The organism is Mesorhizobium sp. WSM4817 (genome assembly GCF_055811135.1).
In genome coordinates this window covers 1-87,006 of the sequence record NZ_JBVVQQ010000027.1, presented here as the reverse complement: position 1 = coordinate 87,006, position 87,006 = coordinate 1, and the positions used below count along the sequence as shown (strand labels likewise).

Genomic DNA, 87,006 nt, shown 5'->3' with positions numbered 1-87,006 from the left:
GCGGCGAACCAAACGCCTGAACGCCGGAGATTTTGCATAAGCGGGCTGGTCTGCTCCATCATCGACTTTGCCCTCAATTTTCGGGGTACTCGTGCCGTAATCGTAATACTAGTAGTTCATATATTTGTAGGCGTAGTTGTAGTCGAACTTGTTCACTGCAAACTTCGGCCTGAACCCAGGGCCTGAGAGATAGTCCTCGATCTTTTTGCGCAGCTCTTTCATGACTGGCGTCGCCCCCTCCAATTCTGAGCTATTTGGACGAACAAAGCGCTCCGGCCATGTACGCCATATTGCGCACTGCGGTCTTCGGCGCGAATCTGAGAAATTCAGTTCGCAGCTTATATTTCAACCATCCCTTTGACGGGCCGGCCAAGTGCTGCTCATAAGCCAGATCGTGTCCGAACGTCATCAGCCTTTCAAGTTCGAGGCCGGACGTCTTGAGCAGGTTTTCGAATGTCAGTGGGGTGTAGAAATTTATATGCCCATAAGGTCCGGACATGCGGATTGCTTTGCTGAGGTTCCGCGTATGCTCCAAGGGTATCTCGATGTAAAGCTTCTTGCAGACTCTCGCCGCCTCCTGCAAGAACATGCGCTCGTGCTCGACATGCTCGACGACGTGGATCGCGAGGCCGAGATCAAAAGACTTGTCGGGATGCGGGATATGGTATCCGTCGAAAATATCCAGACTAGCCAGGTTGGCAATCTTCCTGGCCTTGATCGCCTCGACGCCGCTTGTCGAAATCTCGACGGCTCCAAGCGACTTTCCTAACCCGTTCTTGTTCAGCTTATCCAAGACGGCACCTTCACCGGCACCAATGTCGAGTATTTTATCGAATTTTTGGCCGGCAATGATCGTCTCGATGTGTCCGACAGATTGCTTGGAAGCGACCTCACGTTTCGCTGCCACCTTCCCATCGGTGTAGTAGTCGTCATAGATGGCAATGATGCTGTCGGCGTTAGCCATGAAAAGTAGTCTCCTTTGAAAACCCATCCAGGACGGGCGCCAAAATTCCTGTGGCCAGCGTTACCAGATTGACCAACGGGACAAAAGCCTTGAGGATTTCGTCTCCTTCAAATCGTCATTGTCTCATGCTATCGACCGAGTCGCACCGCTGGCCAACGCCGCAGCAGCAGTGGGAGACCGTCAAAGACATGCCATTCGTCGAGATTTAGCGCTGGCGTATCGCCTGGATGCACTCGTGCAGCAACGGCTTCCAATGCTGATAGCCAAGCTCTGAAATATGGACACCGTCCGAAAAGCCGGACGAAACCGGCAGCCCGGCATTTGCCATTGAGGCCCTGAACCTGGCGTTCATGTCGAAAACGATTGCCCGTTGGCTCACTGCGCGGATTTCGGCATTCTGGCGTTCGATCAGTTCCCTGCTGAACCGCTCGACGTGTGCCCCTTCCTTGTCGGGCTCGGTAATGGTGAGTATTGCTAGGGGTCGATCCAAGCAGCCGCGTATTAGGGCATCCAAAACGGACCTGAAGTAGATTGTCCTGGACTCCAGATCGTCCCCTTCGCGCAATTCAGCATCGTTGATCCCCCCCCCGACAACAAATCCACCGGCTTTATCCCAAAAACCGTTGGATTTGATGCGACTGACGATCGCTAGGACGTCGGCAATGCGAGACCGGCCAACTGCACCCAGTACAAGGTCGTGTTTTCCGATCTGTGCTTGCGACGTTGCCATCAGACTATCGCCTAACAGCAGGATCGAAGGCTTGGGCGACTTGCTCAACTGAGTCATCAACTCAGCTTCTCTGTCGGTTCGCGACCTTCCCAGGGCGACTCTAATTGGGCCTATGAACGGCTTAAGTGAACGATGCAAATTTGTTACCACCCCAAGGTTGCCCGGAGCACCTTTGCCACACAGGGCCATTCCAGTCTAGGCACCTCAGCCGCCTGTCGCCCGCAAGCAAATGACGGGAACTCGATCCTTGCAAACCGCCGGCTCTTGCCGCAAATGATGCTCGGCGACTAGATTTTAAGGAATGGCCGAGCCGATGACTACGGACTTACCGAGAGAGAAAACCGATCTGCGATTTTCAGTCCAGGTGATCGACAATCGGAGAATCCCGATGGCGATGCTTCAGACGAATGACGAGGAAGAGGCAAGAGGAAAGTTCGAAGATCTCTGCGCCCATTTCTACTGGCGGCACCTCTTCCTCTGCGACGGAGACCACATTATTGAAGATAGACCGGCGCAGAGACCGCTCGGAGAGAATTGATGCCGTTCGTACCGCCTTTTCTCTGTCGCCTGGCAGGGATTAATGCCGGTGCCGGCACAAAGATGAGCATCCGGAGCGCCCGCACGGCCCGCAAAGGCCGCCATGAGATAGGCGAAGGTACCACTCTTAACTGCCACTTCTCCTTCGATCGGCCCGAAGCAAGCATCACAATCGGCCGGGGTTGCTTCATCGGCAAAAGCCACTTGGTCGCGGCGGCCGGTATCACCATCGGCAATGACGTCGTCATCTCCTGGGATGTGACGATCGTTGATCACAACTCGCACTCTCTCGACTGGAAGCAGCGCGCGAAGGATGTGGCCGACTGGCGCCAAGGCAAAAAGGACTGGACCGATGTCGGCATCGCTCCGGTAACGATCGACGACAATGCTTGGATCGGCATGGGCGTGACGATCCTAAAAGGCGTCACAATCGGCAGGGGTGCTGTAGTCGGTGCCGCGTCTGTTGTGACGAAAGATGTGGCGCCCTTTACCACCGTTGCGGGCAATCCAGCTAGGCAGATTCGCGACCTTTCAAAATAGAACTGAGCTATTTAGTAACTGAGCACGGGTCACCTTAGAACGCGCTGGCAAAGAACTCGACCTCCAACTGCGCCATACGATCGTTGCCATTGACGTTGGAATGCAGCCCGTCGGAGAAGAGAGCTTCGCCGACGAAGTCTACGTCCATCGGGACATCGCTCGATCGGTAGCGGTTCCATTGGCTCATGGGTGCGCCCGCCGGTGAAGTTGGAATCCCACCCCGACAATGGCTTGATCGGGAGTATTCCAAGAATTCGGGGGGATCCCGAGGCCACCAAGGCGTTGATGATGTCGGTGGCGGTGGCTACGGTCGTGCCGGAGCCGTTCCGAACTGGTCATTCGTCCCGAGGGCAAGAATCGGTACGATGTTGCCGCCAAACGCTTTCGCGCCGACAACAGCCGCCGCCAAGGCTCAGCTTGACGAATGCGACAGCGTACGGTCATAGGCTTGCATGCTTCGCCCGTCCACCACCCAAGCGGATAATTTCCAGTGTCTATCACGCTTCAGTCAGGAAGTTGTTCGAGACGTCAAGCTAAGCTACCGTTTTCAAAATTCGTCAAGTTCAGGCCCACGAAAATTCAAACCGCGCGAATTTCGTCCGCGTAAAATTCGCAACTCGCGAATCGGATAAGCATCATGTTTTTCAAGACAATATTCTGTGTGATCTGCCTTCTAGCCTGCTCATGGCCCGCAACGGCGGAAAAGCGCGCTCCGTTCAGGCTTTTCGAAGCTATCCGGTTTGCCGGCGGGCCCGATTTGCGGGCGTTCGGGTTCGAGCATCTTACGATCGTGGACCCTCATGTTCTGGGACCAGATGTTCCCGACGCCGGCCAGGTGCGGCAAGCGCTGGCAGTGCCGAGGAGTAACGAATATCTCAATGTCGACGTTGAAAGCTGGCCCCTTGAGGGTCCGGATCAAGCATCGTCCATCGCGAAATATCAGAAGACGCTCAGCGCATTCAGAAAGGCAGACCCGAGCGTAAAGCTCGGACTTTATGCTGTCTTGCCGATCAGGGATCATTGGAGAGCAATCGGCCATCAGGGCGCCGTTGCACTGGACGACTGGAAGCAGCAAAACACCAACCTCGCTTCCTCCCTCATCCCTTATGTCGATGCGCTATTTCCCTCGCTGTACACATTTTACGGCGACAAGGACGCTTGGATAGCCTATGCGCAATCCAACATCGGGGAAGCACGAAGGATTTCACAAGGAAAGCCAGTCTACTGCTTTCTGTGGCCGCAGTTTCATAATACGCTTGCGTTTCTGCCGGATGACCTCTGGTATACCCAACTGGATACTTGCAGGAGGCTGGCCGACGGAATCGTTATATGGGGCACTATCGGTAGCAATTCGCCGTATCGGCCAGCGAAATGGGATGAGAAGGCGGAGTGGTGGCAGGCTACCCGGAGATTCCTGAACGAGCTTGACAAAGCTCCATAGCGGGCTGTGATCGTATTTCAGGCTTATATTCCGGCGCATCCCGGCGTCGAACGGCAGGTTACCCGACCCTACTGGGTGCCCCAAACTGGGCATATGAGCGCCGCATCCCAATTCGGTGTGCCCCCAAATCAAATGACCTCATGGCATTGAAGCGGAAGATCAAGACGGTAATGATGGTCCAAAGGAACGCCGATCCCCAGAGCGACCCAGAAAATTGCGCTCCTACGATGGCTTGCGTGGTCAAAAGCGGCAGAAGCACCAAGCGCTTGTCGGCCAGGAATTTTACCGCCGATGCTATCCTCACGAAAACCGGAATGAATATCGCCATACCGAGAAGCCCCATGGCTTGAAGGATCTCCATGAACATATTATGGGGATACATGAACAGAGGCAGTTGCGTTCCGTAGCCAAACAACGGGTTTTGCTGAAAAAGTTGCCACGATAGCGCAACCGATTCTAGACGATCTGTTGTCGAACGGTCTTCTCCAATCGTCGTCAAGTTAAGCTTATCGAGCAACGGCGTTATGTCCGTGATCGCCAACGCCAATACCGCGACCGCAAGACACAGCAGACACAGGATCATGGTTGTGAATTTAGGGCGGAGCATAGGAAGCACAACGATGCAGCATGCCAAGGCAACAACTGGACCGCGAGCAGCTGCCAGATAAATGGCGAATACCGAAGCGGCAACTACAGCAACAATTGCGATTTTTGCTATTTTTCTTCGGCAAACTCTTATCAGAGTATATGATGCGATAAGTGTAGTTAGTCCGGCGTGACCTATGGAAATAGGATTTAACCGATCGAGAGTAACTCGCTCGGTGTTGTCAAGCCGCACGGCATTGGAGCCAGTATACTGCAGCCAAATGATACTCAGCACGCTCAACGCTCCGACGATGAAGAGTGCCCATGCTACATTGATCTCCGACCATTTGTTTGTTGAAAAACCCAGAAGAGCCGCAGGCACCATCGAAGTGAGAACGGCAAATACAAGGGCGTCCGATGCCCCATCTATTTCGTAGCCGGCATCAATACCAAGCTTCATTGTATAAAGTCCGGCAAAAACAAATAGCCATGCGTCGGCGGACCGCCAAGCTTTCTGCCGGTCTGAAAAAAAAGACAGCCCACAGAGGCCGATTACCAGAGCGCGAAAGGCGATCGATAAGACTTGATCTTCTCTTGCGATCACAGATGTTACGATTCCGACCAACGGATAGCCGGCAATCGCCAAGGCAAAGCTCCAAGCCCACAAATCCTTATGGATCGGAACGGGTTTGCTGACATGCATGATGATGACGGCACCTGTTGAAACAGCTACATCGATACCATGTCTCGTTCAGTCGAGACAATGGGCTGGCGCCGGCCAGCTAATGCGCGTCGCCTAAAGTCCGCCCCTCAGGTTTCGTCCAGTTATCGAGCGACAGGTGAGAACGAGGGTCCAGATAACCCGTTAGACCAGTTCAAGAAACCGCTCATATTGGCGTTTCTTACTGTATTCTTCACGAATCGCGCGGTTCCCGGCCCACCCAATCCTGTCCCAGCTTCCCTCCTCCAGCTGCCGCTCGATTCTTTCCAATGCGTCCTGCGGCTGTTCATAGACGACCATGGTTTCCCCATCGCGCATCGGTGCGGGATAGCTACCGGAGTCAGAGACCAGCAGAGCTCCAGCTCCCATCGTTTCGAAACAGCGCATATTGCCACGGTCAGAGCCTGCCATGTCGATCGAGGCGTTGACCACAATCTTGGCTCTTCCAAGCTGTTCATACATCGCACGCCCGAACACCGGGGGCTCGCTGACTTTGCGGATCGCACGTGGGCGGCGTACAGATTTCAGAGGACCGAACCAGCCAAGCGGCGTCTCGGCGAGCGGCGTGTAGCGTGACAGGTCCAAATGGAAAACAACGCGGTGGCGGCTGGAAAGACTTGCGACAGCTTCCAAGATCTGCCGCCGACGTTGGTGATGGCGGCTGTAGCCACCGAAGAAAAGGACATCGATGTCCCTGCTCCGATTTGCAGCGACGGTATCGAGCTCCGGATCGTGAGCGGGAAAGAAGTGGGCCGTCCTGGCGCCCTGCTCCTCCCAAAGCCTTCGCATTGACGGGAAATTGCAAAGCACAAGATCATAACCTGAAAAATCAATCTTGCCCGGCGCGGCACGCCAGGCAATCTTTCGCTTCACATGTCCCGGCAAGCGGCGCACGAAAGATGCGTCGTAACGAAATGGGTCGAGATTGTAGAAGATGTCTGCCTTATGATGTTCGATCTGGGCGAGAAGGATGTCGGCCAGTGGCGTATCTTGGCCCAGCCCGTTTTCGCTTGCCCAGGCCCGCTGCAGCGAATCATCGTCGCCGTTCGTAAAGAATGCCTCCGGGCGACCCTCAAATATCGGCGAGAGAATATGTGCAGCCCCGTAGCGGTCATTCAGAAACAACTGCATTTGCTGCTCAAATCCACGAATCCCCGCCACAAGACCAGCGAGTCGGGAGCGATAGCTTGTCGAAAGCCCAGAATTTTGAAAAATACGCATGCACAGTCCTTGCTGACATTTCCAAAGGAGAGCAACGACGGACACGTGGCGACCGTGAACCGCCGAGATCGCTCAAAGATCAATCGAACCCTGTGCTACAGTATGGGGATATCTTCCGGAATAAATCCACGGCCGAGTGATCCTAAATCGGATAGTGACTCATGTCGTCCATAAACAACAACCGAAGTGTTACAGGTATTTTGAGGAAAGATCCCTGTGGGCGAACCAAATGTCAAAGCTCGATATTTCCGGAAAGATCTGACGGTACCCCAGGGGTATGAGTTTCGCTTTAAGCGCCGCCATCTTCTCCAGATTGAAATTATGCTCGATGGTAAATAGCCCTACTTTCCTCCGGTTCAACGAAAGGCCCTGGAGAACCTGTAGCTCTGACCCTTCAGTGTCGATTGAAATATAATCGATGTATTCAGGTGCACCATGCTGATCCAGGAGATCATCCATGGTGACCGTATCGACCTGGTATTTCCGGAGCGTTTGATCCCCTCTAGCCTCACGGACGCCTGCCAGGCCGGACAGCTCCCCGAGATGAACGTCCTCTTCGAACACGAGTGTGTCACCGCTCTGGGCTGTCACGGCGCGCGTATCGAGAATTGCTTTTCGTTTACCGCGGATAGCGGATTCAAAGCGATCCGCTGGCTCAGCCAGAATGCCGCGCCACCCAAAATCTCGCTCGAGTAACAGCGTATTGGAAAGCGTCTCTCCGTCACCAACACCGACCTCGACGAAATATCCGTCCCGCTTCTGCTCGCAGGTCAGAACGCACACTATGTCCTGCACCAACTGCGAGTGAGAACCCGAGACAAGTTCCTTGATGAGTTTCCCCCCATCGTTTCCAACAGAGGCACAAAGGAGCGCGGAGGTGACAAGGGGTGTAACCACCTCAGCGGACCGATCGTTCATCCGGGCAAGTTCAAAGTATCCTCTCAAATAATATTCGTCAAACTTGATAGAAGACGCCGCAAAGCTCGGCTTGTTCAAGGCCCTTCCTAGTGAATATATTAGGGGAGCCAAAACTACTGACAAGCTTCTTTTGACTTTTTTCAATTTGTGAGACACGGAACCCTCTGAAAATGCGGCGACAGACGAAGAACGGAGTTTAAAGAACGCACAAAACGCTCAGCGTATACTTCCCCACCATCAACATGTAGCGTCCTCTGGGGCTTGAAACGCAAATCAAGGTCAATTGACAAACTCGAAAGTCAGAGCAGCACCTAAGCAGCAGACTAAAAACATAAAAAAAACGGACGTTAACATCCATTTTGCGTTTCGCTTTATAACTGAAAAATTCTTCAATGCATGACCATTGCCTGCCAGAATTAGAGCGCTGCCAAAGACCAGTCCCGCAGCCAAGCTTGCAACAACACCGTAGCCGCCAAATTTCAGGCCGAGAGGCACTCCAAGCACGATGATCACCACAGCCGCCTGAATTTGGCTAGCCAAATTCCAGCGCATCACGCCGCGGCCCAGGGCAACAAGAAATGACGGAATTGCTAGAACATTTACTCCGAATCCAAAGGCCATCATACAAGTGACGTATATAAACTCCCGCCGAACCTGACCTAGCATAAGGTAACTGAAAAATGGGGAAAACACCACTGCGGAAATACAGACAAACATTCCGCCCAATATTGCTACTTTGGTTGACTTGTCCAGCATAGCGTCGAGCTTCGATACATCATTGCCGATACCCGCCGCAGCCGCAACGAGCGGCTGGGCGCCCGCCGCAACCAAACCGCGCACCTGGTTGAGGAAACGAATGGCGAATTCGTAATAGCCAACGAAGCTCAGGCCACCCCATTGACTGATAATCAGCTTCGCAAGCGGTTCAGTCAGCAAGACAGCCAGCCCACTGGCCTGCAGGCGCAGACCGAAGCCAACCGTTTCCCTGAACACGGACAGTGACCAACTATTTGGAAACAAGCCGAGGTGCGGGATACGCCTGCGAAGCACCGCCCAACCGAAAACTATAACGATGAGCTGCTGCAGAATCTGGGCTAGTCCAAAGCCAATGCCTCCATACCTCGGGATAAGCAGCCATGACGCTAGTAACAAGACAACTGAAGAGCCGCTCACCAGGATCGCCCGCTGGTCGACGCGCTGAGTTCCGTCAATCGCCGAGCAGATAGTTGCCGCGATCGGGGACAGGAATACCGTCCCGATAATTGCAAACGGCATCAGCGCTCTTGCATCAGCGACGTGTCGAGGAGCAACAAACCGATCGATCACAAAGTCGGCCACGATCCACAATAGCACTGCGGCAAACCCATTGAAGGCGGTCGACGTCAAAGTCACTGTATTGATATAACGGACGACAGCATTTTCAAGTTTCGGCTTCGATAGCTCCACTGCCGCAAATCTCGCCAGTCCACCCGAACCACTCACATCCCCTAATCGAGCGACCAGCGATCCTGCCACCAACAAAGACCAAAGCCCGACGCCTTCGATGCCGACTGCGCGCGTCAGAATTCGATACGCACCGAACAAACAAACCATGGCGACAAGCGGCTGCACGAGCGCTACGGCTGCATTCTTGACCAGCCGATTGTCACGCAGGGCCGAACGTATTCTGGAGATCAGCGCCTGGCTATCGCGCTGGATCACTGAGAAGCCTTCGCAAAGGACCAGGCGACAACATTGCCACCCGTCCGGGCGATAGAATTTAAGCTCAGGAAGTGAGGGCGGATTCGCATTCATAAGGCTCTGCACGTTGCTACCGGAACTCGAGCACCGCGTTGGTGCCAGGCAGATCTGGGGCTAAGATGTGCGGAAGTATAAGAAATCCATCTGTTTCAACTGAAATGTACCGGGATTGCGATAACCCGCACACACATCCCAAAGCTCAAATCCGCGCCCGGAAATCATGGCATGCAGGTCATCGAAGGTTTCTTGCCCTTCATACAGCGGAGCGATTGACATCTCGACCAAAATTCCGGTGAAATGACTGAGCAAATCACCAGCGCCTACCAACGCACGCTTTTCTGCGCCTTGCACATCAAGCTTCAACAGAACCCGCCCGGTTGCAAACTTGTGAGCATCGGCAAGCGCATCCAATCTATCGGTAGGTACTTTGATCATTTTGTTGACCCGTGTGCCCGGTGTTGCCGACACGAGTGAGTCTCTCGGCTTCAACAGCGAACTGGTGCTTATGGCATGCGCTACGTTAAACTCCGCCGTACCTTTTTCGTCGGACAGCGCGACCGGTGGCGCCACTTCCCACTGCCGTTTGGATTTGCGAGCGACAGCAACAAGCTGTGTATGCGCCTCCGGCAAAGGTTCAAACGAGACGACACGGCCAGCGTAGCCGGTGTCGAAAAGCTCACGTCCGAATTGGCCTACGTTGGCTCCCACGTCGAGCACCGTATCGACGCTGTGGGTTTCGAGAAAATGGCGAAGCCTTAGATCATTTCGATGTTCCGGTCCGTTGACGCGTACATCTACACCAATTTTGTGCCCTGCTAAGCGCAAGGCCTGCTTGATCTTTGGAGAAAGCGACTTCAGCATCCTAATTTAACCTTACAACAACATTCTTTTAGCAATCGTCTGACTGCCGGAAAAATAATTTCAATTCTATCTTACAAGGCTGTGCTGATCTTCTGAATGAAGTCTGCTCGCCATGCGCCGATGAGTTCCTGTGGGCGCGCTGCTTTGCCGGCGCGCTCGGGCAGATTCATGATTTGCGCACTCGCCATATCTACATCGCCGTAGGTGAGCCGGATCGGCTGTACCCCGTTCTCATCGGTGTAGCGCTCGAGCAATGATCCGGCTCGAATTACCGGACTTACCCCGAACTGAATGCACCGGCCAAAAATCCCGGATGCCTGATCGTAGCTAGGGTCGTAGCAACACCATACATAGTCCGCGACCCCATAAAGACTGGCCAATTCATCGTCGGTAACAAATCGATCCAAACACATGCCGCCAGCAGAAACAAGTTTCTCTGCGGAGTTCCGGCATTGCACATCCACCCGGCCGGCACATACAACAAGGACTTTCTCAGAGATAGACGGATACTTCGAAAGAATTTCCGCTAAAAACGCAAATCCCTTGTCAAGCTTCCCGCTCCCAACGTAACAAAGTACAGACCGACTGCCTGCCTGCTCTTTTATCAGTTGAGACAAGTCACTTTTTGGCGGTTCAATTATTCCATTGCCGTTGTGCATATCCCACATCTGAGGGTCGTGGACCCATGATCGAGCTATCTTCTCGAACCGTGGTTCAAAACTGAACGGCAAGATGGTAAAAAGTGAAACACTGGGGAGGAGCCTTCTTGCTGCAATGAACATCCATTTCTTCAGTCTATGGACAAACTTGCTCGGTTCAAAGCATTGGTTTGGCCGAAGAAACAGCCCTGCGGTGCGCCGACCAAGAAACGACCTGGTTATTGCGACCAAAATAAAGCAAAAATAGCCATCATCGACCGTGGCAAACAAGAGTCTCGGTACTTTGACCATTTTGATCCACAGCCTATACCCGATGGGACCAGTTACAGGGCGAAGGCCAAAAAGAGGCGAAAAAAGGTCAAGATAGGCTTGGCGATGCCCCGCAGGGGCGACTGCATAGACGAGAGCCGGTTCGCCATTTTGCTCTGTACACCTAAGATTTCTTTTCATTCTCAATTCGAAGTTCTTCTACTCTCACAGTTCGGTTATCGGCGAAAACGCGTCCCAGCCTCAGAGTCAGACCTCTGGTCGGTGGGCTTTACAGCGCTGATAACAAAGCCGGAACAGAAAAGGCGCCAGTTCAGGGCTGCGCAAAGATTCTCGAACAAAACGACGGAAAGGTATGCAGGGAGGAAGAAAGCGAAATAGTCGCTCGCGCGGTAAAATGACATGACCGCGACCTGCTCGAACCCTTTACTGCGGAACAACTCCGCCATCTCCGGAGGAGAGCAACGGTCGAAAAATGCCGGATAGCCAGTAACGCCGACGGCCGACGGCCGCAGGTGCGGGATCAGCCATTTTTGAAGGGCCGGCCCGACGAGCCGCAGCGCTACCGAATAAGGATGCCATTTCGACGGAATGTAGTGGTGCATCACGCCGCCCGGCCGTAGCGCTAGAAACATTGCGCGTGCTGCCGATTTGTTGTCCGGCACATGCTCCATCAGCGTGATCGAAATAAGCATGTCTGCCTGGACATCAATTGGTTGCTCGATCGACTGGACAACAAAGCGATCATAGATGCGATAGCAATCGGGTTTTTCTTCGATGTCCAAACCGATATAGGTGAAGCCCCTACCCCGCCGCAGAAGCGGCCGATCAATCCCGCCGACCTCGAGGATCGCCGACGGGCCTAGGCGCGCAATGTCGTTAGCGATACGACGCTCCAACTCCGCTTTGTAAGATGGCGCGCCGAAAATTCTGGGAAAGCGGCGTTCGAGCCACGCTGCGGCGTTCCTGTTCCAGCCAATAAACCTCGTGAGAACCACCGTCTCCCCTTTCTAAACGGGTCTTGCTCACGGATGGTGTTGCGTTCCATCAGTGATGTGCTCCACCATACCTTGATGCCCATCCAAGCACGCTCGCCCAACAGGTAAAAGGTTTCAGGGCCTATATTGTGTGGTCTAACCTCGCCGACCGAAAACGAACTGACTGATTTTCCGCGCCGGCTTCGCCACAAGCGCGTAATCGACCGGGCCTGACCCAAGCCAACGGCGTCGAGAGCGCAGCGCTTCCAGATTGTGCCCGATGTGTGAACGCAGGCTTCTTGTGCTTGCGCCTCCTAACATCATGTCGACCAGGACCTGATCCACGGTCGCAACCCTGAAGCCATGAAGCTCGACGGCCCGCAGCATCCAGTCGTAGTCTGAGGAGACTCTGAGCGTCAGATCGAACGGCCCGATCTTTTCCGCAACGGCGCGTCGAACATAGAAGGTAGGGTGAGCAGGCATCCAGCCCGTACGGAACCCATTTTGAGGCCTTGGCTCCGCCCGCCAGCGGCGAACCACCCGCTTGCTTTCATGGTTATCAACGAAGTCGAGGTGCCCGTGGACAATGTCGTTTTCGGCAAGCGCCTCGCTGATCGAGCCGAGCGCGGAAGCGTCATGGAACGCGTCGTCCGCGTTAAGAGCCCCGATTACTTCGCCCGTGCAAAGCGCAAGCCCCTTGTTCAGAGCGTCATACATGCCTCGGTCAGGCTCGCTGATGATCTGTAGCCCTTGCCTGGCATAGGAACGAACGATCGCGAGCGTTTCGTCGGTCGAGGCTCCGTCGACAACGACCAACTCCTTGGCCTCATGATCTTGGGCAAAAAAACTGTCAAGTGTGTGCCTGATCGTTGCCGCTGAATTCCGGCAGACCGTCAAGACCGAGATTTTCATGTTGAAGCGGTCCAACGTTGCTTACTGTGCTGCAACGCGAATGCGATCCTCGTCCAGGCGCCGGTGTTCGGATTCCCGTCTTACCGTTTCGAGGTCGGACTGAACCATTTCCTGGACCATCGTGGCGAGCGACGTCGTCGCCTTCCACCCGAGAACGCGCTCCGCCTTCGAGGCGTCGCCGATCAGCACCTCTACTTCGGTCGGCCTGAAATAGCGCGGATCCACCTCGATCAGAACGGCGCCCGATTTCGCGTCGATGCCTTTTTCGTCGACGCCGGTACCGACCCACTCGATCTCGATCCCGACCTCGCTGAATGCAAGCTCGACAAAGCGGCGGACCGAGTTCTTCACCCCGGTTGCAAGAACGTAGTCGTCGGGCACGTCATGCTGAAGAATTCGCCACATGCCTTCGACGTAATCGCGGGCATGGCCCCAATCCCGTTCAGCCGACAGGTTGCCGAGGTAGAGCTTGTCCTGAAGACCGAGGCTGATTGCGGCAGCCGCGCGGGTAATCTTGCGAGTAACGAAGGTCTCGCCACGCATCGGGCTTTCGTGATTGAACAGGATGCCGTTGGACGCATGAATATCGTAAGCTTCGCGGTAATTCACGGTGATCCAGTAGGCATAGATCTTTGCCGCCGCATAGGGCGACCGAGGATAGAAAGGCGTCGTCTCCCGCTGCGGGATTTCCTGCACCTTGCCGTAGAGCTCGGAAGTCGAGGCCTGATAAAAACGCGTCTTTTTTGTCAGGCCAAGCAGCCGGACTGCTTCGAGGAGCCGCAATGTGCCGATCGCGTCGGCATTCGCGGTATATTCCGCGGTCTCGAAGCTCACCTGGACATGCGATTGTGCGGCGAGATTGTAGATCTCGTCTGGCTGCACCTCCTGGACGATACGGATGAGGTTGGTGGCGTCGGTCATGTCGCCATAATGCAGCGACAGCCTTACGTCCTTCTCATGCGGATCCTGGTAGAGATTATCGATGCGACCGGTGTTGAACGACGAGGAACGCCGCTTGATGCCGTGGACTTCATAGCCCTTCGCTAGAAGGAGTTCGGCCAGATAGGCACCATCCTGGCCGGTGATGCCGGTAATGAGTGCGGTTTTTCGGCTCATTTCGTTCCCTTCGGCGGCTTTAGAAACACAACGATTAGCATTCTCCAGTCAAACGGTGCAGCGTTCGACCAAATGCAACCAGGCTGAATTCAACTTGGCTATTATCGGGACCCAAACCCGCTTAGCATCGTTTTTAGGGTCCTTAGCACGATAACGATATCGAGCCATGGGGAGAAATTCTTGATGTAATAGAAATCATAGTGCAGCTTCTCGATCTCATCGTCGTCGTCCGACACGTATCCCTGATTCACCTGGGCCCACCCTGAAATTCCTGGACGAACGATATTTCGGTAGCGATAGAACGGCAGCGCCACCGAATAGTGAGAAGTCAACACCGTTGCTTCGGGGCGAGGTCCAATCCAGCTCATTTCCGAGCGAACGATATTTATCAACTGCGGCAGTTCGTCAATTCGGCTCCTGCGAAGGAAGCGGCCGAGCCGGGTAATCCTGCTGTCGCCCGGCCTGGTGACGGCGAGACTGCGAACGTTTGCCGCCTCAGGTGCACTGACCGTCATCGTCCGGAATTTATAGACCGTAAATGATTTTCCGCCGTAGCCTAGGCGCTCCTGGCGAAATATGGCGGGTCCACAAGATTCCAGCCTGATCATCAGCGCAACCAACAACAAGAACGGCGCCAGAATGATCAGGACCAACACCGCGGTCACCCAATCGATCACCTGCTTGATCTTGATATAGGCCTGATTGGGGTTAAGCGAACCCAACGTGTTTTCGGACAAATGCTCGATTTCGACGCGACCCGTCAACGATTCACTGATCTGCTTGACGTGATAGACAGGAACGCCTGCGAGAGCCTGGTCAGCTATATAGCGCTCCCAATCGTCGGATAGCTCGGCACGAAGGTCGGCAACAACGCCGCTTACGCGGTCAATGATAGTTTCGGGGGAACCGAGCCAATGCCAATTCACGCCGCCAATCTCTTCAAGACGACTGACAGCCCCGCCTGGAACCACGGCGAGACTGTACGGATCCAGGCGCCGGCTCAGGACGCTCAAACCGAAATACCAGAAGATCGACAGCGTCAAACTGCCGGCTGCCTGGAACGCGCTATAGTCAATTCGGAACAGGAAAATTCCCAAATATACAAGTCCGTAGGACATGGCAAAGGTGGGCATAATATAGCCGGCAGCCGCAACGCCGGGTAGATTGATTATTCGACGAAAGAAAAAGAAACCTACAGTATGAGCGACCATGCCTGCGAAAATCGTAATCTGAATGTTTGAATAGTACAATATATCAGTATTTATAAGCATTCTAACTAGCGCCGGAGTTAGAATTGCAAAAGCCAATCCACCAAGAAGCTGAAACCTGATCCGATGCAGCAAGTGCCGCTGGCTCTGCGGCTTTATGATGGGAGCATTCAATGCCAAGCACTCACTGGCAGATCGGTAAACAAACTCGACTGACGCTCACTTGACAAGATGCTGCTCTCGGCCAACGCTCGAATAGGCTATGCCTTCCTTCACGACATCTTCACCTCGGTAAACGTTTCGAAGGTCAACCATCACTGGCATCGCCATGAGCGCACGGAGCCGCTTGAGATCCAATGACCGAAAGGCATTCCACTCGGTGACGATCACTATCGCATGGGAGCCGTCGGCTACCGCGTAGGCGCTGTCCCCGAATTCAATGCCCTCGATCAGCTTGCGCGCCTGCTCCATGCCGACCGGGTCATACGCCTTGATCGAAGCGCCCGCATCCTTCAGCGCCTGGATGATGGCTAATGAGGGGGCGTCGCGCATGTCGTCGGTGTTTGGCTTGAACGTAAGGCCGAGGACACCAATGGTCTTGCCGCGAACCGAGCCCCCGCAGGCATCGACCACTTTGCGCGCCATTGCCCGTTTACGCTGGTCGTTTATCGAGACCGTCGTTTCAATAAGCCGGATGGGACTTGCCGCGTCCTGCGCGGTCTTGACCAGCGCCAGCGTATCTTTCGGGAAACAGGAGCCGCCGTAGCCCGGCCCGGCGTGAAGAAACTTTGCGCCGATGCGATTGTCCATGCCGATGCCCCGCGCGACGTCCTGCACATCGGCTCCCAACCGCTCGCAGAGATCGGCAATTTCGTTGATGAAGGTGATCTTCATCGCCAAAAATGCATTCCCTGCATATTTGGTAAGCTCCGCCGTGCGTCGGCTCGTATAGAAAATCGGCGCGGCATTCAGCGAGAGCGGACGGTAGACCTCGCCCATCACTGCCTTGGCCGCTGTGGAGTCGGTCCCGACAATGATGCGATCAGGTCGCTTGAAATCGTCGATCGCCGATCCCTCGCGAAGAAATTCCGGATTGGAGACCACCGCAAAATCGGCCGCTGGATTCTGCTCGCGGATAATTCGCTCGACCTCGTCACCAGTACCAACAGGCACCGTTGATTTCGTCACAACGACCGTAAATCCCTTCAGCGCCCGGCCTACTTCGGCCGCCGCGTCATAAACAAAGGATAGATCGGCAAAACCGTCGCCACGTCGCGACGGCGTGCCCACGGCAATGAAGACGACATCCGATTGAGAAACCGCATCCGCCAGATTGTCGTCGAAACGCAAGCGACCTTGCAAAGCGTTGGTCGTGACAAGTTCCTCGAGCCCTGGCTCATAGATTGGTATCTTGCCGCCCTTGAGCATGGCAAGCTTTTCTGGATCGCGATCAATGCAGCAGACCTGATGGCCAAAGTCGGCGAAACAGGCGCCCGAGACAAGCCCGACATAGCCGGCGCCAATCATTGTTATTCGCATGCCACGTACTCCCAATCGGCGCGGATGAGACGATCTCGCAGAGCGCGAGTCTTACCAACCGACGGCTACCGCACTCCCGGGTGAATCCCGAGAGCGGATACCATAACAATTTACATACCGCGCCGCCTTGATGGTGGCGCTACGCGATCGCGACGAGTTCCCTTGAATCCAGGTCGACAGGGATCTCGCCATTCATGATGGCAACCAGAACCCGGGCCCTTCCAGCCGGATCGAGCCGGTCAAGGCGACCGATCATCTCCGCGAAAGGGCCCGAAAGAATCCGAACCGAAGCGCCCGCAGTAAGGCCTCCACTGAAATCAAGCAAGCCGTCCTTGTCGGTCAGGGCAATGAACCGCTCCACCAGCCCCGACGGGACCGGCAATGGCCGCTCGCCCTGCATGATGAGGGAGCGCACACCGAACGTCCCGTTGACCGAGCGCCACCGCTGCAGCGCGACATCGAGGGCGATGAACATGTAACCTGGAAAATAGGCTGCCGGTCGCGTCTCGACGCGCCGGGCATGACGAATGGTCCTCTCGCAGCGAGGTATAAACGGGCGAAAACCCTGTATCCGGAGATGCCGTTCGGCGACGTCTTCTTTTCCCGGAAAAACGCTGGCGGCATACCAGCGTGCTGCGATGCCGGTTGCGGGCCGCTGCGGCAATACAGTCGCCTTAACAGTTGTTTTTTCCGGGCTGATCACAAGTATCCTTCTCGGCGGTCTTGGCACGGTCGGGGCAAGCGTTACGACAGCGTGAAGACACCAGCAAGCAACCATGTCGCGAGAATCAAGGCGATTGGTCGAATCCTGTTAATTGTCCACTACTTTAGCTGCGCCTAATAGTCATCGCGCCGATTTCTTGTTTAGCTATCCAGCAGCGGTATCGAGCAATTGCGTCGATATGTAGCTGCCTGGTTACGCTGACTCGCGACGAACCGCTGGCTCTTCTGGTGCTTAATCAGTCGATTTGAACATTGTGTGACGGTTATCGTTAGCAAAGCGTTACCGACCGCTTGGCGGCGGCTTGCTTTGACGAGAACTCGAGGCAGGCCGTCGCTGAAACGGGACCCATTCCACGATCTGTGGTTGCGTGCTCGATCAGTGCCGCGCCCGATCTGTCGACCAGAGTTCAGGAGCGTTTGAGCAGCGACCAGACGGCCGGCACAAGGCTCGCCGCCAGGCCGACCTTGATCAGATCGCCGACGATGAACGGCACGACGCCGAACTGCCATGACTTTTCCGGGCCGATGAGCAGCGCCAGCCAGGCAAAGCCCATCGCCATCATGACGATTTCGGCAACCAGCATCGCGTTGAAAAGCTTGACCGGATGGCGATCCCAGCCACGATCGGCGGCCCAGCCAACGATCGCCGCCATGACCACGAAGCCGGCAAGATAGCCGCCGGTCGAGCCGAGCATGTAGGCAAGGCCGATGCCCTTTTCCGGCGTGCCCTGGAAGACCGGCAAGCCCATCGCGCCCTCCGCCATGTAGAGAAGCAGCGTGGCGACGCCGAGGCGCATGCCGAATGCAGCTGATATCAGGAACACGGCCAGGGTCTGCATCGAGATGTCGACCGGTCCGAGCAAAACCCTGGTCTTGGCCGACAAGGTCAGCACCAGTGTTCCAACGATCGCCAGTAAAAGCTGCGTCGCCAGGCGGGCCGCGCCCTTTTCAGGCAGAGCGAGAGAAACAAGCGGCGTCGTTGCAATTGCCATGGTCTTCCTCATTGCGGACTGCCGCAGATCGCGGCCTTGCGTTTTCCTATATTGGCTTCCGTGTTATGCGGCAATCGGTTTTGCCGACATCGGTTTTGCCGCCTCTGGAACAGGGCTGAACTGCCATGGCGCTGAAATTCGACACAGACTTCGACCCGGCCTACGGCCAGGGCGTGAAGGTTGCGCCTGACGTGGTTCGGATCACCGCGAAAAATCCCAGCCCGTTCACATTCTACGGCACCAACAGCTACATCGTCGGGCGCGAGACGCTGGCGGTGGTCGATCCCGGGCCGGATGACGAGGCGCATCTCAAGACACTGCTCGAGGTGATCGCAGACAGGCCGGTCAGCCACATTTTCGTCAGCCACACGCATCGCGACCATTCTCCGCTGGCAGCGCGGTTGAAGCAGCACACCGGTGCGATTGTCCTGGCCGAGGGTCCGCATCGGCCGGCGAGGCCGCTGCGCATAGGCGAAATCAACCCGCTCGACGCCAGCGCCGACACCGCCTTCAATCCGGATATCGCGCTTGCCGACGATATGGTGGTCGACGGCGACGGCTGGGCGATCAGAACGGTGCCGACCCCGGGCCATACCGCCAATCATGCAGCCTTTGCGCTGGAAGGAACCGGTACCCTGTTCTCGGCCGATCATGTCATGGCCTGGGCGACCTCCATCGTTGCGCCGCCGGACGGCGCCATGGCCGACTATATGGCCTCGCTGGATCGGCTGATCGAGCGCGACGACCGCCTGCTGCTGCCCGGCCATGGCGGGCCGGTGACGGCGCCGCGCAGCTTCATGCGCGCGTTGAAGACGCATCGCAGGATGCGCGAGCAAGCGATCCTGGAGCGGATCAGAAGCGGCGACCGGACGATCAAGGAGATGGTCGCGGCGATCTATCGGGATACCGACCCGCGCCTGCACGGCGCGGCCGCGCTGTCGGTGCTTGCCCATCTCGAGGACCTGGTGGGGCGCGGCCTGGCGAGCACCGACGGCGACCCTGACATCGACGGCATTTTCAGCCTGCCTGGCTAAGCTCCCGCCAGAACGCGCACTCCGCTCCTGAAAGCTCAGAACCGGCTGGAACGCTCTTCCGGTTGAGGCGACTTCAGACCCTGGCAAGAGCATTGCGGATTGACCGGAAGTCGCGCGGCGGTCTCCAGCGCGACAAGCGAGGCTGTCATCGAGAGATTGGGCAGCACGTCCTCCTGCAGCAATTTCTGGCGGTTGCGGTCCATATAGTCGTTAAAGCCCGCCGTGACGAACGCACAGGGCACGAAGCAGGCGCCGATCTCGCGCGCCAAGGTCGCCTCGGGGGCGATGGAATGATTGAGCACGTCCGCCCCCATGCCGCGATAGGCCAAGGCTTCGGCCGGGGTTGTCAGCCGCGGCCCATAACAATGGGCAGCCACCAGTTGCTGTTCGATGCCATGAACGCGGCATTCGGCCGGCCAATGGCGGCGGGCCGTCTCGGCCAGAACCGCCGCACATCTTGGACATACGATCTGCTTGCCCGAACAGTCAAAACTCTGGCGGTCCGGAAGCAGTGAAAACGGGGTCTGCGTCAGTTCGATGATATCGGCGGGCACCACCATGTCGCCGGGCTGGATCGCCTTGTTGACGGCGCCAACGGTCGAGCAGGCGAGGACTTGCCGCACCCCCGCTTGCATCAACACCCAGAACGCGCGGCGATGGCAGGAATGGTCGATATGGTCGCGGGGATTGCCGTGCGAATACATGCACAACGCCCGCTTTGCTCTGCCTTCGGCTGAAATCGAGGCATCGAACTCGAGCAACTTCCAGTTGTCGGAACGTCCGAAAGGCGTTTCAAAACTCATGTCGCGCCGCAGCGTGCGCACGCCCTCGAAGCCGATATCTTCCGGGAAGGCAAGCCCCCAGTTTGCCGACCCGGTGATGATGGCCAAGCCTACCTGAGGTATGTCAGTCGATCGGTCCGCCGGAGCACCGGCCGCGTGATGATTTTGGGGCATGCTTCCAACTCGGTCAGGATTTTTGGCTCGGTCAGGATTTTTGGCGAAGGGCGACGATCACGACGACGACCACAACAATGGCGGTCCACAATGTCGAGATCGCCGCAATGGTCGGATCGATCTGATCGCGCAGCGAGATGAACATGAGCTTCGGCATCGTGCTGTTGCGACCACTTGCCACGAAGATCGAAATCACGGACTCGTCGAGCGACGTCAGGAACGCCATCAGTGTCGCCGACAACAGGCTGAGCCGAAGTTGCGGAACGATTATTCCGCCAATTGCCCTGGCCCAGTCCGCGCCGAGGCTGCGCGCCGCCTGAACCTGGTTCCAGTCGAAGCGAGCCAGCGCGGGCAGCAACACGATGCACGCCACCGGTACGGCCAGCACCACATGTCCGACCAGCACACCGAACAGCGTTCCGACCAGGCGTTGCGCCGCCAGCACAAAGAAGAGGCCGATCGCCAGCAGGATTCCCGGGGTGATCGAAGGGGTGAGCAGGATGCTCTGGATGGAAGCTGCGGTCTTGCCGCCCAGCCGATTCATCGAGATGCAGGCGAGCAGCGCAAAAGGCGCCGCGATCAGCGCCGTCAATGTCCCGAGGATCAGGCTCGTCCTGAGCGCTGCCATCCACGTCGCCGAGCCGAAAAAATTCTCGTACCAGCGCAACGAGTAGGCGTGCGGCGGAAACTCGAGGAGGTTAGACGCCGAAAACGAAAGCGGCACCACGACCAGCGTCGGCAACATCAGAAATGCCATGACCAGAGCAGCAAAGCTCCACAGGACGATGCGGGCGAGCCGGTTGTGCGGATAGGCTTCAAGCATGGGAGGCTGCCGCTGCGTTCTGGGCCAGCAGGCGGCGTGCCGCCAGCAGCATCACACCGATCAGCGCCATGAGAACGAGGAGCAGAATGCCCAGGACGCTCGCCGACCCCCAATCCTGAAAGGTCGATAGCGCACGCTCGATCCGGGTGGAGAGAGGATTTACCTTGCCGCCGCCAAGCACCGCCGGCGTGATGAAAAAACCGATGGAATAGATGAGGACGATGACCGAACCCGAGAAGATGCCGCCGGCCGAAAGCGGCATTATGACGGTGCGGATGACCTGCCCGAGCGTGGCTCCCATGCTCGCTGCCGCGCGAACGAGGTTTGGGTCGATATCGCGCATCGCGGCATAAACCGGCAGCAGAAAGATCGGCAGCATGTAGTGAACCATGCCGATCAGCGTCCCGGTGAAGTTGTAGACCAGCGGCAAAGGCTCCGCCGTCAGGCCCGAACCAGTCAAGGCCGCGTTGATCAGGCCATCACGCCGCAACAGCACGAGCCAGCCATAGGTGCGCACCAGGATAGCGGTCCACAGCGGCAGCATGACGAAGGCCATCAGCACGTTGGCCACCCTTGGCCTGGCGCTGGCCAAGGCGAGTGCCAGCGGGATGCCCAGAAGAATGCAGATCGCCAGCGTGCCGAGCGACAGTTCGAGGGTGGTGACGAGCGCCGACCATGTCAGTCCGCTCGAAAGCACTTTGGCGTAGTTGCCGACAGTGTACTCACCGCCTGTGGTCAGGAAAGATTGCCGGATGATCCAAAGGATGGGCAATATCGCCGCCAGTCCAACGATGAACAGCGCCGGCAGCGAAAGCGAAAGGAAGAAACGCCGCTCGCGTCGCGCATCCGCCAGCAGCGCTGGATCCACGGTGGCGGTCACGCCAGCGCTCCCGGTATCGCGTGAACCTTCGCTGCTGGTGCATAGGCGGCCATCCGCTGACCGGCGGCAAGCTCGGCGCAGCCGCCGGCCAGCGCCGCCGGAATGCAGACAAGAACCTCCTGGCCACCGTCAAGCGCCAGCGTCAAAAGCCAGTTCTCGCCGCGGAACGCCTTGGCGCGCAGTATGCCTTCGAGAGCCACTGCGTCTGCCCCGGCGAGCTTCGCGTCAAGATGGAAGCTTTCGGCGCGTATCATCAGGGTTTCGCGTGACGCTTCGGCACCGTCGATCCTGCGCACCGAGCCCGGCGCCACAATGTTTGCCTCGCCCATGAACTCGGCGACGAAGCGGGTCGATGGACGATCATAGATCCGCTGCGGCGTATCGATCTGCTGGATGCGGCCAAAATTCATCACCGCAATCCGGTCGGACATGATCAGCGCTTCGCGCTGGTCGTGAGTCACATAGATTGTGGTGATCCCCAGGTCATTGTGCAGACGCCGGATCTCGTACTGCATGGTTTCGCGCAGATTCTTGTCGAGCGCCGACAGCGGCTCATCCATCAGCATCACACGCGGCTCGAAGACGATAGCCCGCGCCAACGCCACCCGTTGGCGCTGGCCGCCGGACAGTGCGGCAACATTGCGCTCCGCCAGGCCATCCAGCTTGACGCGGGCCAAGGTGGCAAGCGCCCGCTGACGCGCCTCCGCTCTCGGCGTCTTGCGCAGCGCCAGCGGATACGCGACATTCGCCAGGACGTTCATGTGGGGAAACAAGGCGTAATTCTGGAATACGATGCCGATGTCGCGTTTGTTGGGCGCCAGACGGGTGATGTCGCGATCGCTCAACAACAGCTTGCCGGAATCCGGCCGAACAAAACCGGCCAGAGCCATGAGCAGCGTGGTCTTGCCCGATCCCGATGGCCCCAGCAGCGTGAGGAACTCGCCAGCTTGAATGTCGAGCGAAACATCATCCAGCGCGACGTAGGACCCGTAAGCCTTGCTGACGCTGTCGATGGTGATCGGGAGCGACGTCATCATCTGCTCCAGCCTTGTCAGCCGAGACTCAGCGGGCCATCATCTCATCGAAGGCTTGTTGGGCAGCCTCGCCGTTCTTGACCCACCATTCCGAATTGGAAAACACCGAAGTGCCGGCATTTTCAGGCGCCGTCGCAAGCGTCTTCAGACGGTCCTCGGGAATCAGGCCACCCTCATAGGCCGCAGGATTGACCGGGCCATAGGCGATGAAATCGGTCAGCTTCGCAACACGCGCCGGCTGCGTCATCGCTGCGATGAGCTTCATGGCGGCTTCCTTGTTCGGCGCGCCCTTCGGCACCCCAAGGCAGTCCGTGCCGATGACCGAACCCTTGAACGTGTAGTCAGCCGCGCCGCCATCTTTTTTAACAGTCTCTGCGCGTCCGTTCCAGGTAACGACCAGATCCGCCTCACCATCCTTCAGCAGCTGCGCGGACTGGGCTCCCGAGGTCCACCACACGGCGACATCCGGTTTGATCGCTTCAAGCCGCTTGATGGCGCGCTCCAGCCCTTCCGGCGTGCTGAGCACGGAATAGACGTCCGCCGGCGCCACGCCATCGGAGAGAAGCGCGATCTCGATCGAGTCCTGCGCATTGGCGCGCAACGCGCGGCGGCCCGGGAATTTGGCAACGTCCCAGAACTCGGCCCAGGTCTTCGGCGGGTTGTCGCCATAGGTCTTGGTGTTCCACGACAGGACGGTGCCATAGGAATCGAACGGATAGCAGTAGTCGGACGCGGCACCCTCCGGCACGGATTTGGCATCGATGATCTCGTAGTCGAGCGGCTCCAGCAGCGACTGAGCGGCGGCCTGGGCGCCTTCCGGCGAGCCGAGGTGGATAATGTCGGTCGCAACTGCCCCCGAGGTGACCTGCATCTTCAAGGCGGCCAGGCCGTCGCTCAGCGTCTCCTCGCGAACATCATGGCCAAGCTCTTGTGCAGCAGGGTCCCACATGGCCTCTTTCATGGCGTTGCCATAATCGCCGCCTGCGGTCGTGATGGTGAGTGTTTGCGCATGGACGGGCAAGGCAGCCGAGATGGTGAATGCTGTTAAGGAAATGCGCAGCCAGGACATAGGTTCTCCTCCCCAACTTGATCAAATATTGCCTGAAATGGCTATTTATTTGTAATCGTAACGTTACGATTGCATCTGAATACGCAGGAGTCAAGCTGCTTGCCACGGGCGTTCGGATTGACCGGGATGTCGAATCCGGTAACGTTATGGCGGTCAGCAAGTCAGCCGGCGCTTTCGCAAATGAAGTCGGGCGAACAATGGCCAATCTAAAGCAGATCGCGGCGGAACTTTCCCTCTCGGTGACCACGGTGTCCCGCGCTCTGAAGGATGGGCCGGAAGTGCAGCCCTCGACCATAGCCCGCGTCAAGGAGGCGGCCAAGCGGGTCGGCTATCTGCCAAACCATCATGGTCGTGCGCTCAAAACCGGTCGAACGCTGACGCTGACGGCAGTGCTGCCGATGGAGACCCGAGACCATCTCTCCGATCTGTTGAAGCTGCCTTTGATCGAAGGCATGACGCTGGCGGCGCGAAAAGCCGGTTATAGTCTGTCCATCTATTCCACCACGCCCGACGACGATCCCGTCGAGAGCGTGCAGCGGCAGCTTCAGGCGCGCAGCACGGACGGACTGATCATCACGCGCCTGGTGTCGGGTGATCCGCGCGTCAAGCTGCTGCTGGATCAACGCATGCCATTCGTCGCGTTTGGAAGAACCGACCTGGATACCGCGTATCCGTATGTCGATGTCGACAATGAACAGATTGCCTACGAGGCAACCCGACGGCTCATGGACAAGGGCTGCCGACGCATTGCACTGCAACTTCTGGTTCCGGAGGATCAGGGAAGCGCCAAGCGTCTTTCCGGCTATGCAAGGGCAATGGCCGAGGCCGGCATTCCGATCGACCAAGCGCTGATCGGTCATGGCATGTTCACCATGGAATCGAGCGCAGCCTGGTTCGATCGCTTGCTGGCTTGCTCAGATCCGCCGACAGGCCTGGCATGCGCCAACGAACTGGGCCTTCTGGGGGCGCTGCACGCTCTTGGCAAAAGAGGTCTTGCGCCGGGGAGCGACGTCCACATCGTCACGCGTGACAGCACACGGCTGGCACGCTTCCTGCCGGCAAAGATCGAAGTTCATTCCGTCGATATGGCGGCTGTCGGACGCAAGCTTGTCGAAGTCCTGGAGAGCCGGATCATCAATCCGCTTGGGCCGGTGGAGACAATTTTGCTCAAGGGTGAATTCGAACCGGCCGAATAGCCTGTTCGGATACTCAACCACTGATTGTATTAGCCGCATTTCTGTGGCGTCAAAGCGATTCCGCTTTGGCTGTAAAAATGCTCTGGACGTCACTCGGCCGGGGCCGTGCCGACCTGGCCGGCGACTTCCTGATCCAGCTCGGCCAGGAAATCCACGATGCGGGCCGCATTGTCGCCAAGGTCGTAGCGGCCGTAACGCGAGGCCGAACGCATGTCGACGATGACCGCATCGCCATCGTCGGTCACACGGATGGCGACGTCGGCGGGAAGGCTGAGGATGAAGCTCCTGGCCAGGGCGTTGATCGTCACCTCGCTTTGCCCGATCGCACGGGGAAACTGCGCCGCAAGCTGCCAGTCCCGACGACCGAGCACGGTTTCGACGGCTTCCAGGACCCGATCGAAAGGCAGATTGTAGCTGCGTCCGGTGACCAGCGGATAGGTCTCGGTCTGCAGGCGCCGCTCGCCCGGGGTCGGCGGCGAAAGCGCGTTCATATCCCCGGTCCGGGTGCTGGTGTCGAGCACCGGCGGATCGTCGAAATCCGTCGAGATGTCCCTGAGCGGCGGAGAAGTCGCTGCCCAATAGGCGGCAATGCCAAAAGGAACAAGCACCAGCAGTGCCAGCACCGTGCCGACGGTGAGATCGCGACCGCCACGGTCGCCGAAATTCCACAGTCTCGAAAACGCAAATCCGGCGAACAACAGCGCAAAGGCGGCAAGCAGCGCGACAATGCCGAGCACCCAAAGGAAAGCCGGCGTTTCAACAAGCTGATAGCGGTGGCCGACGAGAACGGTCAGCAGAAGGACCGCCGAAAAAGCGCCTGTCCGCCGCGACCAGCCGGCCGCCCTCGACGTCTGTCGCTCGGGAGTTTTCATCATTTTCAGCACTGCTTCACCCCGAACCGGCGCTTAAGCCGTTCAACGGCGGCTTGAAGGCGAAAGACGTCATGTCAGTCAGTCCGTCGGCAGGCGATAGTCCCTGAACTGCCGGCGCAAGGTTGTCTTCTGGATCTTGCCGGTAGCGGTGTGGGGAATTTCGCCGACGAAGGCGACGTCATCCGGCATCCACCACTTCGCCACCTTGCCGTCCATGAAGGCGAGGATATCCGTCTTGGTCGGCTCCCGGCCCGGCTTGCGGACGACGACAAGCAACGGCCGTTCGCCCCATTTCGAATGTTGGATGCCGATGGCGGCCGCCTCCGCCACATCCGGATGACCGATAGCGAGATTCTCAAGCTCTATGGTCGAGATCCATTCACCGCCCGACTTGATGACGTCCTTGGCGCGATCGGTGATCTGCATGTAGCCGCCTGGGTCGATATGGGCGACATCACCGGTATCGAACCAGCCTTCTTCATCGAACTGTTCGGATCCGATGCCGCTATAATAGGCACGCGCGACGGCCGGTCCGCGGACCTTCAGCCGCCCGAATGTCCTGCCGTCCCAAGGCAGTTCCTTGTCGTCGTCGTCGGTGACCTTCATTTCGACCCCGAAAGGTGGAAAACCCTGCTTGCTCTGGACGTCGAGCCGGGCTTCGCCCTCAAGCCCGGCATAGCCCGGCTTCAAGGTACACAGCGTGCCGAGCGGCGACATTTCGGTCATGCCCCATGCATGGATGACCTCAACATCGTAATTGCCCTGGAACTTTGCCGTGATCGCACGCGGGCAGGATGAGCCGCCGATAACGACCTTGTTCAGATAGGGAAGTTTCTTGCCGGTCTCCTCCAGGTACTGGAGCAGCATCAACCACACTGTCGGCACGGCGGCGCTGAACGTCACCTTTTCCGTGTCGAGCAATTCATAGATCGAGGCGCCGTCCATCTTGCAGCCAGGCATGACCAGCTTGGCGCCGATCATCGGGCCGCTCTGGCCGAGGCCCCAGGCGTTGGCGTGGAACATCGGCACAACCGGCAGTATGGTGTCGCGCGAGGAGAGGCCCATCGCATCGGGCATCGCCGCAATCATGGCGTGCAGCACGTTCGAGCGATGGCTATAGAGGACGCCTTTCGGATCGCCTGTCGTGCCCGAGGTGTAGCACATGCCGGCGGCGGTGTTTTCATCGAACGTCTTCCAGGTGAAGGCGCCGTCGGCTTCGTCGAGCCATTCCTCATAGGCGACAGCATTCGGCAGCGCCGTCTGCGGCATTTGCGCCTTATCAGTCAGCACGATCACCTGCTTGAGCGATTTGACCGCGCCGGCGATCTTTTCAAGCAGCGGCATGAATGTCAGATCGACGAAGATCGCCTTGTCCGCGGCATTGTTCATGATCCAGGCGATCTGCTCGGGAAACAGGCGCGGATTAAGCGTGTGATAGATCGCGCCGACACCCATGATGCCGTACCAGGCTTCGATGTGGCGCGCCGTATTCCAGGCCAATGTGGCGATGCGGTCGCCAAGCCCAAAGCCATCACGCTCGAGCCGCTCAGCGACCCGCAAGGCACGGCGATGAATTTCGACGTAAGTGGTCCGGACGATCGGGCCCTCGATCGAGCGCGACACAATCTCGCGTTCGCCGTGCTGCCTGGCTGCGTTGTCGATGAGCTTGTGGCAAAGCAGCGGCCATTCCTGCATCAGTCCGAGCATACTTCTCCTCCCATTGGTTTTCGTTCCCCCACTGGTTTTCGCTCCATTGTGGGACGAACAAGCGGATTGTCCAGCCATGACCGGGCAGAAGCAGCGCATTGTTCGAAAAGGCAGAGAAAACCGCCACAATCCGGCCATTGTCGACATTAACTTTGATTAATGGTAGGGGTGTGATTGGCGAATGAAAGAGGTTCGCATGGACGCGCAGCTCGACGACAAAGCTCTCGAAGATTCGCTTGCCGAAAGCCTGGCCGATTTGGTGCCGGACGCCAAAACCGTTTCCGAGGACGAATTCGTCGAAGTCGTCGGCGGAGCCCTTGAGGCGGTCGGCGGCACGCTGCTGTTCAAGATGTGCGTTCAGAACGAAGGCGAAAGCCAGCACGTCGCCGCGGCTTGCGTCGGCGATGGCGGCAACCGCCAGTTCCTGCTTCTTACCCTGCCGACCGGCGGTGGTGCGCTCAAGGTCGAAACCGCGTCGCGAAGCACCAATCCTGTCGCCGGTATCGCCGCCGCCTATGCCGGGCTGATGGACGCGTTTCAGGCTGCCGCCTGATCGGTCATCAGCCCTGATCGGTCATCGGCCCTGATCGGTCATAGCCAAGCTCGATTTGACGAGAGATCCGGCAACGCCAAAAGGCGATGGAGCCCCCGCATTCGACAGCGCCCTTGCGTAGCGCGCACACCCTACACACCTTAGGTCGTGCAAGGAGAACCGTCATGGACCAGACCGCCAATCCGTCACCCGGCTTTCAGCGCAACCCGGCTAAAGTGATTACCATCGAGCCCTTCAGCGGAACTGTGACCGTACGCGCCGGCGACGCGGTCATTGCCTCGTCCAGGAGGGCCAAGGTGTTGACCGAATCCCCCTACCCCGGGATCCTCTACATTCCATTCGAAGACATCGATTTCGACCAGCTTCGCAAGACGGACTCGTCGACTCATTGCCCGTTCAAGGGCGATGCGAGCTATTGGAGCGTGCTGCCTGCCGCGGAAGCAGGCAAGGATGCGATGTGGGCCTATGAGCAGCCTTTCGACGAGATGATCGAAATCCGCGATCACGGCGCGTTCTATCCCAACAAGGTGACGGTCGAAGCCAAACCAGCCTGAACAGGGCCAGCCTGAGCAGGGCCAGATGAGCAGGGACGGCTCGTGGCCTGTCCCGCCGATCATTCGGTGGCACGGCAATGGCCGACGTCGGCGCCTTACCCGCGACCGTTCTTAGCAGCCTGCACCGCCGCCTGCGCGGCAGCCAGCCTGGCGATCGGCACGCGGTAGGGCGAGCACGACACGTAGTCGAGGCCGATCTCCTCGCAGAAATGGATCGACGCCGGATCGCCGCCATGCTCGCCGCAAATGCCGAGCTTGATATCCGGCCGCGTTGCCCTGCCTTTTTCGGCCGCCATCCGCACCAGTTCGCCGACGCCTTCGATGTCGAGCGACACGAACGGATCCTGCTCGATGATGCCCTTCTGGCGATAGGTCTCCAGGAACGAGGCCGCATCGTCGCGTGAGATGCCAAAAGTGGTCTGGGTCAGATCGTTGGTGCCGAAAGAGAAGAATTCGGCCGCCTCGGCGATGGCTTGGGCGCGGATCGCGGCGCGCGGCAGTTCGATCATCGTTCCGGTCAGATAGGTGATCTTGACGCCGGTTTCCTCCATCACGCTCCTGGCGACGGCATCGATCCGCGCCTTGACGTAGTCGAGCTCCTTCACCAGACCGACCAGCGGCACCATGATTTCCGGGACCACCAGCGCGCCGGCCTTCCTGCCGGCTTCGACGGCGGCCTCGAATATGGCGCGCGCCTGCATCTCGGCGATTTCGGGATAGGAAACCGCAAGCCGGCAGCCGCGATGGCCAAGCATCGGGTTAAATTCGTGCAGGGCCTCGGTGCGCTGCCTGAGCTTGTCGGGCGACAGGTTCATGGCGGCGGCGACTTCGGCCACCTCTTCCTCGGTCTTGGGCAGGAATTCGTGCAGCGGCGGATCGAGCAAGCGGATCGTCACCGGCAGGCCGGCCATGATCTCGAACAATTCGAGGAAATCCGAGCGCTGCATGGGCAAGAGTTTTGCGAGCGCCGTTCGCCTGCCCTTTTCCGTGTCGGCCAGGATCATCTCGCGCATGGCAACGATGCGGTCGCCCTCGAAGAACATGTGCTCGGTGCGGCAAAGCCCGATGCCTTCGGCGCCGAAGGAACGCGCCATGCGCGCGTCGAGCGGCGTTTCGGCGTTGGTGCGCACCTTCATGCGGCGCACGGCATCGGCCCATTCCATGATGGCGGCGAAATCGCCCGAGAGCTCCGGCTGCAGCATCGGTACGGCGCCCTTCAACACCTGGCCGTTGCCGCCGTCGATGGTGATGATATCGCCCTTGCGGAACGTCGATCCCATCGCCATCAGGGTGCCGGCCCTGTAGTCGACGCGCAGCGAGCCGGCGCCCGACACACAAGGCTTGCCCATGCCGCGCGCCACCACTGCAGCGTGGCTGGTCATGCCGCCACGCGTGGTCAGGATGCCTTCCGCCGCATGCATGCCGTGGATGTCCTCGGGACTGGTCTCGATACGCACGAGGATCGCCTTGCGGCCTTGCGTCTTGAGCTCCTCGGCATCGTTGGAGGAAAACACGATCTCGCCGGTGGCTGCACCCGGAGATGCGGGCAGACCGATGCCGATGACATCGCGTGCTGCCTTCGGATCGATGGTCGGATGCAGCAACTGGTCGAGCGAGGCCGGATCGATGCGGGCCACCGCCTCCTCCTTTGAAATGAGCTTGTCGCGCGCCATTTCGACGGCGATTTTGAGCGCCGCCTTGGCGGTGCGCTTGCCGGACCTCGTCTGCAGCATCCACAATTTACCGCGCTCGATGGTGAATTCGAGATCCTGCATGTCGCGGTAGTGCTTTTCCAGACGGTCGGAGATGGTGACGAAAGACTGAAACGCTTCCGGCATCAGCTTCTGCAGCGACGGCTTGTCGGAGCCGGCGGCAATGCGCGCCGCCTCGGTGATGTTTTGCGGCGTGCGGATGCCGGCGACGACATCCTCGCCCTGCGCATTCACCAGGAACTCGCCATAGAGCATCTTTTCGCCGGTCGACGGATTGCGGGTGAAGGCGACGCCGGTGGCCGAGGTCTCGCCCATATTGCCGAAGACCATGGCCTGGACGTTGACCGCGGTGCCCCAGCTTTCGGGAATGTCGTGCAGGCGCCGGTAGGTGATGGCGCGGTTGTTCATCCAGCTCGAAAACACGGCGCCGATCGCACCCCAGAGCTGCTCGTTCGGATCTTGCGGAAACGGTTTGCCGAGTTCCTCCTCGACCTTGGCCTTATAGAGCGCGATCACGCCCTGCCATTCGATGGCGCTCAGTTCGGTATCGAGTTCATGGCCGAGGCCGCCCTTCTGGTCTTCGAGGATTTCCTCGAACACCTCATGGTCGAGGCCCATGACGACATCGGAATACATCTGGATGAAACGCCGGTAGCTGTCATAGGCAAAGCGGGCGTCGCCTGAATCGGCGGCCAGCGCCTCGACCGTCTCGTCGTTCAGGCCGAGATTGAGCACGGTGTCCATCATGCCGGGCATCGAAGCGCGGGCACCGGAACGCACCGACACCAAAAGCAGTTTTGAGGGATCGCCGAAGCGGCGCCCGGTCAGCCGGCCGATGTTGTCAAGCGCAACCGCGACGTCCGCCTCCAGCGAGGCCGGGTAGGTGCGGCCGTTGGCGTAATAGGCGTTGCAGACCTCGGTGGTGATGGTGAACCCCGGCGGCACCGGCAGCCCCAGGCTGCACATTTCGGCCAGATTGGCGCCCTTGCCGCCCAGCAGGTTCCTGTCGCCGGCACGGCCTTCCGCAGCGCCGTCGCCAAAGGTGTAGACCCATTTGGTCATGCTTGCTCTCCGGTTGCAGGAGATTGAAAAGATTGACGAAGCCGAAGTTCCGCCGTGTCCCTGCACGAGCGATATGATGCTGCAGTGCGAAAGGCAAGCCGTCGGCAAGCCAGCCGGCTTCTACAATCGATTAAGAAAAAGCGATAACAAAAAGACTTGCGGCTCGACGGCCAGTTGAAGAGGACAAAACAGGAACTAGCGATAACGCCATGTGACTGACCGGAGAACTCGAAACGCTGGGCGCCGTCGAAAATGCCGGCGGCACGATCGTCAAGCCGATCTTCTCATTCCCCGGCGGCAGGCGGATCCATTTCTTCGATCCGGCCGGCAATGAAATGGCGGTTGGGGTGAATAGATGCCATCGCCCGACAGCAGACGATGATATGCGACGCCAATCTGCGGGGACCGGTGGATCAGTTCCGCGCACTTGCCGTTCTCGGCATTCTCGGCATTGAGCTTTCCGTCGGCTCGTCCTATAAGGCCGCGCGCAGCGGGCATGTTCCGGCTGCTGGGGCGTAGCCAAGTGGTAAGGCATCGGTTTTTGGTACCGACAATCCCAGGTTCGAATCCTGGCGCCCCAGCCATCATTATTTTATATGGCAAAATCAGCTACTTACAGAGATTTCAATTTCTTGATGTAGGGCACTCCAGGTCACCTGCTTAGGTGCCATTCGACCGCCAGGATCAGCGGGAACGCCCTCGATAAAATCGCCATTGAGAGGCTGGAACTGCTTATGGATTTCGCGAAGTGGTGTCGCCCAAACCTTGCCGCTTTTCCAGTCCGCGACACGGTGGAGAACGGCGCTGCTCCGCCTAATGGTTTAAAGCTGCCGTTGATCAAAGGGAGGTCAGAATGCGCGCAGTCGTCGTATTGGGTTTAATTATTTGCGCCGGCACTGCACGGGCTAGCGAATTAGAGGTTCTTCTCAGCGAGAAAATTGGAGGCTGCTTAGTCATTCCGGTCGATATCGCGACGCCGTTCACAGCCGAGAAATTTTGAGCTTGTCCACCAAATAAACTGTTCGCCCATCGAGGTCCGCAACTGAGCTTTAGTGGCAATCCCGCTGACGCCGATTGGTGAGCTTTTGAACCAGGCCAAGCTATGATTAGTAGGGCGAATTGACTGCAAGAAGAGGGGAACGTTTGAGCCGCATTTTGGTAACGGTCATCGCAGGAATCTGCTTCACAACATCGACTGCTTCGGGCGGGCAGTTAGAGCAAAACATCAATTACTTGGCACGTATGGCAGATGGCAAATTGCATCGGGCTGCAAAAATTTCAGGTGACATCTATGGCCTATTGAAAAGGTGCCCGGCGCTGAGACCCAGCGAAAGTGGAAAAGCCATGATGGCTGTCCCCCTCCTTTTGAACGAGGGGCTAGATAAACACTTGGCGCCTCCCGCTAAATTCGAACGAGCTGTCCGCGTGTTTAATGGCGCTTACCGTAAGGCTCTTCTGAGTAAAGTTAGTTGCCAGGCCGGGAAGGCCAAGGACCCAGATAGTTACCAGTAGATGCCCGCCTCGATAGCACAAAGCCTTTGTCACGAGCGATGCATATTGCTTGACCGGGAGCGGCCTACGCAACTGCCATCGGGCTCCGTGTTTCGCCAGGATTGATCGTCCGCCGCATATCAGGTCATTGGCCAAACGATCATGAGCATCGGCACGGCAACAATGACGACGAGGAACGACAGTGGCAGTCCCAGGCGTGGATAGTCGCTGAAGCGGTAGCCGCCAGGCCCCATGACGAGCGTGTTGCACTGGTGGCCTATCGGGGTGAGAAAATCGCAGCCGGCGCCTCCCGCGCCGCGATGCAACGAGAAGACGAAGTGGAATTTCGCATCCATCGGCGGACGCGCCGCCGGCCTCATTTTGGTCAAATCGCCCCACCTGAGGCATGGGGAATGCAACATTTTGTCTAAATTTATCAAGATAGTTCAAACCAGAACCTAAAGTCCTGTGGGTACAACGCACTCCAGAACAAAAACATTGGAGGCTAGCACATGACGTTTTCTACTGCGCATCGGAACCGTTTTAGAAGAGTGGCGATTGCAGCGATCGGGCTTGCTTTTTCCGTGGCTCTCGGCGCAAACGCGCGAGCAGGCGAATTGCGTAAGCCAGAGAGAGAGACACGGTCCGTCTACCTTGTCAAATATCGGGTTAACAACGATGTTCGCTACAACAAGAAACCCGCCGGCAAGGTCGTTAAAATATCAGCATCCCGGTACTTGAACAGCAACAGCTATGTCTGCACTCCGAGCGGCTTTGGTCAGAAAGCGCGTTGCTACACTCGAAGGGTCTCGAATCAGCCGGGCGTTTAATGTTGGACCTGGTTTTGACAGAAGCCGCCGCGCCTGAGCCTGAAGCCGCGGCGGCTCCGTTTTTGCGCGGTTATCGAGAATTCGCCTTAAGATGCGAAACTTCTTTGCTTACCCGATTACCTTTGACCAGTTTGCGCGCCTCATCGTCCCGGCGAGCGGGATTGTGACGAAAGACATACCATTTCCCACCCTTGAAAGGCTTCTGATAAACGACGCCATGTTTTTCACGGTGCAGGAAACATGTGATTGCACCGCTTCTGGCCAGACTCCCTTTCGCTACTTTGCTGGTCCAGAGAGCGCGCATGCAGAGCTTGCCCCCATTGGTTGCATACCAGTTTCCCTCCGCATAGGACCATGCTGCCCGTTTGCGCGACCAAGCGGCGAACGGCTTCCTATTTGCAGAGAACAGCCCGCGAGCAGTTGTCTCCGCAGAATAGAACCCACCGCCGTTTTGCCATTTCCAGGTGCGGCCGGCATAGAGCTTTTCAACCGCTGAGGCCTTCATCGGCGTCGCGGCAGCGGCGCGTTTTTCTATAGCGTCGCCCGCCGGTTGTTTGGGAGCGGCGTAGGCATTGCCTGCAAGCAAGAACACAAACAGCACCGCACTTGAGATAATCGAACGGATCGAAAACATTTTACTTCCTCTCCACCAAGGCAATTCCAGTAAGACTGCGTAAGAGTCCTGCGTTGGAACCGCATAGAAATAAAGGGATGGAGCGGTTCGGCCATCTGGTGAAAGCCGAACCACTCTGTCGAACGACTTGGATCAGTCCAGCGGATGGTTGGCCACGCGCCAATCGGGCCGGCCAACCTTTCTCGGCCATGGATAGACTTCGAGATCGTTGAAGTAGACAACGGCTGTCATGTCCGGGAACTCGGCATGCGGCTTGTTTGCTTCCGCGGCCCAGTCACGAGCATATTCGTCGTTACCTTCGTAGCCAAGCTCCGCAATGGCGATTGGTTTGCCGAAGCCCGTCACACGGTCATAACCCGGCTTTGTGCGCTCCACAAAAGTCGTATCACGACCGACCTCCAGCTTGTCATAGGGCTGATAGCCAAAGACGGACAGACCGATAATGTCGACATATTTGTCGCCAGGATAGAAGGCTTCCAGTCCTTCTTCTCCTTTCGGTGACCACATGTATTGGGCCGACGGAAGATGCTTGCGGCATATGTCGATGACATGCCTATAGGCGTTCACATAACCTTCAGCATTCCAGAAAGCCCAGGTGAATTGCCCGTCATTATCTTCCATTTCCTGCCCCCAGCGGATAGTGACGGGGCTTTTCAGCTGCGCCGCCGCAGAGCAGACCGCTGACATATTGGCATCGTAGCGCCCGCCCAAAATCCCGGCGAGCAAATCCTCGGGACCTACACGCCAGTCCCGCGCCCAGGACCACGGCTCGACTGTGATCAACAGGGAACGTCCACGCTCACGCGCATAGGCATCTGCGGCGCTGAGCGTTGCCAGATCCACATCTTCCCAGGGAAGAAAAAGGTGTTCGATTTTTGAGTTGGAATCGTTGGTATAATCCGCATGCGGATCGTAGGCGCCGGGGGTTACAGAGTCAGCCGTGATGATGGGACGCTTATCCCGAAACTGATTGCGGCTGTCGACACTCGCTCCCGACACGCCGCTGGCTGCATAAACACCACCGGAAATGCATAAGCCGCAAAGCAAGGCTGCTGATAGTTTAAAGAGACTTTTCAAGGATCCCTCCCTTTCTTACTGTTCAGATTGCTGTGCCGCACCAAGCGCGGCTTTGATGGCATCGAGTGGACGGGAAACCAGATCGGTGGACACTAGCTTGCTGGCCTCGTCGCCTTGGTGGACCTCGGCGTTACGGAACGCATACCACTCACCACCGGGCTCGCGCTTCTGATAGATCGTTCCATTGTCGATGCGATGCGAAAAGCAGGTCTTGGCGGGAAATACACCCTGTTCGGAATGCCATGTCGCGTTGAGACACATCCAACCTGTCTCGGTGATGATCCAGCGGCCTTCCGCCCAGGATTTGCCCGTCTCACCGTCAGTCCACGCCGAAAATTGCCGGTTCGCGCCCACCATTCGTCCGGCTCCGCTGTCCCACTGCCAGCTCTTGTCTCTATAGAGATCGTAGATTTCGCCTGCTGTCATGCGACGTGCCCCTTCCGGCAGAACGGAAACCTGTGAGGAAGAGGCAAAGGCCGGTGCAGCAATGCAGGACACTGCCCAAGCGACTGCTGTCAGCATCCGGAAACCTGACAGCAATAGAGCCCTTTCAGATTTAGAAACTGCCACCGGAACCTCCTGCCATCTCGAGATGAGCGGTGCCCGCCGTTTGTCCTCGATGGGCGTGTTCGGTCGCATGAGGCAGTGCGGCCGGGCATGTGCCGCTGACCAAACCGACATAGCCTGTTCCAATGATTGCGATCTTCATGTGTTGATTGCCTTCTATCGCTGATTTGAATTGCTGGGAGTGCGCCAACGTGGATTGAAGATGGTCTTGTGAACAGCGCGACCACCGACGCCTGCCCCTGCAATTGAGAATCTGTCGTCGAACAGGGAAAAGCTTTTGGTTCCCCAGGCGAGCGCCTCAATGCCGTCGCGTCCACGCTCGACCGTGGCGAAGCTGGTAACCATCAAAAGGGCCATGAAACTGCTTGCCAGCGCGGGGCGATAGGCGCGGCTTTTCATCCGCACGTTATTCTCCCTGCCATGCTGCAGCAAGATGATGAAAATCAGCAGCAAGTAAAAGCAAGCATTGATGATGGCGAAGACGAAAAAGCCGCGCGTTTGATACGCATCCTGCACGAACACGACCGGCAGAATGGAGATCAGGACCACGAAGGCATACGGCGCCAGCACGCGAAACGGCAGTGGATCGACTTCGGACGTGCCTTTTGGCGTGACGCGAAAATCAACAAAGGATCCGGTCATCCAGTCACGGAACGCGGCAAAGGTTCCAGCCAGAACCCACGGCCAGCGTGCCAGCAAAAACAACATCGCTTCCCAACTGAAAATCTTGCCGTCGATAGGCCGAAATGTGCGACTCGACCGCCACCAGAATGCCAAAAGCAGGATCATAAGCGACTGCGGCATGAAATGGAGCAGAAACTCTGGGTAAGTGACGTTGACGAAATTATCGCCCTTGACCAGCACAATCACGGGCAACAGGAATGTCAGAGCAAGAAAGAAGGCGTATAGCGGGTACCAGAACTGCGAAAATAGGAATTGAACCTTCAAACGCAGCGGCAAGTGTCCGATCAGTTTTGGTGAGTATTGCAACAGGATCGTCACCAGGCTCCGCGACCACTGGAACTCCTGCGTTACAAGATCGGCAAACGTCCGTGGGCCGTCGCCATGGGCGATGGCATCAAGCGCGTGAGCCCCTCGCCAGCCATAGGCATTCATGAAGAGCGTTGTGGAATGATCCTCGGCGAGTTCTGGCCCCAGCCCGCCGATTTCCTTCAGTGCCGCAGTGCGCACCGCATAGTGCGATCCGATGCATACGGGCGCGAAGCCATTGTTGTATCCGGCTTGCAGTGACCCATGCATGCTCGCTTCGATGTAGAGGCGGCCACGCGCGGACCAGCTTTCATGTGCATTGCGATCGCAAATGCTGGGCGCGGAAACATAACCGATTGTCGGGTCGGCAAAAGGCCGCAACATGTTATATAGGTAGTCCGGTTCGGGAACATGATCGGCATCGAGCTGCGACACAAAATCATATTGGTCGTAGCCATAATGATCGTAGAAGAAAGCCAGGTTGCCTTCCTTGCAGCGTGTGCGGCGGGGCCAGGACTGGCGATGGTAATCGGCGCGATTTTTGCGGGTGGAAACGAATACGCCATGTTCGCGACACCATGCGAGCGTTGCGGGCGATGGATCCTCATCGGCCAGCCACGTGTCGTGAGGCACGTTCTGGGCTAACATGGCCCGCAAGGTTTCGGCCACCACCTCAAAAGGTTCTGATGGAGCCTTGGTGACCACCATGGCAACGCGACTGCCGGCGGAGATACGCAGCCGTCCGTGCGGCCGGCGTGCATTGAAGAAAATGGTGATGAAGTAGAGTGGCAAAAGCGTTACCCACGCCAGAAGCGCCGTCACCAGAATTGAGCCGACCATGTTGGTGTGGGTGGCTCCGAAAACCCACCATTGCCAGAAGAATGCGACGGCCATCGCCCACAAAACCGCGCCCACAATGTACTCGACGCGCTTTCGGCCGGTGAAGACCGGCACCATCAGGGGTTCTTCCCTGTCAACGGACAGCGCGATGCGCGGCGTGCTCATGAGCGCACCTCGAGCCCGAAGAAGGGAGCCGCTGTGCGAATGATCGTATCGAGATCGGAATAGAGCGCCTGAAAGCCAAGTTTTTCGGCAGCGAGCGCCGGATCGGCATAAAGCACCGGAGGATCGCCCGCACGACGAGCGCGCATCTCGACCGGCACGTTACGACCTGTCAGCCGGCTGATCGCTTCGAGAATTTCCTTGATGGATGTACCACGCCCGCTGCCAAGATTGACGGCCAGATTGCCACCGCCGTTGATCAGATGTTCGAGCGCCAGCACATGCGCGCGCGCGAGATCCGCGACATGAATATAGTCGCGAATGCAGGTGCCGTCGGTCGTATCGTAATCCTGGCCATAGACTTCGAGAAAATCGATCCTGCCTGCAGCGGCCATCATGGCTCGCGGAATGAGATGTGTTTCTGGATCGTGGGTTTCGCCGATTTCCCCGTCGATATCCGCGCCGGACGCATTGAAATAACGCAGCGCCACGTAGCGCAGCGCATAGGCAGCCGAATAATCGGCAAGCATTTGCTCCGCGATGAGCTTCGTGCGTCCATAAGGATTGATCGGGCGCTGGCTCTCGCCTTCGCGAATCGGCAAGCGATCCGGAATGCCGTAGGTGGCGCAGCTTGACGAGAAGATGATATTGCGCGTTCCGCTTCTCTGGCAGGCGTCCAGCAGCGATTGGGTCCCGTTGACGTTGTTCTGATAATATTTTGCCGGTTTCTCTACGGATTCGCCGACATAGGCCGATGCAGCAAAATGGATCACCCCGATAGGGCGATACTCATCCATGACGTGGGTCAACCGCTCCGAATCAAGGATGTTGCCTTCAACGAAGGCGCCCCATCGGACGGCTGACCGGTGACCCGTGGATAGATTGTCGTAGACAATCGGATCATAACTCTGCCTGGCCAAAAGCTTGGCTGTATGGCTGCCGATAAAGCCGGCCCCACCAACGACAAGTACGTTCTTGCCGGACATCAGGCGGCCTCCGCCAGCTTTCCGGAGGGCTTCCTCAACTGCCGTTCGAAATAAGCGATCGTTGACTTCAGCCCATCGGCCAACGCCACGGTCGGCTCCCATCCAAGTTCTCTCCGGGCCACTGTGATGTCGGGCCGACGCTGGCGCGGATCGTCCACGGGCAACGGGTGATAGACGACTTTGGAGCTCGAGCCGGTCATTCCCACGATCTGCTCGGCCAACTCACCGACTGTAAATTCGCCGGGATTGCCGATGTTGACAGGCGTATGGATCGCCTGAGGGCTGTACATGAGCCGGTAGAAGCCTTCGATCAGATCGTCCACGTAACAGAAGGAACGGGTCTGCGACCCGTCGCCGTAAACGGTGATGTCTTCGCCCTTGAGCGCCTGCACGATGAAGTTGGAAACGACCCGGCCGTCATCCGGGCGCATGCGCGGACCATAGGTGTTGAAGATGCGCACGATACGGATGTCGACGCCGTATTGCTGATGAAAATCGTAGAACAGAGTCTCGGCAGAGCGCTTTCCTTCGTCATAACAAGAGCGCGGACCGAAGGAATTGACATTGCCCCAATAGCTTTCGGGCTGCGGATGCACATGGGGATCGCCGTAGACTTCCGAGGTGGAAGCCTGGAAAATCCGCGCCTGGTAATGTGCTGCCAGTTCCAGAAGATTGAGCGACCCGATCACGTTCGTCTTCAACGTATGGACCGGGTCGGCCTGATAGTGCGGCGGTGAAGCCGGGCAGGCGAGATTGTAGATCTCGTTGACCGGCAGATCGAGCCGTTCCACGATATCGTGGCGCACAAAGCTGAACGTGTCGTAGTTCAGGAGGTGGCGCAAATTCTCGAGCCGCCCCGTGGAAAAATTGTCTACGCAGATAACAGAATGGCCGTCTTGCAAAAGACGTTCGCACAGATGTGATCCGAGAAAGCCGGCCCCGCCCGCGACAAGTACCCTCCGTTGCGATGAAAGAGCAGAGTTCAAATTTGTAGGATGAAATGCTATACTCACTGGAACACCTCATTCGTTAACCATCAGCGCTAGAATGAAGACATGTAGGTGTCTAGAATGCACTGAAACTTCAGGTTTTCTTTCTCGAGTGAATTTGATGATGTCCAATACCTCCCCGGTTCGTACGTTGCGATATCAGGGAATCCGGAAACTTTTCACATCGTCCATTTTTGCAGCTGACCGCCGCAGACATTTGTTTTTTGATGGAGACGGTGGGCTTCAGGCGATTCTATTGCCTGTGCCGAGATCGGTGCTGCCAAAGGCCTTTATCTCGAAGCGAGCCAAGAAACCCATTCATGGTCGGTTCAGGATCGATCCGCTAACGGCTAAGCTTTGTTGACTTGGTGCGCGATATAATTAACTACTTTACAACCAGGGATCCTTAAATATAGCCAATGATTTTGTTTCTTATAAACGATACACTTCGAAGATGACGACGCATGTCGTTCTTCCATACAAGTTGGCAGGGTCGGAATGTTGTCTATGCGGTCGGTCAGTTCCTCCCCATGGCGATGACGTGGCATATCTCCTGAAGCAGCGCGACGTCGCGGACTTCCGGGTCGTGGCTGGAGGCAATGATGTCGGATAAGACGGTCCCACCTAACGACAGGGAGCCGACATCTGTCGAACGTCGCCGCTGGCCGCGCATGTCGCAGGATCCACTCGGTGAGGATGAGGTGGAGAAGGCCGTCCTGACGTCGTTACGCTTTGAGACGGAAATCCTTCCACCAGTCCAGCAGTTTGCTGCCTGGCGGGAGCATATGGCGATATTGATGGATTCGCGTCTGCCGAACAATGTGAATCCCGAGGATGGATTTGTCGTCCAGCAGGCGGTGTGGAATCTGGGCGGCATGCTTTTGTTGCAACAAACGGTTCCGGCCTTCAGTTACGAACGCTCGCCAGACGCGGTGCGGTTCAGTCCAATTGACCATTGGCAGATCACCGTTCTCCGCGCCGGTCGCACCTGGACCGGAGTTGACGGACGTGTCGCGCAAAATGAACCGGGCATGATTGAAATCCGGTCGCTCGGGCATCCGTTTAGCGGGCGGGCGCTGGCAACGGAGTCGATCAGCCTGATCGTTCCCGTCGATCTGTTTGCCGATGGAGGTAGCTTGCCGGCGGCGAGCAACAACGTCGTTTTGGGTGGACACCGGGCCAAACTGCTGATCGATCTTGTGTCAAGCGTTGAAGCCAATCTCGATCGCTTCACGCAAGACGACCTTCCTAGAATCAAGGACCGTTTGCGGAAAATGGTATTCGACGCGGTTACACCTTTGGTGGATCGTGATGACGGCAACGATCAGATCTCACAAATCGGATTGATGACGCGGGCGAGACGCTTCATTTCGAGCAATCTTGCCTCGCCCGACCTGACACCGGATGCTCTCGCCCGGGAACTGGCGACCTCGAGGACACGGCTCTATGAGCTTTTCGAAACGTCCGGCGGCGTTGCGAATTACATTCGTCGACGACGTCTGTCCGCAGCTCATGCAATGTTAGCGGATCCTTCCGACACCCGAAAGGTCGCCGAAGTTGGTCTAGCAGTCGGCTTTGATTCAGCGGCGAATTTCAGTCGAGCTTTCACGCAGCAGTTCGGGTATAGCCCGAGCAACATACGCAAGCAGTCGTCCGACGACTACATGTACACGGATAGGCAAACAGGTAAGAAACCAAAGGTCACATTCGAAAGCCTGCTGCAAACGCTCGGCCTCTTTTGAGGATGGCGAGGAGCATATATTAGTTCATTGGCCAAACGATCATGAGCATCGGCACGGCAACAATGACGACGAGGAACGATAGCGGCAGTCCCAGGCGCGGATAGTCGCTGAAACGGTAGCCGCCCGGCCCCATGACGAGCGTGTTGCACTGGTGGCCGATCGGGGTGAGAAAATCGCAGCCGGCGCCAATGGCGACTGCCATCAGAAATGCTTCCGGCCTGTAGCCGAGATCGCCGGCAAACGCGGCGGCGATCGGCGCCATGACCAGAACGGTGGCGGCATTGTTGAGGAATGGCGTAACGGCCATCGCGGCGACAAGGATGAGCATCAATGCGCCGGGCGCCGGAAGAATGGTCCCCAGTTTGGCAAGCTCGCCGGCAATGACGCCGGTCGCCCCTGTACTGCGTAGCGAATCGCTCACCGGAATGAGAACGGCGAGCATGACGAGGATTGGCCCATCCAGCGATTGGTAGACGTCTCGGACCGGGATGACCTTGAAAAGCACCATCCCGACCGCGGCCGTAAAGAAAGCGACGGAGACCGGGAGCAGCCCGAACGCAGTCGCCATCATGGCGAGAGCAAGGATGGTTACCGGCACAACACCTTTGCGGACGCTGCCAAGCAGGATAGCCCTTTCTGCCAGCGGCAGGCAGCCGAGTTCACGCAGTATCTCGGGTATCGTCGCGGCATTGCCCTGCAGCACGATGACGTCGCCCAGCCTTAGCTGGATTTCGGCCAGCCTGCGGTCGGGGCGCTCGCCGTGACGGCTGACAGCCAGGAGGTTGACATTGAAGCGGTGATAGAGGGCAAGGCGCTGGGCTGTCCAGCCGATCAACGGGGAGTTTTCACCGATGACGGCTTCGATAGCGACCAGCTCGCCGGTCGTGTCATCCCCGCTGGCCCGGCTGCCCGTAACGCTGAGTTTGCCCTGCGAGACAAGGCGATCCAGCGCCCCTGGGTCGCCCTCGAGCAGCAGAATGTCGTTCATCTTGAGGACAACGTCGGGCAGTGGCGTCATCCGCATGGTCCGGTTGCGCAGGATCGATGTCACGATAGCATCGCCGCCGGAAAGCTTCATGAGGTCTGCGACGGTTTTGCCGAGCACAGTGGAATCGCGGACAATCCGGGCCTCTGTCAGGTAATTCTTGATATCGATGGCTTCATTCACCGACCCGCCCAGCTTTTCGCGCACCGGCAGCAGCCAATAGAAAAACACCAGAAAGATCGTTCCGGCGGCGGCCAGGGCAGCTCCAACAGGTGTAAAATCGAACATTGTGAAGGCGGTGCCGGTCAGTTCCTCCCGCACCCGCGACACAACGACGTTGGGAGATGTCCCCACCTGCGTCATGAGTCCGCCGAGCAGCGACCCGAACGCCATAGGCATCAGGAATATCGACGGTGAAACGCTCGACCGGCGCGCGAACTGGAAGGCTATCGGGATCATGATCGCGAGCGCACCGATGTTCTTTACGAAGGCAGACAGGATCGTGACCACGATGACCAGCAGCGCCAGTTGCGAGCGAACGCCCGACAGGTTCGGAGCGAACCGCCTGATGGCGACTTCCATGATGCCCGAGCGTGCGATGCCTGCGCTCACCAGCAGGGCACTGCCGACAATGATCACGATATCGTCGCTGAACCCGCTGAAGGCCTCGTCAAAAGGCACGATGCCAACCGCGAGTGCGGACAACAGTGCCGCGGCTGCAACCAGATCATATCGATACCGACCCCATACGAGCGCCGCCATCATTATGAAGATAACGGCGAACGACAGGATTTGCGGCGTAGTCATGTCTTCGGATACCCCGCCGCTTGTGCGGCTGATCAGAACGGCCAAACCGCCCTTTTGTTGCTTTCGCTGGTCACGGTTTTGCTACCACGGTTCCGTGCCTGCCAATAAGCCCGTGTCGAGCAATGTTCCTGACTTTCGCAGCCATGGTCCTGGGGCGGCGCCTTTCAACCTGGCCGGCGCGCGGCCGTTCCGACTTCAGCCCTTCCATGAGGCTCGCAGAAAAGCCTTCGACGGCCTAAAGCTGGTCGCATTGACGGCCGTGCAAGGGAGAGAACACAGATGACCGTGCCAGCCATAAGCCGCTTCCCCGTTCCCGAGATCGCCGGCCTTCCCGACGACATCCGCGAACGGATACTCGCCGTGCAGGAGAAGTCGGGATTCGTGCCCAACGTCTTCCTCGTGCTTGCGCATCGGCCGGACGAGTTCCGCGCCTTCTTCGCCTATCACGACGCGCTGATGGACAAACCCGGCCCGATCACCAAGGCCGAGCGGGAGATGATCGTCGTGGCTACGAGCAATGCCAATCAGTGCCAGTACTGCGTGGTGGCCCATGGCGCGATCCTGCGCATTCGCGCAAAGAACCCGCTGATCGCCGATCAGGTGGCCACCAACTACCGCAAGGCCGACATCACCCCGCGCCAGTTGGCGATGCTCGATTTCGCCATGAAGGTTTCCGCGCGCGCCTACGAGGTCGGCGACGCGGATATCGCCGACCTCAAGATGCATGGCTTCACCGACGAGGACGCCTGGGACATCGCGGCCATCGCCGCCTTCTTCGCCATGTCAAACCGGCTGGCCAACGTCACCAGCATGAGGCCGAACGACGAGTTCTACGCGATGGGGCGCTGACCATGCCGAAGGGATACAAGGACCTTCTGGCCGACGCCGATGCGGTCGTCCGCTCGGTCGAGGCAGCGGACATGGCAACCATTCCCGACGGCGTTGTCATGGTCGACATCCGGGATCCGCGGGAACTGGAGCGCGAGGGCATGATCCCCGCGCGTTCCATGCGCCGCGCGGCATGCTCGAATTCTGGATCGACCCGGAAAGTCCCTACCACAAGCCGATATTCGCCGAGCCCAGGACCTTTGTGTTTTACTGCGCGTCCGGCTGGCGCTCGCTGCTCGCCGCCAAGGTCGCGCAGGAGATGGGACTTGACGCGCGCAGCCTGCGCGGCGGCTTCTCGGAGTGGAAGAAGCGCGGCAATATCGTCGCCGAGAAACCGAGGAAGGACAGCTAGGCTCGACGACCGGCACCGTCGCTTGCCACTGGGAATGCGGGCGATCAAGGCGCGCGATCGGTCAGCGCGCTTGCACCTTCCTCCGCGGCGCAATGTGCGCAGCAGTAGATGATGTCATCTTGTTCGACACCATGTCCGATGATCCGGCACCCGCAATGCGGGCAGAGCGGCGCAAGTTTCTGGATCGCGCATTCGAAGCTGTCGAACGTATAGCTTTCCTCAGCCAGCGTCACTTCGAAAGCCTTGTCGTAGTCATTCCCGCATTGATCGCATCTGGCCATGGTTCTTTTCCTTCGTCCTCATTGGTTCAAACTCGACCAACCCGCCGCATGGCGATAGGTTCCCGGCAGGATCGTAGAGTCCTGCCAGCAGGAGACGAGCCCGAGCAGCCTCACGCGCGCCGTTCGATCAAGCGGATCACCTCCTCGATGTCGCGCGGCGCGATGTCGAGTTCCTTCAGGCCCGGCGCGCCGATTGCGGCCACATTGTCGTGCCGCATAAGATCGACCTGGTTGCGCGTTATCGGCGCTCCCGGAAGGAGTTCCGCGACGCCGGCCAAGGCGTCCCACGCCGCAAACGGCACCGGCATCAACCTGATGTGGGTATCGAGCTGTCGGGCGATCTCGCGCAGCAGTTGCTTATAGGTGTAGATGCGCGGGCCGCCGAATTCGAATATCGATGAGCCCTTGTGGTTTCGCCCGCCGATCAGCCGGCTGACTGCGTCTGCGACGTCTTCCACATAGACCGGCTGAAGCCGTGTGCCACCATCGCCGAACAGCGGATAAACCGGCAGGAGACGTATCAGCCTGACAATCGTCGTGAGGAAAACGTCGTCAGGTCCCGTCATGACGGCGGGACGCACAATGATGGCGCCGGGAAATGCGCTCGCCACCGCCTCTTCTCCGCGCCCACGTGCCCTGATGTAGTTCGAATCCGATTGAGGATCGGAGCCGATCCCCGAAATCTGGACGAACCGGTCGACCGCGTCAGCGCGCGACGCGGCGGCAAGTTCAGCTGCGGCTTGCACATGCACCCGTTCAAACGTCTGGGCGCCCTGCTCGACGTAGAGACTGACGGCGTTCACGATCGCCTGTGATCCGGCAATGGCCGTGCCGATCGAGGACGCATCCAATATGTCCGCCTCGACGGCCTCGGGCGGCCTTGCCGTCGAGGAAAAAACCTGGCCCACACGACCCGGGTGGCGGGATGCGGCGCGGACCGTGAAACCCCTTTCCAGGAGCCGCTTCACGATCCGGCGCCCGAGAAAACCTGTCCCGCCGAACACAGTGACGATCCGTTCTGTGTTGAGATCGTCAGGATCCATTTGCCTCGCCAACCCTTGGCTTTGCGTGCCCGCCGAGCGCCTGCCGCAAGGATTGCCTCTGGCCGGCGTATAAACCAGCCCCTTCGAACATCGGGACGGTTGGAGAACAACGCAGGAACGCTTTTTGTTCCAGTCGGCGCCGGGTCCGATCGAAGGACGGCCGATGTCGCTGTGGACGGCGAGTGTTTGACGCTGGGTTGCCATGCTGTCCGTTTCATCCCCAGCCTCCATGCGCTGGCGACAAAACCGGACAACTCCTGTGCTACCTAATCCGGACAACTCATCTGCTTAGGACACATGTCGTTCGGCCCCACTTGCCTCGCTTTGGCTGCTCCTGTATGAAAACCGCCATGACCAACCGCGCCACCTCCGTCGCTTCCCGTCAGACCGGCTTTGCTGGCGAGACCGTGCGCGCGCTTGCTTCCGCTCTGCTGCTGCTCGGCCTTATCGGCGATCGCCGGGTTCGCTGAAGGAGCGCCCGGCGGTCGAACCGCCGCTCACGCGCATGCTCCTTGGCCAGTCTCAAAATTGGCAAATCACATCTAGCGAATGAACATCTGGTAAAGGCGCCGCTCGGCACCAAATCCGCCTGAAGGCGGATCCCGCGAGCCGCCCGGAGAGACGACAATGAACGCACGAGAAGAGATCCGCTCAGATAGCGGGGCGATGGGCAAGGATGCCAGGGGCATGCCGGAGGCAGCCCGCAAATACCAACCTTATCCGACCGTCGGTCTCACCGACCGCGTGTGGCCTTCGAAAGTCATCGACAAGGCGCCGATCTGGTGCTCGGTCGACCTGCGCGACGGCAACCAGGCGCTGATCGATCCGATGGGCCACGAGCGCAAGGCGCGCATGTTCGCCCTGCTCCTCGACATGGGCTTCAAGGAGATCGAGATCGGCTTCCCGTCGGCCTCGCAGACCGATTTCGATTTCGCCCGTTGGTGCATCGAAGAGGGTAATGTATCAGACGATGTCTCGCTGCAGGTGCTGGTGCAGTGCCGGCCGGAACTGATCACCCGCACTTTCGAGGCGCTGCAGGGCGCCACCAACCCGATCGTGCATTTCTACAATTCGACCAGCGAACTGCAGCGCCGCGTCGTCTTCGAGAAGGACGTCGCCGGCATCAGGCGGATCGCAACCGATGCGGCCAAGATGATCACCGACATGGCAGCGAAGGCCGGCGGCTTCTATCGTTTCGAATATTCGCCGGAGAGCTTTACCGGCACCGAGCTCGAAGTGGCGCTGGAAATCTGCAACGCCGTCACCGAAATCATGAAGCCGACGCCGGAAAACAAGCTGATCATCAACCTGCCGTCCACGGTCGAGATGTCGACACCCAACATCTATGCCGATCGCATCGAATGGATGTGCCGCAATCTCGACAACCGCGAGAACCTGCTCATCTCGCTGCATCCGCACAATGACCGCGGCACCGGGATCGCCACCACCGAACTCGGCCTGATGGCGGGCGCGGACCGCGTCGAAGGCACACTGTTCGGCAATGGCGAGCGCACCGGCAATGTCGACATCGTCACGCTGGCGCTCAACATGTACACGCAAGGCGTCGATCCCGAGCTCGACTGCTCCGACATCAACCGGATGAAGGACGTCTACGAATATTCGAACCAGTTGAAGATCCCCGAGCGGCATCCCTATGTCGGCGAGCTCGTCTACACCGCCTTTTCCGGCTCGCACCAGGATGCCATCAACAAGGGCATGAAGGCGTTGCGCAAGGCCAACACGCCGTACTGGGAAGTGCCCTATCTGCCGATCGACCCGGCCGATGTCGGGCGCAACTACGAGGCGATCATCCGCATCAACTCGCAGTCCGGCAAGGGCGGCATCGCCTATGTGCTGCAGGCGGACTACGGCCTCAATCTGCCGCGCAACCTGCAGATCGAGTTCAGTCAAGCGATCCAGGCCATCACCGACGCCGAAGGCAAGGAGGTGCCGGCTAAGCGCATCTACGAGCGCTTTCTCGAAACCTACGTCGATCAGCCCGACGCGCGGCTGAAATTCCTCGACCACCACACTTATCCCGACATCGAGATCAAGGGGCGGCGCGCGGTGGAGGCGATCATCCTCGACAGCGGCAAGGAGGTGACGATATCAGGCTCCGGAACCGGCCCGATCGACGGCTTTGTCGACGCGCTGTCGCGCCATGTCGGCGTGCCGATGTCGGTGCTCGACTATTCGGAGCACTCCATGCAGCGCGGCTCGAATGCTTCGGCGATCTCCTATGTCGAGATGGAGCATCCCGGCGGCAAGCTGTTCGGCGCCGGCATCAACACCAATATCGTCGCCGCTTCGCTGGAAGCCGTGGTTTCCGCCGCCAATCGCATCGTCGGCGGAAAGGCCGACTAGAGGAGCTGAGCTGGAGCAAGATGACTCCGGATGGTATCATCCCGCTCCAGTCTTTCGCGCCATTAACCACCGGAATATTATCCGGTGGGGTACGCGATCGCATAATGGATGCATGCTTGTATGGCAGTGCAGGCGCTATATGATTGCGTCTTAACCTGTGCCGACTTCGAGAGGATCGACACTTGCAGCATGCCACGCCTGCCGCCCCCGCAGTGCGCGAGACGCTGGAGCGATTGCTAGCCAGCGAAACGTTCGGGAGATCCGAACGAGCGCGTAAGCTGCTTCGCTATCTGGTCGAGCGCGAGCAGGCAGGCGAAGCCGACAAGCTCAAGGGCTTTTCCATCGCGATGGATGTTTTCGGCAAGGACGGCGATTTCGATCCGTCGACCGACGCCGTGGTGCGGGTGCAGGCGGGCAGGCTGCGCGAGCTTCTGCAGCATTATTTTGCCAATGAGGGTGTTGCCGAGCCGATCCGCATTGCCATTCCGCGTGGCGGCTATGTTCCATCCTATGAACTCAACGCGATCCGCCTGCCGGTCGAGCCGGCGTCGGCGGAACACGTCGAAGCGGCGGCCACCTTGCCGGAATCGCCCGACGAACCCGGCATGGCAGCACCTGCCGCATCGTCCCCCGTCGTTCGCCAACCGGCGCCCTCGCTGCTGCGCCATCTCCAGTTCTTCTGGCTGGCGATCGCTCTGGTCATCGCCATGCTGGGGGTGCTGATCCTTCGTCAGGGAAGCAGCGCATTGCTGGCGGGAAGCGATGCCGCGCCGACGATTGAAAATGCGGTGGCAACCGGCAGCATTGCGCCATGGGCTCCGGCTCAAAGCCTTCCGCTCGTCTACATTGCGGTGAAAACCAACAGTGCCGAGGCTGCCCGCGTCGCCGCATCGCTGCGCGCCGGCCTCAGCCGCTTCGACACGGTCACCTTCATTGGTCGCGATGCTGACGGCCCGCCCGATCCTGTCGCCGATGCGATCAGCTTCGTGTTCGATGTCTTGCCGGGACCAACGGCAGGCGATGTCACTCTGGAGCTTCAAAGCGTGGCGACCGGCCGGGTCCTGCTGTCACGCAACTTGACTGCCGCCGACAGCACACCCTCCACCGTCGAGGACAGTGTCGCCGGCATTTTGAGTTCGGCCGTTCCGGCTCCGGGCGCGATCTACAACTATATCGAACAGAGCGGCCTTCAGACCGGCCTGACCGAATGTCTGCTGCTCAACGACAAATACTATCTCGACCAGGGCGCCAAAACCCATGAGGCTGCCTATCGCTGCCTCGAAATCCTGGTCGATCGGGATGCGAAATCGTCGCTCGTCTTTTCGGAGCTGGCCACCCTGCATCTCGAGGCGGGCACAGATCACTACGCCTATCCAGCCGGCGCAACGATCGAACAGGCGATGTCGCTGGCCCGTCGCGCCGTGCAGATGGGGCCGACCAGCCCCTATGCCCACCGTGCCTATGGCTATCTCAATTCCCGCCTCGGCAATTCGGAGGAATCGATCCGCTGGATGCGCAAGGCCTACGAACTCAACCCTTACGACCTCAGCATGGCGGCAGCTTATGCCTACGGGCTGATTTTCGCCGGCAGGTACAGGGAGGGAACACCGATCCTTGCTCACGCCGCCGAAACCTCCAGCGCCCATCCGACCTGGTGGGATTACGGGCTTTTCGTCGGCCAGTTCATGGCTGGCGATATGAACAAGGCCGCGCTTGCCAGCGATGCGCTGCAAGCGACGCCGACGAAATCGCACTATCTGGCTGCGCGGCTGATCACTGCCAAGGCCGCCGGCCGCGATCAACTGGCGCACGAACTTCTGGACGAGTTGACTGTCAAGTTCCCGAAATTCGCTGCCGATCCGCGCGCGACTTTTGTCGAGCGGAGATACCCCGCAGATCTGACCGAGCGGCTGGTCGAGGCTTTGCGTGCCGCCGGGCTCGGCAATGCCAGCTAGTCCTTGCGACCAGCACGGCCGATCGCAAAAACTTGGTACAAGACGCAATCCAGCCACATCCGAATTCGCATAAAACCATAGTATTTCATGATTTCATCGCTTTACGTTGCCGAACGGGGCGCCGGCCCGAAGACGGTTGTCTTTCTGCATGGCTTCGGCGGTTGCCACGGCGACTGGCACGAGGTGATTTCGACACTGGCACCTGGTTCACGGACACTGGCCTATGATCTTCCGGGCCATGGGCTGTCCCTCGATTTCCCGGGTGGCGGCCCGGCCAGGACAGCCGCCCGGGCTGTTCTGGCAGACCTCGCCGCACGCAGAATCAGGAGGGTGCATCTCGTCGGCCATTCGATGGGCGGGGCGGCGGCTGTGCTGATGGCACTGGCCGAACCCGCAAGGATAGCCTCGCTGACGCTTCTGGCGCCGGGCGGGTTTGGCACTGAGATCAATGGCCCGCTGTTGCGCCGTTACGCAGCGGCAGCCGGCAAAAGTGAAATTCGCGCCTGCCTCGCCGCCATGTCCGGACCGCAAAGCCCGCCCTCGGAGCGCATCGTGGATGTGCTTGGCGCAATGCGCGCGCGTCCCGGCCAGTTGCACAAACTTGTCGAGATCGCAGCCGCCATGACCAGGGACGATCGGCAGGGCGTCATCCCGCACGAACGGCTCGAAACACTGGATATGCCGGTGATTGTGGTCTGGGGGACCGATGACGCGGTGCTGCCCTTCAGCCAGGCCGATGGTCTGCCGGCGCATTTCCACCTGCACCACGTGTCGGAGGCCGGCCATATGCTGGTCGAGGAAGCGCCCGGCCTGATCGCCGAGATCGTCCGGCACAACATGAAACGCCGCAGCAGGCCGCTTCGTCCAAACTCCGCTCCCGCAGCGGGCTGATCCCTGTCAAAGCGCGGCTTCGGGCCGGATTTTGCAAGCCGCCTATCGATCTCGCAAGCGCATTTTGCTGCATTTTGCCAACGACTATGTTAATTCGGTGTTAACCAAACGCGAGGCAACGCCGATGAAGGATGCAGCCGAGACCATAAGCCAGGCCGATGAGTCGCGAAAATTGTCGGACGCCATCCGCGACGTGAAAAACGCTTTCGCCGACCGCGACGACGTCGTGGTCGACATGCGCGAAGCGCATCGCATGCGGCTCGAATTGCTTGCCGCCGAACTCGCGCCGGTCTTCGCCGACGTGCCCGCCGACATGGACAATTTCGACTTCGCCGTCTCGTCCGGGCTGCAGCCGCGCCTCTGGATCGACGCCGTCAGCCATGTCGCCATGGGGCGCGACCGCCGCACCTATCGCTTCCTCAAGGACACGCGCATCGGCCGCGTGGTGCTCGCCGAATCGACCGAGATGAAACCGGTTGCCGATCAGGTGACGCGCTACGTCGCGGAGCGCGTCATCGAACGCCAGAGAATGCTGGAAGGCGGGGTCGAGCAGGCTGCCGGCCTGAAACGTGCCTTGGTCCCGGAAGCCGAGCCGCCGCTGCGATCCGTCAAGCGCCGCAAGCGTTGGTCAGCCTTTCTCTCCGGTCTCAGCCTGATCGCTGCCGGCGCCCTGGTCGGGCTGGCGGTATCGATCGTGTTGTTCTGGGACCGCCTCGTTGCGATGGGACTGAGTTTCACGCCATAGCGTCCGCGCCAAGCTCCACAACCTCCAGATCGGCAGGCGGGATGGCCGGCCCGGTCAGGCCACGTCGCGTCAGCCTGAGCCGCCAGTTGCCTATTTCACCATCGATCTCCAGCAGATTATATTGCGCCGCTGGACGCCTGCCGCCTGGCGCCTGCCCTGCGGCAGCGACGCCGACCACTGGAATTTTGGCGCCGCGCCCATTGATCGAGAACAGCGTCGGCTCGTGCGAATGGCCGTGCAGCACAAGCTCGGCCCCGTGCCGCTGAACGACCTTTTGGAAGCGGGCAATGCCGAACAGCCGCTTGGGCTGCGAAACGGCGCCGCGCACCGGCGGATGGTGGATCATGATCACCCGGAACAGCCCGCGTTTGGCCGTGGCATCGAGCACGTCCCGCAGCCTTTCCGCCTGGTCTTCCAGAAAAAAGCCGTTGGCCATGAACGGAGCCGTCGCCCGCGCCGTCGTGACACCGATCAGCGCGACGTTGCCACGCACGCGCAGATAGGGAAAGGCTTCGCGGTCGACCGGCGTATTGACGCCGTCGCCGGTCATCCACGCCGTCCACGACCGGCAGGACTTGTCGAAAGCACCGGGCACATAGGCGTCGTGGTTTCCCGGAACGACCGACACATCATCGGGAGAGCCCAGCGTCTCCAGCCAGTGCTTGCCCATCTCGATCTCGCCATCGAGCGCCAGATTGACCAGATCGCCGGTGACGGCAAGGTGATCGGGTGCGCTCGCCTTGATATCGGCGACGATGGTGTCGATGACGGCGTCGCGCATGTGGCGGCGGCGATTGCGCTGCCAGTTGACGTAACCGACCACCCGCTTGGAGGCGAGATCGCGATAGGTTACACCGGGAAGCGGTCCCAAGTGGATATCGGAAATATGCGCGAGCCTGAACATCCCTCCTTCATAAGCGACGCACGCGCTGCTTTCCACCCACGGTTTCGTGGGTGATGATGCGGCCCGATCCGGAGCAAGCTTTCCGCCAGACCGGCTGGCCGGGTCTCAGGGCAAGGCTGTTTCATCTGTACTTCGTGCTGCGGCGGCCGATGACGCTTGGGGTGCGTGGCTTGATCCACGATCGCACGTCCAGTTCCGTCTTCCTCATTCGCCATACCTATGTACCGGGCTGGCAGCTTCCCGGCGGGGGCGTCGAGCTGGGCGAGACGATGATCGAGGCGTTGGCGCGCGAGCTCTCCGAGGAGGGCAATATTGCATTGACCGCGCCGCCGGTGCTGAAATCGATGCATTTCAACCGTCGGGCCAGCCGCCGCGACCATGTCGGCCTTTATTTTGTCGAGCAGTTCAACCAGACGGCGCCGAAGCTGCCGGACCGCGAGATCGCCGCAGCCGGCTTCTTTCCGCTCGACCGCCTGCCGGAAGCAACGACGCCGGCCACGTTGCGGCGGATTGCCGAGATTTTCAGCGGCGCGGCGGCATCGCCCTTCTGGTAGATCACGCTGCCTTCCTGAACCGCGCCCGATCATGCGGCGCCGCGTAGTCCAGTTCCGGCCCGACCGGCACGATGTGCGTCGGGTTGATCGTTGCGTGGCTGCCGTAATAGTGCGCCTTGATGTGGTGCAGGCTCACCGTGCCGGCGACGCCCGGGACCTGGTAGAGGTCGCGCAGATAGTTCGACAGGTTCGGATAGTCGGCGATGCGGCGCAGGTTGCACTTGAAATGGCCGACATAGACCGGGTCGAAGCGGACCAGCGTCGTGAACAGCCGCCAATCGGCCTCGGTGATGCGGTCACCGACGAGATAACGCTGGCGAGATAGGCGATCCTCGAGCTGGTCGAGCGCCGCGAACAGTTCACCAAACGCTTTCTCATAGGCCGCTTGCGTGGTGGCGAAGCCGGCGCGATAGACACCGTTGTTGACCGATGGATAGACCAGAGCGTTGACCGCGTCGATTTCGCCGCGCAGTGCTTTCGGATAAAAATCGAGGCTGGCATCGCCCCATTTGTCGAAGGCTGAATTGAGCATCCGAATGATCTCGGAGGACTCGTTGCAGACGATTGTCTGTTCTCGCCTGTCCCACAGAACCGGCACCGTCACGCGGCCGGAATAGGCGGGATCGGCCTTGGTGTAGATTTGATGCAGGAAGTCGAGGCCGTAGAGCGTATCGCCGGTGGCGCCGTCCTCGGCCACGAAGGTCCAGCCGTTGGCGCCCATGAAATGATGGACGACCGAGACGGAAATCACGTCCTCGAGCTTTTTCAGTGCCCGAAAGATCAGCGTCCGGTGTGCCCAGGGACATGCAAGCGAGACATAGAGATGGTAGCGCCCCGGCTCGGCCTTGGAGCCGCGCGTGCGGCCTTCGGCCGGCCTGCCGTCAACCGTGACCCAGTCGCGCCATTGCGACTGCGCCCGCATGAATTCGCCGTCGCTCGCCTTGGTGTCGTAGCCGCTGTCCTGCCATTTGCCGTCCACCAGCAATCCCATGTGATGTCCTTTCCTCTTCGTAGGGATTTAGGCACAAACCGACGATGCGGAAATCGCCAGGCGTTGAACAGTTCGTCAATCGCCCGGTGCGGCAGACGAATGACGGCAAACGAATGGCGGCAGCAAACGGCCGATTGCGGTGGCTGAAGATTGATGCTAGCGGAAAATCCGCATGTTTGACTTTGCTTTGATCCGGTTCGACCGACGACGAAAGGGCGCCCGCGCTTGATGAAGCGCTGACTGGCGAACGCTGCCGTTTGCAGCAAACCTTTCCCCGTCTACCGGAACGCAAAGACCATGAGCCTTGCCGACGTGAAATACCTGCCGGAAACTCCGGCGCATGACCCCGAAATCGAAGCCATCAACGACGAAGCCTTCGGGCCGGGCCGTTTCGTGCTGGGCGCCTACAAGATCCGTGAGGGCGGCCCGCATGAACGCGCTCTGTCCTTCGTGGCCGTCGATGGCGATATCGTTGTCGCCTCCGTGCGCATGACGCGCATCGCGGCCGGCGCCGGCCGCGCGCTGATGCTCGGACCGCTTGCCGTGCGGCCGGCCTACAAGAATCTCGGCATTGGCCGCCGGCTGGTGGCGATCGCGCTGGAGGCCGCCGCCAAGGCCGGCATGCCGGCGGTGATGCTTGTCGGCGACGAGCCCTATTACGGCCCGCTCGGCTTCAAGAGAATCCCGCGTGGGCAAATCTCCATGCCGCGCCCGGTCGATCCTGACCGGCTGTTGTCGCATGAGATCGTGCCGGGCGCGATGGCACGGCTGGTGGGGGAGGTTTGCCATGCCGATCAGGCAAGGATTGCCGCGCAAATCGCCGCGATGGCGTGACCATCCGGATGCTGTTGCGCCATACTGTCAGGCTTCGTAGCATGTGGCCGATGGTGCATGTCGCCCAAAAGTGCGCAGCGGTTTTGGGTAACGACATGCATAAAAATAGAGATTTAAAGCGCTTCGATTGAGTCCGTTCAGTTCGACGCGCTTTAGATGGAGGACGCCGACATGAACCCGAACGGCCAGATTGCGATCGTCACCGGCGGCGGCTCCGGCCTCGGCGAGGCGACGGCACGTGCACTGGCCGCAAAGGGCGCCGGCGTTGCCATCCTCGACCTCGGCATCGAGCGTGCGGCGAAGATTGCTGCCGATATCGGCGGCATCGCCATCCAATGCGACGTAAGCAGCGCCGACGGCGGTGCTGCTTCAGTGGCAGAAGTGGTAAAAAAGTTCGGCGAACCCCGTATCCTGGTCAATTGCGCCGGCATCGCCATCGGCATGAAGACGATCGGCAAGGACGGTCCGCACCCGCTCGACCAATACCGCAAGGTGATCGAGGTCAATTTGATCGGCACCTTCAACATGATCCGCCTCGTCGCCGACCAGGCCGCGAAGCTTGAGCCGCTGGACGGCGGCGAGCGCGGCGTCATCGTCAACACGGCATCGGTCGCCGCCTATGACGGTCAAATCGGCCAGGCGGCCTATTCAGCCTCCAAGGGCGGCGTCGTCGGCATGACGCTGCCGGTGGCGCGCGACCTTGCCCGGTCGGGCATTCGCGTCTGCACCATCGCGCCCGGCATCTTCAAGACGCCGATGATGGCCGGCATGCCGCAAGAGGTGCAGGATACGCTCGGCGCCGCGGTGCCCTTCCCGTCCCGTCTCGGCGAGCCTTCCGAATATGCAGCCCTTGTGCTGCATATCATCGAAAACCAGATGCTCAACGGCGAGACCATCCGCCTCGATGGCGCCATCCGCATGGCGCCGAAGTAGCCGACCATGAGTGCCGAAGTCGCCCTTCAGGCGAAGACTGGCCCGCTCGCCGGCCTGACGGTGATCGAGATGGCCGGGCTTGGACCGGTGCCGCTGGCCGGCCTGATGCTGTCGGAGATGGGCGCCGAGGTGCTGCGCATCGAGCGGGCTGGGTCGAGCCAGCCGTTTCTGGCGCTGCCGGACGAATACGACATCGACTGTCACGGCCGCTCCATCCTGCGGATTGACCTGAAGCGCTGGGAAGGCGCCGAACTGGTGCTGCGCCTTGCCGAAAAGGCCGACATGCTGGTCGAAGGGTTTCGTCCCGATGTCATGGAGCGACTTGGTCTCGGGCCGGATGCGGTACTGGCGCGCAATCCGGCCCTGATCTACGGCCGCATGACGGGGTTCGGCCAGGACGGTCCGCTATCGGGACGTGCCGGCCACGACATCACCTACCTCGCCTATTCGGGTGTGCTGCATGCCATCGGCCAGCAAGGCGGCCGGCCGGTCCCACCGCTCAACCTTGTCGCCGACTACGGCGGCGGCGCCATGATGCTGGTCGCCGGCGCACTGGCCGCCCTGTTTGAGCGCTCGCGCTCCGGCAAGGGTCAGGTGATCGACGCCGCGATGACCGAGGGCGCTTCAATGCTGGCGACACCTGTGCACGCCCTGATGGCGGCGGGCCTGTGGAGTGACACGCGTGGCACGAACCTGCTCGATTCCGGCGCGCCCTTTTACGACACCTATGAGACCGCGGACGCACGGCACGTCGCCGTCGGCTGCCTTGAGCCCCGGTTCTTCGCCGAATTCGCAAGACTGCTGCCGCTCGACCAGATTTTTGTACGCGGCCAATACGACAGGAATTTGTGGCCGCAGATGCGGGCCGCCATTGTCGATCGGGTCGGGCAGAAATCACGGGACGACTGGGACCGTCTCTTTGCTGCGACCGATGCTTGCGTCGCACCGGTCTTGTCGCTGCGGGAAGCCAGGGATCATCCGCACAATCGCGCTCGCAACGCCTTTGTGAAGTCGGGTGCGCTTGAGCGCCCTGCCCCAGCGCCGCGCTTTTCGCGCTCCCGGCCGACGCTTGCCGCCATGCCGGCCGATCACGATTGTCAGGCGGCGACGGTGCTGGCACGCTTCGGTCTTTCGGAAAGCGAGACTGAGGCCCTTTTCAAATCTGGGGCCCTTGTCAAATCCCGTGTGATAGGTTGATAACTGGAGAGCAAAGATCAGCTTAGGACGGTGTGGATTTGAACGATCGGAAGAAGGACGTGATCCGCGAGACCGACGCCGAAGCGATCAGGCTGGCGAAGACGCTGATCCGCAGTGCCCGTTTCGGCGCGCTGGCGGTGATCGAGCCCGGCACCGGTTCGCCGCTGGCCAGCAGGGTTGGTGTCGCCACCGATATCGACGGCACGCCGCTGATCCTTGTATCGATGTTGTCCGCCCATACCGGCGCGATCCTTGCCGACCCGCGCTGTTCGCTGCTTGTCGGCGAGCCCGGCAGGGGCGACCCGCTGGCGCACCCACGGTTGACGCTCGTCAGTCGGGCGGCACGGCTTGAGCGTGGATCCGACGAGCACGCCGGCGCCGAACGGCGCTATCTCAACCGCAACCCCAAGGCGAAGCTCTATGCCGGCCTTGGCGACTTCTCGATCTTCCGCCTGGAGCTGGAGCGCGCCAGTCTCAACGGCGGCTTTGGCAAGGCCTACCTGCTCGAACGCGCCGATCTGGTCACGACCGCGCCGATCATCGAAGAGCTTGCCGCTGGCGAACAATCCGCCCTCGACCAAATGAATGCCGACCATAGCGACGCAATTGCCGTCTACGCGCGCCACTTCGCCAAGGCGGCGGGCGACGGCTGGGTCGTCACCGGCTTTGACGCCGACGGCATGGACCTGGCATTGGGCGACGATATCTGCCGGGTGTTCTTTCCGGAGCCATTGAGGACGGCGCGCGAGCTCAGGCATGTTCTGGTCGACATGGCAAAAACCGGCCGAGTGGCGGATTAAACACAGTCCGACAGTTAATCGCGCCGGGTCGAAAGCAAGTCTTGAGGTTTGAGCTAGATGTTCTACGCTTTCCCGGTCGCGTTGAATCGCCAGCGCAAATTCGCAAGTGAGCCTATGGAACCAGACGCTATTGCCCCCATAGCGCCGGAGGAGCAGGAAGGTATGGGGGATCGATGGTCTCGAAAAAGCTAATCGCCAATGCCGAATCAGCGGCCTCGTTTCTGACGCTGATGGGCAACGAGAAACGACTGTTGATCATGATCCACCTGGCCGAAGGTGAAATGTCCGTCGGCGCTATCGCCGAAAAGGTTCTGCTCAGCCAATCCGCCCTGTCACAGCATCTGGCCAAACTGCGGGCGCTCGATCTCGTCGAGACCCGGCGCGACCGGCAGATGATCTACTATTCCTGCAAATCCGATGCCGTGCGCGCACTTCTCAACACGCTGGACGGGGTTTTCGGCGAGGGTGAGCTATCGCAGATGGCATACCGCTCGCGTCGCTCCGGGACTTGACCGGCCAATGCATGTCGCCCAAAGCCGGCACATGCATAAGATAAGAACTGGTCCGAGCGCCCCTTGCCTCGCTGACGACTCCTAATGCATGTCGCGCAAAAGCATGCCCGTGCAGCGGTTTTGCGATAGCGACATGCATAAAACAACAACCTAAAGCGCGTCGCGAGAGGTCGGTTGAGGTCGGTCGAACGCGACGCGCTTTTGAGCGACTTGCGTCCACTTGGACGCAGAAGGTACGCTCTGACACTTTGGATCCACGCGTCGTGCTGTCGCAAAACCCACCACGATCGGGCCGATGCGGGTCAGTTGAGGCAAGCATGCGCAGCATTCGTATCGACGACCCGCAAGACCCGCGCGTCGCCGCCTTTCTCGACATTCGCGAGCGCGATCTTGCCGGCCGGCAGGGTCGTTTCGTTGCCGAAGGCAAGGTGGTGCTCGAAATGTTGCTCGCGGCCAAACGCTTTGCCGCCGAATCGGTGCTGGTGCTCGAAAACCGGCTGGCAGGCCTCGACGCAACCCTGCGCAAGGCGCCCGCGGACCTTCCGGTCTACGTGGCGGACAGCGAGGTTATGGACAGGATTGCCGGCTTTCACATGCATCGCGGCATATTGGCGATCGGCCGCAAGGGCGAGGCGCAGCCTGCAGAGGCCTTGCTGGATGCCCTGCCCGCCCGCGCGTTGATCGTCGTGCTGGTCGGCATCGCCAACCATGACAATATGGGCTCGATCTTTCGCAACGCCGCCGCCTTCGGCGCCGATGCCGTGTTTCTGGACGCGACCTGCTGCGATCCCCTGTACCGCAAGGCGATCCGCGTTTCGGTCGGCGCCGCGCTGAAAGTTCCTTTTGCCTCCTTCGCTGAGACCGTCGGCTTTACCGCGGCGCTCGATCGGCTGGGCTTCGGCCAATTCGCATTGTCGCCGCGCGGACAAACCGACATCCGCGATGCGAAAAGGACCGAACGGCTGGCACTCTATCTCGGCACTGAAGGCGAAGGCCTGCCCGAGATGCTGCTCGCCCGCCTGCGGACGGTGCGGATCGATATGACAGAAGGCTTCGACAGCCTGAATGTCGCCGCCGCGTCAGCCATCGCCTTGCATCATTTCTCGGCAAGCAGGACCTGAGCCGCAGAAGTCAGCATCACTGCCTTGGCTCAATGCCCCGATTCGGCCTTCTGCAGCGCCCGCACGCGATCGGCAAGGCTGCGTTCACCGCTTCCTGGTGGGTTGGGTGCCGCAAGAACCTTTGCGATCGGCGATTCCGGCCCGTCGAGCTTCGCCGTCAGGGCTACGACCTGCGCCGCCAGGTCGCTCATCTGCTCGCGCAACGCAGCGCTGGCGCCTTCGGATCTGGATGCCGCGTCGGCGGCAAGATCCGTTTTCAGCCGCTTGTTCTCGCTGGCCAGCGCCGTCAATCTCGCCTCCAACTGCTCCCGGTCGCTGTCGAGCCTGGCGATAGCTTTTTCCATATCGCCCTTGACGGCCACATCGGCCTGACTGCCTTGCGCTCCGACGAGACGCACCGCCGCCGACGCATTTTCCACGCTTTCGCTTTTCAGCTTTTCGCGAAGCCGCGCGATTTCCTTTTCGCGGCGTTCAAGCTTGTCCTCGCGATCGGCAAGCGTGGCGAGCAGGCGCTCGATCTTCTTGTCCAGTTCGCCGGTCCTTTTCTTCTCGGCTTTCAACGCGTCTCGCGCGGCCTTGCTCTCGGCCGCGATCTCCTGTTGGCGCCTGTCCGCCTCCTTGCGCTGACCGCGCAGCACTGAAATATCATCGGCCAGCTTTTGCAATTCGGATTCGCGCGCCACAAGTTCGATCTGACGGCTGCTGGAAGAAAAGCTGGCGTCGTCATACATGTGCTCCAGTTTTTTCAGCTCGAGCACACGCTTTTCCAGGGCATCCTCGGTTTGAGCAAGCCGATCCGACAAAAGCTGCAACTGGTCTTTGCGCTGCCGAAGGTCTTCGCCCTTGACCTCGAGCGCGGAAAGGGCCTGTTCCTTGTCCTTCCGCTCGAGCGCCAGTTCCTTCAATGCTTCGCGGCCACGGCCGATCTCGACAAGCTGTTCGGCCGATTTCTCGCGCAACGCCTTGACGCTCATCTCAAGCCGACGTGTCGCCATGGCGAACTCGGCGCGGATGCGATCCTTCTCCGCCTGGATCTCGGCCAGCGTCAGCGGCATCGAGCCCTCGATGCGTTTACGCGTCAGCATCACGGCCCGCCGCCAGATGGCCGGAGCAATCATCAGCGCCAGAAAGCCGGCGCAGAGAAAGCCGAGGACAAAGAACAGGACCGACTGAACCAAGGTGACTATCCGTTATGAACGGCAAACAACCGTAAGGGACTGTGCCACGTTCGCATGACGGAATTCCAGTGCCGCGGCAAGGGTCTGCCGCAGCATTGTTCAGACCGTCGATCCTGGAAACAATCGCGGTGACGAGGCAACCGCTTGCTCAGAATGGATTCCAGGTGGCGCGCTGGGTAAGCTTGAGGTAGCCGAGATTGACGCCAAGCCGGGCGCCGACGCCGGTACGGATCGGCACCAGCAGCACATTGTTGTTCTTCATCACGTTGAAGCCGACGCCAGCCACGAGGTAGGCGGAGCCGGCAAGGCCGCCGAAACGATTGTAGAGGCTGTTCACATCGTCGAGATTATAGACCAGCATCATCACCCGCGAGCCCTCGCCGCCAAAATCCCAGCCGAGCGACGGGCCCTGCCAGAACACTTTGTGATCGCCGGCATTCTTGGTGTAGAGTGTGCCTTCACCATAGGTCAGGCCACCGATCAGGGCGCCCGAGCCCTCCTCCCCAAGCAAATAGCCATTGGGCAGGCCATAGGAGGAGAAAATCTTCTCCACGACGGTGGCGAGCCCGCCCGACGTCGCACCGAAGAATTTATGACCGGAATCGACGATCTCCTGAGCGGTGTATTCCTGGGCCCGCGAAGGCGAGGTTGAAAAGACGACAAGGCCCATCAGAGCGATCGCCATTGAGAAGACACGGAGAAAACTCCGGTCTGTGAAGACACGGAAAAAACTCCGGTCGTAGTATCGGGAAAACATGCTTCCAATCTCCGTCAGGGAGCACTTTCGCCGACGCCTCGCATCCGTGCGGCTCTTTGGTGGCCGTTAAGGATGACTGTTAAGGACAAACTATGCCGTAATCCTTTTTCAACCATTAAGCTTTCACATGAAGATGGCGGTTCGTAGGCTGGTTTCGCGCTGATTTCGCGTCGGCCCGCAGTATCCGCACCCTGCGTGAACACACCATTTTCGATAGCGACAATTCCGGATTTGTTGCTGCGCGCTCAGGCGCTGTGTATTCAGTAGGCCTTGGGAGAGCGAGCGTGATTCGTGTGGACAGGCGTGATCGTTGATCGCCCGGCCATTTCCAGTGAATTTTTGCAGGGACTTTCGTCGATGGCCGAGCTTTTCACCCTTTCCGCACCCGATCTCGCCGCGCTTTTGTGCAGCCGGGTCTGCCACGACATCATTTCGCCGGTCGGCGCCATAAACAACGGGCTTGAGCTGCTCGATGAAGGCGGCGCCGACGAAGACGCCATGAAATTGATTCGCCAGAGCGCCAGAAACGCTTCGGCCCGCCTGCAATTCGCCCGCATCGCCTTCGGCGCAGCCGGTTCTGCCGGCATGATGATCGACACCGGCGATGCCGAGGCCGTTGCGATCGCCTTCTTGAAGAACGAGAAGCCGGAACTGATCTGGAATGGAACCCGTGCGCTGCTGCCCAAGAACAAGGTAAAGCTGCTGCTCAACCTCATTCTCGTCGCCAACGCTGCCATTCCGCGTGGCGGCAAGCTTACGGTCACGCTTGAAAACCTCGACACGGAACCACGCTTTGCGCTCGCCGCGAGCGGTCCGATGCTGCGCGTGCCGCCCAAATTCCTGGAGCTCCATTCCGGCAACAAGCCTGAAGAACCGATCGACGCGCATTCGGTGCAGCCCTACTACACACTGCTTTTGGCGCGCGAGGCGAACATGACAATATCGATCCACGCGACCGCAGAAGAAATCGTTCTCTCGGCTGCTTGAAGTTGCTAAGAAATGATTGAAAAGAACAGATAAGAGTTTTTAGACAATATTTACTACGCCATCACGGTGGAATGAAATGAGCCATCCAGGCTAGTTCGGCCGAAGCATCGGTTAAGAAGTTTCCGTAAAAGCTGTTCTTGCAAAAATTTTACCTATCGGCTTTTCAGCTTCTTTACCGGATTGATCCTACGGTGCCTCCAGACCGCGACGCTGCCGGATTGCCGCATGGCAAAGAGGGCCCGGAAAATGAAACGCTGCATGTTCATCGACGATTCGAGCGTCATCAGGAGGGTTGCAAAGCGCATCCTGGGTGGTTCCGACATGCTGGTCATCGAAGCTGCCAGCGGGCTTGATGCGGTTGAGATGTGCACTGCCGACATGCCGGATATCATCATTGTCGACGGCGCCTTGCCGGACATGCAGGCCGAGGACGTCATTCGCCGCGTACGCGCCATGGAAAGTCCGATACAACCCCAGATCCTGATTTTGCTGGTTGAGGTCGACGTCGCTTCGATCATGCGGGCAAAGCGCGCCGGCGCCCAAGGCTATCTGCTGAAGCCGTTCACTCGGCCGCAACTTCTCGAGCGCTTCCGCACCTTGAGATTTGCCGCCTGATTCGCCGCCGCTGGCGCATGGCCGCGGAAATCGGCGCTCCAATATCTGCGACATAAAAACGCAAAATCCGGCCGAAGCCGGATTTTTGTCGGAAAAATCGATCGGATCGGCGTCGTCAGCTCAGGCGCTGACGCGGATGTCTTCCGGCTCGCGCAGCACGTAGCCGCGACCCCAAACCGTCTCGATGTAGTTCTGGCCGCCGGAAGCAGCGTCGAGCTTCTTGCGCAGCTTGCAGATAAAGACGTCGATGATCTTCAGTTCCGGTTCGTCCATGCCGCCGTAAAGGTGGTTGAGGAACATTTCCTTCGTGAGCGTCGTGCCCTTGCGCAGCGAGAGCAGCTCCAGCATCTGGTATTCCTTGCCGGTCAGATGCACGCGCTGGCCACCGACCTCGACGGTCTTGGCATCAAGGTTGACCACCAGGTCGCCGGTGGTGATGACCGACTGGGCATGGCCCTTGGAACGCCGCACGATGGCGTGGATGCGGGCGACCAGTTCGTCCTTGTGGAACGGCTTGGTCATATAGTCGTCTGCGCCGAAGCCGAGGCCACGTACCTTGTCCTCGATGCCGGCCATGCCGGAGAGGATAAGGATCGGCGTCTTCACTTTGGAAAGGCGAAGTGTTCTCAACACCTCGTATCCCGACATGTCGGGGAGATTAAGGTCGAGAAGGATGATGTCGTAGTCGTAGAGCTTACCTAGATCGACCCCTTCTTCGCCAAGATCGGTCGTATAGACATTGAAACTTTCCGATTTCAGCATCAGCTCGATGCTCTGTGCGGTCGCACTGTCATCTTCTATCAGCAGAACACGCATTTCATTCCCCTTTTCTGCTGCCGGACCATTTCACGACCCGTCCAGGACCGGAGCAGTGATTGCCTGAGCAGAGGCTGCCATCGAATGGTTAACAAAACCTAATTCCGTGCCGTTGACGGTACCAGATTTTTTAACCCTTTTCTACACCTTGTTGAATCTAATAGCGAATCTAAGAACCAAACCGCTAATGCAAAACATTAATAAGCCAGACTAAGTGACTCCAGGGACTCGCTAGCCGTGCTTCCGCGTCGGGGCCGGAATTTTTACCCGGCCTTAAGTCCTGAGCCGTATGATTAACAATGCCCGTAAACGAATGGTTACCGCCGGCAAAAAACTTTAGGAATTTGTTTCCCATAGTTCTGGTAAAGTCGGTGGAAGCGGGTCGAAGCCTGAGTTTGCCAGGCGGATTAGACGATATGTGCAGGTGTGCGTTTCCAGGAGTACCGAATCATGAAGTCACGTGAAAACCTCGTTCGGCTGAAGCAGTTTCAGGTGAACGAGAAGCGGCGGCAGTTGCTGCAACTCGACATGATGATCGCCGAATTCGAGCGCATGGCTGTCGAACTGGAACTCCAGATCACTGCCGAAGAAAAGAAAGCCGGCATCACCGACACCAACCATTTTGCCTATCCGACCTTCGCCAAGGCAGCACGCTTGCGCCGCGACAATCTCAGAAATTCGCAAAGCGACCTCGCCCAGCAGCGTAGCGTTGCCGAATCACTGCTCGGCGAAGCCGAAGCGGAGCTTTCCAAAGCAGAAATGCTCGAATCGCGCGACACCAAGATCCGCGACGCCGAGACCGGCGGCCGCAGCGCCATGATCGGCTGAAAACAAGGCTTTAAGGCCGGTCAGCACCCAGCGATCAGGGCGTTGCCCATCTGGAATGTCGCCGCTCATTGGTCGAGCAACTGCCAGTTTCAGGCCTACGCTGCCAAATCCCCTTGATGCTCCGCGACCGCCGCACCTGGGCATCCTGATGTCGGCGCAGGCGATTCCGGCCAGGACCTTATCTGATTGAGCAGCCCACCAGGTTCCGGCCGAGTTCGGCTCGGGGCCGACCGCGCAGGCTTGTGGAACGCGGCAAAGTCGACGCGAAAATGCTTGCTCCAAGAAGCAGGCGCTGCTCATGCCTTTTGCCTGCCCGATCGGCAGGTGGTGCTGACCGTCTGAAGCAGAGAAACCGTTGCGGCAAAGCAAAAAGGGCGCGGATTGTCGCGCCTTTTTGACTTCCTTGAACCCGCCCTAATGCCGATATTGCTGGATGCGCGTCGTGCGCAGGCCGGCAAGGCCATATTCATCGATCGACGCCTGCCAGGACAGGAATTCCTCGGTGGTCAGCTTGTAGCGCTGGCATGCCTCTTCGAGGCTCAGCAGCCCGCCCCGTACAGCCGCCACCACTTCGGCCTTGCGCCGGATAACCCAGCGACGTGTGTTCGTCGGCGGCAGATCGGCAATCGTAAGGGGGCTGCCGTCAGGCCCGATAACATATTTGACGCGCGGTCTAACAAGATCGGTCATCGTACTCTCTACTAAAAACTCAAAGACCCAATCCCCACCACATTACCGCCACAGCTTTAAAATTTGCCTAAGCGATCCCTAATAGCTAGGTAAGGATCATGAACGCCTCGTTAGTCTTTTCGTCGGCATTTGAGGCATCTGCCCAGCAAGCGCCCGAATCCGTTCAAAAAAATCGGCCGGTTCGCGAAGCTGGCGCACCCGGAAAGCTTGACCTATATTCCGGCCATTGGCATTCAGGCGCCGTCATCCAGGCGCCGTGCAGAACGAAAGAACCATGAACAGCCTCGACCTTCCCGGACGCCCCGAAGATACCCGCATCGTTGTCGCCATGTCGGGCGGCGTCGATTCGTCGGTTGTTGCCGGCCTTTTGAAGCATGAAGGCTATGATGTCGTCGGCGTCACGCTGCAGCTCTACGACCATGGCGCGGCAACGCACCGGGCCGGCTCGTGCTGCGCCGGCCAGGACATCGACGATGCCCGCCGCGTCTCCGAAACGCTCGGCGTTCCGCATTTTGTGCTTAATTACGAGGAGCGTTTCCGCAAGGCGGTGATCGACCCCTTCGCCGAGAGCTATGTGGCCGGCGAAACGCCGATCCCTTGCGTTTCCTGCAACCAGACGGTGAAATTCGCCGACCTCCTGGCGACCGCCAAGGAACTCGGCGCCGAGGCGCTGGCCACCGGCCATTATATCCGCTCCGGCGCCAACGGCGCCCATCGCGCGCTGTACCGGCCGGTCGACGCAGATCGCGACCAGAGCTATTTCCTGTTCGCCACCACACAGGCGCAGATCGACTACCTGCGCTTTCCGCTCGGCGGCCTGTCGAAGCCGCAGGTTCGTGCCATCGCCGAGGAAATGGGGCTGACGGTCGCTGCCAAGCAGGACAGCCAGGACATCTGCTTCGTGCCGCAGGGCAAGTACTCCGATATCATCGCCAAGCTGAAGCCGACTGCTGCCAATCCGGGCGACATCGTCCATATCGACGGCCGCGTGCTCGGCCGCCATGAAGGCATTTTGCGCTACACGATCGGTCAGCGCCGCGGCATCGGCATTGCCTCGGGCGAGCCGCTCTACGTCGTCCATCTCGACGCCGACCGGGCCCGCGTCGTCGTTGGCCCGCGCGAGGCGCTTGAAACGCACAAGATCTATTTGCGCGACATGAACTGGCTGGGCGACGCTGCACTGTCAGATATCCCGGCCGCCGGGCTGGAGCTTTTCGCCAAGGTCCGCTCGACACGCTCGCCACGCCCGGCCGTGCTGCATCACAACGCCGGGATCACTTCGGTGGAACTGGTCGACGGCGAGTCCGGTATCGCGCCCGGCCAGGCCTGCGTGCTCTATTCCGACGACGGCAACCAGGCCCGCGTGTTCGGCGGCGGCTTCATCGAGCGTTCCGAACGCGGCGCCGAGGCCGAGGCGATGCTGACGCGGCTGGCGGCCCGGCCGGCGCAGATTCCCGCCGAATAGACGATAATCCCGATTCTATCGGGATGGATCAGGCTCTGATACAGCCGCACGTTCTCTCAGGAAGACGATCCGGTGTGGGCAACCGTGCCAGCGGTCAGGATACGCAGCACCCTGATGGCTTCCTCGCCGCTGGTACGCGGTTCTGCCCGCGTCTCGATGCACTGGATGAAATGCTCGAGCTCTCGCGTCAGCGGCATGCCCTCGCCCACTGCCACATAGGACGGCTCGTTGGTGGTGAAGGCCCATTGGCCGCTGTCTTGCCAGACCGCGTGGCGGTAGACGGCGAGCTTGCGCTCCCACGGCTCGACATCGTCGAACACCGCCATCGCTTTGGTGCCGACCACGGTCAGCCGCCGTTCGCGGTAGGGATTGAGCCGCGACGCGAATAGGTGGCTGCGCAGACCGTTGGGAAAGCGCATGTGCAGATGCGCGAAATCGCTGAGATTGTCGAGGAGCGCTGCCCCTTCGCCACGCACCTCGATCGGTTCCGTGCCGGTGATGGCCAGGATCATCGACAGATCGTGCGGCGCCAGGTCCCACAGCGCATCGTTCTCGGTGTGGAATTTGCCGAGCCCGAGCCGGTGCGAATGGATATAGCGGACCTCGCCGAGCTCGCCATTGTCGATCAGCGCCTTCAACGTCTCGAAGGCGGGATGAAAGCGCAGCACATGACCGACCATGAAGACGCGGCCATTGTCGACCGCCGCCTTCACCGAACGCTCGGCATCGGCCACCGTCAGCGCGATCGGCTTCTCCACCAGCACGTCCTTGCCGCCCTGGACGGCGCGCACCGCCATATCGGCGTGGAACTGCGGCGGCAGCGCCATTACGATGGCGTCGATGTCGCTGCGCACAAACAGCGCCTCCGGCTCGATCGCCAGGCAATCCTGCTCACTGGCGAAACCTTCGGCGCGGGCAGGGTTGACGTCCGAGACCGCGTGCAGCGCGCCGAGCGCCTTGAGGGTGCGGATGTGGTTGCTGCCCCAGTATCCGCAACCGAGGACTGCAATGCGCGGTTTCATCATTCCAACTCTAGAATTTCGTGGCCGAGACATAGCGGCGCGCCCCGCCGAACTCAACCCGGCATTTCTGTGCCCGATTATCTGCCCGGCAAAGCTTTTCGGCCATCAGAGCGAGGTGCGTCCGCCTGGACACACAAAGTACGTCTCAAGACCGTGAAGCTTGGCGACGCGACAGGATGCGATAGAGTGTGGCGCCAGACCGGCTGCATCGACACCGGCTGCATCGATGCTTGACAGGCTTGGCGTCCCAACCTTATATCCGCCCGACCTTGGCGAACGCTTCGACATGCCCTCTGATTTGAGGCGGATTTCGGGCCTTTCGCCGCCCTGGCGGGGTAGCTCAGTTGGTTAGAGCACGGGAATCATAATCCTGGGGTCGGGGGTTCAAGTCCCTCTCCCGCTACCACTTAATTCTTCCACAATGTTCTCTGCATGGACTTCGCGGCCTCGAAACCCCGCAGAACAGCAGGCCCTTCGGCCAAAAGCTGTGGAGTCGCTGTAGTGGTGAGAGCGACTCATTTGCTCTCTGTCGGCCGATATTCTCCAAAGCTGGGGAGTGCGCCTTTTTACTCCCTAGCTTTCCCCCATTGAAATCACAGGGTTGTCCGGCTCGAAAGCTGGGGGTCGTTTGGTGCAATGCCGCTATGCGGAGAACACCAAAGCAAACCAACTGGTGACCAATTGGTCACCCTGCCCGGCGATGTCTGGCTTTTGGGCAAGCACCGGCTTATCTGCGGCGACAGCACCAATGCTGAGGATGTCGAGCGGGTGCTTACCGGCGTCAAGCCGCACCTGTGCGTTTGCGATCCTCCATATGGCGTCAGCTACGATCCCTCATGGCGAGAGCGGTTCGGCGATGGAGAAGGTCTCGCCAGAGGCAAGGTGCTCAATGACGACCGCGCCGACTGGCGGGGCGCCCTTCATGCTGCCACGGTCGCTTCAAGCCTTGGGGCCACCGGCTTTGCCGTCCGCGCGCAGATCATCTGGGACAAGACCCGGCTGGTCATCGGCCGCGGCGACTACCACTGGCAGCATGAGCCGGCCTGGTATGCGGTCAGGAAGGGCAGGAAGGGCCACTGGGCGGGTGATCGCAAGCAGACCACCGTCTGGGCCATTCCGCATCGAAAGTCCGACACGGGCCACGGCACGCAAATGCCCGTCGAATGCATGCGGCGCCCCATGGAGAACAATTCCTCGCCAGGCCAGGCTGTTTACGAGCCCTTCTGCGGCTCTGGCACCACCATCATCGCTGCCGAGATGACTGGCCGCTGCTGTCATGCCATCGAACTGAACGCAGCCTATGTCGACGTCGCGGTGCTGCGCTGGCAGGCGTTTACAGGCAGCATGGCAATCCTGGAGGCGACGGCCAGAGCTTTGCCGAGGTAAAGCTTGAGCGGATCAGGACCAGGCCATGACCACCAAGACAGCAATCCTGCAGGCCATACGCCACAAATGTCTGGACTGCTGCGTCTATCAACCCGCCGAGGTTCGGGAGTGTCCCGTCAGCACGTGCGGTTTGTGGCTGTTCAGGTTCGGGATGGACCCCGACCCCAGCCGCACCCGCGGCTTCGCCAAATCCCCCGTGTACACGGACCCTTCGGGGCAAGACATGCCTATCTCGAAGGCGAGGCAGCACATCGGAAACGGAGAGAGCTGAGATGGCCCGCCCCAGCCATCAGCCCGATGCTTTTCATCGCCGCCAGGTAGAGGCGCTGGCAGGCTATGGTGTTCCGGAGGCCGAGATTGCCGGCATGGTCGGTGTCGATCCAAAGACGCTGCGCAAGCACTATAAACACGAACTGGCCTTTGGCCACACCAAGGCCAATGCCAAGGTGGCGGAGAACCTCTTCCGCAAGGCAACGGGCGAAGGTCGTGAAGCGGTCATCGCCGCGATCTTCTGGCTCAAGGCACGCGGCCGCTGGAAGGAGACCTCGGTCAACGAGCACTCAGGCCTGGACGGCAAGCCGATCGAGCAGGTGCATGAGATCCGCCGCATCATCCTTCGCGCTCCGGATCCTGCAAGCTTGGGCAAGTCTCCTGCCGGCACGCCGCCAGCGAACAATCTCGTCACCTTCTGGGACGCGGACCGGGCCAAATGAACCCCGATATCGAAGCTCCTCTGGAAAACCGGCCACTGAACTCCCGGGTGGAGGCGCTGGCCGGCTTCGGGCTTAGCACGGCCGACATCGCCTGCGTGCTCGCCACAGACGAGCAGGACCTCAAGGCGACCTACGCCCATGAACTCGAGAGCGGCGCCATCAAGGCCAACGCACGGGTTGCTGAAAGCCTTTACCGCAGAGCGACCGGTGAAGGTCGGGAGGCCGTCACCGCAGCAATTTTCTGGCTGAAGACCAGGGCGCGCTGGAAGGAGACCTCCATCCATGAGCTAGAAGGAAAACTGGACACATCAGTGACCTTCGTTACCACCTATGAAGACAGCAAGCTTCTGTAGGGCGGCATTGCCGACAGTAGCGATCTGTCATTCCGACTGTCGTTTTGATTTCGAGTTCGACCCAAGCCCGAAATCAAAATCAACCGAAACCACGACACTAGCGCTGGTCCAGCTTCTCCGCAGTCTCCCGCTGCTTCGATTCGATCTCGTCCAGCACTGCTTCTGGCGCGATGTCCCTCTTAATCTCGCCAACTTCTATATCGCTTACGGCTGGTTTTGCATTCAACCGATCCGCTATCGAATCGACAAGCCCAATAAGCTTTGTGAGTTCGTGCTCCGTCAGCAGGCTCACCTGAAGGTCCAGATCCGCCCGCTTGTCTGCGGCAGCTGACATCCGGTTTTGGCTGATCAGTACAAAGGTCGAGAGGAATATGGCCTCGACGGAAGCTACCATAGCCAATATCACGAATGTCGGATCAAATGGCGGAGTGATCGGTATCCAGCCCAAGTTCGAGACGATCCAGCCGCCATACACGGCCAAGTGAAGGTACACGAAACGCATACTGCCCGTAAAAGAGGTAATCGCCTCAGCGATTTTCTCTTCCAAAGTTGCCTCGCTTGCTTCCTTCGCCCGGCGCTCCTCAATCGCTTGGATATTGCGTTTCAGTGCTTGGCTGAGTTCATGCGGAGGTGGCGGAGGCAACGTTGGAGAATCCATGGAACACCCGTTGGATAGCTATCGGTCCTGCCACTCTGGGCAACGTACAAAATCACGGTTATTCGACTTTGTTCCCGACTAGAGCCGCTTCACCTCGCGGATCTTAGGGCGAACAGCCCCGCTCCGCAGATCAAAACTGCGCCGAGAACGGTGGTGATCTTCGGCACCTCGTCGAAAAACAGCAGCCCCCAAAGTGGAACCCAGACGATGGCCGTGTACTCGAAGACGGCAACGTTGCCTGCTGGGGCAAGGCGATAAGCCTGGGAAAGCAATGTCATTCCGGCAGATGCGATCACACCGCAGCCGGCCATCAGCAAAGTATCCTGGAGCGTAGGCCAGACCCATGGGCGCGTGAGGAAGGCAAGACTTGGATGATTGGCGTCTTCAAGGCCGCCCAACCTCACAAGCGCCGCCAGCGCCGGCGCGCCGGTGAGGAAGGCCAGGTTCTGATAGAAGGTGATAACCGCGGCGACCTCGCTGTCGCCAAGCTTCCTCGCCAAGACCTGGGCCGACGAGTACAGAGCAGCAGCCAGGAGGGTCAACGCAGCTGCCCATTCGAATATAGCAAGACCCGGTTGCAGCGTTATGATGACGCCGAGCAGACCAACAATGAGCGCGATCAGGGTTGTGGTGTGAGGCCGCTCTCCGAGGAAGAGAATCCCGAGACCTGCAATGATAAGCGGGGCGACGAAAAAGAGTGCGACAGCATCGGCCAGAGGAAGCGCTGCGATCGAGAGATAATAGAAGAGGTATGCTCCAAGCGAGATTACCGCTCGGATGGCTCGCAGCCCGGCTCGCTTTGAGAAAATAGACCGTATTCTGGCGGTCGCGCCGACCAGCACCAGCAGAATGGGCAATGCGACGATTGATCGAACAGTCATCGCTTGCGTAACGGGATAGGTGTCCGAGAGGCCCTTCAGGATCACGTCCTGCAGTGAGAAGACGAGAACGCCCAGGCAGAGAAAGCCAGTGGCTGCTAGGGACTTGTTCTGCATGGGTACGTCCTAGTGAAGGGGCGCAGCTAGCTTGGCTAGGGCCGAGCTCGATAGGGCCTGCACAGCCGCACCTGTAATCCACACTGACGTGAACGTTTGTCGCGAGATTGCGTTCTGGCCGCAGACTTAGGGCGTGCCCATACGGATTGGAAGTAGCTGCATCCGCGGCGGCTGCGCCTCTGTGGCGGGCGCGATAAGGAAGCAACGTGCTGACGAAGGATGGTTATCTGCACTGGATGCGAAAACTCGGCGTGCTCATGAAGTGCCTTCCAACAAGTCTGCGTCATATAGGCGGCGCTCCAGCTCAACCGCGTTGCTGCTGAAGGCTAATTCCTGAAAGAACTTGCTGAACCGTGTCTTGTGAGCACACTGCAAACGGTGGTTTGCAGTTTGAACACCCCGGAAACAGCAGCATGACGAGAGCAGTCGCCTACTATCGGGTCTCGACCCAGCGCCAAGGACGATCAGGTCTCGGCATTGAGGCCCAGCGTGCCGCGGTCGCCCGCTTTGCTGAAGCCGAGGGAATTGCCATCATCCAGGAGTTCACCGAGGTCGAAACCGGCAAGGGCTCGGACGCCCTGGATCGCCGTCCGCAACTTGCAGCCGCCCTCGCCCTTGCCCGGCAGCTCAAATGCCCGGTCGTCGTGGCCAAGCTCGACCGCCTGTCGCGCGATGTCGCCTTCATAGCCGGCCTGATGGTCCAGCGCGTTCCTTTTATAGTCGCCGAACTTGGCGCCGATGCCGATCCGTTCATGTTGCACCTTTACGCCGCTTTGGCCGAGAAGGAGCGGCGTATGATCTCGGAGCGCACCAAGGCCGCCCTCGCCTCTCGCAAGACCACTGGCATAAAACTCGGTAATCCGACCAACACAGCCGAAGCTGCGGCGAAAGGTCGGAAGATCTCGATCCGGGAGGCTGACAGATTTGCCCAGACCGTGCTGCCGATCATCGCCTCCATCCAGCAGTCGGGCATCACCAGCCTGCGTGGCCTGGCAATCGCTCTGAACAATCGAGGCGTTCGAACAGCCCGCAACGGCCAATGGCAGGTCTCGAATGTGCGAAACGTTCTCGCGCGGCAATCCCCTAGTCTTTTATAAGCGGGAAATAGCCACCTTGCCGATATCTCCGCAGGAGCTGGTGGGCTGCTTGACGGGTCAAAATATGCCCGCGCCTCAAGTGCCCGCCCGCAATCCCTGCGCCATATGCGATGCAGTCATTTCGCGAAAAAATGAACGGCCTTCCTGCCTGCTCTATTGCGGGTGCACTTCGCCGTTGTTGACCTGTGAAAGTGCCGCCACCGGCGTCCAGGCAGCCTTGTGTTCTCAAGCTACATTCTTCTCATATTGTGGAGCGCTCAGGGACCGGCGGCTCGCTGTTTCCGCTCGAAAGTTCTCATGGCCCGATGGATGTTCCGGAGAGCTTGGCTGGAATCGTGCCAGCCTTCGAATTCGATTTGTTTGTCGGTGCCGGACACCGACGCGAGGAAAAACTGCTCGATCTCGGATCGCAGACGATCCGGAACATTCTCGCCAAGGAGAGACTCGCTATGGGCGTCTTGCTTGTGCGGGCAAAATACAAAGCGATCGTTTCTCACGGTCTCGCCGTTCTCCGTTTGCATGACACAAAGGGCAGCCAGCAGATCGCACTTGATGACAACACCGGGAGCGCTGGTGGCCTCATGGATGACCAGGCCATCGAGGGCGTCGCCATCGTCGCCCAGTGTAGAAGGCAGAAAGCCCCAGTCGTACGGGTAGGCCAGGCCCGCTGGAAGCGGCCGCGTATATTCGAAAAGCTTCTTCTTGGGCTTGTAAGTCAACTTTGCTTCGGCGCCACGCGGTGTTTCCACGACCACCCTGATCCGACCCTTCGATGTAGTCGTAGGCAGTGTTAGATAATTCGCCACGTTTGGTCCTCGCCAGTCCATGCCAATGGCTCTAGGCTTCTCTAAGCAGCGGATGGCCGATTTGTTCCCAACGTGCTTACCCGGGTCTTCACGAAAACCGGTGCGGATTGGACGCGCAAATACACTTGGCTCATGCGAAGCCGCCAGAGAGCTTGAGATCGAGAATGCGATCATCGGCGGCCAGGCTTCAGAAACACGCCGGTCCACCGCCCAAAGAGTTGAAGAAAGGGCCGGCGACGCAATGAGTACAGCCAGAGGTGGTGAAGCTGCGCATCAGGCACCTCTGCGGCGAGCATGGCCATATCCGACATCGTTCTGTGCCGATATGCGATGCAGTCATTTCGCGAAGAACGGCCTTCCTGCCTGCTCTGCTGACAGTTCCCCGTCTGCCATGCTACCATGCACGAGGATAGTTCCTGTCGCACCGATAGAGTTCGTAAGCTGTGTGACGGAGTGATAGGTGAACGATGAAAAAGGAAAAGCCTTTCGTTCCCACCGAGTTTCACATAAGCACGGTCGCGGACGACAAGGGCCCTTTCGGCATTCTCTCTGTTCGCACTACAGGTGGCCGCCTGGAGATTGCGCTAGACAGCGAGGCAACGGTCGCGCTTCTCGACGCAGTAGCTCGACTTCAGGCGAAGATAAATGAGCGTCGCTAGCGTTTATCAGGGATTGGAAGGTCCACGCCACGCATCCAACGTAAGGGGATCTAGTTCACATTCGGCGCGGTCGGCGGGGTTGAACGGAGGCCCTTTCCAGTCTCGGTAAGTCACTCTCTTGCGATCTCGTTGAGCCGCTCTCTCGTGAGAACATGTCGAGCAGTTGGCCTGATAGACACATAAGTTTCTCTCCGTTGTCCGATGGCACGCTGCCAACCGGATGTCTCCGTAGGTCGACCGTTGGCTGGCGCGTGAGGCCGAGTTGCTGGCGGCCCACGCCGACAGCAAGGGACGTGACACCTATGCGTTCGACCCGATCTCCAGTCCCTATCTGGAGGTTGCCGACGATCTGCGCATTCGGACGCCCTATTCGAAGACCGCCCTTCGGGAACTACATGGCATTCCCTGGGCAAGTTGGGACGATGAACTGCGGGCGTGGCGCGTGCCGTTTCGGTCCTATGAGGAACTGCGGCGGCGGTGGCCGGCAATCGAAGAGGCTGCCCGACGTAACGAGCCCGAGGAAAGGAAGCGGCGCCGCGAGGCTGAGAGGGACTCGGAAGCTCAAAGAACCACGCGGTTGCGATATGCTGAACGCCGCCGCCACCGCTATCCGTTGCCAGCTGAAGACTTGCCTCCGATGGGGCGCCCCGTCGCAACAGAGCAGTACGGTGTTGTCGTCTTTACCGATGTGTCAGGTGAAGTCGTCGAACCGCCAGTATTGGCCGCCTTCAATCCACATGCGATGCGGGCAGACTTCGACTACGTGTGGGGAACGTGGCGCTCGGCGACGCTGACGGAACTCATCAAGACATGGCCCGCTCGTCATGAAGCTGGACCGATGGAGCATTCCCGAGGCTGGTGGCAACCAACGCTTGCCGAACTTAGAGTCGCTCGTCGAAATGCGCGTATCATCGAGCGTCGAAGGCGAAACCGCGATCTCGGTCGAGTGTCATAAAACTCGGAACAGCGACCCGATCGGCCCGCTCTCTCCGCCAGAGGCGCAGCCTTTCATCCGTTCGAATGGATGTTGTCATCGCCAGCGCTTCCGCTGCCTAAACATCCGATTCTTGCGACCTTAGCTGCGCGCGTATCCAACCCGCGGGGTAGGGGAACACATGGCCTGGCCCGAAGTTAGAGGTGCCAAAGGAGAGAGGGATGGCGACCACGGCCTCGCAGCATCGCCGTTTTCCAACGTCCGCAGGTATTCTGCTGGGGCTCGGCTTGGGCGGATTCTTCGATGGAATCGTGCTGCATCAGTTGCTCCAGTGGCATCATATGGCGACCAGCGCCGGCTATCCCGCCGACAGTGTTGAGAACCTTCGGTTCAACACGCTTTTCGATGGCCTGTTCCACGCCGGCACATACATCTTCGTCGTGCTTGGTTTGGTCGTGCTCTGGCGCACCGCTCACAAATCTCATTTCCGGTGGTCGGGAAAGATGTTGCTTGGGACGATGCTCATGGGCTTCGGTATATTCAATTTGGTCGAAGGGGTGATCAATCACCAGCTTCTCGGCATCCACCATGTCAACGAAACCGTCCCGCAGGACCAGTGGATCTATTGGGACATCGGGTTCCTGATTTGGGGTGCACTGATGCTGATCGGCGGCTTGGCGCTGGCAAGGCGGGGCAAACGGGAGTCGGGCGAGCCTCGCTAGTCTGGGCGTCCGGCACTGTGCGCATACACCGAACTGGTCGATCCCAGCTGCGTAGCTCGCGGCGGGAATAAATCACGCGCAGCGCGGTTCGGGGCACTTCAGCCATGGAGGGAAAAATGCGCAGAGTGTTGAATGCAGGCATTCCGTGCGCTCTTATCGTTGCGGCGGCCAGCGCGGCTTCTGCGCTTCGTCGTCGGCCTTGACGGCGGAGAATGGACGGGCGGGCAATGCCAGAGGACTTTGCTGGAGGAGCGATATGACCTGTCGGATGACCCTGGTAATTCCGGTGATGCGCGGGTCACCGCCGACGGCCGCCTTCTCGGGATCAACACTGCCATCATCGCGCCTGCCGGTGGCAGTGTCGGTATCGACTTGGCGGTGCCGATTGCAATGGCGTCGGCCGTGATGAAGCAACCCATTGAGCACGGCGAGGTGCGCCGAGTCGGCATTCAGGACCTGGCGTCCGATCTCGCCGAAGCGCTCGGCACCGCCGCCAAGTGCGGAGTCTACGTCCCAAGCGCGTGCCAGCATGGAACCTGCGGAACGCGCCGAATAGGCAAGCTGTCGGGCGAAGTCGCCTGATGACTTTGGCGGGCTGACCTCGGAAGGAAAGGCGACATGCTACGTCCTGGCGTGCTGCAGCCGCTCGCAAGGCGGGGTTTGCTCGTTTTTGCTCGCCCGGCACTCGAAACCACTTGCCTTCGGGCATTCTCACCCTGGAACAAAGAGGGTCCTGCCTTGTTGGGTCGGTAGCATAGTCGTGCACCAGCCACAGTCGTGCACCACCAAACAAGGATAAAGCCCATGAAAGTTCGACGCCTTCTTGGCGGCTTAGTTACCGCCACTGCTATCGCCTTTGCCCTACCCTCGTTGGCCGCGGACAGCGCACAGGATTTCGTCGACAAAGCTGCTGTCGGTGGAAGGTTCGAAGTCGAATCGAGCCTGAGTGTTCTGAGCAAGCTTGACGACCAGCAGGTCAAGCAATTCGCGCAGAAAATGATCGACGATCATGGTGCGGCTAACGCCAAGCTGGAGAGCGTCGCTGGCGACCAGAAGCTCAAGGTTCCCCCGCAAATGGACGCTAAGCGCAAGACGGATCTGGAGAAGCTTCAGTCCGCCAAGGCGCCGGTTGATGAGCCCTATGTCGAGATGCAACGCACAGCACATGCCGACGCCGTCAAACTGTTCGAAAGCTATTCACGCGACGGAGACAATGCGGCCCTCAAGTCGTTCGCGAAAGACACGGTGCCCACGCTTAAGGCGCATCAGCAAATGGTAGAAGACATTGCATCTAAAATGGCTGCCGGGCCTTCCAGTACGAGTTCGACCACACCCGCGGTGAATACAACCGATACCCCGAACACCGGGGCGCTGGTTCCCGGTGCCAACAGCTTCACGGAAGATCAGGCCAGGAGCCGCATCCAAGATGCCGGCTATTCTGATGTATCTGACCTTAAAAAGGACGACCAAGGCATCTGGCGCGGTCAGGCCATGAAGAACGGAAAGAGCACCGCGGTAGGTTTGGATTATCAAGGCAACATCGTTGCCAGCACCAACTGAACAGACACTCAGGAGTTCACCATGAAAACGGTAACGGGTTTATTTGACGATTATGATGAAGCAGCCGACGCGGTGGGTGAATTGGAAGCAATGGGCATTCCAAACTCCGACATCAGCATCGTCGCCAACAATGCAACGGGTTGGTACGACGGTGATCGCTCGGAAGCTGCAGAAGATGCGACGGCTGGCGCGGGAATTGGCGCAGTCATCGGGGGCGCAGGAGGATTGCTCACAGGGTTAGGCATCATGGCCATTCCGGGCGTCGGGCCAGTAGTTGCCGCCGGATGGCTGGCGGCTACCGCAGCGGGGGCAGTTGCCGGTGCCGCTGTAGGGGGAGCAACGGGCGGAATTATCGGCGCAATGACAGATGCTGGCGTACCTGAAGCGGATGCCCATGTTTATGCAGAAGGCGTCCGTCGTGGCGGCGCTCTTGTAACGGCCAAGGTCGAGGATCAGCTTGTTCCAGATGCTGAACGGATCCTTGAACAGTCCAGGTCGATCGATCTCGCCGAACGCCGCAGTGAATACGAGGCTGGCGGGTGGACCGGCTTTGATCCCTATGCGGAGCCATACCCAGCAGAAGACATTGAGCGTAGTCGCATCCGCAATGTAGATCGACCTTAGTCGAGGAACTGAGTGTCCGAGGCCGTAGCAGTTCCGCGGGAACTGTTACGGCTTGTGGTTGCTTGCCTTCGCCAATTGTTTGGGCTCTTTCGGGGTTCAATCGGCGGCGGATCCAGGGTGTTTACAACCGGGTCGGTGGCTCGTCCGCGCTCCTTGCCGGCGTGTCGATCGGAGCGTTAGGGTCGCGCCGGACAGGCTCTTTTCGCCGCTCCTCTCTTTCTGAGTTTCTTTCATTCATGCTCCTCTTGAGCTAGCTGGCTCCTCCCGGTGTTCAACAACGAACGCGATCCGGACCTTTCGTTCGAGCAGATTTACACCCCGCTGCCACCGTGACCCAACGGGAGTACCTCGTCCCGCTCTCATTTGATCAACGCTGCCTGTGTATTCAGCGACCACTTCGCCGAAGCTGTTGCGCTGGATGGCCACCTTTTGTCAGGCCTTCGACCTTGTCGTTGAGCTTGACCAGATGCTCGACAAACCCGCCCTGGGACAGGTGAGGAAAGCACGTTGAGAAGATCGCGATTGGCTAGGGGATGGATTACAGGACGCATGTTCTGGCGCAACCGCAACTTCCAGAGTGTCGCCGGCTATGTCCGCTTCAGGCGATGGCAAAGCTGACCTTAACGGCCTAACGCGGCGCATTAGCGCAGCCAATTCCAGCTCTCTAGCGAACGATCAGTTCGGCGCGCCCGCTTCGGAATTCGTGCTTGGTAAGAAATGAAACGATCGCTGCAGCGATTTTGCCGCCGCCCTGTTCCGAAGGCTCGATGGCGCTGGCAAAGTCGGCCTCCTCGTCGCAGATAATGCGAAGGTCGATCACTGGAACGCCCCGCCCAGCGGCTGCTCGTGTAATGCAGTCATTGAGGACCGACAGGGCCGTTACCGCAATGCGCCTCTCTTCAGGGTTCGGATACCGGACGTCGTAGATCGTACAAACGGCGGTGGGCAGCTTGACAGCCAGAACGGCATCCAGCGTCGACCGATACTCCAGGCAAAACTGCTCTCTTATTTCGGCCAGTCTTAGCAGGGCGTCGGCGACGGACCGCGACGGAGCGTCCAGAACAGAGGAAACGCCGAGCGCGTCGTTACCTCCCATGCTGACCACCAGATGAGTGGCGTCAGCCGGCAGACTGTCCAGCTGCTGGCGCACCCCTGCCATGACGCTGCCGTCGACGGCGAGCAGGTCGGCCGACCACCCGATCGGAAGCTGACGCACCAAATGGGCCAGTACATCTGCTCCGCCGGTCACATAGGCGCGATTGTCAAAAACTGAATCGCCAAGAAGCACAATTTTATTCGTCATACCCGCATCCTCGGCGAGAATGGCTTGTATGGGCGCGAATGCCGGTCCCGCCGCGCGGCCAGCAGGAAGCTCCTCCGCGATATCGGGGACTTCACCAGACTTGCGTCTCCATGGGGCTCTCGCTCGCCAAGTAGTTAGCGGCGAGGCCGTGGACGGCAACACTGTCCGAATAAACGCCAGGCGCCCCCAAACGATTGGTTGCCATGTCGCATTCAGCGCCATTGCTGGGAGCATCCCGGCTGCGGCAAGAATGCCGGAAGGGCTTTCCGTAAGCCGCGGCAGCCATCCCACTGGTTCTGTTTCGAGCACCGTGCCGAAGGCGAGTTTTTTCTGTAGACGGCAATTGTCCGCCTATGTCACCGTTTCGCCGTGTCAGAATCCCGCTCGTCGCGTCTGAGGAACTCGGTGGTGACCGTGCCGAGTCTGTTTTCCAGCCAATCAGCCATCGCCTCTTCTTCGCGCAGGTTCTCTTTGCACGCGCTTTGGGTTTCGGAATCGCCGATCTCGCCGGCTGCGGCAATGAGCATCTTATAGCTGGCGATTTCCATATGCTCGAACGTGTAGCTGGCCAGCGATCCTTTCATCACCTCGTCGCCTGCAAAAATGCCGCTGATGTTCTGTCCGAATGCGATTAGCTTACCGCCGGCATCCTTCAGCGTCGAAGATCCGTCGCCAATCCGGTCGAGGCATTGTTCGAGACGTTTTGCCTGTTGTCTCGTTTCTTCGAGATGCGAATCTCGGGATAGTTTCCAGACGCTCGATTTGGCCGCTCAAAATGGTCTAGGCCTGTTCTTCCATGGCGTGAGCGTCGCGCAGCCACTGCACCAGACGTCCTTGGGCTCTGTCATGTCCGTCTCCGTTGGTCAGCATAGTTTTACTGCCATCGCAACATCGCCGCAGACCGTTAGTTCCGTCGAGTGGATCGTGCCAAACACGATGATGAGCGCGCAATGATCCGGGCCGGCCGGCCGTTCTAGATGCGTGATAGTCGACTGCAGGAAAAGCCTTAAAGCTTCGGCCTTAGATCGCGGCGCAAGAGACGCGCTTCTCTCAGGATCGAGGCACGATCGACGCCGATGAGCGATGCAATGTCGCGTATCTGCTGCTCAGTAGCACCGGATTCCTGCGCAAGTGAGCGTACAAAGTCGTCTGTCGGGCGGACCCGCCCTGCTTCTTCTGCCATCAGACAATTGCCTTACGTTTGGGGCAGGATTCCGATGGTCGCTCCCAAGCGTCAGCGCCCATTGTGCGTGGCTGGCGATCTCACATTGTACCGACTTGCATAGATGTTAGCCAGCTGGAAGCGTCTTCGCAGCCGTGAATGTATTGCGGGAGCGGAAATGAGATATCGGACCAACAACGAAGGCACGGGATATCGAGGCAAGGACCACGACCAGCCAATCAAGCCCGAGGCGGAGCATTTCGAACACTGCCCTATATGCGGGCAGGATTTCGACATGCGCGATCTCGGCCAGGTGCTTCACCATGCGGGGGCGGAGCACCAACCGGTTCCGGTAGACCAGTAGACCGGCCTATTCGTCGCTGAAACCCAGCAGTGATGCGTGGCGTATGTGGCTGTGATCGCCTCGGAGATGCTTGATGCGCAGCTTCATACCGGGCGTGTCGACCTCTTATCCGCATCAGCAGCGTGGAACATCTGCGGCGAATGCACGTTCGGCAGGTAACGCCCATGGAGGTAACCAAGTCCTTGTGTCCAGCTTTCTCCTCGGATGTGCTCATCCGCAAGCTGCGTCGCGTCGCTGACATCAGCGATGATGACGCCGCAGCCTTAGGAGGCCTCACGATTCAGGAGAAGGATGTTCCGGCTAACAGGGAAATCGCCTTAGAAGGCGATCGACCAACCAACTCATTTGTCGTCTTGGACGGCGTGGCATGCTCATACAAGCACACTGGTGCGGGAAAGCGGCAGATCACCAGCTTCTTTGTCGCAGGCGATCTCCCGGATCTGCACGGCATCCATCTGGCAGTTATGGATTGCAGCTTCTCGAGCATGACACCAGGCAAATTGGGCTTAATCCGCCACAGCGCTCTTCGCTCGATTTGCGAACAGCGCCCGCGTGTTGCAACCGCGTTCTGGCGATCGACCCTGATTGACGCTGCGATCTACCGGGAATGGGTCACCAACGTCGGGAGACGGGACGCCTACGCTCGCACGGCACACATGTTATGCGAACTCATTGTGCGGTTGCGGTTTGCAGGACGCATTGAGGAGCACGTCGCGGATCTACCGATCACCCAGGCAGCACTGGGTGATGCGGTGGGTTTGTCCGCGGTTCACGTGAACCGCACGCTTCAGGCGCTACGAGGTGACGGGCTGATCGCCACGCCAGGTACAAAGTTGCGTGCTCTCGATTGGCCGGGTTTGGTTCAGGCAGGGGAATTCGATCCGACTTACCTCCACCTGAAGGACCCCGACGTGGCATTCTGATGACGGAAGCCGATATGCCAAGATATTTCTTTGATAGCGGCGATCACCAGCATCTCGTGGAAGACAACACGGGTCTGGAATGCGAGGGGATTGAGGCAGCGCGCAATGCAGCCGTCGAAGGATTGACTGAGCTGGCAAAGGACGAACTGAAAGGTCCCGATGGGCAGCAACTCATCATGGATATAAGGGACGAGAGTGGCAGAAAGGTTCTGAGGCTTAGCCTGTCCCTGGTGATCGAACCGCTTGAGGTAAATGCCGTCTCGCCGACATCCAACAAAGATGAACCTCGACGTCGCGCTTGAACCATGCGGAGCCGGAGCACCAGCCGCTGGTAGTTGTGCAGTGAACGAAGACCGGGCTTTTAGCCGACCTCGCGGATCTGGGCGATGCGGGCCTTACCGAGCGATACGAACAGGCGCTCTAGAAGGCCTTCGTCCACTTCGGAAGCCAGGCCGAACCGCCGGTCGTGCTCAACGATCCTGTCCTGGATCGACACAAGCGTTTCATACCGAGCGACAAGGCTCGTCAGGACTTCCTGATGGTGGGAAGTCATGTGCTTTTCTTTCCGCGCTACAATCGGGCATATAGTCGAAGGCGTTCGTAAAGAACTGCCTCGTCAAATTCGCCATCTGAGAAAAGTTCCATTGCGATCACGCTCAGGCGCTCCGCCTGCTCGCTACCGACGGGAATACCTTCCTCAACGCGAACACGATCAAAGACCTGCTTCAACAAAGTCAGGTCACTAGGAAAGGCAATGCCACTCTTTGCAGTCTTAAGGCTGACCATATGTCTTTCCTCCCATTTGGGGCGGAAGCGGGTGGTCGCTCACAGCCAGCGATGCCCGTTGTCTATCGCCGATGAGAACACATTACCGCGATCGGCGCGTAGCGTCTTGAAAATAGCGCCTGAAGGTTTCTGCCCGTCCGTTCCATGCTGCCCGGGAAACGACAACAATCACGGTTGAAAGACAAGCAGTGCGACGGCGAGGCATGGGGAACCAGAACAACGGTAGGGCGTGATCCAAAAGCCTGGATCTGCAAAAGCGGCCATTTCGCTGAGCAGTTGCCTTCCTGCCGGCGAAACACATGCGCCTGGTGTTCGGTGCGAACAATAAAGCCCGCGCCCCACGAGGAAAGGACGCGGGCCGATCGGTGCATCTCCGATCTGCAGCCCATCGTTGGGAGGGAACAAGATTGCTGCACTTCCCGAACATTCATCTCAAGCATGTGTTCCAGAGAAAGCGAAATATGCCTAGAAAGTTTGCGCCATTGATCGCAACAAAACCCTCCCGCCGGCGTTCCGGTTCAATCCAAGTGCAAAAGGCTCACCATGGGCGAGGAAGAAAAGTCCGACCGCGACCGAATGACGGATTTCCAGGCGCAGTTCCTCGCCAAGGAAGCCGGAATAACTGAAGCTCAAGCGCGCGAGCTGATCAAGTTGATCGGCACCGATCGGGCATCACTACTTCGGGAAGCTCGGCTACTGAAAAGCCGGCTGAAGCCGCCGGACGCTTAGGAGCATTCACAATGCTATCCATATGGGACAATTTTGAATAGAACCGGCTCGATTGAATGAGGTCGCGCGCGAGCAGATATCGATGATCTTCGCCAGACGATAAACGATACCCGCCGCCCTAATACTGGCACCCGTAAGCTGTTGGATCGCATTGCCGCAGACGATACGCTGAGCAGTAATCAAGCGCCTAAAATCCCGCACCCCAAATCGCACAGCATTCCACGCTCGACCTTTGCACATCGGCCGTCGATTCACGCGGCCTGCGGAGAGGACCGCGGCTGATTGTAGGGCGCAGGTGCAGCGTGCCATCTACGACTTCTTGGTCTTCGAATTCCTCTTCGGTTTCGGTGCCGATGCAGCAGGGAGAGCTGTCTCGGCTTTCAGTCGTTGCTCCCGCAGCCGAGCCGTCTTTGCGTCTCGTGCGACGCGCTCAACGTCTGTTAATGCCCGCGCAGCATCCGACGTGCGCTCCTGTCGGTCGTATTTTTCTTTATCGGTTAAGCCATGCCTTTCCCGCATTGTTGTACCTCGATCTTGTACGGCGCTTTTGTTGGCGCCCGAACGATTGTCGCCAGATCGTGTTCCCCCCAGACAACAAAAAAGCCCGCCGCACCTTTCGGCACGGCGGGCGATCAGTCGTTTGCACAGTGTGGGCGGGATCGTAAGAAAATCCTACGCGCGCCGGCTGCGCTGCGTCCACCAAACGGCAGTTGGAATGTTTCAACAGCTTGCCGTTATCCCGCATCGTTGCCGGCCGCAACCTGACGGTACCGGAAATGATTGCGGATGTGCTCGTTGAAAAAGCGGCCCTTGGCAAAGGCGGCTTTGACCGCGGCGAAGGTCTCCGGCGGCACGTCCTCAAATTCGTATCGTTTGCCGCTGGCGACGAACCACACCGAGAGGATTCTGCTGTCGGGATCGTAGGCCATTTTTCGTATCGACGTCGATGGCATGATATGGCTCATCAAAAGTCTTCAACGATCGCAGAGCCTGTCACGTTCCCTTGTGATGTTGCTCCCAAGCAGCGCACGAGGATTTGCTCCGGCCACCTAACGCATCGCGGTATCGCAAACGCGGCAGGCACGGTCTTCCGGCTCTGTCTTTTCTACGCCAGCAGCGAATTTTGACCTTCCAATCACTTCGACCGCTTGGGCTAGGCGCTGTTGAATAGCCAATCGACCCTCATACATAGGCGATCAGACCTATCCGAGTTCAGCAGGAAGCGCCGCGATGGTGATGATCGCGAGTTTGGCCTTGGTGGATTGGCCTTTTCCAGCCGGAGCGGGAATGTTCTTGTTCGCCCCACGTTTCGGCGCGGTCGAGATCTGGTGCAGGCGTTGATCACGAACCGCCAGTTCTTTGCCCGGGACGCCTGCGTTGTCGCTCGCGATATGATTGGCGCCACGCTTCTTGTGCACGGCGTGGGCGGGATCGTCGTCGAAACGGAAGCCTATCGCGCCGATGACCCCGCCTCACACAGTTTTTGTGGTCGGACTTCGCGAAACAGCGCAATGTTCGGCGCCGCAGGGAGCGCTTACGTCTATCGCTCCTATGGTCTGCATTGGTGCCTGAATGCCGTCTGCCTTCCCGGTAGTGCTGTCCTTGTGCGCGCGATCGAACCGCAATCAAAGCTCGACCTGATGCGGGCAAATCGCGGAGTTGATGACCTTCGACGTCTTTGTTCGGGACCCGGTCGCCTTTGCCAGGCGCTTGCTGTCGATGCATCTTATGACGGGCTGCCATTGGACGAGCTTCCGTTCCAGTTCAAGCTGCCGTCAGGAGCCAGAACCAGCTCCATCTTGACGGGACACCGGGTCGGGATCTCCAAGGCTGTCGATCTCGAGTGGCGGTTCGGACTGGCAGGCTCGTCGTACTTGAGCCGCAAGTTTTGAGTTGCCTCTGCACGAGTAATCGCCTGGGGGTGAGTTCGGGTAATTAGCGATGTGCCGGCACCCTTGCGCGATACTTGGTTGGCCCGCGATTTCGACCAGCTTCAAACGTCAGGAGGCGATGGAGCCTAGCTCTCAAGCGATGGTCGATTGCATGCTAGAGACGGCTGGACGCGCCGAGAGAGGCGCAGCTCGCGATCGCCCACGCCTATCCGCGCCGGCCGGCCGCGAAATGTTAAAACGCAGTCAGCCGACCACCACGATTGGCCTGAGATGGTATAAAGCTGGTTATTCTCATTGTTGCTCGAACAAGCCACTGAAGGTCCTGAACAGGGGAGTATTGCTATTAAATAAACTCGTCGCATGTGGATGGCGCAGTGTTCTGCAGTCGCTGGATGTTTATTTGTGAGCGCAGGT

Annotated in this window: 88 protein-coding genes, 2 tRNA genes and 4 pseudogenes; 44 read left to right on the top strand and 50 right to left on the bottom strand. The window is 59.1% G+C overall.

The window, feature by feature from the left end:
• Positions 1–250: 250 nt before the first annotated feature.
• Positions 251–964: a class I SAM-dependent methyltransferase gene (locus AC0L2K_RS28805; RefSeq protein WP_473532989.1), complete on the bottom strand. Its 714-nt coding sequence runs from the start codon at positions 962–964 to the stop codon at positions 251–253.
• Between the two features lie 205 nt (positions 965–1,169).
• Positions 1,170–1,751, bottom strand: coding sequence for a hypothetical protein (locus AC0L2K_RS28800; protein WP_473532988.1), 582 nt, complete (start codon positions 1,749–1,751; stop codon positions 1,170–1,172).
• A 480-nt stretch (positions 1,752–2,231) separates the two neighbouring features.
• Here AC0L2K_RS28800 and AC0L2K_RS28795 point away from each other — a divergent pair, with 480 nt between their 5' ends.
• The gene (locus AC0L2K_RS28795; protein ID WP_473532987.1) at positions 2,232–2,771 is read left to right on the top strand and encodes an acyltransferase; all 540 of its coding nucleotides are present in this window, start codon (positions 2,232–2,234) and stop codon (positions 2,769–2,771) included.
• 34 nt (positions 2,772–2,805) lie between these two features.
• On the opposite strand, the gene AC0L2K_RS28790 is transcribed toward AC0L2K_RS28795, so the two are convergent.
• Complete coding sequence (locus tag AC0L2K_RS28790) at positions 2,806–2,958, bottom strand: hypothetical protein (protein WP_287344710.1); 153 nt, start codon at positions 2,956–2,958, stop codon at positions 2,806–2,808.
• A 450-nt stretch (positions 2,959–3,408) separates the two neighbouring features.
• On the opposite strand from AC0L2K_RS28790, the gene AC0L2K_RS28785 reads away from it, so the two are divergent.
• On the top strand, positions 3,409–4,212 hold the full coding sequence (locus tag AC0L2K_RS28785; RefSeq protein ID WP_473532986.1) for a hypothetical protein: 804 nt from the start codon (positions 3,409–3,411) through the stop codon (positions 4,210–4,212).
• A gap of 58 nt (positions 4,213–4,270) precedes the next feature.
• On the opposite strand, the gene AC0L2K_RS28780 is transcribed toward AC0L2K_RS28785, so the two are convergent.
• The 13 genes from AC0L2K_RS28780 to AC0L2K_RS28720 form a co-directional block, all read right to left on the bottom strand.
• Complete coding sequence (locus tag AC0L2K_RS28780; RefSeq protein WP_473532985.1) at positions 4,271–5,500, bottom strand: O-antigen ligase family protein; 1,230 nt, start codon at positions 5,498–5,500, stop codon at positions 4,271–4,273.
• 162 nt (positions 5,501–5,662) lie between these two features.
• Positions 5,663–6,739 (bottom strand): glycosyltransferase family protein, encoded by a 1,077-nt coding sequence (locus tag AC0L2K_RS28775; protein WP_473532984.1) that lies wholly within the window; start codon positions 6,737–6,739, stop codon positions 5,663–5,665.
• A 189-nt stretch (positions 6,740–6,928) separates the two neighbouring features.
• Positions 6,929–7,735, bottom strand: coding sequence for an FkbM family methyltransferase (locus AC0L2K_RS28770; RefSeq protein WP_473532983.1), 807 nt, complete (start codon positions 7,733–7,735; stop codon positions 6,929–6,931).
• Between the two features lie 201 nt (positions 7,736–7,936).
• Positions 7,937–9,451 (bottom strand): lipopolysaccharide biosynthesis protein, encoded by a 1,515-nt coding sequence (locus AC0L2K_RS28765; protein ID WP_473532982.1) that lies wholly within the window; start codon positions 9,449–9,451, stop codon positions 7,937–7,939.
• 60 nt (positions 9,452–9,511) lie between these two features.
• Complete coding sequence (locus AC0L2K_RS28760) at positions 9,512–10,258, bottom strand: FkbM family methyltransferase (RefSeq protein WP_473532981.1); 747 nt, start codon at positions 10,256–10,258, stop codon at positions 9,512–9,514.
• Positions 10,259–10,329: 71 nt separating this feature from the next.
• Positions 10,330–11,367, bottom strand: coding sequence for a hypothetical protein (locus AC0L2K_RS28755; RefSeq protein WP_473532980.1), 1,038 nt, complete (start codon positions 11,365–11,367; stop codon positions 10,330–10,332).
• Positions 11,368–11,402: 35 nt separating this feature from the next.
• On the bottom strand, positions 11,403–12,182 hold the full coding sequence (locus AC0L2K_RS28750; protein ID WP_473532979.1) for a methyltransferase domain-containing protein: 780 nt from the start codon (positions 12,180–12,182) through the stop codon (positions 11,403–11,405).
• A 135-nt stretch (positions 12,183–12,317) separates the two neighbouring features.
• Positions 12,318–13,073 carry a glycosyltransferase family 2 protein gene (locus AC0L2K_RS28745; protein ID WP_473532978.1) on the bottom strand — a complete coding sequence of 252 codons (756 nt, stop codon included), beginning with the start codon at positions 13,071–13,073 and terminating at the stop codon, positions 12,318–12,320.
• A gap of 21 nt (positions 13,074–13,094) precedes the next feature.
• Positions 13,095–14,189, bottom strand: a complete 1,095-nt coding sequence (gene gmd, locus AC0L2K_RS28740; RefSeq protein WP_473532977.1) for a GDP-mannose 4,6-dehydratase — start codon at positions 14,187–14,189, stop codon at positions 13,095–13,097.
• Between the two features lie 101 nt (positions 14,190–14,290).
• Positions 14,291–15,400 carry a sugar transferase gene (locus AC0L2K_RS28735; RefSeq protein WP_473532976.1) on the bottom strand — a complete coding sequence of 370 codons (1,110 nt, stop codon included), beginning with the start codon at positions 15,398–15,400 and terminating at the stop codon, positions 14,291–14,293.
• A gap of 216 nt (positions 15,401–15,616) precedes the next feature.
• Positions 15,617–16,936 (bottom strand): UDP-glucose dehydrogenase family protein, encoded by a 1,320-nt coding sequence (locus AC0L2K_RS28730; RefSeq protein ID WP_473532993.1) that lies wholly within the window; start codon positions 16,934–16,936, stop codon positions 15,617–15,619.
• Between the two features lie 139 nt (positions 16,937–17,075).
• On the bottom strand, positions 17,076–17,714 hold the full coding sequence (gene nusG / locus AC0L2K_RS28725) for a transcription termination/antitermination protein NusG (RefSeq protein ID WP_473532975.1): 639 nt from the start codon (positions 17,712–17,714) through the stop codon (positions 17,076–17,078).
• 352 nt (positions 17,715–18,066) lie between these two features.
• Positions 18,067–18,651, bottom strand: a complete 585-nt coding sequence (locus AC0L2K_RS28720) for a biotin transporter BioY (RefSeq protein ID WP_287065171.1) — start codon at positions 18,649–18,651, stop codon at positions 18,067–18,069.
• A gap of 125 nt (positions 18,652–18,776) precedes the next feature.
• On the opposite strand from AC0L2K_RS28720, the gene AC0L2K_RS28715 reads away from it, so the two are divergent.
• A complete protein-coding gene (locus tag AC0L2K_RS28715; protein WP_473532974.1) occupies positions 18,777–19,685 on the top strand; it encodes an MBL fold metallo-hydrolase in 909 nt (302 codons plus the stop codon).
• A gap of 35 nt (positions 19,686–19,720) precedes the next feature.
• Here the strand turns inward: AC0L2K_RS28715 and AC0L2K_RS28710 are convergent, their stop codons facing one another.
• From AC0L2K_RS28710 to AC0L2K_RS28690, 5 genes are all read right to left on the bottom strand, one after another.
• Complete coding sequence (locus tag AC0L2K_RS28710) at positions 19,721–20,575, bottom strand: phosphorylase family protein (protein WP_473532973.1); 855 nt, start codon at positions 20,573–20,575, stop codon at positions 19,721–19,723.
• Positions 20,576–20,672: 97 nt separating this feature from the next.
• Complete coding sequence (locus AC0L2K_RS28705) at positions 20,673–21,464, bottom strand: ABC transporter permease (protein ID WP_473532972.1); 792 nt, start codon at positions 21,462–21,464, stop codon at positions 20,673–20,675.
• On the bottom strand, positions 21,457–22,344 hold the full coding sequence (locus AC0L2K_RS28700; protein ID WP_287227609.1) for an ABC transporter permease: 888 nt from the start codon (positions 22,342–22,344) through the stop codon (positions 21,457–21,459). The genes AC0L2K_RS28705 and AC0L2K_RS28700 overlap by 8 nt, the downstream gene beginning before the upstream one ends.
• Positions 22,341–23,378, bottom strand: coding sequence for an ABC transporter ATP-binding protein (locus tag AC0L2K_RS28695; RefSeq protein WP_473532971.1), 1,038 nt, complete (start codon positions 23,376–23,378; stop codon positions 22,341–22,343). The genes AC0L2K_RS28700 and AC0L2K_RS28695 overlap by 4 nt, the downstream gene beginning before the upstream one ends.
• A 28-nt stretch (positions 23,379–23,406) precedes the next feature.
• A complete protein-coding gene (locus AC0L2K_RS28690) occupies positions 23,407–24,447 on the bottom strand; it encodes an ABC transporter substrate-binding protein (protein WP_473532970.1) in 1,041 nt (346 codons plus the stop codon).
• Between the two features lie 17 nt (positions 24,448–24,464).
• Between AC0L2K_RS28690 and AC0L2K_RS28685 the strand changes: the two genes are divergently transcribed.
• Positions 24,465–25,643, top strand: coding sequence for a LacI family DNA-binding transcriptional regulator (locus AC0L2K_RS28685; RefSeq protein ID WP_473532969.1), 1,179 nt, complete (start codon positions 24,465–24,467; stop codon positions 25,641–25,643).
• An 89-nt stretch (positions 25,644–25,732) separates the two neighbouring features.
• On the opposite strand, the gene AC0L2K_RS28680 is transcribed toward AC0L2K_RS28685, so the two are convergent.
• Positions 25,733–26,518, bottom strand: coding sequence for a DUF1499 domain-containing protein (locus AC0L2K_RS28680; protein WP_287171541.1), 786 nt, complete (start codon positions 26,516–26,518; stop codon positions 25,733–25,735).
• Positions 26,519–26,593: 75 nt separating this feature from the next.
• A complete protein-coding gene (locus tag AC0L2K_RS28675; RefSeq protein ID WP_473532968.1) occupies positions 26,594–28,222 on the bottom strand; it encodes a fatty-acid--CoA ligase in 1,629 nt (542 codons plus the stop codon).
• Between the two features lie 196 nt (positions 28,223–28,418).
• Between AC0L2K_RS28675 and AC0L2K_RS28670 the strand changes: the two genes are divergently transcribed.
• Complete coding sequence (locus AC0L2K_RS28670) at positions 28,419–28,775, top strand: hypothetical protein (RefSeq protein ID WP_023797902.1); 357 nt, start codon at positions 28,419–28,421, stop codon at positions 28,773–28,775.
• 164 nt (positions 28,776–28,939) lie between these two features.
• Complete coding sequence (locus AC0L2K_RS28665; protein WP_473532967.1) at positions 28,940–29,329, top strand: DUF427 domain-containing protein; 390 nt, start codon at positions 28,940–28,942, stop codon at positions 29,327–29,329.
• Between the two features lie 95 nt (positions 29,330–29,424).
• On the opposite strand, the gene ppdK is transcribed toward AC0L2K_RS28665, so the two are convergent.
• On the bottom strand, positions 29,425–32,103 hold the full coding sequence (gene ppdK / locus AC0L2K_RS28660) for a pyruvate, phosphate dikinase (RefSeq protein WP_473532966.1): 2,679 nt from the start codon (positions 32,101–32,103) through the stop codon (positions 29,425–29,427).
• Between the two features lie 230 nt (positions 32,104–32,333).
• Here ppdK and AC0L2K_RS28655 point away from each other — a divergent pair.
• The 4 genes and pseudogenes from AC0L2K_RS28655 to AC0L2K_RS28640 all read left to right on the top strand — a co-directional run.
• Positions 32,334–32,447 (top strand): annotated as a pseudogene (locus AC0L2K_RS28655) (VOC family protein); the annotation flags it as partial.
• 165 nt (positions 32,448–32,612) lie between these two features.
• Positions 32,613–32,687, top strand: a tRNA-Gln gene (locus tag AC0L2K_RS28650).
• Positions 32,688–32,956: 269 nt separating this feature from the next.
• Positions 32,957–33,103, top strand: coding sequence for a hypothetical protein (locus AC0L2K_RS28645; protein WP_473532965.1), 147 nt, complete (start codon positions 32,957–32,959; stop codon positions 33,101–33,103).
• Between the two features lie 143 nt (positions 33,104–33,246).
• Complete coding sequence (locus tag AC0L2K_RS28640) at positions 33,247–33,615, top strand: hypothetical protein (RefSeq protein ID WP_473532964.1); 369 nt, start codon at positions 33,247–33,249, stop codon at positions 33,613–33,615.
• A gap of 119 nt (positions 33,616–33,734) precedes the next feature.
• Here the strand turns inward: AC0L2K_RS28640 and AC0L2K_RS28635 are convergent.
• A pseudogene (locus tag AC0L2K_RS28635) lies at positions 33,735–33,902 on the bottom strand (SLC13 family permease); the annotation flags it as partial.
• Positions 33,903–34,106: 204 nt separating this feature from the next.
• On the opposite strand from AC0L2K_RS28635, the gene AC0L2K_RS28630 reads away from it, so the two are divergent.
• Positions 34,107–34,424: a hypothetical protein gene (locus AC0L2K_RS28630; protein WP_306454934.1), complete on the top strand. Its 318-nt coding sequence runs from the start codon at positions 34,107–34,109 to the stop codon at positions 34,422–34,424.
• Between the two features lie 70 nt (positions 34,425–34,494).
• On the opposite strand, the gene AC0L2K_RS28625 is transcribed toward AC0L2K_RS28630, so the two are convergent.
• The 6 genes from AC0L2K_RS28625 to AC0L2K_RS28600 all read right to left on the bottom strand — a co-directional run bounded on the left by AC0L2K_RS28625 (position 34,495) and on the right by AC0L2K_RS28600 (position 40,693).
• Positions 34,495–35,058 carry a DUF995 domain-containing protein gene (locus AC0L2K_RS28625; protein WP_023797910.1) on the bottom strand — a complete coding sequence of 188 codons (564 nt, stop codon included), beginning with the start codon at positions 35,056–35,058 and terminating at the stop codon, positions 34,495–34,497.
• Positions 35,059–35,190: 132 nt separating this feature from the next.
• On the bottom strand, positions 35,191–36,135 hold the full coding sequence (locus AC0L2K_RS28620; RefSeq protein WP_128174330.1) for a glycoside hydrolase family 26 protein: 945 nt from the start codon (positions 36,133–36,135) through the stop codon (positions 35,191–35,193).
• 15 nt (positions 36,136–36,150) lie between these two features.
• Complete coding sequence (locus AC0L2K_RS28615) at positions 36,151–36,657, bottom strand: DUF995 domain-containing protein (protein ID WP_023797912.1); 507 nt, start codon at positions 36,655–36,657, stop codon at positions 36,151–36,153.
• 201 nt (positions 36,658–36,858) lie between these two features.
• Positions 36,859–38,697 carry a glycosyltransferase family 2 protein gene (locus AC0L2K_RS28610; protein ID WP_473532963.1) on the bottom strand — a complete coding sequence of 613 codons (1,839 nt, stop codon included), beginning with the start codon at positions 38,695–38,697 and terminating at the stop codon, positions 36,859–36,861.
• Positions 38,694–39,680 carry a UDP-glucose 4-epimerase GalE gene (galE, locus tag AC0L2K_RS28605; RefSeq protein WP_473532962.1) on the bottom strand — a complete coding sequence of 329 codons (987 nt, stop codon included), beginning with the start codon at positions 39,678–39,680 and terminating at the stop codon, positions 38,694–38,696. Before galE ends, AC0L2K_RS28610 begins: the two co-directional genes overlap by 4 nt.
• Positions 39,680–40,693: a UDP-glucuronic acid decarboxylase family protein gene (locus AC0L2K_RS28600; protein ID WP_287227633.1), complete on the bottom strand. Its 1,014-nt coding sequence runs from the start codon at positions 40,691–40,693 to the stop codon at positions 39,680–39,682. The genes galE and AC0L2K_RS28600 overlap by 1 nt, the downstream gene beginning before the upstream one ends.
• A 575-nt stretch (positions 40,694–41,268) precedes the next feature.
• Between AC0L2K_RS28600 and AC0L2K_RS28595 the strand changes: the two genes are divergently transcribed.
• The gene (locus AC0L2K_RS28595; protein ID WP_023797917.1) at positions 41,269–42,411 is read left to right on the top strand and encodes a helix-turn-helix domain-containing protein; all 1,143 of its coding nucleotides are present in this window, start codon (positions 41,269–41,271) and stop codon (positions 42,409–42,411) included.
• Positions 42,412–42,430: 19 nt separating this feature from the next.
• Here AC0L2K_RS28595 and AC0L2K_RS28590 read toward each other — a convergent pair whose 3' ends face one another.
• On the bottom strand, positions 42,431–44,203 hold the full coding sequence (locus tag AC0L2K_RS28590) for an SLC13 family permease (protein ID WP_023797918.1): 1,773 nt from the start codon (positions 44,201–44,203) through the stop codon (positions 42,431–42,433).
• Between the two features lie 279 nt (positions 44,204–44,482).
• On the opposite strand from AC0L2K_RS28590, the gene AC0L2K_RS28585 reads away from it, so the two are divergent.
• Together AC0L2K_RS28585 and AC0L2K_RS28580 are read left to right on the top strand one after the other, a co-directional pair.
• Positions 44,483–45,052 (top strand): peroxidase-related enzyme, encoded by a 570-nt coding sequence (locus AC0L2K_RS28585; protein ID WP_473532961.1) that lies wholly within the window; start codon positions 44,483–44,485, stop codon positions 45,050–45,052.
• A 2-nt stretch (positions 45,053–45,054) separates the two neighbouring features.
• A pseudogene (locus AC0L2K_RS28580) lies at positions 45,055–45,443 on the top strand (rhodanese-like domain-containing protein).
• Between the two features lie 44 nt (positions 45,444–45,487).
• Here AC0L2K_RS28580 and AC0L2K_RS28575 read toward each other — a convergent pair.
• Both AC0L2K_RS28575 and AC0L2K_RS28570 read right to left on the bottom strand, forming a co-directional pair.
• Positions 45,488–45,724 (bottom strand): hypothetical protein, encoded by a 237-nt coding sequence (locus AC0L2K_RS28575; protein ID WP_023797920.1) that lies wholly within the window; start codon positions 45,722–45,724, stop codon positions 45,488–45,490.
• Between the two features lie 110 nt (positions 45,725–45,834).
• Positions 45,835–46,767 carry a complex I NDUFA9 subunit family protein gene (locus tag AC0L2K_RS28570; protein ID WP_473532960.1) on the bottom strand — a complete coding sequence of 311 codons (933 nt, stop codon included), beginning with the start codon at positions 46,765–46,767 and terminating at the stop codon, positions 45,835–45,837.
• A 627-nt stretch (positions 46,768–47,394) separates the two neighbouring features.
• On the opposite strand from AC0L2K_RS28570, the gene leuA reads away from it, so the two are divergent.
• From leuA to AC0L2K_RS28550, 4 genes are all read left to right on the top strand, one after another.
• Positions 47,395–49,131 (top strand): 2-isopropylmalate synthase, encoded by a 1,737-nt coding sequence (gene leuA, locus AC0L2K_RS28565; RefSeq protein ID WP_051407733.1) that lies wholly within the window; start codon positions 47,395–47,397, stop codon positions 49,129–49,131.
• Positions 49,132–49,313: 182 nt separating this feature from the next.
• On the top strand, positions 49,314–51,086 hold the full coding sequence (locus AC0L2K_RS28560; protein ID WP_473532959.1) for a hypothetical protein: 1,773 nt from the start codon (positions 49,314–49,316) through the stop codon (positions 51,084–51,086).
• Positions 51,087–51,173: 87 nt separating this feature from the next.
• Positions 51,174–51,977, top strand: coding sequence for an alpha/beta fold hydrolase (locus AC0L2K_RS28555; RefSeq protein WP_128186876.1), 804 nt, complete (start codon positions 51,174–51,176; stop codon positions 51,975–51,977).
• Positions 51,978–52,101: 124 nt separating this feature from the next.
• Positions 52,102–52,722, top strand: coding sequence for a hypothetical protein (locus AC0L2K_RS28550; protein ID WP_128186874.1), 621 nt, complete (start codon positions 52,102–52,104; stop codon positions 52,720–52,722).
• Here the strand turns inward: AC0L2K_RS28550 and AC0L2K_RS28545 are convergent.
• Positions 52,712–53,626: a metallophosphoesterase family protein gene (locus tag AC0L2K_RS28545; RefSeq protein ID WP_023797927.1), complete on the bottom strand. Its 915-nt coding sequence runs from the start codon at positions 53,624–53,626 to the stop codon at positions 52,712–52,714. The two genes, AC0L2K_RS28550 and AC0L2K_RS28545, sit on opposite strands and share 11 nt — an antisense overlap.
• A gap of 53 nt (positions 53,627–53,679) precedes the next feature.
• On the opposite strand from AC0L2K_RS28545, the gene AC0L2K_RS28540 reads away from it, so the two are divergent.
• Positions 53,680–54,180 carry an NUDIX domain-containing protein gene (locus AC0L2K_RS28540; protein WP_128186872.1) on the top strand — a complete coding sequence of 167 codons (501 nt, stop codon included), beginning with the start codon at positions 53,680–53,682 and terminating at the stop codon, positions 54,178–54,180.
• A 1-nt stretch (position 54,181) separates the two neighbouring features.
• Here AC0L2K_RS28540 and AC0L2K_RS28535 read toward each other — a convergent pair whose 3' ends face one another.
• Positions 54,182–55,171: a glutathione S-transferase family protein gene (locus AC0L2K_RS28535; protein WP_473532958.1), complete on the bottom strand. Its 990-nt coding sequence runs from the start codon at positions 55,169–55,171 to the stop codon at positions 54,182–54,184.
• Positions 55,172–55,468: 297 nt separating this feature from the next.
• Between AC0L2K_RS28535 and AC0L2K_RS28530 the strand changes: the two genes are divergently transcribed.
• From AC0L2K_RS28530 to AC0L2K_RS28505, 6 genes are all read left to right on the top strand, one after another.
• The gene (locus AC0L2K_RS28530) at positions 55,469–56,005 is read left to right on the top strand and encodes a GNAT family N-acetyltransferase (protein ID WP_292547417.1); all 537 of its coding nucleotides are present in this window, start codon (positions 55,469–55,471) and stop codon (positions 56,003–56,005) included.
• A 171-nt stretch (positions 56,006–56,176) separates the two neighbouring features.
• Positions 56,177–56,938, top strand: a complete 762-nt coding sequence (locus AC0L2K_RS28525; RefSeq protein WP_128248040.1) for a 3-hydroxyacyl-CoA dehydrogenase — start codon at positions 56,177–56,179, stop codon at positions 56,936–56,938.
• Between the two features lie 6 nt (positions 56,939–56,944).
• Positions 56,945–58,135, top strand: a complete 1,191-nt coding sequence (locus tag AC0L2K_RS28520) for a CaiB/BaiF CoA transferase family protein (RefSeq protein ID WP_287289359.1) — start codon at positions 56,945–56,947, stop codon at positions 58,133–58,135.
• A 38-nt stretch (positions 58,136–58,173) separates the two neighbouring features.
• Positions 58,174–58,935, top strand: coding sequence for a HugZ family pyridoxamine 5'-phosphate oxidase (locus AC0L2K_RS28515; RefSeq protein ID WP_473532957.1), 762 nt, complete (start codon positions 58,174–58,176; stop codon positions 58,933–58,935).
• A gap of 173 nt (positions 58,936–59,108) precedes the next feature.
• Complete coding sequence (locus tag AC0L2K_RS28510) at positions 59,109–59,447, top strand: ArsR/SmtB family transcription factor (protein ID WP_287194868.1); 339 nt, start codon at positions 59,109–59,111, stop codon at positions 59,445–59,447.
• A 317-nt stretch (positions 59,448–59,764) separates the two neighbouring features.
• Positions 59,765–60,568: a TrmH family RNA methyltransferase gene (locus AC0L2K_RS28505; RefSeq protein WP_473532956.1), complete on the top strand. Its 804-nt coding sequence runs from the start codon at positions 59,765–59,767 to the stop codon at positions 60,566–60,568.
• A 29-nt stretch (positions 60,569–60,597) separates the two neighbouring features.
• Here the strand turns inward: AC0L2K_RS28505 and AC0L2K_RS28500 are convergent, their stop codons facing one another.
• Complete coding sequence (locus tag AC0L2K_RS28500; RefSeq protein ID WP_473532955.1) at positions 60,598–61,746, bottom strand: coiled-coil domain-containing protein; 1,149 nt, start codon at positions 61,744–61,746, stop codon at positions 60,598–60,600.
• 148 nt (positions 61,747–61,894) lie between these two features.
• Positions 61,895–62,503 (bottom strand): DUF1134 domain-containing protein, encoded by a 609-nt coding sequence (locus AC0L2K_RS28495; RefSeq protein ID WP_023797936.1) that lies wholly within the window; start codon positions 62,501–62,503, stop codon positions 61,895–61,897.
• Between the two features lie 357 nt (positions 62,504–62,860).
• On the opposite strand from AC0L2K_RS28495, the gene chpT reads away from it, so the two are divergent.
• Both chpT and AC0L2K_RS28485 read left to right on the top strand, forming a co-directional pair.
• Positions 62,861–63,490 carry a histidine phosphotransferase ChpT gene (gene chpT, locus AC0L2K_RS28490; protein WP_077380165.1) on the top strand — a complete coding sequence of 210 codons (630 nt, stop codon included), beginning with the start codon at positions 62,861–62,863 and terminating at the stop codon, positions 63,488–63,490.
• A gap of 246 nt (positions 63,491–63,736) precedes the next feature.
• Positions 63,737–64,105 (top strand): response regulator, encoded by a 369-nt coding sequence (locus AC0L2K_RS28485; protein ID WP_027150933.1) that lies wholly within the window; start codon positions 63,737–63,739, stop codon positions 64,103–64,105.
• 120 nt (positions 64,106–64,225) lie between these two features.
• Here AC0L2K_RS28485 and ctrA read toward each other — a convergent pair whose 3' ends face one another.
• Positions 64,226–64,921 (bottom strand): response regulator transcription factor CtrA, encoded by a 696-nt coding sequence (gene ctrA, locus AC0L2K_RS28480; protein WP_006203583.1) that lies wholly within the window; start codon positions 64,919–64,921, stop codon positions 64,226–64,228.
• 450 nt (positions 64,922–65,371) lie between these two features.
• Here ctrA and AC0L2K_RS28475 point away from each other — a divergent pair, with 450 nt between their 5' ends.
• Positions 65,372–65,749 carry a flagellar export protein FliJ gene (locus AC0L2K_RS28475; protein ID WP_091594647.1) on the top strand — a complete coding sequence of 126 codons (378 nt, stop codon included), beginning with the start codon at positions 65,372–65,374 and terminating at the stop codon, positions 65,747–65,749.
• A 414-nt stretch (positions 65,750–66,163) separates the two neighbouring features.
• Here AC0L2K_RS28475 and sciP read toward each other — a convergent pair whose 3' ends face one another.
• Positions 66,164–66,439, bottom strand: coding sequence for a CtrA inhibitor SciP (gene sciP / locus AC0L2K_RS28470; protein ID WP_006203587.1), 276 nt, complete (start codon positions 66,437–66,439; stop codon positions 66,164–66,166).
• A gap of 274 nt (positions 66,440–66,713) precedes the next feature.
• Here sciP and mnmA point away from each other — a divergent pair, with 274 nt between their 5' ends.
• Entirely contained in the window at positions 66,714–67,904 is a 1,191-nt protein-coding gene (gene mnmA, locus AC0L2K_RS28465; RefSeq protein ID WP_473532954.1) for a tRNA 2-thiouridine(34) synthase MnmA, read from the top strand.
• Positions 67,905–67,960: 56 nt separating this feature from the next.
• Here mnmA and AC0L2K_RS28460 read toward each other — a convergent pair whose 3' ends face one another.
• Positions 67,961–68,926 carry a Gfo/Idh/MocA family protein gene (locus tag AC0L2K_RS28460; protein WP_023797942.1) on the bottom strand — a complete coding sequence of 322 codons (966 nt, stop codon included), beginning with the start codon at positions 68,924–68,926 and terminating at the stop codon, positions 67,961–67,963.
• Positions 68,927–69,255: 329 nt separating this feature from the next.
• On the opposite strand from AC0L2K_RS28460, the gene AC0L2K_RS28455 reads away from it, so the two are divergent.
• The 4 genes from AC0L2K_RS28455 to AC0L2K_RS28440 all read left to right on the top strand — a co-directional run bounded on the left by AC0L2K_RS28455 (position 69,256) and on the right by AC0L2K_RS28440 (position 71,378).
• Positions 69,256–69,332, top strand: a tRNA-Met gene (locus AC0L2K_RS28455).
• A gap of 275 nt (positions 69,333–69,607) precedes the next feature.
• Positions 69,608–70,312 carry a DNA-methyltransferase gene (locus tag AC0L2K_RS28450; RefSeq protein WP_473532953.1) on the top strand — a complete coding sequence of 235 codons (705 nt, stop codon included), beginning with the start codon at positions 69,608–69,610 and terminating at the stop codon, positions 70,310–70,312.
• A 272-nt stretch (positions 70,313–70,584) separates the two neighbouring features.
• Positions 70,585–71,025: a hypothetical protein gene (locus AC0L2K_RS28445; RefSeq protein ID WP_419694536.1), complete on the top strand. Its 441-nt coding sequence runs from the start codon at positions 70,585–70,587 to the stop codon at positions 71,023–71,025.
• The gene (locus tag AC0L2K_RS28440; protein WP_419694537.1) at positions 71,022–71,378 is read left to right on the top strand and encodes a hypothetical protein; all 357 of its coding nucleotides are present in this window, start codon (positions 71,022–71,024) and stop codon (positions 71,376–71,378) included. The genes AC0L2K_RS28445 and AC0L2K_RS28440 overlap by 4 nt, the downstream gene beginning before the upstream one ends.
• Positions 71,379–71,475: 97 nt before the next feature.
• Here the strand turns inward: AC0L2K_RS28440 and AC0L2K_RS28435 are convergent, their stop codons facing one another.
• Both AC0L2K_RS28435 and AC0L2K_RS28430 read right to left on the bottom strand, forming a co-directional pair.
• Positions 71,476–72,036: a DUF1003 domain-containing protein gene (locus AC0L2K_RS28435; RefSeq protein ID WP_473532952.1), complete on the bottom strand. Its 561-nt coding sequence runs from the start codon at positions 72,034–72,036 to the stop codon at positions 71,476–71,478.
• Positions 72,037–72,125: 89 nt separating this feature from the next.
• Positions 72,126–73,031 (bottom strand): DMT family transporter, encoded by a 906-nt coding sequence (locus AC0L2K_RS28430; RefSeq protein ID WP_473532951.1) that lies wholly within the window; start codon positions 73,029–73,031, stop codon positions 72,126–72,128.
• 413 nt (positions 73,032–73,444) lie between these two features.
• Between AC0L2K_RS28430 and AC0L2K_RS28425 the strand changes: the two genes are divergently transcribed.
• Positions 73,445–74,128 carry a recombinase family protein gene (locus tag AC0L2K_RS28425; protein ID WP_473532950.1) on the top strand — a complete coding sequence of 228 codons (684 nt, stop codon included), beginning with the start codon at positions 73,445–73,447 and terminating at the stop codon, positions 74,126–74,128.
• A 257-nt stretch (positions 74,129–74,385) separates the two neighbouring features.
• On the opposite strand, the gene AC0L2K_RS28420 is transcribed toward AC0L2K_RS28425, so the two are convergent.
• Positions 74,386–74,877, bottom strand: coding sequence for an inorganic diphosphatase (locus AC0L2K_RS28420; RefSeq protein WP_473532949.1), 492 nt, complete (start codon positions 74,875–74,877; stop codon positions 74,386–74,388).
• Between the two features lie 978 nt (positions 74,878–75,855).
• On the opposite strand from AC0L2K_RS28420, the gene AC0L2K_RS28415 reads away from it, so the two are divergent.
• From AC0L2K_RS28415 to AC0L2K_RS28395, 5 genes and pseudogenes are all read left to right on the top strand, one after another.
• Complete coding sequence (locus AC0L2K_RS28415; protein ID WP_473532948.1) at positions 75,856–76,548, top strand: hypothetical protein; 693 nt, start codon at positions 75,856–75,858, stop codon at positions 76,546–76,548.
• Positions 76,549–76,748: 200 nt separating this feature from the next.
• The gene (locus AC0L2K_RS28410; protein ID WP_473532947.1) at positions 76,749–77,249 is read left to right on the top strand and encodes a DUF2243 domain-containing protein; all 501 of its coding nucleotides are present in this window, start codon (positions 76,749–76,751) and stop codon (positions 77,247–77,249) included.
• Between the two features lie 258 nt (positions 77,250–77,507).
• A pseudogene (locus AC0L2K_RS28405) lies at positions 77,508–77,739 on the top strand (serine endoprotease DegQ); the annotation flags it as partial.
• Positions 77,740–78,053: 314 nt separating this feature from the next.
• The gene (locus AC0L2K_RS28400) at positions 78,054–78,809 is read left to right on the top strand and encodes a DUF4142 domain-containing protein (protein WP_473532946.1); all 756 of its coding nucleotides are present in this window, start codon (positions 78,054–78,056) and stop codon (positions 78,807–78,809) included.
• Positions 78,810–78,830: 21 nt separating this feature from the next.
• On the top strand, positions 78,831–79,433 hold the full coding sequence (locus tag AC0L2K_RS28395) for a hypothetical protein (protein ID WP_473532945.1): 603 nt from the start codon (positions 78,831–78,833) through the stop codon (positions 79,431–79,433).
• 664 nt (positions 79,434–80,097) lie between these two features.
• Here the strand turns inward: AC0L2K_RS28395 and AC0L2K_RS28390 are convergent.
• The 3 genes from AC0L2K_RS28390 to AC0L2K_RS28380 all read right to left on the bottom strand — a co-directional run bounded on the left by AC0L2K_RS28390 (position 80,098) and on the right by AC0L2K_RS28380 (position 81,919).
• Complete coding sequence (locus tag AC0L2K_RS28390; protein WP_473532944.1) at positions 80,098–80,736, bottom strand: SGNH/GDSL hydrolase family protein; 639 nt, start codon at positions 80,734–80,736, stop codon at positions 80,098–80,100.
• 356 nt (positions 80,737–81,092) lie between these two features.
• A complete protein-coding gene (locus tag AC0L2K_RS28385) occupies positions 81,093–81,413 on the bottom strand; it encodes a DUF892 family protein (RefSeq protein WP_473532992.1) in 321 nt (106 codons plus the stop codon).
• Between the two features lie 329 nt (positions 81,414–81,742).
• Positions 81,743–81,919 (bottom strand): hypothetical protein, encoded by a 177-nt coding sequence (locus AC0L2K_RS28380; RefSeq protein WP_473532943.1) that lies wholly within the window; start codon positions 81,917–81,919, stop codon positions 81,743–81,745.
• A 157-nt stretch (positions 81,920–82,076) separates the two neighbouring features.
• Here AC0L2K_RS28380 and AC0L2K_RS28375 point away from each other — a divergent pair, with 157 nt between their 5' ends.
• The 3 genes from AC0L2K_RS28375 to AC0L2K_RS28365 all read left to right on the top strand — a co-directional run bounded on the left by AC0L2K_RS28375 (position 82,077) and on the right by AC0L2K_RS28365 (position 83,487).
• The gene (locus AC0L2K_RS28375; RefSeq protein WP_128248506.1) at positions 82,077–82,262 is read left to right on the top strand and encodes a hypothetical protein; all 186 of its coding nucleotides are present in this window, start codon (positions 82,077–82,079) and stop codon (positions 82,260–82,262) included.
• A gap of 164 nt (positions 82,263–82,426) precedes the next feature.
• A complete protein-coding gene (locus AC0L2K_RS28370) occupies positions 82,427–83,185 on the top strand; it encodes a Crp/Fnr family transcriptional regulator (RefSeq protein WP_473532942.1) in 759 nt (252 codons plus the stop codon).
• On the top strand, positions 83,185–83,487 hold the full coding sequence (locus AC0L2K_RS28365) for a DUF6894 family protein (protein ID WP_287205146.1): 303 nt from the start codon (positions 83,185–83,187) through the stop codon (positions 83,485–83,487). The genes AC0L2K_RS28370 and AC0L2K_RS28365 overlap by 1 nt, the downstream gene beginning before the upstream one ends.
• 59 nt (positions 83,488–83,546) lie before the next feature.
• On the opposite strand, the gene AC0L2K_RS28360 is transcribed toward AC0L2K_RS28365, so the two are convergent.
• A complete protein-coding gene (locus AC0L2K_RS28360) occupies positions 83,547–83,738 on the bottom strand; it encodes a hypothetical protein (RefSeq protein WP_287242471.1) in 192 nt (63 codons plus the stop codon).
• Between the two features lie 17 nt (positions 83,739–83,755).
• Entirely contained in the window at positions 83,756–83,971 is a 216-nt protein-coding gene (locus AC0L2K_RS28355; protein ID WP_023803428.1) for a hypothetical protein, read from the bottom strand.
• Between the two features lie 543 nt (positions 83,972–84,514).
• Here AC0L2K_RS28355 and AC0L2K_RS28350 point away from each other — a divergent pair.
• A complete protein-coding gene (locus AC0L2K_RS28350; RefSeq protein WP_473532755.1) occupies positions 84,515–84,700 on the top strand; it encodes a hypothetical protein in 186 nt (61 codons plus the stop codon).
• 734 nt (positions 84,701–85,434) lie between these two features.
• Here AC0L2K_RS28350 and AC0L2K_RS28345 read toward each other — a convergent pair.
• Positions 85,435–85,653 (bottom strand): KTSC domain-containing protein, encoded by a 219-nt coding sequence (locus tag AC0L2K_RS28345; RefSeq protein WP_473532991.1) that lies wholly within the window; start codon positions 85,651–85,653, stop codon positions 85,435–85,437.
• A gap of 372 nt (positions 85,654–86,025) precedes the next feature.
• Here AC0L2K_RS28345 and AC0L2K_RS28340 point away from each other — a divergent pair, with 372 nt between their 5' ends.
• The gene (locus tag AC0L2K_RS28340; protein ID WP_473532990.1) at positions 86,026–86,592 is read left to right on the top strand and encodes a DNA-3-methyladenine glycosylase; all 567 of its coding nucleotides are present in this window, start codon (positions 86,026–86,028) and stop codon (positions 86,590–86,592) included.
• The last annotated feature ends 414 nt before the right edge of the window (positions 86,593–87,006 follow it).

What these genes read in the sequence shown, in the direction of transcription:
- AC0L2K_RS28735 (WP_473532976.1), bottom strand. Translation starts at nt 15,400, where the DNA reads ATGGTCGCTCATACTGTAGGTTTCTTTTTCTTTCGTCGAATAATCAAT.
- AC0L2K_RS28365 (WP_287205146.1), top strand. Translation starts at nt 83,185, where the DNA reads ATGACGGAAGCCGATATGCCAAGATATTTCTTTGATAGCGGCGATCAC.
- AC0L2K_RS28665 (WP_473532967.1), top strand. Translation starts at nt 28,940, where the DNA reads ATGGACCAGACCGCCAATCCGTCACCCGGCTTTCAGCGCAACCCGGCT.
- AC0L2K_RS28530 (WP_292547417.1), top strand. Translation starts at nt 55,469, where the DNA reads ATGAGCCTTGCCGACGTGAAATACCTGCCGGAAACTCCGGCGCATGAC.
- AC0L2K_RS28645 (WP_473532965.1), top strand. Translation starts at nt 32,957, where the DNA reads ATGCGCGCAGTCGTCGTATTGGGTTTAATTATTTGCGCCGGCACTGCA.
- chpT (WP_077380165.1), top strand. Translation starts at nt 62,861, where the DNA reads ATGGCCGAGCTTTTCACCCTTTCCGCACCCGATCTCGCCGCGCTTTTG.
- AC0L2K_RS28350 (WP_473532755.1), top strand. Translation starts at nt 84,515, where the DNA reads ATGGGCGAGGAAGAAAAGTCCGACCGCGACCGAATGACGGATTTCCAG.
- AC0L2K_RS28510 (WP_287194868.1), top strand. Translation starts at nt 59,109, where the DNA reads ATGGTCTCGAAAAAGCTAATCGCCAATGCCGAATCAGCGGCCTCGTTT.
- AC0L2K_RS28675 (WP_473532968.1), bottom strand. Translation starts at nt 28,222, where the DNA reads ATGCTCGGACTGATGCAGGAATGGCCGCTGCTTTGCCACAAGCTCATC.
- AC0L2K_RS28400 (WP_473532946.1), top strand. Translation starts at nt 78,054, where the DNA reads ATGAAAGTTCGACGCCTTCTTGGCGGCTTAGTTACCGCCACTGCTATC.
- AC0L2K_RS28375 (WP_128248506.1), top strand. Translation starts at nt 82,077, where the DNA reads ATGAGATATCGGACCAACAACGAAGGCACGGGATATCGAGGCAAGGAC.
- ctrA (WP_006203583.1), bottom strand. Translation starts at nt 64,921, where the DNA reads ATGCGTGTTCTGCTGATAGAAGATGACAGTGCGACCGCACAGAGCATC.
- AC0L2K_RS28355 (WP_023803428.1), bottom strand. Translation starts at nt 83,971, where the DNA reads ATGGTCAGCCTTAAGACTGCAAAGAGTGGCATTGCCTTTCCTAGTGAC.
- AC0L2K_RS28460 (WP_023797942.1), bottom strand. Translation starts at nt 68,926, where the DNA reads ATGAAACCGCGCATTGCAGTCCTCGGTTGCGGATACTGGGGCAGCAAC.
- gmd (WP_473532977.1), bottom strand. Translation starts at nt 14,189, where the DNA reads ATGAGCCGAAAAACCGCACTCATTACCGGCATCACCGGCCAGGATGGT.
- AC0L2K_RS28780 (WP_473532985.1), bottom strand. Translation starts at nt 5,500, where the DNA reads ATGCATGTCAGCAAACCCGTTCCGATCCATAAGGATTTGTGGGCTTGG.
- AC0L2K_RS28715 (WP_473532974.1), top strand. Translation starts at nt 18,777, where the DNA reads ATGGCGCTGAAATTCGACACAGACTTCGACCCGGCCTACGGCCAGGGC.
- AC0L2K_RS28585 (WP_473532961.1), top strand. Translation starts at nt 44,483, where the DNA reads ATGACCGTGCCAGCCATAAGCCGCTTCCCCGTTCCCGAGATCGCCGGC.
- AC0L2K_RS28745 (WP_473532978.1), bottom strand. Translation starts at nt 13,073, where the DNA reads ATGAAAATCTCGGTCTTGACGGTCTGCCGGAATTCAGCGGCAACGATC.
- AC0L2K_RS28430 (WP_473532951.1), bottom strand. Translation starts at nt 73,031, where the DNA reads ATGCAGAACAAGTCCCTAGCAGCCACTGGCTTTCTCTGCCTGGGCGTT.
- nusG (WP_473532975.1), bottom strand. Translation starts at nt 17,714, where the DNA reads ATGGTTGCTTGCTGGTGTCTTCACGCTGTCGTAACGCTTGCCCCGACC.
- AC0L2K_RS28800 (WP_473532988.1), bottom strand. Translation starts at nt 1,751, where the DNA reads ATGACTCAGTTGAGCAAGTCGCCCAAGCCTTCGATCCTGCTGTTAGGC.
- AC0L2K_RS28550 (WP_128186874.1), top strand. Translation starts at nt 52,102, where the DNA reads ATGAAGGATGCAGCCGAGACCATAAGCCAGGCCGATGAGTCGCGAAAA.
- AC0L2K_RS28730 (WP_473532993.1), bottom strand. Translation starts at nt 16,936, where the DNA reads ATGCGAATAACAATGATTGGCGCCGGCTATGTCGGGCTTGTCTCGGGC.
- AC0L2K_RS28445 (WP_419694536.1), top strand. Translation starts at nt 70,585, where the DNA reads ATGGCCCGCCCCAGCCATCAGCCCGATGCTTTTCATCGCCGCCAGGTA.
- AC0L2K_RS28795 (WP_473532987.1), top strand. Translation starts at nt 2,232, where the DNA reads ATGCCGTTCGTACCGCCTTTTCTCTGTCGCCTGGCAGGGATTAATGCC.
- AC0L2K_RS28755 (WP_473532980.1), bottom strand. Translation starts at nt 11,367, where the DNA reads ATGAAAAGAAATCTTAGGTGTACAGAGCAAAATGGCGAACCGGCTCTC.
- AC0L2K_RS28395 (WP_473532945.1), top strand. Translation starts at nt 78,831, where the DNA reads ATGAAAACGGTAACGGGTTTATTTGACGATTATGATGAAGCAGCCGAC.
- AC0L2K_RS28625 (WP_023797910.1), bottom strand. Translation starts at nt 35,058, where the DNA reads ATGTTTTCGATCCGTTCGATTATCTCAAGTGCGGTGCTGTTTGTGTTC.
- mnmA (WP_473532954.1), top strand. Translation starts at nt 66,714, where the DNA reads ATGAACAGCCTCGACCTTCCCGGACGCCCCGAAGATACCCGCATCGTT.
- AC0L2K_RS28485 (WP_027150933.1), top strand. Translation starts at nt 63,737, where the DNA reads ATGAAACGCTGCATGTTCATCGACGATTCGAGCGTCATCAGGAGGGTT.
- AC0L2K_RS28630 (WP_306454934.1), top strand. Translation starts at nt 34,107, where the DNA reads ATGACGTTTTCTACTGCGCATCGGAACCGTTTTAGAAGAGTGGCGATT.
- AC0L2K_RS28555 (WP_128186876.1), top strand. Translation starts at nt 51,174, where the DNA reads ATGATTTCATCGCTTTACGTTGCCGAACGGGGCGCCGGCCCGAAGACG.
- AC0L2K_RS28775 (WP_473532984.1), bottom strand. Translation starts at nt 6,739, where the DNA reads ATGCGTATTTTTCAAAATTCTGGGCTTTCGACAAGCTATCGCTCCCGA.
- galE (WP_473532962.1), bottom strand. Translation starts at nt 39,680, where the DNA reads ATGTCCGGCAAGAACGTACTTGTCGTTGGTGGGGCCGGCTTTATCGGC.
- AC0L2K_RS28765 (WP_473532982.1), bottom strand. Translation starts at nt 9,451, where the DNA reads ATGAATGCGAATCCGCCCTCACTTCCTGAGCTTAAATTCTATCGCCCG.
- AC0L2K_RS28525 (WP_128248040.1), top strand. Translation starts at nt 56,177, where the DNA reads ATGAACCCGAACGGCCAGATTGCGATCGTCACCGGCGGCGGCTCCGGC.
- AC0L2K_RS28435 (WP_473532952.1), bottom strand. Translation starts at nt 72,036, where the DNA reads ATGGATTCTCCAACGTTGCCTCCGCCACCTCCGCATGAACTCAGCCAA.
- AC0L2K_RS28520 (WP_287289359.1), top strand. Translation starts at nt 56,945, where the DNA reads ATGAGTGCCGAAGTCGCCCTTCAGGCGAAGACTGGCCCGCTCGCCGGC.
- AC0L2K_RS28380 (WP_473532943.1), bottom strand. Translation starts at nt 81,919, where the DNA reads ATGGCAGAAGAAGCAGGGCGGGTCCGCCCGACAGACGACTTTGTACGC.
- AC0L2K_RS28410 (WP_473532947.1), top strand. Translation starts at nt 76,749, where the DNA reads ATGGCGACCACGGCCTCGCAGCATCGCCGTTTTCCAACGTCCGCAGGT.
- AC0L2K_RS28805 (WP_473532989.1), bottom strand. Translation starts at nt 964, where the DNA reads ATGGCTAACGCCGACAGCATCATTGCCATCTATGACGACTACTACACC.
- AC0L2K_RS28760 (WP_473532981.1), bottom strand. Translation starts at nt 10,258, where the DNA reads ATGCTGAAGTCGCTTTCTCCAAAGATCAAGCAGGCCTTGCGCTTAGCA.
- AC0L2K_RS28595 (WP_023797917.1), top strand. Translation starts at nt 41,269, where the DNA reads ATGATGTCGGATAAGACGGTCCCACCTAACGACAGGGAGCCGACATCT.
- AC0L2K_RS28345 (WP_473532991.1), bottom strand. Translation starts at nt 85,653, where the DNA reads ATGCCATCGACGTCGATACGAAAAATGGCCTACGATCCCGACAGCAGA.
- AC0L2K_RS28575 (WP_023797920.1), bottom strand. Translation starts at nt 45,724, where the DNA reads ATGGCCAGATGCGATCAATGCGGGAATGACTACGACAAGGCTTTCGAA.
- AC0L2K_RS28475 (WP_091594647.1), top strand. Translation starts at nt 65,372, where the DNA reads ATGAAGTCACGTGAAAACCTCGTTCGGCTGAAGCAGTTTCAGGTGAAC.
- AC0L2K_RS28670 (WP_023797902.1), top strand. Translation starts at nt 28,419, where the DNA reads ATGGACGCGCAGCTCGACGACAAAGCTCTCGAAGATTCGCTTGCCGAA.
- AC0L2K_RS28535 (WP_473532958.1), bottom strand. Translation starts at nt 55,171, where the DNA reads ATGGGATTGCTGGTGGACGGCAAATGGCAGGACAGCGGCTACGACACC.
- AC0L2K_RS28695 (WP_473532971.1), bottom strand. Translation starts at nt 23,378, where the DNA reads ATGACGTCGCTCCCGATCACCATCGACAGCGTCAGCAAGGCTTACGGG.
- AC0L2K_RS28610 (WP_473532963.1), bottom strand. Translation starts at nt 38,697, where the DNA reads ATGAGCACGCCGCGCATCGCGCTGTCCGTTGACAGGGAAGAACCCCTG.
- AC0L2K_RS28390 (WP_473532944.1), bottom strand. Translation starts at nt 80,736, where the DNA reads ATGACGAATAAAATTGTGCTTCTTGGCGATTCAGTTTTTGACAATCGC.
- sciP (WP_006203587.1), bottom strand. Translation starts at nt 66,439, where the DNA reads ATGACCGATCTTGTTAGACCGCGCGTCAAATATGTTATCGGGCCTGAC.
- AC0L2K_RS28590 (WP_023797918.1), bottom strand. Translation starts at nt 44,203, where the DNA reads ATGACTACGCCGCAAATCCTGTCGTTCGCCGTTATCTTCATAATGATG.
- AC0L2K_RS28540 (WP_128186872.1), top strand. Translation starts at nt 53,680, where the DNA reads ATGATGCGGCCCGATCCGGAGCAAGCTTTCCGCCAGACCGGCTGGCCG.
- AC0L2K_RS28720 (WP_287065171.1), bottom strand. Translation starts at nt 18,651, where the DNA reads ATGGCAATTGCAACGACGCCGCTTGTTTCTCTCGCTCTGCCTGAAAAG.
- AC0L2K_RS28425 (WP_473532950.1), top strand. Translation starts at nt 73,445, where the DNA reads ATGACGAGAGCAGTCGCCTACTATCGGGTCTCGACCCAGCGCCAAGGA.
- AC0L2K_RS28495 (WP_023797936.1), bottom strand. Translation starts at nt 62,503, where the DNA reads ATGTTTTCCCGATACTACGACCGGAGTTTTTTCCGTGTCTTCACAGAC.
- AC0L2K_RS28785 (WP_473532986.1), top strand. Translation starts at nt 3,409, where the DNA reads ATGTTTTTCAAGACAATATTCTGTGTGATCTGCCTTCTAGCCTGCTCA.
- AC0L2K_RS28680 (WP_287171541.1), bottom strand. Translation starts at nt 26,518, where the DNA reads ATGATGAAAACTCCCGAGCGACAGACGTCGAGGGCGGCCGGCTGGTCG.
- AC0L2K_RS28570 (WP_473532960.1), bottom strand. Translation starts at nt 46,767, where the DNA reads ATGGATCCTGACGATCTCAACACAGAACGGATCGTCACTGTGTTCGGC.
- AC0L2K_RS28790 (WP_287344710.1), bottom strand. Translation starts at nt 2,958, where the DNA reads ATGAGCCAATGGAACCGCTACCGATCGAGCGATGTCCCGATGGACGTA.
- AC0L2K_RS28615 (WP_023797912.1), bottom strand. Translation starts at nt 36,657, where the DNA reads ATGCTGACAGCAGTCGCTTGGGCAGTGTCCTGCATTGCTGCACCGGCC.
- AC0L2K_RS28545 (WP_023797927.1), bottom strand. Translation starts at nt 53,626, where the DNA reads ATGTTCAGGCTCGCGCATATTTCCGATATCCACTTGGGACCGCTTCCC.
- AC0L2K_RS28440 (WP_419694537.1), top strand. Translation starts at nt 71,022, where the DNA reads ATGAACCCCGATATCGAAGCTCCTCTGGAAAACCGGCCACTGAACTCC.
- leuA (WP_051407733.1), top strand. Translation starts at nt 47,395, where the DNA reads ATGAACGCACGAGAAGAGATCCGCTCAGATAGCGGGGCGATGGGCAAG.
- AC0L2K_RS28360 (WP_287242471.1), bottom strand. Translation starts at nt 83,738, where the DNA reads ATGACTTCCCACCATCAGGAAGTCCTGACGAGCCTTGTCGCTCGGTAT.
- ppdK (WP_473532966.1), bottom strand. Translation starts at nt 32,103, where the DNA reads ATGACCAAATGGGTCTACACCTTTGGCGACGGCGCTGCGGAAGGCCGT.
- AC0L2K_RS28690 (WP_473532970.1), bottom strand. Translation starts at nt 24,447, where the DNA reads ATGTCCTGGCTGCGCATTTCCTTAACAGCATTCACCATCTCGGCTGCC.
- AC0L2K_RS28705 (WP_473532972.1), bottom strand. Translation starts at nt 21,464, where the DNA reads ATGCTTGAAGCCTATCCGCACAACCGGCTCGCCCGCATCGTCCTGTGG.
- AC0L2K_RS28505 (WP_473532956.1), top strand. Translation starts at nt 59,765, where the DNA reads ATGCGCAGCATTCGTATCGACGACCCGCAAGACCCGCGCGTCGCCGCC.
- AC0L2K_RS28370 (WP_473532942.1), top strand. Translation starts at nt 82,427, where the DNA reads ATGGAGGTAACCAAGTCCTTGTGTCCAGCTTTCTCCTCGGATGTGCTC.